Annotated in this window: 104 protein-coding genes and 1 riboswitch (1 of these 105 running past the window's edge); of the genes, 45 read left to right on the top strand and 59 right to left on the bottom strand. The window is 45.6% G+C overall.

Annotated features, from left to right (window positions below; translation table 11 throughout):
• Positions 1-1,176: 1,176 nt before the first annotated feature.
• From NL647_RS20690 to dnaQ, 4 genes are all read right to left on the bottom strand, one after another.
• Entirely contained in the window at positions 1,177-1,569 is a 393-nt protein-coding gene (locus NL647_RS20690; RefSeq protein WP_253650639.1) for a DUF1353 domain-containing protein, read from the bottom strand.
• A gap of 41 nt (positions 1,570-1,610) precedes the next feature.
• On the bottom strand, positions 1,611-2,117 hold the full coding sequence (locus tag NL647_RS20695; protein WP_005446134.1) for a nucleotidyltransferase domain-containing protein: 507 nt from the start codon (positions 2,115-2,117) through the stop codon (positions 1,611-1,613).
• A gap of 474 nt (positions 2,118-2,591) precedes the next feature.
• Positions 2,592-3,842: a TIGR03503 family protein gene (locus NL647_RS20700; RefSeq protein WP_009698629.1), complete on the bottom strand. Its 1,251-nt coding sequence runs from the start codon at positions 3,840-3,842 to the stop codon at positions 2,592-2,594.
• Between the two features lie 11 nt (positions 3,843-3,853).
• Positions 3,854-4,573, bottom strand: coding sequence for a DNA polymerase III subunit epsilon (gene dnaQ, locus NL647_RS20705; RefSeq protein WP_038899081.1), 720 nt, complete (start codon positions 4,571-4,573; stop codon positions 3,854-3,856).
• A 58-nt stretch (positions 4,574-4,631) separates the two neighbouring features.
• Between dnaQ and rnhA the strand changes: the two genes are divergently transcribed.
• The gene (gene rnhA, locus NL647_RS20710) at positions 4,632-5,096 is read left to right on the top strand and encodes a ribonuclease HI (RefSeq protein ID WP_005446139.1); all 465 of its coding nucleotides are present in this window, start codon (positions 4,632-4,634) and stop codon (positions 5,094-5,096) included.
• Here the strand turns inward: rnhA and NL647_RS20715 are convergent.
• Complete coding sequence (locus NL647_RS20715) at positions 5,093-5,848, bottom strand: class I SAM-dependent methyltransferase (RefSeq protein ID WP_005446141.1); 756 nt, start codon at positions 5,846-5,848, stop codon at positions 5,093-5,095. The genes rnhA and NL647_RS20715 overlap by 4 nt on opposite strands.
• 39 nt (positions 5,849-5,887) lie before the next feature.
• Here NL647_RS20715 and gloB point away from each other — a divergent pair, with 39 nt between their 5' ends.
• The 3 genes from gloB (at position 5,888) to NL647_RS20730 (ending at position 9,168) form a co-directional block, all read left to right on the top strand.
• The gene (gene gloB / locus NL647_RS20720) at positions 5,888-6,646 is read left to right on the top strand and encodes a hydroxyacylglutathione hydrolase (protein WP_009703865.1); all 759 of its coding nucleotides are present in this window, start codon (positions 5,888-5,890) and stop codon (positions 6,644-6,646) included.
• A 252-nt stretch (positions 6,647-6,898) separates the two neighbouring features.
• Positions 6,899-8,485 carry a LysM peptidoglycan-binding domain-containing protein gene (locus NL647_RS20725; RefSeq protein WP_005446145.1) on the top strand — a complete coding sequence of 529 codons (1,587 nt, stop codon included), beginning with the start codon at positions 6,899-6,901 and terminating at the stop codon, positions 8,483-8,485.
• A complete protein-coding gene (locus tag NL647_RS20730) occupies positions 8,482-9,168 on the top strand; it encodes a YIP1 family protein (RefSeq protein ID WP_253650640.1) in 687 nt (228 codons plus the stop codon). Before NL647_RS20725 ends, NL647_RS20730 begins: the two co-directional genes overlap by 4 nt.
• A 23-nt stretch (positions 9,169-9,191) precedes the next feature.
• Here NL647_RS20730 and NL647_RS20735 read toward each other — a convergent pair whose 3' ends face one another.
• From NL647_RS20735 to rpsB, 21 genes are all read right to left on the bottom strand, one after another.
• On the bottom strand, positions 9,192-10,043 hold the full coding sequence (locus tag NL647_RS20735) for an endonuclease/exonuclease/phosphatase family protein (protein ID WP_009703867.1): 852 nt from the start codon (positions 10,041-10,043) through the stop codon (positions 9,192-9,194).
• 230 nt (positions 10,044-10,273) lie between these two features.
• Positions 10,274-10,612: a nitrogen regulatory protein P-II gene (gene glnB, locus NL647_RS20740; protein ID WP_005436810.1), complete on the bottom strand. Its 339-nt coding sequence runs from the start codon at positions 10,610-10,612 to the stop codon at positions 10,274-10,276.
• 219 nt (positions 10,613-10,831) lie between these two features.
• Complete coding sequence (locus tag NL647_RS20745) at positions 10,832-11,146, bottom strand: cytochrome c (protein WP_005446152.1); 315 nt, start codon at positions 11,144-11,146, stop codon at positions 10,832-10,834.
• A 61-nt stretch (positions 11,147-11,207) separates the two neighbouring features.
• Positions 11,208-12,539 (bottom strand): tRNA lysidine(34) synthetase TilS, encoded by a 1,332-nt coding sequence (gene tilS, locus NL647_RS20750; RefSeq protein WP_253650641.1) that lies wholly within the window; start codon positions 12,537-12,539, stop codon positions 11,208-11,210.
• An 87-nt stretch (positions 12,540-12,626) separates the two neighbouring features.
• The gene (gene accA / locus NL647_RS20755; protein WP_005446156.1) at positions 12,627-13,586 is read right to left on the bottom strand and encodes an acetyl-CoA carboxylase carboxyl transferase subunit alpha; all 960 of its coding nucleotides are present in this window, start codon (positions 13,584-13,586) and stop codon (positions 12,627-12,629) included.
• 47 nt (positions 13,587-13,633) lie between these two features.
• Positions 13,634-17,113 carry a DNA polymerase III subunit alpha gene (gene dnaE, locus NL647_RS20760; RefSeq protein WP_253650642.1) on the bottom strand — a complete coding sequence of 1,160 codons (3,480 nt, stop codon included), beginning with the start codon at positions 17,111-17,113 and terminating at the stop codon, positions 13,634-13,636.
• Positions 17,114-17,205: 92 nt separating this feature from the next.
• On the bottom strand, positions 17,206-17,844 hold the full coding sequence (rnhB, locus tag NL647_RS20765) for a ribonuclease HII (RefSeq protein WP_253650643.1): 639 nt from the start codon (positions 17,842-17,844) through the stop codon (positions 17,206-17,208).
• A gap of 9 nt (positions 17,845-17,853) precedes the next feature.
• Positions 17,854-18,993, bottom strand: a complete 1,140-nt coding sequence (gene lpxB / locus NL647_RS20770; protein ID WP_009698636.1) for a lipid-A-disaccharide synthase — start codon at positions 18,991-18,993, stop codon at positions 17,854-17,856.
• A gap of 137 nt (positions 18,994-19,130) precedes the next feature.
• Complete coding sequence (lpxA, locus tag NL647_RS20775; protein WP_005446164.1) at positions 19,131-19,919, bottom strand: acyl-ACP--UDP-N-acetylglucosamine O-acyltransferase; 789 nt, start codon at positions 19,917-19,919, stop codon at positions 19,131-19,133.
• A gap of 1 nt (position 19,920) precedes the next feature.
• Positions 19,921-20,373 (bottom strand): 3-hydroxyacyl-ACP dehydratase FabZ, encoded by a 453-nt coding sequence (gene fabZ / locus NL647_RS20780; protein WP_005430234.1) that lies wholly within the window; start codon positions 20,371-20,373, stop codon positions 19,921-19,923.
• A 173-nt stretch (positions 20,374-20,546) separates the two neighbouring features.
• On the bottom strand, positions 20,547-21,578 hold the full coding sequence (gene lpxD, locus NL647_RS20785; RefSeq protein ID WP_253650644.1) for a UDP-3-O-(3-hydroxymyristoyl)glucosamine N-acyltransferase: 1,032 nt from the start codon (positions 21,576-21,578) through the stop codon (positions 20,547-20,549).
• 6 nt (positions 21,579-21,584) lie between these two features.
• Entirely contained in the window at positions 21,585-22,094 is a 510-nt protein-coding gene (locus NL647_RS20790) for an OmpH family outer membrane protein (protein ID WP_005446168.1), read from the bottom strand.
• Positions 22,095-22,107: 13 nt separating this feature from the next.
• Complete coding sequence (gene bamA / locus NL647_RS20795; RefSeq protein ID WP_005446169.1) at positions 22,108-24,522, bottom strand: outer membrane protein assembly factor BamA; 2,415 nt, start codon at positions 24,520-24,522, stop codon at positions 22,108-22,110.
• A gap of 44 nt (positions 24,523-24,566) precedes the next feature.
• Entirely contained in the window at positions 24,567-25,925 is a 1,359-nt protein-coding gene (rseP, locus tag NL647_RS20800; protein ID WP_009698640.1) for a sigma E protease regulator RseP, read from the bottom strand.
• Positions 25,925-27,130, bottom strand: a complete 1,206-nt coding sequence (ispC, locus tag NL647_RS20805) for a 1-deoxy-D-xylulose-5-phosphate reductoisomerase (protein ID WP_029789627.1) — start codon at positions 27,128-27,130, stop codon at positions 25,925-25,927. Before ispC ends, rseP begins: the two co-directional genes overlap by 1 nt.
• Before the next feature lie 51 nt (positions 27,131-27,181).
• Entirely contained in the window at positions 27,182-28,024 is an 843-nt protein-coding gene (locus tag NL647_RS20810) for a phosphatidate cytidylyltransferase (RefSeq protein WP_038899075.1), read from the bottom strand.
• Positions 28,025-28,036: 12 nt separating this feature from the next.
• Positions 28,037-28,792: an isoprenyl transferase gene (locus tag NL647_RS20815; RefSeq protein WP_005446173.1), complete on the bottom strand. Its 756-nt coding sequence runs from the start codon at positions 28,790-28,792 to the stop codon at positions 28,037-28,039.
• 96 nt (positions 28,793-28,888) lie between these two features.
• The gene (gene frr / locus NL647_RS20820) at positions 28,889-29,446 is read right to left on the bottom strand and encodes a ribosome recycling factor (RefSeq protein WP_005446175.1); all 558 of its coding nucleotides are present in this window, start codon (positions 29,444-29,446) and stop codon (positions 28,889-28,891) included.
• A 95-nt stretch (positions 29,447-29,541) separates the two neighbouring features.
• Entirely contained in the window at positions 29,542-30,273 is a 732-nt protein-coding gene (gene pyrH / locus NL647_RS20825; RefSeq protein ID WP_005446177.1) for a UMP kinase, read from the bottom strand.
• 154 nt (positions 30,274-30,427) lie between these two features.
• Complete coding sequence (gene tsf / locus NL647_RS20830; protein WP_005446179.1) at positions 30,428-31,273, bottom strand: translation elongation factor Ts; 846 nt, start codon at positions 31,271-31,273, stop codon at positions 30,428-30,430.
• Between the two features lie 131 nt (positions 31,274-31,404).
• Positions 31,405-32,133: a 30S ribosomal protein S2 gene (gene rpsB / locus NL647_RS20835; RefSeq protein ID WP_005446181.1), complete on the bottom strand. Its 729-nt coding sequence runs from the start codon at positions 32,131-32,133 to the stop codon at positions 31,405-31,407.
• 397 nt (positions 32,134-32,530) lie between these two features.
• Here rpsB and map point away from each other — a divergent pair, with 397 nt between their 5' ends.
• From map to NL647_RS20850, 3 genes are all read left to right on the top strand, one after another.
• Complete coding sequence (map, locus tag NL647_RS20840; protein ID WP_005446183.1) at positions 32,531-33,409, top strand: type I methionyl aminopeptidase; 879 nt, start codon at positions 32,531-32,533, stop codon at positions 33,407-33,409.
• 99 nt (positions 33,410-33,508) lie between these two features.
• Positions 33,509-36,133, top strand: a complete 2,625-nt coding sequence (gene glnD / locus NL647_RS20845) for a bifunctional uridylyltransferase/uridylyl-removing protein GlnD (RefSeq protein WP_009701987.1) — start codon at positions 33,509-33,511, stop codon at positions 36,131-36,133.
• Between the two features lie 156 nt (positions 36,134-36,289).
• The gene (locus NL647_RS20850) at positions 36,290-36,673 is read left to right on the top strand and encodes a DUF3461 family protein (RefSeq protein ID WP_005436760.1); all 384 of its coding nucleotides are present in this window, start codon (positions 36,290-36,292) and stop codon (positions 36,671-36,673) included.
• A 346-nt stretch (positions 36,674-37,019) separates the two neighbouring features.
• Here the strand turns inward: NL647_RS20850 and truC are convergent, their stop codons facing one another.
• Both truC and NL647_RS20860 read right to left on the bottom strand, forming a co-directional pair.
• Positions 37,020-37,787, bottom strand: a complete 768-nt coding sequence (gene truC / locus NL647_RS20855) for a tRNA pseudouridine(65) synthase TruC (protein WP_187992752.1) — start codon at positions 37,785-37,787, stop codon at positions 37,020-37,022.
• A 5-nt stretch (positions 37,788-37,792) separates the two neighbouring features.
• Positions 37,793-38,107 carry a YqcC family protein gene (locus NL647_RS20860; RefSeq protein WP_033007286.1) on the bottom strand — a complete coding sequence of 105 codons (315 nt, stop codon included), beginning with the start codon at positions 38,105-38,107 and terminating at the stop codon, positions 37,793-37,795.
• A gap of 76 nt (positions 38,108-38,183) precedes the next feature.
• Between NL647_RS20860 and NL647_RS20865 the strand changes: the two genes are divergently transcribed.
• Entirely contained in the window at positions 38,184-39,221 is a 1,038-nt protein-coding gene (locus tag NL647_RS20865) for a DUF3549 family protein (protein ID WP_253650690.1), read from the top strand.
• 13 nt (positions 39,222-39,234) lie between these two features.
• Complete coding sequence (locus NL647_RS20870; protein ID WP_005446190.1) at positions 39,235-39,534, top strand: DUF3301 domain-containing protein; 300 nt, start codon at positions 39,235-39,237, stop codon at positions 39,532-39,534.
• Here the strand turns inward: NL647_RS20870 and NL647_RS20875 are convergent.
• A complete protein-coding gene (locus tag NL647_RS20875) occupies positions 39,494-39,979 on the bottom strand; it encodes a GNAT family N-acetyltransferase (protein ID WP_005446192.1) in 486 nt (161 codons plus the stop codon). The genes NL647_RS20870 and NL647_RS20875 overlap by 41 nt on opposite strands.
• 906 nt (positions 39,980-40,885) lie before the next feature.
• Between NL647_RS20875 and NL647_RS20880 the strand changes: the two genes are divergently transcribed.
• From NL647_RS20880 to NL647_RS20915, 8 genes are all read left to right on the top strand, one after another.
• Positions 40,886-41,179: a hypothetical protein gene (locus NL647_RS20880; RefSeq protein WP_005446195.1), complete on the top strand. Its 294-nt coding sequence runs from the start codon at positions 40,886-40,888 to the stop codon at positions 41,177-41,179.
• Positions 41,176-41,625 (top strand): YaiI/YqxD family protein, encoded by a 450-nt coding sequence (locus tag NL647_RS20885; protein WP_005446198.1) that lies wholly within the window; start codon positions 41,176-41,178, stop codon positions 41,623-41,625. Before NL647_RS20880 ends, NL647_RS20885 begins: the two co-directional genes overlap by 4 nt.
• A 195-nt stretch (positions 41,626-41,820) precedes the next feature.
• The gene (locus tag NL647_RS20890) at positions 41,821-42,810 is read left to right on the top strand and encodes a ketoacyl-ACP synthase III (protein WP_230842157.1); all 990 of its coding nucleotides are present in this window, start codon (positions 41,821-41,823) and stop codon (positions 42,808-42,810) included.
• Positions 42,807-43,793 carry an NAD(P)-dependent oxidoreductase gene (locus tag NL647_RS20895; RefSeq protein ID WP_253650645.1) on the top strand — a complete coding sequence of 329 codons (987 nt, stop codon included), beginning with the start codon at positions 42,807-42,809 and terminating at the stop codon, positions 43,791-43,793. Before NL647_RS20890 ends, NL647_RS20895 begins: the two co-directional genes overlap by 4 nt.
• The gene (locus tag NL647_RS20900; RefSeq protein ID WP_050922751.1) at positions 43,762-44,625 is read left to right on the top strand and encodes an MBL fold metallo-hydrolase; all 864 of its coding nucleotides are present in this window, start codon (positions 43,762-43,764) and stop codon (positions 44,623-44,625) included. The genes NL647_RS20895 and NL647_RS20900 overlap by 32 nt, the downstream gene beginning before the upstream one ends.
• Positions 44,613-45,881 (top strand): F390 synthetase-related protein, encoded by a 1,269-nt coding sequence (locus NL647_RS20905; RefSeq protein WP_029790436.1) that lies wholly within the window; start codon positions 44,613-44,615, stop codon positions 45,879-45,881. The genes NL647_RS20900 and NL647_RS20905 overlap by 13 nt, the downstream gene beginning before the upstream one ends.
• Complete coding sequence (locus tag NL647_RS20910) at positions 45,869-46,981, top strand: ATP-grasp domain-containing protein (protein ID WP_253650646.1); 1,113 nt, start codon at positions 45,869-45,871, stop codon at positions 46,979-46,981. Before NL647_RS20905 ends, NL647_RS20910 begins: the two co-directional genes overlap by 13 nt.
• A 164-nt stretch (positions 46,982-47,145) precedes the next feature.
• Positions 47,146-47,871 carry a MipA/OmpV family protein gene (locus NL647_RS20915; protein ID WP_017817744.1) on the top strand — a complete coding sequence of 242 codons (726 nt, stop codon included), beginning with the start codon at positions 47,146-47,148 and terminating at the stop codon, positions 47,869-47,871.
• Between the two features lie 56 nt (positions 47,872-47,927).
• Here NL647_RS20915 and NL647_RS20920 read toward each other — a convergent pair whose 3' ends face one another.
• The 3 genes from NL647_RS20920 to NL647_RS20930 form a co-directional block, all read right to left on the bottom strand.
• Positions 47,928-49,514, bottom strand: coding sequence for an AbgT family transporter (locus tag NL647_RS20920; protein ID WP_005446209.1), 1,587 nt, complete (start codon positions 49,512-49,514; stop codon positions 47,928-47,930).
• A 228-nt stretch (positions 49,515-49,742) separates the two neighbouring features.
• Complete coding sequence (gene ykgO / locus NL647_RS20925) at positions 49,743-49,868, bottom strand: type B 50S ribosomal protein L36 (RefSeq protein ID WP_004744821.1); 126 nt, start codon at positions 49,866-49,868, stop codon at positions 49,743-49,745.
• 3 nt (positions 49,869-49,871) lie between these two features.
• Positions 49,872-50,132 (bottom strand): type B 50S ribosomal protein L31, encoded by a 261-nt coding sequence (locus NL647_RS20930; protein ID WP_005446212.1) that lies wholly within the window; start codon positions 50,130-50,132, stop codon positions 49,872-49,874.
• A 122-nt stretch (positions 50,133-50,254) separates the two neighbouring features.
• Here NL647_RS20930 and tsaA point away from each other — a divergent pair, with 122 nt between their 5' ends.
• From tsaA to NL647_RS20955, 5 genes are all read left to right on the top strand, one after another.
• Positions 50,255-50,950, top strand: coding sequence for a tRNA (N6-threonylcarbamoyladenosine(37)-N6)-methyltransferase TrmO (gene tsaA, locus NL647_RS20935; RefSeq protein WP_045488913.1), 696 nt, complete (start codon positions 50,255-50,257; stop codon positions 50,948-50,950).
• Between the two features lie 111 nt (positions 50,951-51,061).
• Complete coding sequence (locus NL647_RS20940; protein WP_005446216.1) at positions 51,062-52,777, top strand: proline--tRNA ligase; 1,716 nt, start codon at positions 51,062-51,064, stop codon at positions 52,775-52,777.
• Between the two features lie 171 nt (positions 52,778-52,948).
• Positions 52,949-53,617, top strand: coding sequence for a tellurite resistance TerB family protein (locus NL647_RS20945; RefSeq protein WP_053053354.1), 669 nt, complete (start codon positions 52,949-52,951; stop codon positions 53,615-53,617).
• Between the two features lie 113 nt (positions 53,618-53,730).
• Positions 53,731-53,937 carry a YaeP family protein gene (locus NL647_RS20950; protein WP_005446221.1) on the top strand — a complete coding sequence of 69 codons (207 nt, stop codon included), beginning with the start codon at positions 53,731-53,733 and terminating at the stop codon, positions 53,935-53,937.
• On the top strand, positions 53,937-54,128 hold the full coding sequence (locus tag NL647_RS20955) for a DUF4250 domain-containing protein (RefSeq protein WP_005446222.1): 192 nt from the start codon (positions 53,937-53,939) through the stop codon (positions 54,126-54,128). Before NL647_RS20950 ends, NL647_RS20955 begins: the two co-directional genes overlap by 1 nt.
• 93 nt (positions 54,129-54,221) lie before the next feature.
• On the opposite strand, the gene NL647_RS20960 is transcribed toward NL647_RS20955, so the two are convergent.
• Positions 54,222-55,586 (bottom strand): sodium-dependent transporter, encoded by a 1,365-nt coding sequence (locus NL647_RS20960; protein ID WP_017817741.1) that lies wholly within the window; start codon positions 55,584-55,586, stop codon positions 54,222-54,224.
• 370 nt (positions 55,587-55,956) lie between these two features.
• Between NL647_RS20960 and NL647_RS20965 the strand changes: the two genes are divergently transcribed.
• Positions 55,957-58,497, top strand: coding sequence for an Ig-like domain-containing protein (locus NL647_RS20965; protein WP_253650647.1), 2,541 nt, complete (start codon positions 55,957-55,959; stop codon positions 58,495-58,497).
• Between the two features lie 77 nt (positions 58,498-58,574).
• On the opposite strand, the gene NL647_RS20970 is transcribed toward NL647_RS20965, so the two are convergent.
• A complete protein-coding gene (locus NL647_RS20970) occupies positions 58,575-59,318 on the bottom strand; it encodes a YggN family protein (RefSeq protein ID WP_026000226.1) in 744 nt (247 codons plus the stop codon).
• A gap of 60 nt (positions 59,319-59,378) precedes the next feature.
• Positions 59,379-59,858, bottom strand: coding sequence for a GreA/GreB family elongation factor (locus NL647_RS20975; RefSeq protein WP_005446230.1), 480 nt, complete (start codon positions 59,856-59,858; stop codon positions 59,379-59,381).
• A gap of 76 nt (positions 59,859-59,934) precedes the next feature.
• Here NL647_RS20975 and NL647_RS20980 point away from each other — a divergent pair, with 76 nt between their 5' ends.
• Complete coding sequence (locus NL647_RS20980; protein WP_053053356.1) at positions 59,935-61,860, top strand: ATP-dependent DNA helicase RecQ; 1,926 nt, start codon at positions 59,935-59,937, stop codon at positions 61,858-61,860.
• On the opposite strand, the gene dinB is transcribed toward NL647_RS20980, so the two are convergent.
• On the bottom strand, positions 61,857-62,885 hold the full coding sequence (gene dinB, locus NL647_RS20985) for a DNA polymerase IV (RefSeq protein ID WP_053053357.1): 1,029 nt from the start codon (positions 62,883-62,885) through the stop codon (positions 61,857-61,859). The two genes, NL647_RS20980 and dinB, sit on opposite strands and share 4 nt — an antisense overlap.
• Positions 62,886-63,098: 213 nt before the next feature.
• On the opposite strand from dinB, the gene NL647_RS20990 reads away from it, so the two are divergent.
• Positions 63,099-64,313, top strand: a complete 1,215-nt coding sequence (locus NL647_RS20990; RefSeq protein ID WP_253650648.1) for a diguanylate cyclase — start codon at positions 63,099-63,101, stop codon at positions 64,311-64,313.
• A 105-nt stretch (positions 64,314-64,418) separates the two neighbouring features.
• On the opposite strand, the gene nqrM is transcribed toward NL647_RS20990, so the two are convergent.
• From nqrM to bolA, 9 genes are all read right to left on the bottom strand, one after another.
• On the bottom strand, positions 64,419-64,652 hold the full coding sequence (gene nqrM / locus NL647_RS20995; RefSeq protein WP_005436655.1) for a (Na+)-NQR maturation NqrM: 234 nt from the start codon (positions 64,650-64,652) through the stop codon (positions 64,419-64,421).
• Positions 64,653-64,674: 22 nt separating this feature from the next.
• A complete protein-coding gene (locus NL647_RS21000) occupies positions 64,675-65,679 on the bottom strand; it encodes an FAD:protein FMN transferase (protein WP_017817737.1) in 1,005 nt (334 codons plus the stop codon).
• A 155-nt stretch (positions 65,680-65,834) separates the two neighbouring features.
• The gene (gene nqrF / locus NL647_RS21005; RefSeq protein WP_009698660.1) at positions 65,835-67,058 is read right to left on the bottom strand and encodes an NADH:ubiquinone reductase (Na(+)-transporting) subunit F; all 1,224 of its coding nucleotides are present in this window, start codon (positions 67,056-67,058) and stop codon (positions 65,835-65,837) included.
• 33 nt (positions 67,059-67,091) lie between these two features.
• The gene (gene nqrE, locus NL647_RS21010; protein ID WP_005436652.1) at positions 67,092-67,688 is read right to left on the bottom strand and encodes an NADH:ubiquinone reductase (Na(+)-transporting) subunit E; all 597 of its coding nucleotides are present in this window, start codon (positions 67,686-67,688) and stop codon (positions 67,092-67,094) included.
• A 7-nt stretch (positions 67,689-67,695) separates the two neighbouring features.
• Positions 67,696-68,328: an NADH:ubiquinone reductase (Na(+)-transporting) subunit D gene (locus tag NL647_RS21015; RefSeq protein ID WP_005450954.1), complete on the bottom strand. Its 633-nt coding sequence runs from the start codon at positions 68,326-68,328 to the stop codon at positions 67,696-67,698.
• Positions 68,328-69,113: a Na(+)-translocating NADH-quinone reductase subunit C gene (locus NL647_RS21020; RefSeq protein ID WP_005450952.1), complete on the bottom strand. Its 786-nt coding sequence runs from the start codon at positions 69,111-69,113 to the stop codon at positions 68,328-68,330. The genes NL647_RS21015 and NL647_RS21020 overlap by 1 nt, the downstream gene beginning before the upstream one ends.
• On the bottom strand, positions 69,103-70,344 hold the full coding sequence (locus NL647_RS21025) for an NADH:ubiquinone reductase (Na(+)-transporting) subunit B (protein WP_005427308.1): 1,242 nt from the start codon (positions 70,342-70,344) through the stop codon (positions 69,103-69,105). Before NL647_RS21025 ends, NL647_RS21020 begins: the two co-directional genes overlap by 11 nt.
• Positions 70,345-70,347: 3 nt before the next feature.
• Positions 70,348-71,688, bottom strand: coding sequence for a Na(+)-translocating NADH-quinone reductase subunit A (locus NL647_RS21030; RefSeq protein WP_005450950.1), 1,341 nt, complete (start codon positions 71,686-71,688; stop codon positions 70,348-70,350).
• A 471-nt stretch (positions 71,689-72,159) separates the two neighbouring features.
• On the bottom strand, positions 72,160-72,468 hold the full coding sequence (bolA, locus tag NL647_RS21035) for a transcriptional regulator BolA (protein WP_005436644.1): 309 nt from the start codon (positions 72,466-72,468) through the stop codon (positions 72,160-72,162).
• A 205-nt stretch (positions 72,469-72,673) separates the two neighbouring features.
• Here bolA and NL647_RS21040 point away from each other — a divergent pair, with 205 nt between their 5' ends.
• The 4 genes from NL647_RS21040 (at position 72,674) to NL647_RS21055 (ending at position 76,409) form a co-directional block, all read left to right on the top strand.
• Complete coding sequence (locus NL647_RS21040) at positions 72,674-73,831, top strand: methyltransferase (protein ID WP_253650649.1); 1,158 nt, start codon at positions 72,674-72,676, stop codon at positions 73,829-73,831.
• 39 nt (positions 73,832-73,870) lie between these two features.
• On the top strand, positions 73,871-74,440 hold the full coding sequence (locus NL647_RS21045) for a YajG family lipoprotein (protein WP_050922027.1): 570 nt from the start codon (positions 73,871-73,873) through the stop codon (positions 74,438-74,440).
• A complete protein-coding gene (locus tag NL647_RS21050; protein WP_050922029.1) occupies positions 74,440-74,985 on the top strand; it encodes a peptidylprolyl isomerase in 546 nt (181 codons plus the stop codon). The genes NL647_RS21045 and NL647_RS21050 overlap by 1 nt, the downstream gene beginning before the upstream one ends.
• Positions 74,986-75,056: 71 nt before the next feature.
• Positions 75,057-76,409 carry an MFS transporter gene (locus NL647_RS21055; protein ID WP_009698664.1) on the top strand — a complete coding sequence of 451 codons (1,353 nt, stop codon included), beginning with the start codon at positions 75,057-75,059 and terminating at the stop codon, positions 76,407-76,409.
• A gap of 58 nt (positions 76,410-76,467) precedes the next feature.
• On the opposite strand, the gene NL647_RS21060 is transcribed toward NL647_RS21055, so the two are convergent.
• Genes NL647_RS21060 through NL647_RS21075 form a run of 4 tightly spaced genes read right to left on the bottom strand, consistent with a single transcriptional unit; the run spans position 76,468 to position 79,687 of the window.
• Positions 76,468-77,130 carry a ChrR family anti-sigma-E factor gene (locus NL647_RS21060; protein ID WP_005450940.1) on the bottom strand — a complete coding sequence of 221 codons (663 nt, stop codon included), beginning with the start codon at positions 77,128-77,130 and terminating at the stop codon, positions 76,468-76,470.
• The gene (locus NL647_RS21065) at positions 77,127-77,711 is read right to left on the bottom strand and encodes an RNA polymerase sigma factor (RefSeq protein ID WP_005450938.1); all 585 of its coding nucleotides are present in this window, start codon (positions 77,709-77,711) and stop codon (positions 77,127-77,129) included. Before NL647_RS21065 ends, NL647_RS21060 begins: the two co-directional genes overlap by 4 nt.
• Positions 77,712-77,756: 45 nt before the next feature.
• Complete coding sequence (locus NL647_RS21070; RefSeq protein ID WP_253650650.1) at positions 77,757-79,094, bottom strand: DUF4397 domain-containing protein; 1,338 nt, start codon at positions 79,092-79,094, stop codon at positions 77,757-77,759.
• Complete coding sequence (locus NL647_RS21075; protein WP_005450933.1) at positions 79,091-79,687, bottom strand: LON peptidase substrate-binding domain-containing protein; 597 nt, start codon at positions 79,685-79,687, stop codon at positions 79,091-79,093. The genes NL647_RS21070 and NL647_RS21075 overlap by 4 nt, the downstream gene beginning before the upstream one ends.
• A gap of 323 nt (positions 79,688-80,010) precedes the next feature.
• Between NL647_RS21075 and NL647_RS21080 the strand changes: the two genes are divergently transcribed.
• The 4 genes from NL647_RS21080 to csdA all read left to right on the top strand — a co-directional run bounded on the left by NL647_RS21080 (position 80,011) and on the right by csdA (position 83,616).
• Entirely contained in the window at positions 80,011-80,811 is an 801-nt protein-coding gene (locus NL647_RS21080) for an outer membrane protein OmpK (RefSeq protein WP_015297182.1), read from the top strand.
• A 107-nt stretch (positions 80,812-80,918) separates the two neighbouring features.
• Positions 80,919-81,809, top strand: a complete 891-nt coding sequence (panE, locus tag NL647_RS21085) for a 2-dehydropantoate 2-reductase (protein ID WP_085319955.1) — start codon at positions 80,919-80,921, stop codon at positions 81,807-81,809.
• Complete coding sequence (locus NL647_RS21090) at positions 81,806-82,405, top strand: DJ-1 family glyoxalase III (protein ID WP_050940530.1); 600 nt, start codon at positions 81,806-81,808, stop codon at positions 82,403-82,405. Before panE ends, NL647_RS21090 begins: the two co-directional genes overlap by 4 nt.
• Positions 82,405-83,616, top strand: a complete 1,212-nt coding sequence (csdA, locus tag NL647_RS21095) for a cysteine desulfurase CsdA (RefSeq protein WP_253650651.1) — start codon at positions 82,405-82,407, stop codon at positions 83,614-83,616. Before NL647_RS21090 ends, csdA begins: the two co-directional genes overlap by 1 nt.
• 101 nt (positions 83,617-83,717) lie before the next feature.
• Here csdA and csdE read toward each other — a convergent pair whose 3' ends face one another.
• The 4 genes from csdE to NL647_RS21115 form a co-directional block, all read right to left on the bottom strand.
• Positions 83,718-84,146 carry a cysteine desulfurase sulfur acceptor subunit CsdE gene (gene csdE / locus NL647_RS21100; RefSeq protein WP_005450927.1) on the bottom strand — a complete coding sequence of 143 codons (429 nt, stop codon included), beginning with the start codon at positions 84,144-84,146 and terminating at the stop codon, positions 83,718-83,720.
• 20 nt (positions 84,147-84,166) lie between these two features.
• Positions 84,167-84,976 (bottom strand): tRNA cyclic N6-threonylcarbamoyladenosine(37) synthase TcdA, encoded by an 810-nt coding sequence (gene tcdA, locus NL647_RS21105; RefSeq protein WP_005427322.1) that lies wholly within the window; start codon positions 84,974-84,976, stop codon positions 84,167-84,169.
• A 102-nt stretch (positions 84,977-85,078) separates the two neighbouring features.
• A complete protein-coding gene (gene mltA / locus NL647_RS21110; protein WP_005450926.1) occupies positions 85,079-86,185 on the bottom strand; it encodes a murein transglycosylase A in 1,107 nt (368 codons plus the stop codon).
• Between the two features lie 265 nt (positions 86,186-86,450).
• Positions 86,451-86,906 carry a DUF2850 domain-containing protein gene (locus tag NL647_RS21115; protein ID WP_005450924.1) on the bottom strand — a complete coding sequence of 152 codons (456 nt, stop codon included), beginning with the start codon at positions 86,904-86,906 and terminating at the stop codon, positions 86,451-86,453.
• Positions 86,907-87,070: 164 nt separating this feature from the next.
• On the opposite strand from NL647_RS21115, the gene argA reads away from it, so the two are divergent.
• Positions 87,071-88,408, top strand: coding sequence for an amino-acid N-acetyltransferase (gene argA, locus NL647_RS21120; protein ID WP_009698671.1), 1,338 nt, complete (start codon positions 87,071-87,073; stop codon positions 88,406-88,408).
• Positions 88,409-88,660: 252 nt separating this feature from the next.
• Entirely contained in the window at positions 88,661-88,846 is a 186-nt protein-coding gene (locus NL647_RS21125) for a hypothetical protein (RefSeq protein WP_005450921.1), read from the top strand.
• A gap of 33 nt (positions 88,847-88,879) precedes the next feature.
• On the opposite strand, the gene recD is transcribed toward NL647_RS21125, so the two are convergent.
• The 3 genes from recD to recC all read right to left on the bottom strand — a co-directional run bounded on the left by recD (position 88,880) and on the right by recC (position 98,784).
• Positions 88,880-91,057 (bottom strand): exodeoxyribonuclease V subunit alpha, encoded by a 2,178-nt coding sequence (recD, locus tag NL647_RS21130; protein WP_253650652.1) that lies wholly within the window; start codon positions 91,055-91,057, stop codon positions 88,880-88,882.
• On the bottom strand, positions 91,057-94,695 hold the full coding sequence (gene recB / locus NL647_RS21135) for an exodeoxyribonuclease V subunit beta (RefSeq protein WP_253650653.1): 3,639 nt from the start codon (positions 94,693-94,695) through the stop codon (positions 91,057-91,059). Before recB ends, recD begins: the two co-directional genes overlap by 1 nt.
• Before the next feature lie 612 nt (positions 94,696-95,307).
• On the bottom strand, positions 95,308-98,784 hold the full coding sequence (gene recC / locus NL647_RS21140; RefSeq protein ID WP_253650691.1) for an exodeoxyribonuclease V subunit gamma: 3,477 nt from the start codon (positions 98,782-98,784) through the stop codon (positions 95,308-95,310).
• Between the two features lie 359 nt (positions 98,785-99,143).
• Here recC and NL647_RS21145 point away from each other — a divergent pair, with 359 nt between their 5' ends.
• Positions 99,144-100,967, top strand: a complete 1,824-nt coding sequence (locus NL647_RS21145) for a DUF3413 domain-containing protein (protein ID WP_253650654.1) — start codon at positions 99,144-99,146, stop codon at positions 100,965-100,967.
• A gap of 183 nt (positions 100,968-101,150) precedes the next feature.
• Here the strand turns inward: NL647_RS21145 and NL647_RS21150 are convergent, their stop codons facing one another.
• Positions 101,151-102,125, bottom strand: coding sequence for a TDT family transporter (locus tag NL647_RS21150; RefSeq protein WP_253650655.1), 975 nt, complete (start codon positions 102,123-102,125; stop codon positions 101,151-101,153).
• A gap of 112 nt (positions 102,126-102,237) precedes the next feature.
• Between NL647_RS21150 and NL647_RS21155 the strand changes: the two genes are divergently transcribed.
• The 5 genes from NL647_RS21155 to dapD all read left to right on the top strand — a co-directional run bounded on the left by NL647_RS21155 (position 102,238) and on the right by dapD (position 107,160).
• Positions 102,238-103,155: a LysR substrate-binding domain-containing protein gene (locus NL647_RS21155; protein ID WP_009699616.1), complete on the top strand. Its 918-nt coding sequence runs from the start codon at positions 102,238-102,240 to the stop codon at positions 103,153-103,155.
• 159 nt (positions 103,156-103,314) lie between these two features.
• Entirely contained in the window at positions 103,315-103,614 is a 300-nt protein-coding gene (locus tag NL647_RS21160) for a YebG family protein (protein WP_005380208.1), read from the top strand.
• A 155-nt stretch (positions 103,615-103,769) separates the two neighbouring features.
• Positions 103,770-103,845, top strand: a riboswitch (Fluoride riboswitch).
• A gap of 260 nt (positions 103,846-104,105) precedes the next feature.
• The gene (locus tag NL647_RS21165; protein ID WP_114320526.1) at positions 104,106-104,798 is read left to right on the top strand and encodes an iron-sulfur cluster assembly scaffold protein; all 693 of its coding nucleotides are present in this window, start codon (positions 104,106-104,108) and stop codon (positions 104,796-104,798) included.
• 23 nt (positions 104,799-104,821) lie between these two features.
• Positions 104,822-105,805, top strand: coding sequence for a GGGtGRT protein (locus NL647_RS21170; protein WP_005450901.1), 984 nt, complete (start codon positions 104,822-104,824; stop codon positions 105,803-105,805).
• 323 nt (positions 105,806-106,128) lie between these two features.
• Positions 106,129-107,160 (top strand): 2,3,4,5-tetrahydropyridine-2,6-dicarboxylate N-succinyltransferase, encoded by a 1,032-nt coding sequence (gene dapD / locus NL647_RS21175; protein ID WP_253650656.1) that lies wholly within the window; start codon positions 106,129-106,131, stop codon positions 107,158-107,160.
• A gap of 395 nt (positions 107,161-107,555) precedes the next feature.
• On the opposite strand, the gene glpQ is transcribed toward dapD, so the two are convergent.
• Both glpQ and glpT read right to left on the bottom strand, forming a co-directional pair.
• Positions 107,556-108,611, bottom strand: a complete 1,056-nt coding sequence (gene glpQ / locus NL647_RS21180) for a glycerophosphodiester phosphodiesterase (RefSeq protein ID WP_253650657.1) — start codon at positions 108,609-108,611, stop codon at positions 107,556-107,558.
• A 53-nt stretch (positions 108,612-108,664) separates the two neighbouring features.
• Positions 108,665-110,032, bottom strand: a complete 1,368-nt coding sequence (gene glpT / locus NL647_RS21185; protein ID WP_047512797.1) for a glycerol-3-phosphate transporter — start codon at positions 110,030-110,032, stop codon at positions 108,665-108,667.
• An 872-nt stretch (positions 110,033-110,904) separates the two neighbouring features.
• On the opposite strand from glpT, the gene NL647_RS21190 reads away from it, so the two are divergent.
• The 4 genes from NL647_RS21190 to glpD all read left to right on the top strand — a co-directional run.
• Complete coding sequence (locus NL647_RS21190) at positions 110,905-111,759, top strand: MIP/aquaporin family protein (protein WP_005450895.1); 855 nt, start codon at positions 110,905-110,907, stop codon at positions 111,757-111,759.
• Between the two features lie 58 nt (positions 111,760-111,817).
• Positions 111,818-113,335 (top strand): glycerol kinase GlpK, encoded by a 1,518-nt coding sequence (gene glpK / locus NL647_RS21195; protein ID WP_005450894.1) that lies wholly within the window; start codon positions 111,818-111,820, stop codon positions 113,333-113,335.
• Positions 113,336-113,525: 190 nt separating this feature from the next.
• Positions 113,526-114,317: a DeoR/GlpR family transcriptional regulator gene (locus tag NL647_RS21200; RefSeq protein ID WP_005450892.1), complete on the top strand. Its 792-nt coding sequence runs from the start codon at positions 113,526-113,528 to the stop codon at positions 114,315-114,317.
• A 179-nt stretch (positions 114,318-114,496) separates the two neighbouring features.
• Positions 114,497-115,343, top strand: partial view of a glycerol-3-phosphate dehydrogenase gene (glpD, locus tag NL647_RS21205; RefSeq protein WP_050908452.1) — the 5' portion only. 713 nt of this gene lie beyond the right edge of the window; 847 of the gene's 1,560 nt are visible here — the first part of the coding sequence; the start codon lies at positions 114,497-114,499; its stop codon lies beyond the right edge, outside the window.

Genomic DNA, 115,343 nt, shown 5'->3' on the forward strand with positions numbered 1-115,343 from the left:
GTGACTACACGCACAGTGTTCCTAGATTTCCGTCATTCTGAACAGTGAGGAACGAACGTGATTCAGAATCTACTTTCCACGCGTTCCTTAGATAAGGACGCCCCAAGGTCCTAGAACGCTGGTAGCAGATTCTTAGTCTCGCTGGAGCTCGCTAGAATGACGGTTTACTTTGAGTTATCAAGTGACTGCACGCACAGTGTTCCTAGATTTCCGTCATTCTGAACAGTGAGGAACGAACGTGATTCAGAATCTACTTTCCACGTGCTCCTTAGATGAGGACGCCCCAAAGCCCTAGAGCGCTGATAGCAGATTCTTAGTCTCGCTGAAGCTCGCTAGAATGACGCTTTACTCTGAGTTATCAAGTGACTACACGCACAGTGTTCCTAGATTTCCGTCATTCTGAACAGTGAGGAACGAACGTGATTCAGAATCTACTTTCCACGCGTTCCTTAGATAAGGACGCCCCAAGGTCCTAGAACGCTGATAGCGGATTCTTAGTCTCGCTGGAGCTCGCTAGAATGACGGCTTACTTTGAGTTATCAAGTGACTACACGCACAGTGTTCCTAGGTTTTCGTCATTCTGAACAGTGAGGAACGAACATGATTCAGAATCTACTTTCAACGTGTTCCTTAGATAAGGACGCCCCAAAGCCCTAGAGCGCTGATAGCAGATTCTTAGTCTCGCTGGAGCTCGCTAGAATGACGGCTTACTTTGAGTTATCAAGTGACTACACGCACAGTGTACCTAGGTTTTCGTCATTCTGAACAGTGAGGAACGAACGTGATTCAGAATCTACTTTCCACGTGTTCCTTAGATAATGACGTCCCAAAGTCCTAGAGTGCTGATAGCAGATTCTTAGTCTCACTGGAACTCGCTAGAATGACGGTTTACTTTGAGTTATCAAGTGACTGCACGCACAGTGTTCCTAGGTTTTCGTCATTCTGAATAGTGATGAACGAACGTGATTCAGAATCTACTTTCCACGTGTTCCTTAGATAATGACGCCCCAAAGCCATAGAGCGCTGATAGCAGATTCTTAGTCTCGTTGAAGCTCGCTAGAATGACGGTTTACTTTGAGTTATCAAGTGACTGCACGCACAGTGTTCCTAGATTTCCGTCATTCTGAACAGTGAGGAACGAACGTGATTCAGAATCTACTTACCAAGAGAGCCTAGCTAGACAGATAAAAGATCCGGTTTGGAAAAACATCCACCAAACACTCTGACTCCGTAATAGATGTAGGAAGCCCTAAAGTTCGACATGCCGTGTTCGAGACATATTTGACGTAGAAGCCTATCCACTTGCTCTCGACTGCTTTGCGGCAATACTTCCACCCTCATGAGCTGGTACAACGCGTCATGCACCAAAGACGCCTTGAGGATGTTTTGAGTATCAATCGCTGCGCCACTCGCTCCATCCCATGAGTAACCTTTCTTAATCGTCAGCACCCCTTGCTCGGATAGGCTGAGAAACAGGCTGTCAAAAGGCTGCGCGAGGGCGATACCGGTTTCAATCTGTTCTTCGGAATGAAGGTTATATTTGTACGTCCGACGTTTTTTGTACTTCATAAACACCTCCTAGTCACCAAGCGGCTTGTAAGACACTATACCTAGAGCTTGTCTGCGAGTTTCTTGAGGTAGTTTTTTGCCAACTCATTGTTGTCGCGACTCAGCCATTTTATACAGTCAAACAGCTCCCAAATCAGACCTTGGTCTCCACTTGTATAAACGGGAAAATCTTCGTGCTTTGGGGCTGGCTCATCGGTTACTAACTCATCGATGATATCAGCTTTATCGAATAGAACTTTGAAGGGTCTTGAAAGTTGGAAAGGTTCATTAAGATCCAAGCAATGAATCTCTGCACTGGTCAGATCGTTAAAGATGTACTTTTTAAAGCAAGCATTCTCATTGTGATCGCCTTCAAGACGATAGAAGATCTCTTTGCCTTCCTCAAACAGAGCAAAGCAAGGTGTGACATTTTTATGGAAGTTATTTTTGGTAAACACGATAACATCCGCATCCGATACACGATCCCCTTTTCCTGAAGACAATGAGCCAAGCAATACTGCGGCTACCACCTCTTCTTCGTGCACAAAGGCGTTGCATGCAGATTCCACTAGCGCTCTTTGCAAAGGTAAATGATCTAGATTTAATAATTTGATTGTCACAGCTAAAGTCCTCAATTTAAACGCAGCACACAATGTAAATATCAGTTTTTAAACCAAAGTACACCCAAGTGACTTCAAGATACAGGATTCAGAGCGTTGTCATTGATTCGAGAGTAAGGAAAACAACGCAGTATAATAGCCAGCTCTTTCCAAGTTGTTTGGTGCAGCCATTGGTTTAATAAAAAAGCGAGTTCATGACACACTCTCAAAGGGCACTCTTTACAAATAGTAAGGGCCTTGGCTTGTATACTTTGTTGCCGATTCTTGATTTAGAATCAAGATCTTTAAATCGCCGCAGCGTCTACACATCAACTCATTCTCGCTGAACCCGAGTATCTGAGTTACTTGGGTATAAAGCTCTAGTAAGACGATCTAACAAAAACGGAGCCAATCGGCTCCGTTCTATAATCTCATTTCTTTGCCCTACTTCTTAGGGACTTCCAATTGCATCTCTGGCATAGCTTGACGCTTGGCTTTTACCTTGCTCCATATGATCCAGAATAGCACCACTAGAATCAGTGCGATGACGTTTCCGATACCTATGATGATCATGCTGCGCTTACGTTCCGCTTCGCGCTCAGCAATGATGCGTTTTTCCATTTCAATACGACGCTGCTCAGCGAGTTCCGCCTCTTTCGCAACACGAGCCGCTTCAAGATCCACCTCTTCAACAACACTAAATGACTGTTCTTTGATTGGGAAGACTAATGAACGCTTAGTCGCTAAGTCAGTTGCAAACACCTCACCGTGCCATGAGTATTTACCTAGCTCTGGATCGTTGTCCATTTTGAGCGTGGTTTTCGTGCCATCAGCCGACACTTGACCTTGGCTATAACTGATAAAACCATCGGGCGCTTCCTGCTCAATGTTCACCGCAATAGAGCCCGGAGTGATCATGCCTTGTTCACCACTGACCACCAGCTGATGCGGTTGGTCTGCATGACGTGATTGAATAAAGGTGCGCGTAATTGGCGATGGATAGACCAGCACGATTTGTTCTTGCGCTCTCAGGAAAACCCCGTTACCTGATGTAATGCGTGCGCGGTACTTACCCGGCTCAACATCAATTGGTAGCTGAACCGTAAATACACCATCACCTGCTTTTTCATCCAAACCACGACCATCATCGGCAAACTCACCGATCACCATAGGTACTGGTCGTGCTTCTTTGATCAGTTCGTCTTCATTCTCAACAAATTTGGTGAAGGTGACGCGCAGATTGACGCGGTCTAGAAAATCTCTCAATACCAACGGTTGATCGTCTGAGGTTAAACGCGCGGTGAACTTAAGCGCCTCACTGTGGTAAAGGCGATTAGGGAACACATCGGTACTCAGCTTGAGATGTGAAATCAGACGGATGTTGTTTTTAGGAGTGACCTTACCCACAGCCTGCCAAGGACCTGGCATTGGATTATCAATCGATATGATGTCCAGAGAAGGCTCTTGGTACCAACGCACATTGTCGTAGGTACCCCATGCATAATATTTTTTGCCATCAGGACGGACAAGAACAACGGGCTGAGAGCTCTGTTCGCGATAAACCAGAAAGGTAATTTGTTCGATGGTTGGGTCGACACGAAATCGGTTATCTAACAAAGACATGGCGGACTCGCTCGCAGAAAACGCGAAACAACTCCAGAACGCTAAAATAGCGACTGACAAAGCCCTCAACATAGTCTCTCCTATTACTGCCAAATACTGTCGTTCACCAGTTCCAATCTTTTCTGGTGTGCTTCTACTTCATCGGCAGTTGCACGCAAAACCTTTAGCGCTTTTCTTCCTTCAACACGACGAATACCTTCTGCACCGCCGTCACTCTTGTTAGCGTTGAATTCTAGGCTTGTTTGTCCACCAGTCATCAGTAGGTAAACGTCAGCTAGAATCTCCGCATCGAGCAATGCCCCGTGGAGCGTACGGTGTGAGTTATCAATGCCGTAACGTTCACACAAAACGTCGAGGTTGTTTCGTTTGCCTGGGAAGATTTTCTTCGCCATGGCAAGGGTATCAGTCACCTTACAGAAGTCATCCGTTTTACCGATCGTCGGATCGAGCATTTCAAACTCGTAATCCATAAAGCCGGTATCGAAGGGCGCGTTGTGGGCAACCAACTCGGCACCTTTGATGAAATCTAAAAACTCTTGGTGGACATTTGCATAGTCCGGCTTGTCGACAAGAAACTCATCGGTGATACCGTGTACTTCAATTGCATCTGGCTGAATGTCACGGTCCGGTTTTAGGTAAACGTGGAAGTGACGACCAGTTAGCTTACGGTTGATGATTTCCACGGCACCGATCTCAATAATGCGGTGACCCATGTAGTGCGGGCCGCCTTCGAGGTTCATACCCGTGGTTTCGGTATCGAGTACGACAATACGATTATGTTCAGAATTGCTGCTGGTATTCATAAGGTTATGTGTGTCAGACTATGCTTTATTAAATGTTTCGGCTAATAGTACCAAAAATATGACCAAACACGTTGAGATTTTCACTGATGGATCTTGTTTAGGCAATCCTGGTCCAGGTGGTTACGGCATTGTTCTGCGTTACAAACAAACAGAAAAGACGCTAGCAAAAGGCTACACATTGACGACCAACAACCGTATGGAAATGTTGGCAGCAGTAGTGGCACTTCAAACATTAAAAGAGCCATGCCAAGTAACATTAACAACGGATAGCCAGTACGTGCGCCAAGGCATTACGCAATGGATACACAACTGGAAAAAACGTGGCTGGAAGACCGCAGATAAAAAGCCGGTAAAGAACGCCGATCTATGGCAAGCACTCGATAAAGAAACCGCTCGCCACCAAGTAGATTGGCACTGGGTGAAAGGTCATGCGGGTCATCGTGAAAACGAAATCTGTGATGAGCTAGCACGCGCAGCCGCAGAAAACCCAACCGAAGAAGATACAGGGTACCAAGCGTCTTAGTTTTTACCGCTTGAGACCTTTTTCACTGCACTGCCCTCTCTGTTCATCACGCCCAGTGGTGTTAACTTTCTCTTCAAGCGCCAATGCGGCTTGATCGGTTTGAGAGGGTACGTTCGTTTACGAGCAACGATATAGTACAAACTTCCTGCCGGTGATGCCCAATCGCCTAAGCTATTTTCTAGCCACGTCCACATAGTTTTGTAACGCGTCATAGGAAACAGCGCGTAACGGTCACAATGAATCACTTGATAGTTCAATACACCTAACCAGTCTTTGATACGGTTGGCGGTGAACATACGTCCGCTCCATGGTAAGTTGTTTCTGCGCCAAGGCAACAAACTTGCTACACCAGTGAGACTGATCGGATTAAACCCCGTAATAATAAGATAACCATCATCCATCATGACGCGGTCAACTTCACGTAGCAACCGATGGGGATCACTTGCATAGTCAAGCTGATGAGCCAGCACAACAACATCAAAGCTTTTCTCTAAAAAGGGTAATTCGTAACCATCTGCGATGACATTATGCAACGGGTTCTGGATATCTACGTTGACTTGGTGTTGAATGTTACAACTACAGCTGGTTAGCTCACAGCTCAAGCCACCCAATTTCAACATGTGGTAACCGAACAGCTTCGGACACCACTCATCAAGGCGGGTTTGGATTGACTCAAGTACCCATGGACCATTGTTCATTTCTGACCAAGTCGACGGGTGCTGTAAAGTTTTGTTGCTGAGTGCTGGTTTCATTAACCACCTGACTATTAAAAGGGTGACGGAGAACGAATCGTGTTAGAGATCAAAAGCATACCCGCATTTAATGATAATTACATCTGGCTGATACAAAATAGCGACAAGCGTTGTGCGGTGGTCGATCCGGGCGATGCTAAGCCAGTGTTAGAATATTTGCAGGCTAACGAGTTAACTTTAGAAGCGATCTTAATTACGCACCACCACAACGATCACATTGGTGGCGTTCCAGATTTAGTTCATGCTTTTCCACATGTTTCTGTGGTAGGCCCAAAAGCGGAGCCTATTCCAACTTTAACCAATGCGATGGAAGAAGGCGACAAACTAGAGTTGTTTGGCGAAATCTTTATGGTACTTGGCTTACCAGGTCACACTCTGGGTCACATTGGCTATGTCGGTGACGGTAAGCTTTTCTGCGGCGATGTGTTGTTCTCAGCTGGTTGCGGTCGCATTTTTGAAGGCACACCAGAGCAAATGTTCGAATCCCTAAGTAAGCTTTCCAAGCTTCCTGAAGAAACCGAGGTATTCTCCGCTCATGAATACACCGCAAGTAACGTAGCATTTGCCCTTGCCGTTGAGCCGGATAATGAACACTTGCGCCAGTACCGCGACGACGTAAATCGCCTACGTGGGCTGAACATTCCAACTCTCCCGACAACGCTGCGTAAAGAGAAACTCATTAACCCATTCCTTCGTGCGACCAACGCGGAAGTTATTCAATCCGTCGCAAACCGTATTGAAAATAGCGATCCATGCTCGGTTTTTACAGCTCTACGTGAGTGGAAGAACGAATTTTAACCAATTTCTGCTTGTAAACTTGCTCGACGCAAGTATTATCGTGAGCTGATTTTCATAGAAGCGCCTCTGGCGCTTCTATTGCGTTTAGGGGCTGATATAAAGCAGTTTGTATTTCACCCAAACGCATACAGTAGCGGCTATGTGCCCTACTTTTAGTTAGTGTTACAAGATGTCTATTATCTTGCGACTGCCACGCACCTTAGCTGCGCGACAGGCAGGAGAAGATAAACAGGCCCTAAATAGGCTGAATCCATGCGTTTAAAGTACAGTTGGGCGTTGGCGTTATTACTTTCTGGCTGTCAATTGACTCAGTCAGATTCAACAAACACTCCAGCACCAGAAACCAATAAGTCCGAGCAAGCAGTAAAACAAGATGCAGCTCAAACGGACTCCGAGAAAAAGCAATCAATAGCAAAGAAATCTGCTAAAGAGACCCCAAAAGCCCTTTCTCCTCAGGAACAAAAAGATGTATGGCGACGTATCGGCATGCAACTTGAGATGGACATCCCAGACAACAAGAAAATTGCTTACTACCGCACATGGTATTTGAAGCACCCTAGCCACCTGCGCACCGTTTCAGAACGTGCACAGCCGTTTTTGTACATGATTACAAAACGCATCGAAGAACGTGGACTGCCAATGGAGTTGGCGCTTCTGCCTGTGGTAGAGAGCTCGTTTGATGCATTTGCATACTCTCATGGCAGCGCAGCAGGGCTTTGGCAGTTCGTGCCTGGTACGGGTAAAATGATGGGACTAGAGCAAAACTACTGGTACGACGGTCGTCGCGACGTGTACGCGTCAACTAATGCTGCACTCGATTACCTAGAGCAACAAAGCAAGCGCTTTGATGGTAACTGGGATCATGCTATCGCGGCGTACAACAGTGGTGGTGGTCGTGTATCAAGTGCCATTCGTAAGAACAAAAAGCTTGGTAAGCCAACAGACTTCTTCTCTTTGGATCTTCCAAAGGAGACAAGCAGTTACGTTCCTAAGCTCCTTGCTCTTGCCGACATCGTCGCTAACCAAGATAAGTACGGCATCGAGATCCCACCGATCCCAAACAAACCAGTACTGACACTTGTTGATCCGAAAGAGCAACTCGATCTTGCGATTGCTGCTGATTACGCAGGCATTGGCGTAAAAGAGCTACAAGGTTACAACCCTGCTTACAACCAATGGTCTACCGCCCCAGAAGGACCACATCAACTTCTTATTCCTATTGAGAAAAAGGATCAGTTCCTTGCCCAAGTGAAAAAGAACCGTGGTAAAGGGGTTAAAGTAGCACGCTACAAAGTGAAGTCTGGTGACTCACTCAGCGTGCTCGCTCAAAAGTACGGCACGACAACGAAAGTTATCCAACGTGCTAATGGTTTATCAAACAACAATATCCGCGTTGGTCAGTACCTGATGATCCCAACGTCAACAAAAGACGATTCTAAGTACGCTTTAAGTGCTGAAAATCGCCTCAACAAAATGCAATCTCAAGCTCGTGGTCAATACAAATTGACGCACACCGTCCAATCTGGCGAGAGCTTGTGGTCTATCGCGCGTGAGAACAAGGTCTCTCATAAATCCCTAGCGAAATGGAACGGTATGGGACCAAAAGACACACTGCGCGTCGGTCAAAAACTGGTGATTTGGAAGAACTCAGACAAAGGTGCGGTAATTCGCACTGTGTTCTACAACGTACGCTCAGGCGACACCATCAGTGGTATTGCAAGCAAGTTTAAGGTGAAGAGTAACGACATCGTGAAATGGAATTCTCTTCAAAAGCAGAAGTACCTGAAACCAGGTCAGAAGCTTAAGTTGTATGTTGACGTAACTAAGGTAAGTGTATGAACCCATCGAGTAACCCGCTTGTAATGTTGTTGGATATTTTCCGATCTCCAACATCGTGCTTCTTGGCGCTGTATCAGCGTGGAGGCTGGGGGTGGCAACCGTTCATCTTCTTGATGATCAGCCCATTCCTGTTTTGGGGTGCCTATTTCTCGAATGTGGATTTCACTTGGTTGAGTGAACAATTAACCGCTCAGTTCCAACAGATCGATCCTAAGCAGATTGAACTGTTGGAGCCGAACACGCTGATGGCAAGTGCCATTATCAATGACGTGTTTAACCGTTTTGCAACGCTACTTCTACTGTCGCTTTGGTTCCTTCTAGCGACAAAAGCGAGCAAACAACAATACGGTTACTGGAAATGGTTTGCCGCTTCAAGCGCAATTCTATTCCCTGCTGTACTGGGTGACATCGCCAGCTACGCGAGCCTACTTTTGAAACACGGTGAAGTGATGACTTACGCTGCAGACCTAAACAGTCTTAACGGTCTGTTGAAACTGCCGTTAACCAACGAATGGTCACATTTTGCAAGCTCACTACCGCTATTGCTGCCTTGGTACATTGTATTAGGTTATGGCGTGGTTCTAACTTGGACTGAGTTTGAACGCGGACAGGCTCTTGTGATTTCGAGCCTGCCTTGGATTGCATTCTACATGATTTGGGCACTGTACATCGTTGTTACTTAAGTCCTCAAACGGACTTAACGCTGTCAGCGCTCATCGTTGAGCGTAAATGACACCAACAGTGGATTATGATCGGAAGCGTCGCTCTGCGGCGCTTTCGCATTTTTGAGGGTCAGACCACGATAAAAGACATGGTCAAGTGGCAATCCCGTAATGAATTGAGTTCGATCATCTTGGTTAAACTTAGCCTCTTGAAGATGCGCTTTTTGTAACGCCTTTTTCATCGCAGCGACACGTTCTTCACTCCAGCTATTAAAATCCCCAGCAAACAGAATTGGACCTTGGTGCTCCTTCAATACCATCTCTAACGCAGACAACTGCGATGTGTATTCTTCTGTGCCCACGGTAAAGTTAATTGCATGAATGTTCACGACTGCCAAAGTTTGACCATTGCTCAGTTGATATTTGCTGTACAGCGCAGATTTCGGCAAACGCAGCCACGGCTCTTTCGATGTATACGCACAAGCTCGGATTGGCGCTTGCTGAGCAATGCTAATCACACCAGCACCGCTGCCCAATGCTTTGAACGCACTGACTTGATTACTCACCCAATGCCCTTCTACCAACCAATTCTTAAACTCATCCGTTAAGCTCGCTTCTTGTAGAAGCAACAGTTGTTTATTGGCAGAAAACGCATCCAATGCTTGTTGCCAGTTATCACGGTTCTGTTTATAGATATTCCACACCAAGACATTTAATTCACCGTCCTTATCGAGCGCTTGCGGTTTATCAAACTCCATACAACGGATGTTTTGAGTAATATTCGCCCCTGTTTGAGTAATAATTTGCGGCTGTTCTGGCACGGTGAAAATGACCTGAAAGCTCACAAATCCAGCGATAATGAGAAAAACTAACGCAAAAGCAAAACGCTGATACATAAACCTACCTAAACACAAAAATGTCACATATATACCCGAGTGGCTTCAAGATGCAGAATTCAGAACGTTGCCACGCCTGCAAACCAGGTCACTTTCGTTGAACTACGCATCTCGAGGTTACTTGGATATAAAATGCGAATAATAAAAAAGGAGCCATGCGCGGCTCCCTTTTAGCTTACTCAAATTTTCACCACATAATGAAGTGAAATCTTAATTCTATCTCGACGGAGTTAGATTGCGTCTTCGTCTTCTTCACCTGTACGGATACGTACTACGCGTTCTACGTCGGTCACGAAGATCTTACCATCACCAATCTTGCCCGTTTGCGCTGTTTCGATGATAGTTTCTACGCACTTGTCTGCAACGTCTTCAGTCACAACGATTTCTAGCTTCACTTTAGGCAGAAAATCCACCATGTACTCTGCACCACGGTACAACTCAGTGTGCCCTTTTTGGCGACCAAAGCCTTTCACTTCAGAGACGGTCATCCCTGTAATGCCTACTTCAGCCAATGCTTCTCGAACATCATCCAATTTGAATGGCTTGATAATCGCTTCAATCTTTTTCATGTTCATCCCTTAAGCTTCAATCGTTTGCGCATATTATCGGTTAGCGTCCCACAACATTCAATCCTTGTTATTACCAAGCGACTGAAAATCCTGACACTGATGGAGTTTATTTGACGAAGAACGCAACAAAATACAAAGTGACTGAGACCATACGTTGTGTTCGTCAATAGTAAAAAGCCAGAGCAAAAACTCTGGCTTAACGTAACTTATTGTTCGTACCTATTTTAAGCTAGCATAGTATGCCGCCAAGTTCGCAATATCCTCGTCAGAGAGCAAGTTCGCTTGTGCTTGCATCACAGGCGCAAGACCACCGGTACGTTGACCCGCTTTATACGCTTTGATCGAGCTTTCAATGTATTGCTCGTTCTGCCCTTTCAGATTTGGATAACCCGGAATCACCGCGATACCATCCGCGCCATGACAAGCGGCACACACAGCAGCTTTCGCTTGTCCTGCCGCTGCATCTCCAGCAGCCAGTGCTTGCCCACTCAACATGGTTAGCGCCACCATTGCGCCCATGATTGTTTTCTTCATTGCTTCACCTAATCGTTTTTATTTAAGTATCTGTTTTTTATATTCGATATTGTGGCATGAATTACAACGACTTGCGCCAGATAAGTTCACAGTCTTGACCACTGAAAGCCTGATCAACAAACAAATCTCCAACGGCGACTACCTGATTTTGGTACATCAAAATCGGAATTTGACGACGTAGCCAACTTGGCACATTGTACTCTTGAAACAACTTTTTCAGCTTACGACTGTGATTCCGCGTGGTTGGGTGCGCAGAAAGCCCCTCTGGATTAAACGTCACTCTGAGCAGATCTGGCTGAGACGGTAACGCTATTGTCGCGTTATCTGAGCTTGTGCTTAGCGTCAACTCTCCTAAATGTTCAGGCAGTACCAATCGTGTGTCGAGCTGAATTTCGCTGTGCCATGTTGTGACATCGACACTTTCTTTCACCCAGTAAAGACGATGTTGAAAGCGGCGCACTTCGCCTTGTTTGAGCTTGAGCTTTGGGTTGGCATCTTGTTGCGCCAAAGCGACTTCACTCCAAATCAGATTGAGTTGCACCTGCGTCGGCATGTTGACTGCAAGCTTTGCTAGCCACATTCGGATAAGCCTTGCCCGCGCGAGTTCACTGTGTTCATTGAGTGCTTCAATACTCACGCTGAGATCAGTTTGCAAAACACGCTCAAATGCCGCTCCTAGCAGTTCATCCAACAAGGCTTCTTGTTGCGCGCATAAACTCGCACTGCGCTGAACGGCTTGATGGACACTCGGCCAACGTTCAGATAACTCAGGCACAATTCGATGACGGAGGAAGTTACGGTCGTAACGAATATCTTGGTTACTTTCGTCTTCTACCCAGTCCAGTTTTTGCTCTCTGGCTGCCGCTTCGATTTGCTCTCGCTTAACGGTCAGCAACGGACGAACTAATATGCCACCAGCAAACGGCATGCTTTCAGCCATTGCTGATAACCCCTTTGGTCCACTGCCTCGTTTAAGTGCTAACAAGAAGGTTTCCACTTGGTCATCGGCATGTTGCCCTGTCAGCAATAAGTCACCCATTTGGATATGCTTTTCTAAGGCTTGGTAACGAGCTTCACGTGCCAACAACTCGATACTTTCACCGCTGTTGATGTCTAACTCAACCCGTTCAACAGTGCATGGAATGTTCACATGTTTTGCCCATAGCAAGCATTTGTCTGCCCAATCATCGGCATTCGAACTTAAACCATGATGAACGTATACCGCCTGACACCTGAGTAACTTAGATTCAGTTGAGTTCACTTGCTGATAACGACTGAGCAGCTCAAGTAGCAGACGCGAATCAACCCCGCCGCTAAACGCCAAGACAATCTTTGTATCTGGTTGAAAATAGCGGTCGAGAACTTGAGCAAAATGCGAGTAAAGCGATTCCATAAGCCATCCGATAGAAACAAAAAAGGGTTAGGCATATGCCCAACCCTTTCTATTTTATCTGTTATCTTGCGAGATATCAGCTAGCGCTTAGCAGTAACCGTAGTTCATTAGACGTTGGTAACGACGCTCTAGTAGCGTTTCGTGGTCTAGTTGCTCAAGGTCTTCTAGCTGACGAAGCAAGTTAGCTTTCATGTTTGCAGCCATTTGAACGTGGTCGCGGTGCGCGCCACCTAGCGGCTCTTCAATGATTTCGTCAATAAGCTCAAGCTCTTTTAGGCGCGGAGCTGTTAGACCCATTGCTTCTGCTGCTTGAGGCGCTTTGTCTGAATCACGCCATAGAATTGAAGCACAACCTTCCGGAGAGATTACTGAATACGTTGAGTACTGAAGCATGTTTACGTAGTCACCAACACCAATAGCGAGTGCACCACCAGAACCGCCTTCACCAACAACGTTACAGATTACTGGTACTTTAAGACCAGACATCACTTTAAGGTTCTTCGCGATAGCTTCTGATTGACCACGCTCTTCAGCGCCAACACCTGGGTATGCACCTGCTGTGTCGATGAAAGTGATGATTGGCATGTTGAAACGCTCAGCCATTTCCATCAAACGCAGTGCTTTACGGTAACCTTCAGGCTTTGGCATACCAAAGTTACGTTTTACTTTTTCTTTGGTTTCACGACCTTTTTGGTGACCAATGATCATCACAGGACGACCTTCAAGACGAGCAATACCACCAACGATCGCTTTGTCGTCTGCGAACGCGCGGTCACCCGCAAGCTCATCAAACTCTTCGAAGACGTGCTGAATGTAATCTAGCGTGTATGGACGTAAAGGGTGACGAGCCAGTTGAGCTGTTTCCCATGCACCTAGGTCGCTGAAGGTTTTCTTCTTAAGCTCTAGGCTCTTCTTCTCAAGCTGTTCGATTTCTTTATCAAGGTCAATTGCAGAATCACCACCGTGACGAGATACGTCACGTAGCGCTTCAATTTTCGCTTCTAGTTCTGCAATTGGCTTTTCAAATTCAAGAAAGTTTAGGCTCATCTATGAATCCTTTTTGACTCAGCGTCTTACGTATTGCGCTGAATTTTTTAGTTAAATTCGAGTTCTACTTGGCTCTTACCAAGTAACTGTTTTAAATCGTCTAGTAATGTATCACTTGGCGTTACTCGCCATTCGGTGCCCAATGTTAACCGCGCTCTGGCGTCGGCACGCTGGTAGTATACATTGACAGGTACGGTTCCGGCTTTGTGCGGTTCTAAAATACGAGTAAATTGCTCAAAGAATTTATCGTTAATCTGTTTAGCATCAATTGATACTGACAAACCACGTGCATATTTCTCACGCGCAGTACCCAGATCCATAACTTCACGCGCCGACATTTTAAGGCCACCGTTGAAGTCATCAAAGCTGACCTGTCCAGAAACAACCAAAATTTTATCTTTTTCGAGAAGTTCTGCATACCTATCAAGCGCATCCGAGAACAACATCACCTCCATTCGACCACTTCGGTCGTCCAGAGTCATGATACCGATTCGTGTACCGCGCTTGGTTGTCATTACACGAGCTGCAATCACCAAACCCGCGACTGTCACGGATTGATCACGACGAGTTGGGGTTGCGTCTTTTAGTCGACAACTAACGTACTTATTTAGTTCCTTTATGTATGCGTTAACTGGGTGTCCGGTCAAATATAAACCGAGCGTCTCACGTTCACCCTCTAACCATACTTTCTCTGACCATGCTGGCACTTGAGTATATTTGTGCTCCACCTCTTCCGGAGCATCGGTCAATACACCGAACATATCCGTTTGACCAAATGCTTCCGCTTGGTGGTGTTGGCTTGCCGCTTTCACCGCGTCATTAAGCGATGCCATTAGTGCCGCACGGTGTGGACCCAGTCTATCGAGTGCGCCTGCGTAAATCAGCTTTTCGATGACACGTTTGTTGACCTTTTTCAGGTCGATTCGCGCACAAAAATCAAATAGGTCGATGAAGTGACCGCCTTTGTTGCGCGCTTCCAAGATCGCATCGATTGGACCTTCACCCACACCTTTAATCGCGCCGATGCCATAAACAATCGCGCCATTCTCGTCTACGTTAAAGCGATACAAGCCGGCATTGATGTCAGGCGGAAGCACGGTGAGCTTCATGCGGAAACATTCGTCTACTAAGCCAACCACTTTCTCAGTGTTATCCATATCGGCAGTCATTACCGCTGCCATGAATTCCGCTGGATAGTGCATCTTCAGCCATAGCGTTTGGTACGAAACTAGTGCGTAGGCTGCCGAGTGAGATTTGTTAAAGCCGTAACCCGCGAACTTCTCTACCAAGTCGAAGATCTTCATCGCCAACTCGCCATCGACGCCGTTGGCAATTGCCCCCTCTTCGAAGGTAGCACGCTGTTTCGCCATCTCTTCCGGTTTTTTCTTACCCATCGCACGACGAAGCATGTCCGCACCACCAAGGGTGTAGCCAGACAGTACCTGTGCGATCTGCATTACCTGTTCTTGATACAGGATGATGCCGTAAGTCGGATCCAGAATCTCTTTAAGCGATTCGTGTTGCCACTTTTCATCAGGATAAGAGATCGCCTCACGACCGTGCTTACGGTCGATAAAGTTATCTACCATGCCCGATTGAAGCGGTCCTGGGCGGAACAGTGCCACCAATGCGATGATGTCTTCAAAACAGTCCGGTTGCAGACGTTTAATCAGCTCTTTCATACCGCGCGATTCAAGCTGGAATACCGCAGTGGTTTCTGAGTTTTGCAGCAAACGGAATGACGCCGCATCATCCAGTGGAATTGATTCGATGCGAACAGGATCTTTGCCTTCACGTTCTAGACGCGGGTTAATCAGACCCAACGCCCAGTCGATGATGGTTAAGGTACGCAGACCCAAGAAGTCAAACTTAACCAGACCAGCGGTTTCAACGTCGTTCTTATCGAACTGAGTAACTGGGAAGTGACCTTCCGAGTCAGCATAAATCGGGGCGAAGTCTGTAATTGTGGTTGGTGAGATTACAACACCACCCGCGTGCTTACCGGCGTTACGTGTACAACCTTCTAGGATGCGACACATATCGATCAGTTCTTTAACTTCTTCGTCAGCATCATACAACTCAGGCAGTGCTGGCTCAGCTTTAAACGCTTTCTCCAGAGTCATACCCGGGTCAGGCGGTACCAGTTTGGAGATGCGGTCTACAAAACCAAACGGATGCCCCAGTACACGACCTACGTCGCGAATTACCGCTTTTGCCGCCATGGTACCGAAGGTGATGATCTGTGATACCGCATCACGACCGTACATTTCTGCTACGTGATCAATTACTTGGTCACGTTTATCCATACAGAAGTCGACGTCAAAATCGGGCATGGATACACGTTCTGGGTTCAAGAAACGTTCGAATAGAAGGTCATATTCTAACGGATCAAGATCGGTGATTTTTAATGCGTATGCCACCAAAGAACCAGCACCCGAACCACGACCCGGACCTACAGGAATCGCGTTGTCTTTCGACCACTGAATGAACTCCATTACGATCAAGAAGTAACCTGGGAATCCCATTTGGTTGATTACGTCGAGTTCGATTTGTAGACGGTCATCGTATTCAGGACGACGTTGCTTGCGCTCTTCCTCATCTGGGAATAGGAACTCTAGACGCTCTTCCAGACCTTCACGAGACTTCATGACCAAGAAATCAGTCTCTTCCATACCCTCGGTTGGGAAAGCTGGGAGGAAGTATTCGCCAAGACGTACTGTGACGTTACAGCGCTTGGCAATTTCGACACTGTTTTCTAGTGCTTCCGGAATGTCGGCAAACAGCTCGCACATTTCCTCTTCAGTACGCAGGTATTGTTCTGGGCTGTAATTCTTTGGACGGCGCGGATCTTCTAGTGTGTAACCGTCATGGATCGCAACGCGAATTTCATGAGCGTCAAATAAATCTTCGCTGAGAAAGACTACTTCGTTGGTCGCGACTACTGGCAATTGCGTTTCTTCTGCCAATTCGATGGCAAAGTGCAGGTAAGTCTCTTCGTCGGAACGACCAGTACGAACCAGCTCTAAATAGAAACGGTCTGGGAAATATTCTTGGTAGAACGCTACACAGCTTTCCACCACTTTGCGGTTACCCTTAAGTAACGCTTTACCAATTTCACCATTTTTCGCGCCAGATAATACGATCACACCTTCTGACAGCTCGGCTAACCAAGCTTTATCAATCACAGGTTGGTGTTGTACGTGACCACGAAGGTAGGCTTTAGAGATCAATAAGGTCAGGTTTTTGTAACCTTCGTTATCTGCAGCCAATAGGGTCAGTTGCGTCAGTTCCTCACCAAACTCATCCGATTGCATTTTGAAATCTGCGCCGATGATTGGTTTCACACCACTGCCGTGCGCAGTGCCGTAGTATTTCACCAAACCACATAGGTTAGTGAAATCGGTCAACGCCATTGCTGGCATGCCGAGCTCGGCGACTTTCTTAACGAGCGGTGGAACTTTGTTGATACCATCCACCATCGAGAAATCACTGTGGATTCGAAGGTGAATGAACTTAGGATCTGACATTAACAGGTACCGTAAAACTAAATCTTGTTTGGGATTCTAACCTAAAGCGGGCATGGTTTATAACACCGATATGCCCGTTATACCACTTTGGCTTATTCTTCGATGCCGAGCGCTTTCTTTACTGGTTTGAAGCTCTTACGATGCTCACTGATCACACCGTGTTGTTCAATTGCTTCAAAGTGCGCTTTGGTTGGGTAACCTTTGTGCTTAGCAAAACCAAATTGTGGGTATTGCTTGTCTAACTCTTCCATTTCTTGGTCACGAACGACTTTCGCAATGATAGAAGCAGCACTGATTTCAGCAACACGCAAATCGCCCTTCACGACGGCTTGCGAGTCCATCGGAAGTTGCGGGCAACGGTTGCCGTCGATAAGAGCTAAGTCTGGCTGCACTTCCAAACCAGCGATCGCACGTTTCATAGCAACCATCGTCGCTTGCAGGATGTTTAGCTCGTCAATTTCTTCTGGAGAGCAGCGCCCTACTGACCAAGCCAACGCTTTCTCTTTGATTTCTGGCAGCAGCGCCATGCGTTTTTTCTCGCTCAGTTTTTTAGAATCGTTCAAACCCTCAATTGGGTTATTCGGATCTAAGATCACTGCCGCAGTCACGACATCGCCAACCAAAGGACCGCGTCCTACCTCATCAACACCGGCAACCAATTGATAGCCTTGTGGATATTCAAACGGTGGTAGTTCAACTTTGGTTTTGGTCGCTTTTGGTTTAACAGCCATGATAAATCTCTATTTTTCAATCAGTTTTAGAACCGCATTTGCGGCTTGTTGGTCCGCATCTTTACGGATCCAGTGGTGCATTTCGGTGAACTTATCCAACATTTCTTGGTTGTCACTTTCTAGCAAGCGAGACACTTCGTTGAATAAATTATCCGGTGTGCAATCCTCTTGCAGATATTCTTTGACCAATTCGGTATCAGCCAAAATATTCGGTAGCGATACGTATTTAGTCTTCAGCAATCGTTTAGCAAGAAATGCCGTCATAGCGTTCACACGGTAACCCACCACCATCGGACGCTTAAGTAACATGCATTCTAAGGCCACGGTACCGGAAGCCAACATCACCGCGTCTGAAGCCGTAATTACGTTACGCGCTGTATCATCCACCAACTTAAAGTCCAATTCTGGAGCGTATTCTTTCCACGCTTGTTCGAATTGCTCACGACGTTTTTGATTTACTAACGCAACGACAAAACCAAGATCTGGGAATTTCTGATGGAGTTTTTTACACGTTTCAATGAAGGGTTGAGAGAGCATTTTCAGCTCACTACCACGACTCCCCGGAAGCACCGCTAGCCATTGCTTATCTTGTTCTAGACCCAATAGCTCGCGAGCAGGCGCTTTGTCTGATTGCAGTGGAATCGCATCTGCAAGAGTATGACCAATGAATTCACAAGGTACATTGAATTTGTCGTAGAACGCTTTTTCAAACGGAAGGAATGCCAGCACTAGATTGGTTGCTGCTTCAATTTTGAAAATACGCTTCTGACGCCAAGCCCAAACTGAAGGGCTCACGTAATGCACGGTTTTTATCCCTGCATTTTTCAAATCCAGTTCAACACGCAAGTTAAAATCTGGTGCATCGATACCAATAAAGACATCTGGCGGGTTATCAGTAAAGTACTTAACAAGCTCAGCTTTGACTTTTAGCAGTCTTGGTAAGCGTCCTAGAACTTCTACTAAGCCCATTACAGCAAGCTCTTCCATATCGAAGAGAGACTCACAACCTTGAGCGATCATCTTTGGACCGCCAATACCAACGAACTCCGCGTCAGGGTATTGTTGTTTCACCGCTTTGATAAAGCCTTCACCTAGCGTGTCGCCAGACAGTTCTCCGGCAATGATGCCGATACGTAATGGTCTTTCCATATCTACTTCGCTATTTTTCCTGTGCGCTATGGATAACGGTTTACACTTTCTCTCACACAAACCGTTATCCATAAAACACAAAAAGACCGCAGCCCTGCTTGGGCGCGATCTTTTCTATTTAACCGCTCACTCGTTGATTAACGAATGATGCCACGTTCCGTCGTTTCCAGAATGTCTGAGAAACGTTTCACTGCTGGCCACTCTTGTGCCATTTCAGCTAGGATTGGTTTTACTTCTTCCAGAGTCTTACCTGAACGGTAGATTTCTTTATACGCTTTCTGTAGTGCACGAATCTCTGGTTTTTCAAAACCATTACGCTTCAAGCCAACCAAGTTCAAACCAAATGGCGTCGCATGGTTACCTTGCGCGAGTACGTAAGCTGGTACGTCTTGAACAACGGCAGAACAGCCGCCAACGTAAGCATAAGCACCAACAGTACAGAACGGATGAATCGCAGAAAGTGCCATAACACCAGCATGATCATCAACCGTTACGTGACCACCAAGGATCGCGTTGTTGCCAATGTGAGTGTGGTTACCTACGATAACATCGTGTGCGATGTGAGCGTTAACACACAGCAGGTTATCATCACCAATCACTGTTGTTGCTTTATCTTGAACCGTACCACGGTGAATTTGAACCGCTTCACGAATCACGTTGCGGTCACCAATAACCACTGTTGTATCTTCGCCACCGTACTTCTTGTCTTGGTTCTCTTCACCAATCACAGCATGTGGAAAAATGCGGTTATCTTTACCAATTTTGGTGTGGCCTTTGATCACTACGTGAGACATCACTTCAGTGCCTTCACCAATCTCCACCGTAGAGGTGATGTAAGTGAAAGGACCAACGGTCACGTTAGCGCCAATTTTCGCGCCTTCTTCTACCACCGCTGCTGGGTGGATTTTAGCGGTTTCATGAATCATATTAAAACTCTCGACGAGCACACTTCAGCTCAGCTGAACATACCACTTCGCCGTCAACTTTTGCTACACCGCTAAATGCAGCAATGCCACGGCGCTCTTTCAGAAATTCTACTTCAATAATCATTTGATCGCCTGGTACTACTGGCTTACGGAACTTAGCACCGTCTACACTTGCGAAGTAGTACAGTTCGTTTTCCGTTGGTGCACCAAATGATTTAAATGCAAGTAGGCCTGTCGCCTGAGCCATCGCTTCCAAGATCAATACGCCTGGGAATACTGGTAGCTGTGGAAAGTGACCTGTAAACTGAGGTTCGTTAACCGACACGTTTTTAATTGCGTGAAGGTACTTCTCTTCTTGGAAGTCAATCACACGGTCGATCAATAAGAATGGGTAGCGATGAGGTAGTAGCTCTTGAATTTCAGAGATGTTCATCGTTTTCTTTTCAGTAGTCAAAGTCGTCTTCCTATATCAATTCTCAACAACCAAGATGGCAAGGCAGCGGCAAATGCCACTTATTCAGGAATTGCCTGCAAAGTGTATACCAGCTTGGTGATAAATCTACTTATAGCGCGTCATTATAGAAGAAAAAGACCCGCATTTCGCGAGTCTTTGTTCAGAATGTGGAACTAAGATTCTTCTTTCTGTTCCAGCTGCTTTTCAACAGCTTTCAGGCGTTTGTTCATCTCGTCAATACGGTGAACTCGAGTCGCCGTTTTACGCCACTCTCGGTTGGTTTGCAGCGGAATGCCTGATGAGTACAGACCTTTCTCTTCGATACTGCGCATCACCATGCCCATACCGGTGATAGCTACGCCATCTGCAATCGTGATGTGACCATTAAGAACCGACGCGCCGCCGATCTGACAGTACTTACCAATTTTCGTACTGCCCGCCACAATAGTACCACCTGGCATCACAGTACCATATCCGATCTGCACGTTATGAGCGATTTGAAGTTGGTTATCAAGAACTACGTTGTCTTCGATGATGGTGTCTTCTAGCGCACCACGGTCAATAGTGGTACATGCACCGATCTCGACACGGTTACCGATACGCACAGAACCCAGTTGAGGAATCTTGATCCATTCGCCTTTGTCATTTGCATAACCGAAACCATCAGAGCCAATGACTGTACCAGATTGAACTAGACAATCATCACCCAACGATACTTCATGATAGATCGTCACATTAGCCCAAAGCTTAGTATTGTTACCTAGCTTTGCGTTTTTACCGATAAAGCAACCAGCGCCAACACTTACGTTGTCGCCTAGTTCTACACCCGTTTCAATCACTGCGTTAGCACCGATTGTCACGTCAGTACCCATCTTTACATCCGCTGCGATCACTGCACTTGGTGCAATCTCATCAGCGGGCTTTGGCGTGGTGTCCATCGCTTGAACAACACGAGCGAAAGCAATGTAAGGGTCAGCAACAACCAGAGCGTTACCCGCGCACTGGTCTTTGTGTTCTGGTTTCACCATTACCACAGTTGCTTGGCACTCAGATAGGTGTTTCGCGTATTTTGGGTTAGACAAGAAGGTCACATCGCCTTCTTGTGCTTTATCCATTGGAGCTACGCGGTTTACAACGAGAGACTCGTCACCAAATAGCTCACCCCCGGTAATTGTTGCCAACTCGGCTAATGTCAATTTCTTCATAACTTCTTATTTTAGAGCTTTAATTACGTCTTCAGAGATGTTGTATTCTGGCTTACCGTACTGAAGCGAAGAGATGTCGATAACTAGGTCGTAACCTTTTTTCTCTGCTACTTTCTTCACTGCGTCTTGGATAGTTTTGAATAGTTTTGCTTTCTCTTCAGCTTCGCGACGTGCACTTGCTTTCTCAAGCGCTTGTGCTTTCACTTTGTATTCGCTGTCTAGTTTAGCGATATCAATACGCAGTTTTTCGATCTCTTCTTGACCTAGAAGCTCGCCGTCACGCTGCAGTTTTTCAATCTTTGTCTTAGCTTGCGCTTGGATTGATTTCAGCTCATCAGCTTTGCTCTTAAAGTCTTTCTGCATTTTTTGTAGAACTACTTCACGTTGAGGAAGTGCTTGGAAAACTTGAGCAGTGTTGATGTAGCCAATTTTCTGAGCAGCTTCTGCCGCGTTTGCAAACATTGAAGAGCTAAGTACAAGAAGGCCAATGCCTGCCGCTTTGATCATTTTATTCAAAATATTTTCCTCTTTAGAAGGTTCTACCGATAGTGAACGTGAAGAACTCTTCATCGTCGCCATCAAATTTCTTAATTGGTTTCGCTAGTGAGAATACTAGTGGTCCCATTGGAGACATCCATTGCAACGCCGCACCATAAGATGAACGGTAGTTGGTTGGATCTGAGTAATCGTAGTAGTAACGGTCGCCGTATTCAGCACCAGAACTGCGGTAATCGAATTCCGTATCCCAAACACTTGCCATATCAAAGAAGATACTGGTACGAATTTGGTTACGAACTTCATCCGAAGCAAATGGGGTTGGTACGATCAACTCGATACTTGCAAGCGCTACCGCGTTACCACCAACAGAATCATCTGTTGCGGTGTCAGCACCGTTGTTTGAGCCTGAGTAATCACGGTAAACCGCTTTCGGACCTACTGAGTTAGAGCCGAAACCACGTAGTGTTGTAAAACCACCTGCGTAGTAGTTTTCGTAGAATGGGAACAAGTTATCGTTGCCATCCGTTTGACCATAACCGTTACCATAACCTAGACGACCACGGAACAAGAGCGTGAACTCATGCTTCTTGGTTAATGGCACGTATTGACGAACATCATACTGCATCTTGAAGTATTGAACGTCAGAGCCAGGTACGGTCATCTTGTAGAATGCACGTTGGTGGTTACCTGCTGTCGGGAAGTAACCGCGGTTCAGGTTGTTACGTGTCCACGAGATGTTGAAGTCAAAGTCATTAGTATTCAATGCGCCGCTAGAATCAATGTTGTCAGCTTGCGCTTGTAGGAACTGTTCTACCTGTAGGTAAGGTGACAAGTTACCGATCTTGTTGTGGGTGTAACCAACACCGAACTCAAAGCGGTTCAGTTCGTCAAATGGGAAGCCCCATGTCAAACTTGCACCATAGCTTTGGTTGGTATAGTCAACGATACCCGCTTCAGATGCTTCGAACTCATCGTAGAAGATCTTACCACCCAAACTTACACCATCTAGGTTCCAGTATGGGTCACGGTAGTCCAAGCTCACGTTTTTCTGGTAGTCGTTCATCATCGCGTTAATACCAACGCGGTTACCACTACCAATAAAGTTGTCTTGTTGTAGACCAACTTGGAAGCTCACGCCTGATTCAGTACCGTAACCTACACCGAAGTTTACGCTGCCTGAGTTAGCCTCTTTTACGGTATAAACAAGATCAACTTGGTCATCGCTGCCAGGTACACGGACCGTTTGAACCTCTACATTTTCGAAATAGCCAAGACGGTTTAGACGCGTTTTACCCGTTTCGATAGATTTCGAGTTTAGCCAGCTACCTTCCATCTGACGCATTTCACGACGCAATACTTCATCTTTCGTCGAGTTGTTACCCGTAAAGCGAATATCTCGTACATAAATACGGTTGCCTGGGTCAACGTTCACAATCAAAGAAACTTGCTTGTTCTCGTCATCAAACTCAGGGATGGTATTGACTTGTGGGTAAGCGTAACCAGATTCACCAAGTACGCGCTTAATGCCTTCTTCCATCGAAGTCACACGAGAACCATTGTATGTCTCGTTATCTTCAAATGGCACAAGCTTTTCGAATTCCGCCTCTTCACCAATCAGGTTGCCACGGAATTTTACGTCCTTAACGGTGTAAACGTCGCCTTCTTCAAGACCAAGTGTAATGTATACGCCTTTTTTGTCAGGAGAAATCGCCACTTGTGTCGAATCAACGTTAAATTTCAGGTAACCACGGTCTAGGTAGTAAGACTTCAGAGCTTCGATATCACCAGCAAGCACTTGCTTTTGGTATTTTTCGTCCGCTAGGAAGTTCCACCATGGCACATCAACATTTAGGTTGAAACGAGAAAGAAGTTCTTCGTCAGAAAAGACTTCATTGCCGATAAAGTTGATTTGTTGAATTTTCGCCGAAACACCTTCGGTGAAGACGAATTTCAAGTCAGAACGGTTACGAGGCAATGGAGTAACAACCGCTTTTACCGTTGCGTTGTATTTACCAACACTGTAGTAAAAGTCTTCCAAACCTTTTTCGATGTTGCTTAGCGTTGTACGGTCAAGCGCTTCACCTTCACGAACACCAGAAGCATTAAGGTTTTCTTGTAGCTGCTCGTCCTTGATTGCTTTGTTACCCGAGAATGAGATGCTCGCAATAGTTGGACGTTCTTTCACTTGAACAACCAGAACATCACCATCACGCAGTACTTTTACATCTTCGAAGTTACCCGATGCGTACAATGCACGAATGATCTCTGCAACATCGCCTTGGTCAACGGTGTCACCGACACGTACAGGCATTTTCAGCAACGCGGCACCTAGTGCGACGCGCTGCAATCCATCGATTTCAATATCTTTAACTACAAAGTTCTCTGCTCCATTTGCAGATACACTGGTCGCCAGTAAACTTGCAAACAGAATTCGCTTAATCGCCATACTTGTTCTAATTATTCCTTGCTACTACTTTTGTCTCTGAACTATCACAGACGAGTAAAATCATTAAATAGCGCTAACGCCATGAGCGAGAAGATAATCGCACCACCAATTCGATACCCCATTTCCTGTACTTTCTCAGGAACTGGGCGTCGGATGACCGCTTCAATTGCGAAAAATAGCAGATGACCACCATCCAACATTGGTAAAGGAACGAGGTTAATAATACCTAGGTTAACACTAATTAGTGCCAGAAAACCTAAAAAGTAAACCAGACCGTAGTCTGCTGTCGCCCCTGCTCCTTTGGCAATCGAGATTGGTCCACTCAAATTGTTCAGACCAACATCACCTACAATCAGTTTCTTAAGCATACTGATTGTAAGTCCAATAACTTGACCAGTTTTGTCAATCGCTTTGCCAATAGACTCGAATACACCAAACTGTAATTCGAAGCGATAACTTTCTGGCCATTCTGCGACTTCAGGTGCGATACCCGCAAAGCCAACGACTTGTTTGTTAGCTAGCTCACGACTACCCGGTGTCAGTGTGAATGATTGCTCCTCACCTTGACGCAACACCGTCAGTTCCATTGGCGTATCTGGGTTAGAACGAATGGCTTCTACCACTTCATCCCATTTAGAAATCTTATTTCCATTAATCGCAATGATCTTATCGCCAGCTAGTAGACCTGCTTTCTCTGCAGCACCACCTTCGCTTACTTGCGCTAACTCCGTAAAAATCTCTGGAGTATATGGCTTGAAGCCCAACGATTGCATCGCTGATTGTGTTTCTGGATCAAACTTCCAATCACGGATATCAAGTGTCTTCGTGACTTCTGAACCCACTTCGTTTGCAGAAGAGAGTGTCACTGTCATCGAATCATCACCAATATGAGAAACTAATCCCATGTTGACTGATTCCCAGTCCGGAGTTTTGATGCCTGAGATAGATTTTAGTTCCATCCCTGATTCAATTCCTGCTTCTGCAATGATTGAATTGGGCGTAACTTCACCAATTACGGGTTTAACCGCTGGAACACCGATCAGGAAAACCAGCCAGTAAGCCACAATGGCAAAAAGGAAGTTAAAAATAGGACCTGCCGCCACGATGGACGTGCGTTTCCACAAAGGCTTTTGGTCGAAAGCTAAGTGCTTTTCATGCTCTGGGACTTCATCAACACGGCTATCCACCATTTTGACGTAGCCACCCAGAGGGATCATAGAGATGCTGTATTCTGTTCCATCTTTGCCTACCTTGCTCCAGATAGACTTGCCAAAACCGATGGAAAACTTTTCAACTTTTACACCACAACGACGCGCGACCCAAAAGTGACCATACTCGTGCACGGCAACTAAAATGCCCAATGCAACGATAAAAGAAACCAAATTCCACAAGATACCAGTCATTAGCTACGCTCGCGTAAAAAGTCTAAGGCGATAGTTCGTGACATTCTATCTAGCTCTATCAAGCTTTCCAAGCTATTCACATTCTCAGTTGTATGGCTTGCAGTGATTTTGTTCAAAACTGATTCATTGATGCGAGCGATATCTGTGAAACCAAGGCGGTTATTTAAGAAGGCATCAACAGCAACTTCGTTCGCTGCATTCAATGCCGTTGTTGCATGTTGCCCTTCGTAACAAGCATCAATTGCTAGCTTTAAACAAGGGTAACGAGCAAAATCAGGCTGAAGGAAAGTTAATTCTCCAACTTGAGTAAAATCGAGAGGTTTCACCCCAGCATCCACACGCGATGGGTAAGACATTGTCAATGCGATTGGTGTTGCCATGTCAGGCTCCCCCATTTGCGCTAACACAGAGCCATCACGATATTGCACCATAGAATGAATCACCGACTGAGGGTGAATGATCACTTTTAACTGCTCACGAGCGGCATTAAATAACCATTTCGCTTCAATGTATTCTAGACCTTTGTTCATCATGGTTGCAGAATCAACCGAGATTTTTGGTCCCATTGACCAGTTCGGATGAGCAATAGCTTGCGCTGGGGTTACGTTTTCTAACTCTGCAATATCGGTATAGCGGAATGGACCGCCTGATCCGGTAAGAAGAATCGAAGAAATACCATGCTCTTCAAGATTGCAACGACCCAAGTTGGTTTGAACTTGTTGCGGAAGACATTGGAAAATAGCGTTGTGTTCACTGTCGACGGGAAGCAGCTCTGCACCATGTTCTGCAACCGCATCAATAAACAGTTGACCTGACATCACTAGCGCTTCTTTGTTCGCTAACAGCACTCGCTTGCCCGCTTTTACCGCTGCCATCGTTGGCAACAGGCCTGCGGCACCGACGATTGCTGCCATTACGCTATCCACTTCCTCTAACGCAGACACATGGCAAAGCGCATCAATACCACCTAACACTTCTGTGCTTGGAGAAACTGAAGCTAGCTCACTTTGTAGAGCTACAGCCGCCGCTTTATCCGCCATTACCGCGTACTTAGGTTGCCATTTACGACAAAGTGCGACCATCTTTTCAACGTTCGTGCTTGCCGCTAATGCGACGATAGAAAACAGCTCAGGGTTTTGTTCAACCACTTTTAGTGTGCTTGCACCAATTGAGCCTGTTGCACCAAGAATCGTTAACTTTTGCATGATGTAAGACCGTTAGAAAAATTCAGGAGCGACGATGCCGCTCCCGATAAATTAGAATACGTAGTAAAGAAGAGCAAATACTGGGAATGCAGCAGTTAGGCTGTCGATACGGTCAAGAATGCCACCGTGTCCCGGAATGATGTTGCTGCTGTCCTTGATACCTGAAACACGTTTGAACATGCTTTCAACTAAGTCACCAAGAACAGATATCACAACAGTAATCAGAGTAATCATCACCATATGAAGTGGGCTGGTGAATTGGATATCGAACCAACCTGCGAATAACCATCCGACAACTAGTGCTGCGATGATGCCGCCAACCAAACCTTCAATTGTCTTATTTGGGCTCACATGAGGCGCCATTTTGCGTTTACCCATGCTTTTACCAGCAAAGTAAGCGCCGCTGTCTGCAGCCCATACCAAGAAGCAAACGTACAGCACAAGTTTTGCGCCGTGGTATGGATCTACTGAAATATCAGAAGCTCTAAGAATGATCACACTCCAAAGAAAAGGGATCAATGTTAGAAAACCGAATACATGACGAAGGGCTTTGCTACCTTGCCATAAATTGGTGGTTTTAGGGTAAGTGATTGCCATCCCACTTGCGATAATCCACCATGCAAAGCCAAGCGATAATACTGCGTAGTGTGGCATTGCTAGTTGATTTAAGCTGGTTGCGTCTGGCGAAATGAATAGAAAACTTAGTCCGGTTACAACGGCTGCCGGAACAAGCGCAGCAATACGTGAATTGCTTTCTGTAAACTGGGTCCACTCCCAAAAGCCTAATAGCGTTACCGCAGTCAAAGCGATAATGAAGCCAATTAGGGGTAATTTAAAAATACCTAAAATAACCAGGGGAGCTAAAATTAGTGCTGTTATTATTCTCTGTTTCAAACTAACTAGTCCTTATTGAGCAGCCATTAATGCCTTTACTTGTTCACCAGTACAACCAAAACGACGCTCTCGGTTAATAAACCAAGTCACAGCCTCTACTAAGCTGTCTTCGTCAAACTCTGGCCAGTACTCGGGAGTAAAGTACATTTCTGCATACGCCATTTGCCACAGCATAAAGTTACTGATGCGGCACTCACCACTCGTACGAATCAATAGATCCACTTCAGGTAAGTCTGACATCGTCAAATGCTGGGAAATTAACTGCTCGTTGATATCCTCTACACGGATCTCACCGTTGCGAGCTTTGAGCGCTAACGTTTTTGCCGCCTCTGTGATGTCCCATTTACCGCCATAGTTAGCAGCAATGTTGATCACCATCCCCGTGTTGTTCGCCGTCAGTGCTTCTGCTTCGACAATTTTACCTTGTAAGCGCTCGCTAAAACGGCTGGTATCGCCAATAACGCGCAAGCGTAAATTGTTTTTATGCAGCTTTTTTACTTCGCTCGATAAAACAGAAATGAACAGCTCCATCAGTAGCCCCACCTCTTCTTCAGGTCTACGCCAATTTTCGCTGCTAAAAGCGAATAAGGTCATGGCTTTAATGCCGAGTTTAGAAGCGGCTGCAACGGTCTTACGAACGGCACTAACGCCTTTTTTATGACCGAATACGCGAGGTTTTCCTTTGGACTTAGCCCAACGACCATTACCGTCCATGATGATGGCAATATGCTTAGGGAGGGAATCAGAGAAGGCTTGAGAATTTTGCATAGGGAGTTAATTGAGTTCCATCAGTTGGATAGACTAACACAAAAAAACGCTGCACTGTGAGCACAGCGTTTTCCAACAGTGATGTGGGTGGGAGTATTAAACTTCCATCAACTCTTTTTCTTTTGCAGCAAGAACTTCGTCGATCTTCTTAACTGCAACGTCTGTCAGTTTTTGGATCTCGTCTTGTGCTTTGCGATCTTCGTCTTCAGAGATTTCTTTATCTTTTAGAAGACCTTTTAGGTCGCTGTTTGCGTCACGACGGATGTTACGAACTGCAACACGTGCGCCTTCAGCTTCACCACGAACGATCTTAACTAGGTCTTTACGACGCTCTTCTGTTAGCGGTGGAAGTGGAACACGGATGATTGTGCCGGCAGACATTGGGTTTAGACCAAGATCTGACATCATGATTGCTTTCTCAACTTTTTGAGTAAGCTCTTTGTCGAAAACTGTGATTGCTAGAGTACGAGCGTCTTCAGCAACAACGTTTGCTACTTGGTTAAGAGGAGTAGCAGCACCGTAGTACTCTACAGAGATACCAGATAGTAGGCTTGGGTGCGCGCGGCCAGTACGAACTTTAGAAAGGTTGTTCTTTAGCGCTTCAACGCTTTTGTCCATGCGCTCTTGCGCGTCTTTATTGATTTCGTTAATCACGGTTTCACCTTAAAAATGTCATCTTTCCTGAAGAAAGCCTAAAAGGGTTGAGCAAAGCGAAACGCCATCCAACCTAGCGTGGATGGCGTTTAGGATTATGCGTCAGCGTTGATCAGCGTGCCTTCAGCTTCACCCATAACCACGCGACGTAGTGCGCCTGGCTTGTTCATGTTAAATACACGGATTGGCATTTTGTGGTCACGAGCTAGAGTGAACGCTGCCAAGTCCATTACTTTCAGCTCTTTATCCAGAACTTCTGCGTAAGATAGCTTATCATACAGCTCTGCGTCTGGGTTTGCTACTGGGTCTGCAGTAAATACGCCATCAACTTTCGTTGCTTTTAGAACTACGTCAGCTTCAATTTCGATACCACGTAGACACGCCGCTGAATCTGTTGTGAAGAATGGGTTACCAGTACCTGCAGAGAAGATTACCACTCGGCCTTGACGAAGTTCGCGGATAGCGTCTGCCCAATTGTAGTCGTCACACACACCTTTTAGAGGAATTGCAGACATTACACGAGCGTTTACGTATGCACGGTGAAGTGCGTCACGCATTGCCAAACCGTTCATTACCGTTGCAAGCATACCCATGTGGTCGCCTACTACGCGGTTCATACCAGCTTCCGCAAGACCAGCGCCACGGAACAGGTTACCACCACCGATTACCACACCAACTTGAACACCCAGTTCAACCAGCTCTTTAACCTCTTGAGCCATACGGTCAAGAACCGCTGGGTCAATACCGAAACCTTCTTCGCCTTGAAGAGCTTCACCACTCAGTTTTAATAGAATACGTTGATATGCTGGTTTAGGGTTCGTAGTCATGGAGTTTACCTTCCAAAAGAGAGTTGTCGATTAACAGTCATGAATAGACACAAGTTTGCTGATGACTATTCATCACGGCTAATTTTTTGCCGCTCTTTTCGTAAAAAGACCGCAGCCAAGGCCACGGTCTAATCTTTGCACAAATCTCTAAGGATTAACCTTTTTGAGCTAGTGCTACTTCTTCAGCGAAGCTCATTTCAGCCGCTTTCTCGATACCTTCACCTACTTCTAGACGAACGAAAGTCGATACTGATGCACCTTTCTCTTTTAGCATTTCGCCAACAGATTTCTTAGGTTCCATGATGAAAGCTTGACCAGTTAGAGAGATTTCGCCAGTGAATTTCTTCATGCGGCCGATAACCATCTTCTCAGCGATCTCTTGTGGCTTGCCTTCGTTCATAGCGATTTCAACTTGAACTTCTTTCTCTTTAGCAACTACGTCAGCTGGAACGTCTTCTGGGTTAACGAACTCTGGCTTAGAAGCAGCAACGTGCATTGCAACGTGCTTAAGAGTTTCTGCGTCGCCTTCACCAGCAACAACAACACCGATTTTCTCACCGTGACGGTAAGAAGCGATAGCAGTACCTTCTACGTATGCAACGCGACGGATGTTGATGTTTTCGCCGATTTTAGCAACTAGAGCTACGCGCTCTTCTTCGAACTTAGCAACTAGCTCTTCAGCAGTAGCTTTAGTCGCTAGAGCGTCAAGTGCTACTTTGTCTGCGAATGCAGTGAAGTTACCGTCTTTAGCAACGAAGTCAGTTTGGCAGTTAACTTCAAGAAGAACAGCAACGCCGTTTTCTTCTTTGATGATGATTGCGCCTTCAGCTGCAACGTTACCAGCTTTTTTAGCTGCTTTCGCTGCGCCTGATTTACGCATGTTTTCAATTGCTAGTTCGATGTCAGCGTTTGCTTCTACAAGCGCTTTCTTACATTCCATCATGCCAGCGCCAGTGCGCTCGCGAAGTTCTTTAACTAGAGCAGCAGTTACAGTTGCCATTCTCTATTCCTCGTTTGATTCGAAATAAGGTAAAAAACAGGGGCCTACATTGTCGGCCCCCATTGCTAACTATAACTCAGTCTATGCTACAACAAGGTTTCACATAGACTAAGTGTGACACAGAGCCGCTATTATTCAGCTTCTACGAAACCGTCTTTTTCAGCAACTGCTGCAACGTCTTTGTTGCGACCTTCAGTTACTGCAGATGCAGCAGCGTTTAGGTATAGTTGCACTGCGCGGATCGCGTCGTCGTTACCTGGGATGATGTAGTCAACGCCGTCTGGGTTAGAGTTAGTATCTACCACAGCGTATACTGGAATACCTAGGTTGTTAGCTTCTTTAATTGCAATGTGCTCGTGATCAGCGTCGATTACGAATAGAGCGTCTGGTAGACCGCCCATATCTTTGATACCACCAAGAGATTTCTCTAGCTTCTCCATTTCACGAGTGCGCATTAGAGCTTCTTTCTTAGTTAGCTTGTCGAAAGTACCGTCTTGAGACTGTGCTTCGAAATCTTTTAGACGCTTGATAGACTGACGAACTGTTTTGTAGTTCGTTAGCATGCCGCCCAACCAACGGTTGTTTACGTAGTATTGGTTGCTTGCGATTGCAGCTTCTTTAACAGCTTCAGATGCAGCGCGCTTAGTACCTACGAAAAGAACTTTACCTTTTTTCTCGCCAATTTTAGCAAGCTCAGCTAGAGCTTCATTGAACATTGGTACAGTTTTTTCTAGGTTGATGATGTGAACGCGGTTACGAGCACCAAAGATGAATGGCTTCATTTTTGGGTTCCAGTAACGAGTTTGGTGACCGAAGTGAACACCAGCTTTCAGCATATCGCGCATTGATACAGTTGCCATTTTAAAATCCTCTATGGGGTTAGGCCTCCACATCCCCCATAATTCCGACCAAGCTTCTGCTCAGCACCCCGGAACATGTGACGGAATGTGTGTGATTTAAAGATAAAAAGTTAATCGGAAGAAGCCTGCTTCGCCACTTCTCTAACGAAAAGTAAAGAGAACAGTCCTCGATTCCGGCGCGCTTTATACCATATTTTAGCCCAACATGGCTAGTAAAAATTATTTCTTACCATTCTAATTTACCTATCACACTCACCCCTACTCTCTCTTTAATTACATAACTAAACTACAAGTAAGAATGACTCATATTCTTAACTGGCTTGGGTTAGCCACTCGATATCTGATAGAATGCGCGCATTCGCACGTTTGCGTGCTTACGAATAAGTAGAGAAAGCCAATGTCAATCAAGATTAAAACTGCTGAAGAAATCGAACGCATGCGCATTGCGGGCAAGCTAGCCGCAGAAGTTCTAGAAATGATCGAACCGCACATCAAAGCAGGTGTGACAACAGAAGAGCTAAACCAAATCTGTCACGATTACGCTCTAGAGAGAGGCGCTTACTCTGCACCGCTTGATTACCATGGATTCCCTAAATCAATCTGTACGTCGATCAACCACATCGTTTGTCACGGTATACCGGCAACCCAAGATGAAAAGGGTGCTAACGGTCAAATGAAACCTGCGGTCCTAAAAGACGGTGACATCATCAACGTTGATATCACAGTGATTGTTCCAAACGATGAAAACGCAGACCTAAGCGTTCGTCCACAAGGCTACCACGGTGATACGTCTAAGATGTTCCTAGTTGGTGATGTTTCACCAGCAAACAAGCGTCTATGTATGGTTGCACAAGAGTCACTTTACATCGGTATGCGTCAAGTTAAGCCTGGTGCAACTGTTGGTGACATCGGTACTGCAATCGAGAAGTACATTAAAGAAAACAACAAGAACAACCCACGTAACAAGTTCTCTATTGTTAAGGACTTCTGTGGTCACGGCATCGGTGATGAGTTCCACGAAGAGCCACAAGTGGTTCACTACAAAAACAAAGACCGCCGTGTACTAAAAGAAGGCATGTGCTTTACGATTGAACCAATGATCAACGCGGGTAAATTTGGCTGTACTGTTGACGCGCAAGACGATTGGACAGTTTACACCGGCGACGGTAAAAACTCAGCGCAGTGGGAACACACTATCGTGGTAACTAAAGAAGGTTGTGAAGTGCTTACACTTCGTAGCGACGATACCATTCCACGTATGATGAAAAACGTGTAATCGCCCATCACTTTCCCTATCCCCGCTCATGCGGGGATATTTTTTATCTGCTTCAAATTTGTTAGATTGCTAATAGTTTAGCTTGCACGGATAGCAAATATGACCCTTCAGTCTCCTCTTACGTTTACCGATGAACAAATCAATATCGGAGAACTTAAGCAAGAACTTGAAAAATTCAGTTCATACCAAAAAGAAGAATTTCTACAGCACCACCCTGTGACCAACCTTGTTTTGTCACGAGCCGAGTACATGGACTTACTCCTCAATCGTTTGTGGCAACACTTTGGTTTTAAAGACATCCATAATATTTCTCTGGTCGCGGTAGGTGGTTATGGTCGTGGTGAATTGCACCCCCTTTCCGACATCGATATTTTGATTCTGTCGAACAACAAACTGCCTAATGCACTGGAAGCCAAAATCAGTGAGTTCATTACGCTACTGTGGGATTTACGCCTTGAAGTAGGTCATGCGGTTCGTACTGTCGAGGAGTGTGCTGAAATTGGGCGTTCAGATTTAACTGTCGCCACCAATTTACAAGAAGCTCGTTTGCTCTGTGGCAGTGAAGACACCTTCCAGGCGCTGAAGAAAGTGGTGCTATCTGATTCTTTCTGGCCAAGCGAGACCTTTTATCGAGCCAAAATTCAAGAACAGCGCGAACGCCATGCTCGGTACCATGACACGACCTACAATCTTGAACCAGACATCAAATCCACACCAGGTGGTCTACGTGACATTCATACATTAAGTTGGGTGGCACGCCGTCACTTCGGCGCGACTTCATTGTTGGAGATGAGCCGCTACGGATTCTTAACCGATGCCGAATACCGTGAGTTGGTTGAATGTCAGGATTTCCTGTGGCGCGTGCGTTTTGCGCTGCATATTGAACTACGACGTTACGACAACCGTTTAACCTTTGCCCACCAAGCGCAGGTCGCGGAGCACCTTGGCTATGTGGGTGAAGGTAATCGCGGCGTCGAAATGATGATGAAAGAGTTCTACCGTACCCTTCGACGTGTGGCAGAGCTCAATAAGATGCTACTCAAACTGTTCGATCAAGCCATCATCAATGGTGGTGCAACAGAAGATGCAGAAATCATTGATGAAGACTTCCAACGTCGTGGCGCCCTAATTGAGGCACGTAAGCCCGCTTTGTTCCAAGCTCGCCCAGAGACGATTCTGGATATGTTTCTGCATATTGCCAATGATTCAAGCATCGAAGGGGTTAGCCCACCAACATTGCGTCAGTTGCGTACTGCGCGTCGTCGATTGAACAAATTCTTACACACCATGCCAGAAGCGCGTGAAAAGTTTATGGCATTGTGTCGCCACCCGAACGCCCTACATAAAGCGTTCAGTCTGATGCACAAGCTTGGTGTCCTCGCGGCATACCTTCCACAATGGAGCCAAATTGTCGGTCAGATGCAGTTCGACCTATTCCATGTGTATACCGTAGATGAGCACAGTATTCGCCTGCTCAAACACATTAATACCTTCAGCTACGCAGAGAACCACAGTAAGCATCCGATTTGCTGTGAGGTTTACCCTCGCATTCAAAAGAAAGAGCTGCTTATCCTAGCCGCGATTTTCCATGATATTGGCAAAGGCAGAGGTGGTGACCATTCGGTGATAGGCGAAGGTGAAGCGTACGACTTCTGTATTGAACACGGCTTGTCTAAACCAGAGGCGAAATTAGTAAGCTGGCTGGTAAGGCATCACCTATTAATGTCGGTGACTGCACAACGCCGTGATATTTACGATCCAGATGTGATCACAGAATTCGCCAAGCAAGTACGTGATGAAGAGTACCTTGAGTATCTTGTCTGTCTAACAGTAGCCGATATCTGCGCAACTAACCCAGAGCTTTGGAATAGTTGGAAACGCACCTTGCTAGCGGAATTGTTCTATTCCACCCAACGTGCACTGCGTCGCGGCTTAGAAAATCCCGTCGATGTGCGTGAACGTATTCGCCATAATCAACAAATGGCGTCTGCCCTACTACGTAAAGAGGGCTTCTCGGCACGAGAAATTGAGGTGCTGTGGCAGCGCTTTAAAGCTGATTACTTCTTGCGTCACACCCATAAGCAAATTGCGTGGCATTGCGAGAATTTGCTGCGTATGGAAGACCCAGCAAAGCCACTGGTACTTATCAGTAAAAAAGCGACACGAGGTGGTACCGAAGTATTCGTTTACAGCCCTGACCAGCCCGCGTTGTTTGCTACCGTTGTTGCTGAGTTAGACCGTCGTAACTTCAACGTGCACGACGCACAAATCATGACCAGTAAAGATGGCTATGTACTCGATACTTTTATGGTACTTGACCAACATGGCAAAGCGATTGAAGAAGGTCGCCACGGAGCCGTTACTAAGCACATTACTCATGTATTGGAAGATGGTCGCCCAACCAAGATCAAAACACGTCGCACACCGAATAAACTTCAGCATTTTAATGTAAAAACCAAAGTCGACTTCTTGCCAACCAAGAGTAAGAAACGCACTTTGATGGAGTTTGTCGCTCTAGATACTCCGGGGCTTCTGGCCAAAGTTGGTCGTACATTTGCTGACTTGGGAATTAACCTCCACGCTGCGAAAATTACCACCATTGGTGAACGAGCAGAAGACTTGTTCATTCTAACCAGTGAAGCGGGTGGTAGGCTAAGCGAGGAACAGCAAGCAGAACTGCGTGAGAAGTTGATTGAGAACTTGTCTGAGCCAGTCTCAGCTTAAGAGAAACCTTCCTTTCATCAATAACTAACGTGGGCAAGAACGATAGCGATCTTGCCCACAAGTTGAGCAATTTGGCTAAATATCAGCTATCTAGCTCATTAATGGGCTGCTACAGTTATACGGAAACTAATTCTAGTTATTAGATAGAGGTAGCCTATGTATCCACACCTCACTGGTTTGGGCATCCATGACCCGAAACAGATTGAACGTTACTCCCTGCGACAAGAAGCACACAAAGACGTCCTAAAGATCTACTTTCACAAACAGAAAGGCGAGTTCTTCGCGAAAAGTGTTAAGTTCAAATACCCGCGCCAAGTTAAAAATGTACTGGTCGACAGTGGCAGTCACAAGTACAAAGAGGTCACGGAGATCAACCGCAACCTGACGCTTGTGATCGATGAGCTGAACAAGATAACCAAGCCTGTGAAAGTGGCTGAAGTGGATGTGAAAGAGAAGATACTTTCTGATCTTCGTCATCTAGAAAAGGTGGTTTCAAGCAAGATCGCCGAGATCGAAGCGGATCTGGAAAAACTCAAGTAGTCCGCTCAATTCCTCAAGAATAAAAAAGGGGGTGATACATATACCCAAGTGACTTCAAGATACAGGATTCAGAGTGTTGTCATTGATTCGAGAGCAAGGAAAACAATGCAGTGTAATAGCCAGCTCTTTCCAAGTTGTTTGACGCAGCAATCGGGTCAATGACACGCTCCCAAAGGGCGAGCTGCCTTGGCTTGTATACTTTGTTGCCGATTCTTGATTTAGACCCACTAAACCTTTAAATCGCCGCCGCGTCTACAAACCAAGTCAGTCTCGCTGAACCTAGCATCTTGAGGTTACTTGGGTATATACCACCCCTCCTATCTTTCGACTTAATAAAGATAGCCGTTTATCTTACCAACGATTCATCCCATGCAAATCGAGCAAACAACTGCTGCCAAGTCTCATCGATATTGGCTTTCATCACGATTTCTTCATCAGTGAACGGATGCACAAAGCGCAGCGCTGATGCATGCAACAATAAGCGATGGGAATCAAATTCCGTGCGATAAAGTTTGTTGTGTTTACCGTCACCATGCGTCGTATCCCCAACAATTGGATGACGCAGGTGCGCCATGTGGCGACGCAATTGATGCTTACGCCCTGTCTTTGGCTTCATCTCCATCAAACAGTAGCGTGTAGTTGGAAACTTACCCGTAGAGTATGGCACTTCCACTTTCGCTAACGGTTTGTATGCCGTTACGGCGTCTTGCGCTTCTTTCTCTTGTGAAGCGAACTTATCAGCGATCTTATCCAGCTCAACTTTCAAGGCGTAATCAAGAACACCTTCTTCTTCAATCCAGCCTCGAACAATTGCATGATAGGTTTTCTCCATTTTATGCTCAGCAAACATAGGCATCACTTGCGATGCGACTTCACTGGATAAAGCAAAAACCAGTACACCTGAAGTTGGGCGGTCCAACCGGTGCAATGGAAAAACATGCTGACCAATTTGATCGCGCAATGTTTGCATCACGAACTGAGTTTCGTGCTTATCCAACCAACTTCGGTGTACCAACATACCCGCAGGTTTATTAACCGCGACAAAATACTCGTCCTGATAAACGATCTCTAGTACCACTGGCTCAACCGATGGTGATATTTCTTGTTCTGACATTGAGGTTACTTACATAGTTCGTCGATGGTTCGAATGGTTACCAGTAGCTCGGCGTAATGCGGCTCTTGTTTCCATACTTCTGCAAAATACGGCTCGATAGAAAAGCCTCGAGGTAAAGGTTGATTGTCTTCAACTAACGCACGCATACGGGCAATAAAGATCCATTGTAACCACTCATGTGGATGCAGCGTGTCAATCGCGAAAGGTTCTGTACTCTGTAGCGCGTCTGCAGAGGGCATAGTTTGTTGCCACAACTCATGATGCTGCAGTTGTGCCTCAAGTTGTTGAAGTAAGTCGACCAATTGGGTGTTTGTTGCCATTAATTCCGTCTCGAACCTTGAATTAGCCAAGAATGATACCATTTCTTGTGAAAAGAACATTAGGATGTCGTATTTAATGGAAAACATTCAAACCCTCACTCAGTTGCTAAGCAACAGTCAGTGTGAGTATCAAATCTTCGACCTTGGTCGTCGTATCAAGACCATCGAGCCACAAGTATTTGCTGACGTGGAAAAAGGTCAATGCCCATACCCATTCCCAATGCAGCGAAAAGCACACTTGGCGATCGCATACTGGAATGAGCAAAAGCAACCTTGGATTTGGTTCTTAAAGTTCGAGCTGGATGAGCGAGGTCTGCTAAAGCAAGCGGATATTGGCAACTTCATTAAATACGTCGTAGAAGCGATGGGTACTCGCCTAAGTGAAGAAATGACAGAAGAGCAGCAACAAAAGCTCTCTAACAACCCATACACCTTCAAACCCGCAGAAGAAAAGATGGCAGTCTTCCATAGCCAAGTTCGCGCAAACTTGGACTTACCCACCAGCCAATACTACGAGCATACTCAGCACTACTTTACGGGCGGTTTAGGCTGGGAAAACTGGCAAACAGTTGGTCTGCAAGGTATTACTGATATGGCAGCTCGTCTGGGTAAAGAGCAAAATGCCGTGACTTTGCGTAAAGCCCTTAACTACTTACCCAATGAACCACTATACGCCCTACTTGGTGCGTTAGAGCATGTTGATTTGCAAGAACGTTTGGCTGAGCGCATTGCAGAGAAAGCGCAGCAAGAGATCGAAAGTAACGAGCCCGATCTGTTCTTACTCTCAGCTTTAATCCGCTCTCTAGCAGGCGCACCAACCGAGATTTCCTTGCCAATCTTGAAGGCAATTTTACAAAGCCCACGCTTAAGCCACCAAGAAGTACTAATCGGTATTGCAGGTCGTACGTGGCACCTACTGGCTGATGCTAGCATTGCTGAACAATTTTTATTGCGCCTCGCACAAACTGGTAATCAGGCTTTATTTAATCAGCTATTTGCCGATTTAGTTATGCTGCCAGAGCTAAGAATGGTATTGCTGCCTTTGCTGCACTCTAGCCCATCGGAAGAGCTAGCGACTGCATTGGTGAAACTGCAGCAAGCAACAAAGGGATAATGAAGGATTAGAGATGATCGGTGACCTATTGGCCATTTTAGGACTGTGCTTTTTCTGCTTTTTGTTTTGGCAACAACGACGTCAATCAGAGTTGGCAAAAGCGGCGATTACGCGTAAATGTGAGCAGTTAGATCTTCAACTGGTAAGTATCGCTTTTGGTGCCCATAAACTGAAAACGCCAGACGGAATCTGGCGTTGGCATACAGTGTATCAATTTGAGTTTTCATCTCTTGGTGATGATTGCTACCAAGGTGAATTGACGATGATCGGGTTTAGGCCGCTGAACTTTCACCTACCGCCACATCGCTTGTAAATTCCATTTCAAAGTAAGGACCGTAAAGGTCCTTGCTCTCTCTCGTCTTTATAAATCCTAGTTTTTCCAGTACTGCCATGGATGCTTTGTGATGGCTATTCACATTTGCTTTGACTTTGTGTAGCCCAAGCTCACGGCATGCTTTCGGGAAAAACGCCTTTAGCGCTTCTGTCGCTAACCCTTTACCCCAATAAGCTTTATCAAAGATAAACCCTAGCTCAGGTTCATGATCTAGGTTTGAAATGAACACGTGTCCCATATAATCACGGCTGGTACTTTCAAGCACCGCCATACTGTGGACATTCTCATCATCCAGAATCTTCTCAAACAGTTGTTTGGCAGAAGACACCGTATGAGGTCCATTCATCTCTGCGCGATTTTTAGCACAGCAATTCAACATCACGAACTCTAGTTGCAACGACTCATTGTAGGGTAGAAGAAGCATTCTTCTGGTTACTATGGTCACATCTGTTCCTTGATTACAGCAAACTTAATTTATCCACATAACAAAAGTTCAATAGCTTTGAACATATTATGCGGCACATAACGCCTTTTTGAGAAGCCGAAAGTTAAACCAACTGATTGGAAAGGATATTGATCTGGATTGTTTTTTATTCAGTGTTATGAGGAATTTATAAATAATGTGATATTGCCACTTTCAGTCATCCCAAAATATGAAAGGGCTTAAATAAGAAAGACCCCGACACAAGCGTATCGGGGTCATAGTCTTACTCGCAGCAGTCCGGCTACTAATTAGTGCTCCATGCATCATCCATAATAGTGGCTGATTCCGTCAGCGTAGTCCTTACGTCGCCGTCCTAGCGGTGTCCTTATCATCCTGATAGCTAACATTCCCCGTTAGCGCACATCACTTGTTCCTTGAGCGGTGTCCCTTGCATCATCCTGATGCTGTCCCTACCTCAATCCTATGAGGGGTCCATTGTCTATCCTTAGTCATCAACATCCTATTGATGATTGTGTCCTTACAATGTCCTACGCTCCTTGCTTGATCATTCATCCTGAATAACCAAATCGTCTTCCTGACGATAACCAAATCCTTGGTGCTTTCCTGTTCCATGTCTGCTTCCTGCCGACAAGGTTTAATTTACGCTTTTCCCTTTAAATCACAATCTACCCTAGAAAATCTTTTGGCAAAAAACTTAGTTAAAAACATGTTAAAACCAAACTTTTCAATAGCTTAGCTTAAATATTTTCTGTTTAACTGATGACGAAATCGTTTTCTCTCACAACCACTGTGAGAGATCTCGCACAAGGCTCTGCCGAAATTGCTATTCGCTAAAATCGACCGTGCAAAGTATGATGATAGAAGTCATTTTAGTATGGATAAATTATGTTAACTCAAGACGTCACTAAAGAGCTGGAAGCCGTGATGGAGCAACTGCAACAGCAGGGTAAAGAACCCACTGTGGCTCTGGTAAAAGCTCGCATGAAAACACCTGTGCCTATGCCAGCACTGATTGCGACTATTAAAAGTTGGAAGAGCGCAAACCGCATTCCGAAAGTTGAAGTCGCGGTCCAAAAACCAAAAGAAGAGAATCGCATTGCTGCACTTGAAGAGACAGTAGCCAAATTGACTGCTCGTGTTGAAGAACTCGAAGCGAAATTGAGTGAGAAAACGTCATGAAATTATGGGTAGATGCGGATGCCTGTCCGAAAGTTATTCGCGAAACAATCGTACGCGCGGCTGAACGTACTGGTGTTGAATGTACATTTGTGGCAAACCATGTAGTGCCAGTACCCAAGCGTGCCAATATTCACTCTTTGCAAGTACCGGCGGGCTTTGATATTGCCGACAATGAAATCGTTCGTCGTGTAGAAGCCAATGACTTAGTGATTACCTCTGATATTCCATTGGCAGACGAAGTGATCAGCAAAGGAGCTCAAGCATTAAGTTCACGAGGCGAGTTATATACTAAAGACACCATCAAAGCGCGTTTGAACATTCGTGATTTCATGGACACCATGCGCTCAAGCGGTATTCAAACAGGCGGTCCTGCGGCTCTATCTCAAACTGAACGCAGAGAGTTTGCTAACCATTTGGATCGTATTTTAGCCAAATTTAAGAAGTAAAACTCTCACCTTTTAAATTGAGCCAGTTGATCAACACCTGGCTCATTAGTGAATATTTTGTACTCAGTCTTGCAAACAAAGCGTGTTATCGCTCCCATTCGCATTGTCTCACTTATTTTTTAACCTTTTCGATATAGACCCAATATGCAACTTAAATTATTTTGAACGGCGTTTTTAATAACTTTGTAGAAAATAATGGGCTTTAATATCCTTTCCAGTGGAAGCTATCTGCCAGTCAATCAATGGTCAGATCGGGAGATGGATCGCTTCCTAAAATTACCCTCAGGGACTTGTCGAAACAAATTTGATGTTGAATATCGTCATGTAGCCAGCACGAAAGAAACTGCTGTATATATGGCAATGCAAGCGATAATGCAATGTCTCGGCAACACACACTCGCTAAGTTCTGTTGACCTCCTTATTTATGCCAGTGGCACACATCATCAGGCTTTACCTTATGATGCTTCAGCAGTTTTAGCTGCATTAGACGCCCCGACATCGCTAGAAAGTTTTGATTTAAACAGTACCTGTTTGTCTTTTCTCTCAGCTCTCAATCTTGCTCAGAACCTTTTCATAGCAAAACGCTACCAACGTATTATTATTGTCACCAGTGAGCTCGCTACGGGCATCACACTGAATCGCAGCTTCACACTCAAACCTGAAGTTGCGACCTTATTTGCCGATGGTGCAGCAGCGTTTTTACTAGAGCAAACAGAGAATGAAGGGCTGATCACAAGCCACTTTGAAACGCATCACGCTGGGTATTCATTCTGTCAAATTAAGGGAGGAGGCAGTCATATCAACCCCCATACTTCAAAGCATCAAGCCTATTTGAAAAACTGCCAATTTGAGATGGAAGGCAAAGCACTGTTTAAACATGTGCGCAAAACTTTGCCAGCGTTTCTTGAAAAAGGCTTTGGCTCCTCTCCAGTCACTCTTCGCGATATTGACTACTTTCTTCCACACCAAGCGAGTGCTCACGGTTTAAAGAAGTTACCCTCACTCGTCGGTTTACCGAAAGAGAAAACCGTTAATCACTTTTCTACTTTGGGTAACCAAGTCGCTGCGTCACTGCCGATAAATTTGCACTGGCTACGCAACCAACCAGGCACACAAGGGAAACATGTGTTATTGGCGGGCACTGCTGCTGGGCTCTCGTTGGGGATGGGCGTACTTAAATTATGAGAATATTAGTCACAGGTGGCAGTGGTATGCTGGGCAGTGCGATTCTACGAATGTTTCACCAGCAACATGAACTGCACTTTACTGCGCGAAATACTGTCATCGCAAAACAACTCACAGACCAACTCAATGTCACACCGCATTTAATCAATTTAGAGGATAAATCAGCGGTTCATGAAGTATGCCAAGGTATGGATGGGATCATCCATTGCGCTGCACTCTCAAGCCCTTGGGGTAAGTGGGAAGCATTTTATCAATCCAATGTAGATGCCACAAAAAACCTTATCTGCGCAGCGAATGCACATCAGGTACCACGTTTTATCCATATCTCCTCCACCAGCGTCTATTTTGACCACAAAGACAGGTGGAACATCCGAGAAACAGACGATATTGCTTCGCGTTGGTGTAATGATTACGCGCACACTAAATACTTATCTGAACTTGAAGCCATACAAGGGCACAGCAAAACGATCATTTTAAGACCTCGTGGTATTTTCGGTCCGAACGATCGCGCGATTATCCCAAGGGTACTTAAAGCGATAAAAAACGACACACTACTTCTGCCATCCGGGCGAAATCCAGTTGTTGATCTGACTTATGTCGATAATGTTGCCCATGCTGCCATGCTTGCTTGTACTCAAGCGGAACAACTTCAACATGGTGACATCTTCAATATATCCAATAATGAGCCAATGCCGATTGAGACCGTGCTAAGAGCTTTATGTGAAGCATTGGACATAAACGTTAAATTAACATCACTCCCATACCGCTTTGTGTTGCCGTTATTAAAACTCAGTGAGCAAATACGGATGCGCTTACCGCACCAACCGGAGCCAAAGCTCACTTCATACAGCGCAGGGCTATTTAACTATCACCAAACTCTAGATATCAGTAAGGCGCAACAAAAGCTGAATTACCAACCACTTTTTTCAGTTCAAGAAGGAATCCAACAGTATGCAGACTGGTCTAAAAATAAAAATCTTTGAGGCTGGGCACTGCGTACACCCTGGTTTTGTCGTCAAGCCCGGCTCTGGGTTAAAACCAAGATCGTTTCCAGCGGCTGTCGCGTTAATTCAACACCCAACTCAAGGTAACATTCTGTTTGACACGGGGTATCACGAGCATTTTTTTCGTGCCACTCGCCCCTTCCCTGAACGCTTTTATGCTTGGACAACCCCATGTCACTATCAAAAAGAGCACGGAATTGTGGCTCAGTTAGCAAAAGAGAAAATCGGACCTCATGAGATTGAACACTTGGTTCTTTCTCATTTCCATGCCGATCACATCGCTGCCGTCTCTGAGTTTGCGCACTCTCAACTACATTGCCAACAAAAAGGAGTGGACGCCCTAACTAAGAGTGGTCGAGTGGGAGGCGTAAGAAAAGGATACCTAAAAGCGCTACTCCCTCAACAACTCGAATCCAACTTGGTCATGCACCATGATTTTTCCATACCAATTGGTGAAATCCTTCCCCATTGCCAAGGCGTTGATCTGCTTTGTAAAGATATGTTCAAAGACGGCTTAATTTATATGGTGAGTTTACCCGGGCATGCTGCTGGTCAAGTAGGGCTTTTAGCGAAGAGAGAGCAAGGTTGGCTGTTCTTATTAGCAGATGCCTGTTGGTTAATCGAGAGCTTGAGTGAAAACATCGATCAACATTGGCTCGCGAACATGCTTTGCGATGATACCCAAGCTTACAAACAAACACTCTCTGAGTTGAGAAATTGCTACCAGAATACCCATCACTTTGTGCGCTTTGTGCCTTCTCATTGCCAAGCGACAATCCAGCAGTTAATTACAGAAGGATGGATAGTGTGAGAACTTTTCTCTCTGAGTTTTGGCGTACACGCTACCGCCCTTTTAGCTCAAGAACACATGTTGAAAAGTGGCAACAAAAACAGATAACACAACATCTGGATTGGGTATGTCGTCATTCTCCTTATTATCATTCATTTCAAGGAGCGTCACTCTGTGATTTCCCAATCATGAATAAGCAAACCATGATGGAAAATCTTTCTGAGTTAAACACAAAAGGTTTGGATGCAAACTCATTAATGCAACAGGCGTTAGAGGCAGAACAATCACGTAATTTCGCAGCTTCAAAAGTTGGCAATGTAACTGTTGGATTGTCTTCGGGCACCTCTGGTATGCGTGGATTGTTCCTCGCGGATAAACAAGAAACGCAACTCTGGGCAGGCAACATTTTGGGTCGCCTCTTACCCGGCTTGTGGGGAAAACATCGAATTGCTCTTGCCCTGCGAGCCAACAGCCCGTTGTATAAATCCGTAGCAAAAGGTCCCGTTACATTCTTTTATGCTGATTTAAACAAACCTTACCAAGAGTGGATAAAGGAACTAGATGAGTTTCAACCCACGCTTTTGGTTGGTAGCGCTCAAGCCCTTCAACTCTGTGCTCAATTCAGTGGTCAATTTGGTCAGCCAGCGATCCAGCCAAAGCGGATCATTTCTGGAGCAGAGGTGCTAACCGAGAGCGATCGTCACTATATTTCTCAAAAATTCGATAGTGAATTGCATGAAGTCTATCAATGTACTGAAGGTTTTCTTGCGTGCACGGACCAACAAGGACAAATGCGATGGAATCAAGATATTGTCTATATTGAAAAACATTGGCTAAACGCTGAACGCACTCATTACAGCCCTATAATCACTGATTTTCGTCGCAAAACTCAGCCAATTATTCGCTACCAACTTGACGATATCATTGAGAGCAAACAGGACGACGGCGTATTTGAACCACTCGGAGCGATTGCCGGGCGATGTGGCGACTGCCTAACATTGAACGCAAGCCAAGTACCAGTGTCGGTGCTGCCTGATCTTATTTACCGATCCATCACTTTAGAAATTCAGGATCGTGTCGATTACCGAATCACCCAAACCGGAGCGCAGGCTATTCAAATCGAGGCGGATGTTTACCACCACCCGAGCATTTATCGAGCCCTAGTAAAACTGTTTGATCAACTAAAGCTTGATCCAGTCACATTCAATTATCGCCCCGCTCCGATTTGGACTCCGATGAACAAACAACGACGAGTGGTGAATACATGCGGATTTTAATCACTGGCGCCCGAGCCCCCGTCGCATTAGAGTGGGCAGCAATGTGTATGAACCATGGACACGATGTCGTTCTCACTGATTCATTAGCACAACCTCTGGGGGCGTTTTTACGAGGCATTGAGCATTACGTAAAAACGGCTTCACCTCGATTTTCGTTTCCTACTTACCAGCAACAGATCCTCAATTTACTAACTCAGCAGCGCATTGATATGGTGATACCGACTTGTGAAGAAGTGTACTATTTGGCACACATCGCCCAACAGTGTCCGAGAGTCCATTTTTTTCTACCCAATTCGACATTACTGCGCTCACTGCACAACAAGTTTACCGTCTTTGACCAACTTCGAGATTTACCCAAGATTTCCCTACCTAAAACTCGTTTGGTTACCGATAAACATGACATTGAGATTGATGCTGGCTCAGTACTCAAACCGGTTTACTCTCGATTCGGCGGTGAAGTGATACGAGATATTACCCGTCAGTCTATTTCCACTCTCACGATGTCGACTCAACACCCTTGGGTACAACAAGAAAAAATCCACGGAGCACCTATTTGCAACTACGCGATTTTTGAACATGGTCAAATGAGAGCGCACCAAGCTTATTTACCCAAAAACTGCGTAAATGGCTCTGCCGCTAGTGCATTTCAACCAGTATTTGATGATCGATTAGATGCATTTATGACTGCTTTTGGACACCGTCATCGCTACCATGGTCAAGTTTCATTCGATTTTATCCAGACAAACAATGAGCTATATATAATCGAGTGCAACCCAAGAGCCACTAGTGGTTTACACCTGCTCTCACCGCAATGTATTCAATTGTTTCCCGAACTTGCGTTCTCTTTTCCTACAAAACCGCAGTTACACCATCTAGGTGCGGTTTCGCTTATCGCACAAGGCTTATTATCTCTCTTTAAAACAAATGCTTGGCGGGATTGGCTATCTGGCGTCAACGTAATGCAGCAACACAACTTACCGATCAGGAGCCAAATGTTGAGCGTTTTTGAACTGCTTCAATTAGCAAGGAAGAACAAAGTGAAATTGGCTGCGGCTTCGACTGTTGATATAGAGTGGAATGGTGAAGAATTGCCTTCATAATGCCTTTCCATCAAAACAGGTTATCAAGTGAGGAAATGGTCTCGCCAGTTAGCTCCTTATCAAACGTAAAGCGACGCCTACTTCTCCGTTGTAATAATTCACCAATGAAATATAAATCCGAAAACTCCGTTCTCTGTAGTTATAACAAGAATGGAGTTTTATTTATGAATGCACGGATCGTCCTTCCCCTATCATTACTTTTTGTCTCTGCCACTTCACTTGCCAATCAAGAATCTTTTGGCATTGTGGGAGGCAGCGTGACCTATGGCGAAAACGTCTTTTCCGTCAAAGACAAACCTCAGTTTGGTGCCACCCCTAACTTGTTCTATTCCGGTCCTATCGGTTTTGTCGATGGTAGCTTAGCAAACTGGCAAGCGTTACCTTATGTGGGGCTATCAGCAAACTGGCGTTTCGCGGAAGTCTCCGATACGTTTGCCGATCTGCCAAACGGTATTGACGATCGTGATGGGAATGGTGAGCTTGGTATTACTTTAGGCACTGTTGGCGCGAGATTGACTTATCTGCATGATGTCACCTCAGAACATAATGGCTACGAAGTTCAACTGCATCTCGGTCGAACGCTAGAAACTTGGTTACCACCGTTTACCCTCACCCCCTTTCTAGAAGTCGATTACCGAGATAAAAAACTCTCTAACCATCTGTACAGTGTTTCAGCACAAGAAGCGGCAGCATCAGGACTAAAAGAATTTAAGGCCGATTCTACGTTTGTTTATCAAGCCGGAGTTATTGGTTTGTATGAGTTCACACCATCTTGGATAGGCATTACAAAGGCTGAATTCATTCATCATGATAGTGAGAGTCCTTTGATTCAGCGTGATGTCGGTTGGTCATTTGAACTCGGGCTGACGTATCGTTTTGCAGGGCTATAAGTAGACAAAAGCCTGCGATAAACGCAGGCTTTGATTGAGCTGAGTGAAGCTTCTAGTTAAGGCGTGTAGTACGTTGCTGCACCTGGACCTACTGGTAGACCGAATACGAATACCCATAGGTAGAATAGAACGCTCCAGCCAACAATGAAGACAATTGAGTAAGGTAGCATGGTCGCAATCAGCGTACCGATACCTAAGTTCTTCATGTAGCGTGTGGCTACCGCAAGGATAAGACCGAAGTAGCTCATCATCGGTGTAATGATGTTCGTTGTTGAGTCACCAATACGGTAAGCCGCTTGAATAGTTTCAGGTGCGTAGCCCACCAGCATCAACATAGGTACGAAGATTGGCGCTGTTACTGCCCACTGTGCTGATGCCGAACCAATCATCAAGTTGATGAAGCCACACATTAGGATGAAGGCGAAGAACAGCATTGGACCAGTTAGACCAATTTCCTGCAGAAAGCTTGCGCCCGCAACCGCAAATACCTGACCAAAGTTTGTCCACTTGAAGAAAGCAACAAATTGAGCGGCGAAGAATACCAAAACAATGTACATGCCCATTGAAGACATTGACTTCGACATTGCATCAATCACATCGCGATCATTCTTCATGGTGCCTACAACGCGACCATAAACAAAGCCTGGTACTGCAAAGAAAACAAAGATAAACGCAACAATACTCTTTAGAAATGGAGAGCCCGCAACCGTACCTGCATCAGAACGCAGAACACCATCAGCCGGAACGATAGTCCATGCCAGTAGTGCAGAAACGACCAGTACTGCGATACCCGCCAGCTTAAGACCTTTCTTCTCGACGTCAGTCAAACCACCCATTTTATCTTGAGATAGGTCTTCTGCCGCTTCTTCATCATTGTATTTGCCAAGTTTTGGCTCAACGATTTTTTCAGTTACAAATGCGCCCGTAATCGCGATGAAGAAGGTAGAAACAAACATGAAGTACCAGTTTACTTCTGGACCAACGGTGTAAGTTGGGTCAATCATCTGCGCTGCTGTTTCAGTAATACCAGACAACAGAGGGTCAACCGTACCGATAAGTAGGTTGGCAGAATAGCCGCCAGATACACCAGCAAACGCAGCGGCTAGACCAGCAAGTGGATGACGACCTAAAGAGTGGAACAGCATCGCCGCTAGTGGAATCAGTACCACGTAGCCAAGCTCAGAAGCCGTGTTTGAAATGATACCAGCGAAAACAACCGTTACTGTAACCATGCGCTGAGATGCGCCCATTACAAGACCGCGCATTGCAGCAGAAAGTAGGCCAGAATGTTCTGCAATGGCAACACCAAGCATCGCAACCAGTACGGTACCTAACGGTGCGAAGCCTACGAAGTTTTTCACTAGGTTAGTGACAATCAGTTGTAAACCTTCAGCATTTAGCAAACTTACAACTTGGATCATGCCATCTGCAGCGCGACCCGGAGCACCTTCAGGGCGAGGGTCAACAACGGAAACTTCAAAGTAACCAGCAATGCCGGACATAACTAGGATTGCGAGACAGAAAATGGCGAAAAGTGTGATTGGGTGGGGTAATAGGTTCCCCAAATATTCAACTGTATCTAAGAAGCGCGTAAATAGTGGCTTCTTTGGCGAGTTTTGTTTCATTGAAGCAGATGAACTCATCTGTTCCCTCCTTGTATTTATTCCTGCGCGTTTGTGACAAAAATGTCACAAAGCTTGCGCAGGGTACTCGACACAAGGGTTAAGTGAAAGTTCAAAACGTTACAGAATGTAACCAACAGTCGAACTTATGACCTATAATCGATAAAAATATAGTTATATCACCCACATATAGATCATAAATCAGAATTATAACTCATCACATTCCATAAATTACCACCATATTTATGGTTATTTCTGCACCGCCTTAAAACGTGGATTCGTTTTGCAAATCACGTATAAACGCCCTCTTCTTTTGACGATTTGACAATCAGGATGGCGGTTTTTTGCACTCTTTAATGACTTAACGACTTTCATCTCTTAATCCTTATCTTTGCCAAATTGCCCAAAACGACGATTGAAGTTCGCAATACGACCTTCTGCTTGTACTACACGTTGCTTCCCGGTATAGAACGGATGAGACGCAGACGATACATCGAGTGTGAAATATGGGTAAGTTTTGCCATCTTTCCATTCAATCGTTCGGTCGGTTTGCAACGTTGAACCCACAACAAAATATTCATCTACGCTAGTATCATGAAATACCACAGGTCGATATTCAGGATGGATACCTGGTTTCATATAACTTGTCCTTTTGATTAACTGTTATGTTATAACATTTTAATTAATAATCATTCTCAACAAGAAAAGCAAGCAAAATTTGTGATACTTTGCTCTTTAAACCCCAGTTAAAGATCCTACTCATGTATTCCATTGAGCCGATTGGCATTATCGAAAGCCCTTATAAAGAGAAATTCGCCGTTCCTCGCCAGCCTCGTTTGGTACCCGCAGCACGCTCGCGCGTTAAACTACAAGGTGCGGCAAATAGCCCCGAAGCCGTGCGTGGATTAGAGCAATTTTCTCACGTATGGTTACTGTTTTTGTTTGATCAGAATTTAGAAGCAGGATGGAAGCCGACGGTACGTCCCCCTCGTTTGGGCGGAAACGAACGTATTGGCGTGTTTGCTTCACGTTCTACCTTCAGACCCAACGGTATCGGCATGTCCGCAGTGGAGGTCAAAGGCATCAATAAGAAAGGCGATCAGGTCTATTTAGATCTTGGTAACGTAGACCTAGTCGATGGCACACCAATTATCGATATTAAGCCATATATCCCTTACTCGGATTCGATTACAGAAGCACTGGGGGGTTACGCAGAAGAAGAGCCCGAAACATCTCAGGTAGACTTCTCTTCCATTGCACTAGAAACACTCGAAAAGCGTAACGATACTGGTTATGTGAAAACAGTTCTCGAGCAAGTTCTGGCACAAGATCCTCGTCCGGCTTACAAGAAAAACAAGCCTGACAGCAAGGAATATGCGGTAAATTTGTTCGATTTAAACGTCAAGTTCACGGTTAGCGATAACTTAATAACAGTTACTGCGATTGAAAGCTTTTGACAAAGGCATTTGGCTGATATTATAGGCGGCTAACAATTTTCCCCTCGTGGGACCTTCATACTCCTGCCCATTCTGGCTTGAGTATCTAACTTTAATAAACGGATAAATTTAATGCGTACCAGTAATTATCTTCTTTCTACTCTGAAGGAGACTCCAAACGACGCAGAAGTAGTGAGCCACCAGCTCATGCTACGCGCGGGTATGATCCGTAAGCTGGCTTCAGGTCTTTATACCTGGCTGCCTACTGGTCTACGTGTGCTGCGTAAAGTCGAAAACATCGTTCGTCAAGAAATCGACAATGCAGGTGCAGTCGAAACTTTGATGCCCGTTGTTCAGCCGTTTGAACTATGGGAAGAGACAGGTCGTTCTGAGAAGATGGGTCCTGAGCTACTTCGCTTTACTGACCGTCATACTCGTCCGTTTGTTCTTAGCCCTACAGCTGAAGAAGTGATCACTAGCCTTGTGCGTAACGAAGTGAGCTCTTACAAACAGCTTCCGCTAAACCTGTACCAAATCCAGACTAAATTCCGTGATGAACGTCGTCCACGTTTCGGCGTAATGCGTGCACGTGAATTCTGCATGATGGATGCATACAGCTTCGACATCGACAAAGAAGGTCTAGAGAAATCTTACCAAGCGATGCACGATGCTTACTGTAAAGCATTCGATCGCATGGGTCTTGAGTACCGTCCAGTACTTGCTGACTCTGGCGCTATCGGTGGTAGCGGCTCTCAAGAGTTCCACGTACTTGCTGAAAGCGGCGAAGACCTAATCGCATTCTCTACTGAGTCTGATTACGCAGCGAACATTGAAAAAGCAGAAGCAGCAGCGCCTGCGGGTGATCGTGCAGAGCCAACTCAAGAGATGACACTGGTTGATACACCAAACGCGAAAACAATCGCTGAACTTGTAGAGCAGCACGGTCTACCAATCGAGAAGACGGTTAAAACTCTATTCGTGAAAGCGTCTGACGAAGTTGATGCTGACATCATCGCTCTTATCGTTCGTGGTGACCACGAGCTAAACGAAGTGAAAGCAGAAAACCTACCTCAAGTTGCTTCTCCACTAGAGATGGCATCAGAAGAGGAAATGCGTGCACTTATCGGTGCTGGCGCTGGTTCTCTAGGCCCTGTAGGTCTTAAGCTGCCATTCATCGTTGACCGCTCTGTTGCTGTAATGAGCGACTTCGGCGCGGGTGCAAACATCGACGGCAAACACTACTTCGGTATCAACTGGGGTCGTGACGTTGAACTAGGTCAAGTTGAAGATCTGCGTAACGTAGTAGAAGGCGATCCAAGCCCATGTGGTCAAGGTACGCTAATGCTTAAGCGTGGTATCGAAGTTGGTCACATCTTCCAACTAGGTAATGTTTATTCAGAAGCAATGAACTGTGGTGTTCTTGGTCCTGACGGTAAAAACGTAATCCTAGAAATGGGTTGCTATGGTATCGGTGTTTCACGTGTTGTTGCTTCTGCAATTGAGCAAAACCACGACAAATACGGCATCATTTGGCCAGACGCACTAGCGCCTTTCCAAGTAGCTATCGTTCCTATGAACATGCACAAGTCTGAAGAAGTGAAAGAAGCGGCTGAGAAGCTGTACGCTGAACTGACCGCTATGGGTATCGAAGTACTATTCGATGACCGTAAAGAGCGCCCAGGCGTAATGTTCTCTGATATGGAACTTATCGGTATTCCTCACACTATCGTGATCGGCGATCGTTCAATGAAAGAAGGCAACTTCGAGTATAAGAACCGCCGCACTGGTGAGAAAACCGCAGTTGCAATGGCAGACATCGTTGAGCACGTTAAAGCTCAACTTCAATAAGCGGCACTGAGCACATTGTGCTGAATACATAGCGATGAAAGGGGTTGGCTTCGGTCAGCCCTTTTTTACGTCTGTTTTTATGGGTATAGACCCTCTCTGATATTTGCGTTGTTAATCTTTGGTTCAGATTCATCACCTTACACTGGATTTAATCTAGTAAGGAGGTCACTCATGGATCTAAAAAGTCTTCTTAACCAAGCGCTCAAATCAGACCTACTCAAGCAAGGCGCCGATGCTCTTGGTAAACAAACTAACAATATCAAATCTTCATCGAGCTCTAACCAACTGAAAACACTTGGTGCGGGCGCAATTGGTGGCGGTCTTATCGGCATGCTAATGGGCTCTAAGAAAAGCAAAAAGATGGCGAAGAAAGTGGGCACTGGAGCTCTAAAAGTCGGTGGCGCAGCGGCGTTAGGTGCACTGGCTTACAAAGTCTACAACGATTGGCAAGCGAAGCAGGATACGCAAGGCGTCAACGAAACCTTCGATCCTGATGACAACAAACACGCGAAACTGATCCTTAAAGCCATGATTGGTGCAGCCAAAGCTGATGGTCATGTCGATGAACAAGAAATGGCTCGTATCGAACAAGCCCTGACAGAAATGGGCGCGGACGAACACGTAAGACAACTGGTTCATCAAGAACTTCACAAGCCTCTTGATCCTGCAGAAATTGCGCGCTTGGCAACATCACCGCAACAAGCATCAGAAATTTATCTCGCGTCATTGATTGTGGCAGATGAACAAAACTTTATGGAAAAAGCCTACTTACAAGAGCTTGCGAAGCAGCTCAATCTTTCTCCAGAAGTCACACATCAATTGGAAACACAATTACAGTGATGAATGTTTGCTCAAGTTGTCTGTGAATTTGAGCCAAAACAATTCTCTGCTTTGAGTTTCAAAACGGCTATGTGTATATTTGAGAGCAGTTATCATTTATTAAGGATTTAGCCATGCAAGTATACGGCTGTTGTGATTTGGTTCGTGAGCTTTACGCTCAAATTGGTAGTGGCGACCAAGCTTACGTTCCTCAAGCAATCTCATGTGCAGTAAGAGCACTAAATGATGTTGCTGCTGACGAGTCTTTACCAAAAGACGTTCGTGATAAAGCAGCATTTGCTGCAGCAAACCTACTGATCTCTGATTTCGAGGATAAGTAATGAATCTAGCGAACTTCGAATCCATGGATCCAATCATGCTGATGAGCATCGTCAACATGAAGCTGCGTGATGACTTTGGTGGTGATCTGGATAAGTTGGTTGCATTCTTTGATATCGACCGAACAGCACTTGAAGCAAAACTAGCTACGGCGGGTTTTGACTTTCTGCCTGACGCTGGCCAGTTCCGTTAATCGCTAACCAATACGGACAACGTAAGCAACGAATAGAAAAAAGGGCTTGATGCATTCATCAAGCCCTTTTCTTTTGTGCTTTGCGTAAGCTGATTAGCCGAACGAAGCCCAGATAACTGTCGCGACCAGAATCGGACAAACAAACTTCACGTATGCCGGCCACAGCTTACCGAACCAACCTTGAGTGAACTCCGGACAGCCTTGCTCAAGTTCTTTAATCTTCGAGTGACGGTTCCATACCCAACCACCAAATAAACAGAACAATAACGCCGCCATAGGCTGTAAGTATTGCGTTGCGATAGTCGCAACCATGCCAAACAGAGCACCAAAGTTAAATACGATAACCACACTAAATAGCGCAATCAGACCACCTAAAACCCAACTCGTCGTGCTACGTTTGGTGTTAAATCGCTCACCCACCAATGCCACTGGGCATTCAAGCATCGAGATAGATGATGTCAGTGCCGCAATCGTCAGTAGTAAGAAGAAGACGATTGAGAACAGTTGACCAAGCAAACCTAAGCTATCAAACATCAATGGCAGAACAGTAAATACCAGCGTATCAGAACTCAATAGCGAACCATCTTCTGCGTAGATTTGAACGCCTTTTTGCATCGCAACGAACATCGCAGGCATCACCACTAGACCCGCAATAAAGGCAACTGCGGTGTCTACCATGGTTACGTTCATTGCCATCTTCGGTAGGTTCTCTTTCTTGCTTAAGTAAGAGCCGTAAATAAGCATCGAGCAGCCACCAATGGTCAGAGAGAAGAAACCTTGTCCCATTGCTGCAAGAATAAGCTTGCGATCCCATACTTTCTCGAAATCAGGCACTAGGTAATGCTTCAAACCTTCCATCGCACCGTTTTGCGTCATGATGTAGATGAACAGCAGACCAAATAGAACAAACAGTGCAGGCATTAGTCGTGTAGACCATTTCTCAATGCCTTGCTTCACGCCGCCTTGTACGATCAAAATGGTTAATACATAAAATGTAATCGTACCAAACAAATTGCGCTCAACACTGAAGCCTTTCAACCATTGTGTTGCTGCCTCCATGCCCATAATGTCGGTAATAGCCCCCAACATAAAGCAAATCAACCAGCCGCCAACAATCGAGTAAAATGCCAAAACGGCACTTGGCACACTCAGACCAATCCAACCAACAAGACCACCAAGCTTTTTGCCTATTGGGTTGTCTGTTAGAGAGCGCATACTGTCAACAGGGTTGGCCTGACCATGACGGCCAATCGCCATTTCAACCACCAGCATTGGAAATGCAACGATAAGAATCATCACCAAGTAAACCAACAAGAAGGCACCACCGCCGTTACTTGCTGCTTGAGTAGGAAACCCCCAAATGTTACCTAGACCCACCGCAGCACCGGCTGCCGCTAAAATGAATCCAAGACGAGAGCCAAAATGCTCACGAGGCTGAGAAGAAGTTTGTTGTGTCATACCACTCACACAAAATATCAATGAACTAGCTGACTAGTACACTATAGCAATATCGTCTACTCAACAAGAGTGATTAGGTTAATTACTCGACAATCGGATCAATTAGCAGACATTCAGTTTGTAAATTTCCACGTACATCTCATATTCACCACGTATCCGTTTTTGTCCTTTTGATGAATTTATAAATCAGCGTGAAGTGAGCCGAAAAATAATGAGTCGGCTTGTAAAGCATGAATAGTTCAGCGTGATTTCGTGTTGAAAAGTGAAACATAACGCTTCGATTTTCTCTCCTGAGGTCTATTTATCAACTAGTTATCTAACTATATCTGTTCATGTTCTTGCGAACATCGAGTAACTCAAGGAGAGAAAAATGAAGTTCACTCTACTGCATGGTGCAGTGATAGCGACCCTTAGTGTTAGCTATCAAGCTCAAGCCTACAATTGCCAAACTTTACCTGTATGGGATAACACAACGGTTTATAACTCCGGTGACCAAGTGCAAACCAAAGGGGCTGCGTATGAAGCGGCGTACTGGACACAAGGTAATGATCCGGTAAACAATTCAGGTCCATGGGAGGCTTGGAAAGGTCTTGGTCAATGTGATGGTGGCAGTACAAACCTACCTCCTACGGTGTCCTTCTCTTCTCCCGCGAATAATGCGCAAATCCCAGAAGGCAGCGTGATCACCTTATTAGCCAATGCCGCAGATGAAGATGGTCAAGTCGCTCAAGTTGAATTTCTTGCCGGGAACCAAACCGTAGCTATTGTAACCCAATCCCCGTTTCAAGCTGACTGGACAGCATTGGAGGGGGTCTCTCAGTTAACGGCGATCGCAACCGACAATGAAGGTGCCGTAACCACAACCAATGTGTCTATCTTCGTTCAACCACAAACCGAACTACCACCGCCAGTCGTTTCTCTAACGAACCCAACAGGCACAGAAACACCAAGTGTAGGTGACACTATTTCGGTAACCGCCGATGCAGCAGACAGCGATGGTTTAGTCACCCAAGTTGAGTTCTTCATAAACAACCAATCGGTTGCCGTCGATACCACTGCACCGTACGAATACGTCTGGACTGCAGCAGTTGGAACTCATACCTTTAAAGCGCAAGCAACCGACGATTCAAACCTATCGACCATGAGTCAAGAAGTCTCACTCGTCGTCAGTGACTCCAACTCTGGTGGTTGTGCAGACGCCGTGCCTTATGTTGCCGGTAACCGCTATGAAGTCGGTACACTAGTCTCTAACCTCAACCAGAAATACCGCTGTGATGTTGCAGGTTGGTGTTCTTCTGATGCAGCCTGGGCTTATGAACCGGGTGAAGGTTTGTACTGGCAAGATGCGTGGACTGACTTAGGAGCCTGCTCAACGCCGCCTCAAGTTGCTATTACCGCACCAGGTGAAGGTCAAGTCTTACTTGCTGGTAGCAATGTTGAGATCTCAGCAGATGCCAGTGATGCAGATGGTAACGTGAGTCAAGTTGAGTTCTTTGCTAATAGCACCAGCTTAGGCGTGGTCGCTCAAGCGCCATATTCCGTTTTATGGAATGCAACGCTAGTTGGCACAAATCAACTTAAAGCCGTTGCAACAGACAACGATAATAATATTTCCGAGTCTGTTGTTAACGTGACAGTGAGTGACCAAGACTTGGTGATTTCATTGACGTCACCGAGTGCAGGTCAAACCGTAGGTTTAGGTAAAAATCTCGTCCTAAGCGCGGATGCAACCTCATTAACCTCTGGCGTTAAACACGTCGACTTTATGGTGAACGGAACAATTGTCGCAACAGACACGACAGCACCTTACTCGACGAACTGGACACCAGCCGCGATAGGCAACTTTACGGTAAGCGCTCAAGCCACCGACCTTTCAGGCACAACAGCACTTTCTGATGCCGCTTCTATTGCCGTGGTCGAGAAAACCGAGAAACGCCACAAGTTGATTGGCTACTGGCACAACTTCGTGAACGGCGCAGGCTGCCCTATCCGCTTAGCTGATATGTCTGATGCATGGGATGTGATTGATATTGCCTTTGCAGAAAATGACCGCAACAGCGATGGTACCGTACATTTCAACTTGTACTCTGGAGACATCTATAGTGATTGTCCTGCATTAGATCCAACCCAGTTCAAACAAGACATGGCTGCATTGCAAGCCAAAGGTAAGAAGTTTGTTCTATCTCTTGGTGGCGCTGAAGGTACGATTACACTGAACACCGACCAAGATGAAGCAAACTTTGTATCGAGCCTGACCGCACTGATTGCCGAATGGGGCTTCGATGGTTTGGATGTGGATCTAGAAAGTGGCTCTAACCTACTGCATGGTTCGCAAATCCAAGCGCGTTTAGGTCGAGCTTTGTTGCAAATTGAACAGAACATGGGCGGCGATATGTACCTCACCATGGCACCAGAACACCCTTACGTGCAAGGTGGCTATGTGGCTTACAGCGGCATCTGGGGCGCATACATTCCAGTGATCAATGAGACGCGCAGCACGCTCGACCTACTACACGTACAGTTGTACAACAATGGTGGTTTGCCAAACCCTTACTTACCAGGATCGGCACCAGAAGGCTCAGTGGATATGATGGTGGCGCAATCTAAGATGTTGATTGAGGGCTTTGAATTAGCAGATGGCACCATGTTTGAGCCACTACGTGATGACCAAGTCGCGATTGGCTTGCCATCGGGACCGAGCTCAGCTAACTCTGGTCAAGCACCAACACAGAACATCCTTGATGCGTTAGATTGCTTAACCAAGGGCACTTCATGTGGCACAGTGAAACCAGCGTTCAACTACCCGAACTACGCTGGTGTGATGACATGGTCAATCAATTGGGATGAGCATGATGGCTTTAACTTCTCAAAACCAGTGGGTGACAAGTTAACTCAAATGAATGCTGAATAACTCGAATAGATACTGAATAGTACCCATGTAAAAAGAGCGCCGATAATAGGCGCTCTTTGTTGTGTCTGCTTCGCAAATTAAATCGTGAAGACTTGATAGTCTTTTAGCTCTGGAATTTTCTTCAGCAGATCCTGTTCTTCACCAGCCATATCATCCAGTGATTCACACAAATCTTCCGCTTGTTTCTCTACGTCTTTCGAGTGCTCTGCTAGGCGTTCTTGTACCTTAGCTTGCAGTTCTGTCATGCTTTCAGACAGTGCAGTTAAATTCAAACCACCATCTTCTTTCATCTTGGCAGACAACGCATCAAAAGCGCTGGCTAGGAATTCTTTGTTGAAAATTTCTTGTGCCTTCTCGAAGTCCTTTGACCACGATTCTGTCATCGATTCAAAGCTGTCAGCAGGCAGAATAAAATCACCATCTTTGTAGTAACGCGCTTCCACATCTGCGAAGAAGTCCTTTATCGCGACTTTAACATTATCAAACGAGTCTGGCGCATCAAGACTGACCGCAATGTCATCAATAATGTCGTTCGCTAATGCTAAGCCATCACTTGCCAGTTGTTTTGCTTGGGGAATATAAGCATTCATCTTCTCGCGGTAATTCTCGATTGCCGCTTTCTGATCATCATCAAGCTCAATCAGTTCGCCTTTAATGAACAGGTTATTGTCTTCGTCGACAACCGCTTTTTCACCATTGGTATGTACGATTTCTAAGTTCTGACCATCCATACGAACTTCGTTGTTAATATCGACGCGACACTGGGCTGCATAGCCACTGGCGCTGATGGTCAACAATGAGAGTGTGAGCAGTTTCTTCATTACTTTCTCTTTTTTCATGATTATTCCGCTTAACTATAACAACCAACTATGGATACGATGTCAGCAAATCGTCACGACTTCATAACAATTTGTTTTATCACCAATTTTCACATCAATCTCTTCCCCTTCTTCTCTGCCAATCAAAGCACGACCAAGGGGAGATTTTGGAGTAAGTACAAATACCTCTTTGCCTTGCCATTTAACAGTCAGTCCACCAGAGCAAGGACCGATAAAAAAGGTTTTTTCAACATCGTTCTCGTCGACTAATTCCACATAAGCACCAACCGCGATACGAGCATCGACAAAGTCACGTAGTACAAGAGCACGGTACTGACGAAGCTCTTCTTCACTTTCTTGCACACGCATCGCTTGCCCGTGCGCCAGATACGAAGCTTCAAGTGCTAGGGTGTCGTACTTGTGCTCTGGCACTGTTTCTTCATCGGTCGCGGCGTCAATGGCTCTTTGTGTCGAGGCGTGAGCAACGTGCAATTTATCTTCAAGTTGTTGAATGATTATTTGGACTAAATCAGCTTTGTTCATACTTTTAGGGCGCGCGTTAGGCACTCAGGGTGTGTTAATGTAACCCAGTTTATCATCAAACCAAGGTTTCCCTATTATGCAAAGTGCCTCGCTTCAGCAAACGCTTCAATCTGTGTTCGGATTTGACTCATTAAGACCCGGTCAACAGCCGGTGATTGAAGCAGTAATGAACGGACACTCGGCAGCAGCCATCTTTCCGACTGGTTCGGGGAAATCACTTTGCTACCAACTTCCTGCAACCCAGTTACCACACCTAACACTGGTGATTTCACCACTTCTTGCTCTGATGAAAGATCAGCTCGGTTTCCTGCAAAGTAAAGGCATAGCTGCGGCATCTATCGACAGTAGCCAAAGCCGAGAAGAAGCGCAGCAAGTTATGGCTGGCGTGAAGAATGGGCAGATTAAGATTTTGATGATTTCGGTAGAGCGGCTCAAGAACGAACGTTTTCGTGAATTCATTCGTCAGATTCCGCTCTCTTTGATGGTGGTCGATGAAGCACACTGTATCTCGGAATGGGGTCATAACTTCCGTCCTGACTACCTTAAACTGCCACAATACCAACGTGAACTGAATATCCCTCAAACGCTCTTGCTAACCGCAACGGCAACGCCAGCGGTTATCGAGGACATGCAAAACAAGTTTAATATCGCTGGTGAGAACATTACGGTTACTGGCTTCTATCGTCCTAATCTCGATATTTCTGTGGTGCCTTGCGACGAAGAAAATAAGCAAACGCAACTGAATGACATCATTGCTGCAACACCTAAACTACCGAGCATCGTGTATGTCACTCAGCAACAGACCGCTGAGCAAGTTGCCAGCTCTCTTATCCGTTTAGGCATCAATGCTCACGCTTATCATGCGGGTATGAAGAGCGACATTCGTGAGAAAATTCAACAACAGTTTATGGACTCGCAAATCGACTGCATTGTCGCAACAATCGCATTTGGGATGGGGGTAGATAAATCTGATATTCGCCGTGTTATTCACTTCGATTTACCAAAATCTATCGAAAACTACGCACAAGAAATTGGGCGCGCCGGACGTGATGGACAGCGTTCGGAGTGTATTCTTTTGGGCAATACCTCCGGCTTAACGGTATTAGAGAACTTTGTTTACGGTGACACGCCAGAGCCAAGCTCAATCAATTATGTACTGGAGCAAATTCGCGAGAACACTCCACAGTGGGAGGTGATGGCGTTGCGATTATCTCGCGACAGCAACATTCGCCAACTTCCGCTAAAAACCTTATTAGTTTACCTAGAACTGGCAAAAGTAATTGAAGCCAAATACAGTTATTTTGCAGAATATCGCTTCAAGTTTTTACAAGAACAAAGTTTCATCCTTAATCAGTTCCAAGGCGAGAGACGTCAGTTTGTTGAAGCCATTTTTGCTTGTTCAACCAAAGCCAAAGTATGGTGCCAAGTGGATTTAGAAGCATTATGGATGAACTATCAGTCTGAGCGCAGCCGTGTAGTTGCGGCGCTAGATTACTTCCACCAAAATGGCTGGATTGAATTAGAAAGCAAACAGCTTACGGATGTGTACTCGGTTCTCCCTGCCACTCAAAGCCAAGAAGCTATCTCTCAGCATTTAATTGAGTTGTTCCAATCCAAAGAACACAAGGACATTGAACGAATTCATACTATGTTGAGTCTGTTCCAATCGTCAGACTGTTTAAGTCACCAACTGGCGCAGTACTTTGCCGATCACGATGCTCCAACTCAATGTGGTCACTGTTCAGTGTGTCGTGGACAAGTCGCATCTTTTCCTCAACCACAACAAACACAACCTGAATTGGGACACCTATCGACTTGGGTTGATGAATTTGTCCAGCTTTCACCAACGGCGATTAGCAATGCAGCTGTCGCACGCTTCTTATGTGGAATTAGCACACCAATTATCACGCAACTGAAAGCGAGCAAGTTACGCGGTTATGGGTCAATGGCAAATGTCTCTTTTGAGCAAGTACTAAAGCAGGTTGAATTAGCGCGAGCTTAGAAGAAACTCAATTGACGCGCTTGTTGCTCAGGCTTGAGCATCACACTTAAGCCTAATAAGCGTATCTCTCGACCATTTTGGCGCTTGAGTATATCTCTTAACAGTACTTTAAAGTCATCGAGCTCTAACTGAGGGTGGATGTGCTCAATTGTCGTGAGTTGAAAATCGGCAAATTTGAGTTTAATACCCTGTTTGATAATAGACTTATCCGGACAGGCTTTTTCCAATCGTTTCTCTAGTTCAGGGTAGAGCTTGTCTTCAATCACCTGCCAGCATTCATCGTAAGTCACAATGTTTTCGCTAAAGGTGCGCTCGACCCCAACCGACTTACGTTCACGCTCAACCACCACTTCACGATCGTCGATGCCATGACTACGGCTCCAAAGCGAAGCACCTTGGCGTCCAAATTGACGTAGCAGCTCACGATAGTCGCTGTTTTTGATGTCCTCACATAGGTAAAAGCCCGCTTGATGTAGCTTCTCCAAGCTCACTTTACCAACTCCTGGAATCTTTTCTAACGGCAGTTTGTCTACGACTTCTTGAACCTTTTCTGGCGGAATAACAAATTGCCCATTGGGTTTATTCATGTCTGAAGCCACTTTGGCAAGAAACTTAATCGGTGCAATACCTGCCGATGCAGTAAGTCCAAGCTCATTCCAGATATCATTGCGGATCGATTCTGCGATTAAGGTTGCAGAACCCCGACAAGCAGTCGAGTCAGTCACATCAAGATACGCCTCATCAAGTGATAGTGGCTCGATAAGTGGCGTGTATCGCTCGAAAATGGTACGGATCTGTTGGGACACTTGTTTGTATACGTGCATTCGTCCCGGGACGACGAGCAAATGGGGGCAAAGTTGAAGCGCTCTGGCTGTTGGCATCGCACTGCGCACACCGAATTTACGCGCTTCATAGTTACAGGTGCTGATCACGCCGCGTTGTTTCTCATGACCGCCAACGGCAAGCGCAATACCACGATAACTGGGGTTGTCACGCATCTCGACCGCTGCATAAAAGCAATCCATATCAACGTGAATTATTTTTCTGACTCGCTCAATCACGTTCCGCACACAAATAAATACTGTTTAAAAAAACAGTATAGCTGTAAATACACGTATTGGAAATAGTGTTATCTGGAGTCAGGTAGCAACAATTTTTCATGGCATTAAAGTGACATTTCATTATTATTGACTTCTATAACACTAAAGTTGATTTATATACGAAAGTAGGGAAACTTTTTGAGTAATAAAATACTGGTCGTCGAAGACAGTCGCGCCTTTAATAACTACTTACAACAAATCTTAAATCAGGCGGGTTATGAAGTACTTGCTGCCGAAAGCTATGCGGAAGCACAATCTATTTTAACGTCTCAGCCTGAGCTTCTCTGTGCAGTTTTAGATTACTGCTTACCGGATGCGCAGGACGGTGAGATCATCGATTTAGTCCTTTCTCACCAACAAAAAGTCATCGTGCTTACGGCGATGTTGCAAGATGATGCTCGTGAAAAGATGCTGGCAAAAGGCGTACTCGATTACATCTTAAAAGACAGCATGGCCTCCGTTTCTTACCTTCTTCCTCTGATTAAACGCCTGACCAACAACCAGCAACACAAATGTCTGGTTGTTGATGACTCAATGACAGTTCGCCGCCATGTCGTACAATTACTTGAGCATCAATACATCCAGACATTGCAAGCCGAGAATGGTCAACAAGCAATCGAAGTTATTGAACAAAATCCAGATATTACCTTGGTTCTGACCGACCATGATATGCCAATCAAAGATGGCATCACTATGATCCGAGAGCTTCGCCAAAAGCTCGATAAAAACCAATTGGCGATCCTTGGGATCTCTGGAAGTGATGACCACTCAATGACAGCGCGCTTTCTAAAAGCGGGAGCAAACGACTTTCTGTACAAGCCTTTTAATCAAGAAGAGTTCTTTTGTCGGGTCCATCAAATCTTGGATATGAAAGAAGCCACAACAGATTTATTTAGAATGGCGAACCAAGATTCACTCACTGGCTTATGGAACCGTCGCTTTTTATTTGGGCAAACATGTGACAACGATGAGCAACGCAATATTGCTATGCTAGATATCGATTTCTTTAAGAAAGTGAATGATAACTATGGTCATGATGGTGGCGATGCTGCACTTGTTATGGTCGCCAATATATTAAAAATCTATTTTCCTGATGATGTGATTACACGATTCGGGGGCGAAGAGTTTTGCATCCAAGCCTACGGCAGCTACGACGACTTTGTGACACGTTTAGAGCAAATGCGTCAACGCGTAGAGAAAACTCCGATTCCTTATCAAGATGACCAGATTCAAGTAACCATCAGCGTCGGTGTTTCAAACATCAAGGGCAATTTAGATCAGCAAATTAAAATCGCGGATGACCGTTTGTATCAAGCGAAAGGAAACGGGCGGAATCAAACCGTATCTCAGTAGACGGCACTTAATGTCACCAACCTAATTCAATATTCAAACAGAAACCAAAGCCGAAAAAACAAAACCCAGCCATTGGCTGGGTTTTATCATTCTTATTATCGCATATTAAGCAATGCGATCTTTTTCCCATGCAGCAAGCTTCTCTGCGCGGGCTGCTTCACGTGCTTCGCGCTTCTTACGTGCATCACATGGTTCTGGGCAGTTACATACTTTCTCAATACCAACCGCACCTAGACCGCCACAGCTGCCTTTCACGACCTTCTTTTGGAAGATGTAACCAACTGCCATCGCTGCAATTACCGCAACAAAGACAGCAAAAGTAATTAGAAATGTACTCATAAGAACATGCTCACTTCTGTTGTTATTTCTTCATGAACGGCTTGTATGCTTCCGAAGCCAGCTCTTTAAAACCATCATCCGTTTTCACAATCATGAAAACAGGAATATTATTCTCATTTGCGATTTCCATGCCTTTGTCTTCACCTAGCACCATAAGACCAGTTGCAAGACCATCAGCTGTCATCGACGATTTATCCAGTACCGTTACAGACACCACCTTATGATGGATTGGTTTGCCCGTATGCGGGTTAATGATATGAGAGTATCGCACACCATTGCTCTCAAAGTAATTACGATAGTCACCGCTTGTTGCAATTGCCATATCACCTGGTTCAATAATCTCTTGAATTGAACGCTCATCAACGGTTGGTTTTTCAATCGCAATACGCCATGGCACACCTTCACGGTTTATGCCTTTCAAACGCATTTCACCGCCAACTTCCACCATGTAGTTATGAATGCCTTCTGATTGCAGGTAATCTGCCACAACATCCACACCCCAACCTTTGGCAATCGTCGATAAGTCAACGTACAAGTTTGGAATATCTTTCGACAGCTTGTTACCTTCAACAGAAAGGTGATGGATACCAGTATTCGCTTTACGAGCTGCTAGCTCTTCATCTGTTGGAACCACATCTGGGCGCGCTTCTGGACCAAAGCCCCATAGGTTCACTAGTGGACCTACGGTTACGTCTAATGCACCTAGAGTAAGACCGTTCAAGCGAATCGCTTCTTTCACTACCGTTGCTGTTTGTGGCGATACTTCAAATGGCTCGCTAGTTTTATGTTGATTAAAACGGCTAAGCTCTGAATCTTCACGGTAAGTCGACATTTGATCGTTCACTTCTTCTAGCAATCGATCGATTTCAGTCTGAAGCGCTTCTGGTGAAGGTAAACCATCTTGCTCGATGTATTTAATGTTGTAAGTAGTCCCCATCGTTGGACCACTTAAATGAATTTGATCCGCAGGCTGCTCACAGCCAGCCAAAACCAATAGAGAAGCGAATGCAACAAGCCACTTTTTCACTTGTTTACTCCTATTATCGTTAAATTGATATGGAAAATGGGTTCTCTTGAGATAAACCGATTTCCTATATCAACTGTTGAATATCATTTTGTTTGTTACAAAAAATAATGGCTAGCCCTTATAGAGCTAGCCATAGATTCAATCACTTGGGAGGATTAACCACCGAAGTCATCTAGAAGGATGTTCTCATCCTCTACACCTAGATCTTTTAGCATGCCGATTACAGCAGCGTTCATCATAGGTGGACCACACATGTAGTATTCACAGTCTTCTGGCGCTTCATGATCACGTAGGTAGTTCTCGTAAAGAACATTGTGAATGAAGCCAGTGTAACCATCCCAGTTATCTTCTGGCATAGGGTCAGACAGTGCACAGTGCCATACGAAGTTATCGTTCTCAGCCGCTAGGCCATCGAAGTCTTCTACGTAGAACATTTCACGCTTAGAACGTGCACCGTACCAGAATGACATCTTACGCTTAGAGTGCAGACGTTTTAGCTGGTCGAAGATATGAGAACGCATTGGAGCCATACCTGCACCACCACCAACGAATACCATTTCAGCATCAGTGTCTTTCGCGAAGAACTCACCGAACGGACCTGAAATCGTACACTTGTCGCCTTCTTTTAGAGACCAGATGAACGATGACATGATACCAGGTGGTACATCAGGATTATTAGGCGGCGGCGTAGCGATACGCACGTTCAGCATAATAATACCTTCTTCTTCTGGGTAGTTAGCCATTGAGTAAGCACGGATCGTTTCTTCGTTTACCTTAGACTCGTAACGGAACAAGTTAAATTTGTCCCAATCTTCACGGTACTCTTCAGGTACATCGAAGTCAGCGTACTTAACGTGGTGAGCTGGCGCTTCAATCTGGATGTAACCACCAGCACGGAAAGGTACTGATTCGCCATCTGGAATTTGTAGCTTAAGCTCTTTGATGAATGTCGCTTTGTTATCGTTAGAGATAACTGTACATTCCCACTTCTTAACGCCGAAGATCTCTTCAGGAAGCTCGATGTCCATGTCAGTTTTCATTGCAACCTGACACGCTAGACGCTCACCTTCACGTGCTTCACCTTTAGTAATATGGTCAAGCTCGGTAGGTAGGATGTCACCACCACCTGATTTAACTTTTACGCGACACTGACCACAAGAGCCACCGCCACCACAAGCAGAAGATACGAATACGCCAGCACCAGCTAACGCAGATAGTAGCTTACCACCTGGTTGTGTAACGATCGCCAGTGAAGGGTCATCGTTCACAGAAATTGTAATGTCACCTGTTGGTACAAGCTTAGATTTAGCGAAAAGAATCACTAGTACTAGCGCAAGTACGATCAGAGTAAACATCACTACACCAAGAATAATGTCCATTGACTATTCCTTAATTGTTGCGGTTTACCCGACTTACAGTTGAACACCAGAGAAAGACATAAAGCCTAACGCCATAAGACCTACAGTGATAAACGTGATGCCTAGACCACGTAGACCTGGAGGTACATCTGAGTACTTCATCTTCTCACGGATACCTGCAAGAGCGACGATCGCTAGCATCCAGCCCACACCAGAGCCGAAACCGTAAACAACAGATTCAGCAAAGTTGTAGTCACGTTGTACCATGAAAGATACACCACCGAAGATCGCACAGTTTACTGTGATCAGCGGTAGGAAGATGCCTAGCGCGTTGTACAAAGGTGGGAAGAAACGGTCAAGAACCATCTCTAGGATCTGTACAAGTGCTGCGATTACACCGATGAAGGTGATGAAGTTTAGGAAGCTAAGGTCTACGCCCTCAACTAACGCGTTCTCTTTCAGAACTAGGTTGTAAACTAGGTTGTTCACAGGAACCGCGATAGTTAGTACTACCACTACTGCAACACCTAGACCGAAAGAGGTCTTAACTTTCTTAGATACGGCAAGGAAAGTACACATACCCAGGAAGAAAGACAGTGCCATGTTTTCGATGAAAATCGATTTAACTAGCAGACTGATGTAATGTTCCATGACGCCCTTACTCCTTCGCTTCTACTTGTTCTGGTTTCAGAATACGGATTACCCAGATTAGGAAGCCGATTAGGAAGAATGCAGATGGTGCTAGTAGCATCAGACCGTTTGGCTGGTACCAACCACCGTTGCTCACTAGAGGTAGAACTTCCATGCCGAATAGCTTGCCTGAACCGAATAGTTCACGGAAGAAACCTACAGTGATAAGAACGAAGCCGTAACCTAGACCGTTACCGATACCATCAATTAGTGATGGGATTGGCGCAGATTTCATTGCGAATGCTTCAGCACGACCCATTACGATACAGTTCGTGATGATAAGACCTACGAATACAGATAGCTGTTTAGAGATATCGTATAGGTAAGCTTTAAGCACTTGGTCTACCACGATTACTAGCGATGCGATGATTGCCATCTGAACGATGATACGCACACTGTTAGGAATGTGGTTACGGATCAGAGAAACAGAGAAGTTAGACAATGCAGTTACGAAAGTTACCGCTAGTGTCATTACAAATGCTGTTTCTAGTTTAGTTGTTACTGCAAGAGCAGAACATACACCAAGAACCTGCAGCGCGATCGGGTTGTTATCCAACACCGGCGCCATAATGCTCTTTTTAATGTTTTGTGCGCTAGACATTAGTTCAGACCTCCGTCACGAACTTTTGCTAGGAAAGGACCAAAGCCCATGTCACCTAACCAGAAGTCAAATGTACCTTGAACACCGTTACCAGTTAGTGTCGCACCAGATAGGCCATCAACGCCGTGTTCAGAACCTTCTGGAGCACCACCTTTAACAATCTTGATTGCTGGTTTGTGGTTCTCGTCGAATAGTTTCTTACCAACGAATTGAGCACGCCATGCTGGGTTTTCTACTTCACCACCAAGTCCAGGAGTTTCACCTTGCTCGTAGTAAGTAATACCAGACACAGTGTTACCGTCAGTTTCAACCGCAACGAATGCGTACATCATAGACCATAGACCGTTACCGTGAACTGGGATGATAACTTTAGAAATGTCATCACCACTTTTCACTAGGTAAACGATACCTGTGTTAGCACGACGTAGGATCTTAGCTTTGTCTTCATCAGCCGTTAGCTTGATAGACTCAGCAGGATCTTTAGCTGCTTTACGTTGGTCGTAGTTAGCTGCTGTAGAGCCGTCTTCAGCTTTCTCTACAAAATCACCAGTTTTGAAGTCAACTAGACGAGGTTCGATGTACTCAGCAAATAGCTCAGGAACTTTCTTACCTTCAGCGTCGATACCCGCAACTTCGATGATCTTAGATTGCTTATCTAGTACAGCGTTAGCTTTTTGCTGGTCACGCAGACCCACTGCTGCTGTTGATACGATGATTGAACAAACAAGGCTCAACCCGACAACAACACCCAGCGTCTTTTTAATGCTGTCGTTATTACTTGCCATAGCGTGCTAGTCTCCGCTTGATGTTCTTCTCGATAACTACATGGTCGAACAGAGGTGCGAACAGGTTCGCGAATAGAATCGCCAGCATCATACCCTCTGGGTAAGCCGGGTTAACTACACGGATCATCACACACATTGCACCGATTAGGATGCCGTACCACCATTTACCACCGTTAGTAAATGAAGCTGATACTGGGTCAGTTGCCATGAAGAACATACCGAATGCAAAACCACCTAGAACTAGGTGCCAGTGCCATGGCATGTTGAACATTGGGTTGGTGTCAGAACCGATCACGTTGAATAGTGTCGATACTGCGATCATACCGATCATTACACCTGCGATGATGCGCCATGAAGCGATTCGCATGTAAACGATCATCGCTGCACCGATCATTAGAGCAAGCGTTGATACTTCACCAATTGAGCCTGGGATGTTACCGATGAATGCATCCATCCAAGTGATAGGAGCGCCAGTGATGTTGTTGATCAATGCGCCGCTACCGCCGTGAGCCCATTGGCTAAGAGCAGTTGCACCAGAGAAGCCGTCAGCCGCAGTCCATACTACGTCACCCGAGATTTGCGCTGGGTAAGCGAAGAATAGGAAAGCACGACCTGCAAGAGCAGGGTTCAGGAAGTTACGACCTGTACCACCGAAGATCTCTTTAGCAACAACAACACCAAATGTGATACCTAGTGCCGCTTGCCATAAAGGTAGCGTTGGTGGAACGATAAGTGCGAACAGGATAGAAGTTACAAAGAAACCTTCGTTAACTTCGTGCTTACGCACCATACAGAAAAGCACTTCCCAGAAACCACCAACAATAAATACTGTTGCGTAGATTGGTAGGAAGTAAGTCGCACCTAGTAGCATCTTACTGCCAACGCCAGCTTCTGCACCGATGGTGCCACCAAGCATTTCTGTTAGCCAGTAGTGCCAGTTACCTGCGATAACTGTCGCTAGTTGGTCACCAGCGTACATGTGGTTAAGTGCTGCGATAGCTTGGCCACCCGCATTGTACATCCCCCAGAACATTGCTGGGAATACTGCGAACCAAACCATGATCATGATACGTTTTAAGTCAACGCTATCACGAACGTGCGAGCTACGTTTTGTTACTAGACCTGGCGTGTAGAATAGTGTTGCTGCTGCTTCGTACAGTGCAAACCACTTTTCGTGCTTACCGCCTGGTTCAAAATGATGCTCGATATCCTCAATGAATTTCTTAAGCATGGATTACCCTTCCTTCACGATGGTATCTAGGCATTCACGAAGTAACAGACCGTACTCGTATTTACCAGGACATACAAAGGTACACAATGCTAGATCTTCTTCATCCAGTTCAAGCGCACCAAGTGCTTGAGCACTATCAGTATCGCCTGCACATAGATCACGAAGTAGCAGTGTCGGTTCCATATCAAGCGGCATTACGCGCTCGTAGTTGCCGATTGGAACCATTGCACGGTCACTACCGTTAGTCGTTGTTGTCATGTTGAACAACTGACCTTTGAAGATGTGACCAAGGAAAGATTTCGTGATTGAGAACTTGTTTTTACCAGGTACAGCCCAGCCAAACAGTTCTTTGTCACGACCTTCGCGTAACACAGAAACTTGTTGGTGGTAACGACCTAGGTAGGCATGTGGACCAGACGCTTGAGTACCAGAAAGTACCGAGCCTGAAATCACACGAACTTCACCAGGCATCAACTCGCTGTCAGTTAGGTCTTCAAGAGAAGCACCAACAACTGTACGAAGAAGACGTGGGTTGTTCACAACAGGACCAGCTAGAGACACAACACGATCAGTGTAAAGCTCACCAGTTAGGAAAAGCTGACCGAACGCGATAACGTCTTGGTAGTTGATGCTCCATGCCACATTTTCTGCATTCACTGGGTATAGGAAATGCATGTGGGTGCCAGCAAGACCTGCTGGGTGAGGGCCATCGAAGACGTGTTCTTCTACGTTTGACTGAGAAGAGCGTGGCAAGCTAGTGCCAGACTTACATACGTAAACCTTGCCTTCTGTCAGGGCTGAAAGAATGTCTAGACCGGCAACGAATGCTTCTTGTTGTTCATTGATGATCAACTCAGGCTGTGCTGCTAGTGGATTAGTATCCATTGCAGTTACGAAAATAGCCTTAGTAGCAGACTCGATTGCTGGAACCTTGCTAAACGGACGAGTACGTAAAGCGGTCCAAAGACCAGATTCAACCAATTGAGTCTTGATCACTTCGCGATCTAGACCTGCTAGTTGAGCTGCTTCGAACTTATCAAATGTAACCTGCTCTTCGCCTGCTACTTCAATCACTACTGATTGAAGTACACGCTTAGCGCCACGGTTAATTTCGATCACTTTACCGGCTGCTGGAGCAGTGAACTTCACGCCAGGGTTCTTTTTGTCTTCAAAAAGAACTTGCGCTTTTTTCACTTCATCGCCAACGCGGACATGCATGGTAGGACGCATGCCAACGTACTCTTCGCCAAGCAAGGCGACTTTTTTGATGGTCTTACCATCATTAATCACCTGGGATGGAGCTCCTGCGATAGGAAGATCCAAGCCCTTCTTTATTGTAATCATACGCACTTGCACTACTTTTATCGGGAAAAAGATTCTTTTGATTGCGTAACTTTTAGACACGACATCAGTGTCCGGTTTTGATGTTGTTTAAAACATCAAAATCGCAACATCCTATTAATTATCTCGTCACAAATATTAGGCGAGATTTATCAGGTGCCGTAGTCTAGCATTTTTTAGGAACTTGATGCCATGACCAATCTTAGGAAAGGAGGGTTTATTTCGGTAGAACAAGGTCTAAAAGGTTAAAGAATAGTCATAAGTTTGACCGAACGCACAAATGCCAATTCCCATATATTTGATATGGAATAAAAACATTCATGCTTTGAAACATGCATTAATTTTCATTCATTTGTTGAAACACTGTTAACACTTTTTATAACCTTTATTTGTGCCACATTTTTGTCCTGAAAAGATGTAAAACAAAAAAAGATGGCCGAAACCATCTTTTTAAATCAGTGTTTTAATCGCGCTCTAGCGACCGCCACCCATACACATAGGACTATCTGGTGCCCCATCTTGTTCAAGCTTCCACTCTTCGTTGGTGTAAGTGTGGATCGCTAATGCATGAATGTGATTATCGAGCTCATCAGCCAATACAGTATGTACCTGACGGTGACGTCCAATAAGGCGCTGACCCGCAAATGCATCACTCACCACAATCACTTTGAAGTGACTTTCAGAACCCGGCGGAACGTTATGCATATAGCTCTCATTGATCACTTTCAAATAATTAGGTTGCAGCTCACTGTGCAGTTTCTTTTCTATGATTTCTTGGATCATATTCAGTCCTCATTGATGCCAATTCGGTAAGTATATACTCTAGTTTACTAAATGAAATCAACGAAACGCCCCGCTGCGAGTTCTTCAACGCCAGGTAGTTCGCTAAAAGCCTGTGAAAATCAGTAAATTTGACAGCTTTTTGTATCTTGAATCTTCATCATTTGCGACAATAATCACTAATTTCCGAATCTACTTACGTTTAGTTATGAAAACCGAATTGAATCTTCATGATCGTAGCCTGACCCTACATCGTTTCCCAATGCGCTCTAATGAGACTCTTCAAGCATGGGACGCAGGTGATGAATACCTCATCAATCACGTGGAAGAACTTGCACTGCCTGACAATCAAAATATCGTGGTTATTAACGATAACTTTGGTGCGTTGGCTTGCTGGTTTTCAGACAAACACAATGTCACTTTAGTCAGTGATTCTTTTATCTCCCACAAGGGAGCACAACAAAACCTAGAGCAAAATGGTGGCAACAAGGCCGCATTTCTCACCACCATGGATGAGATTCCTGCGAATGCAGACTTGGTTTTGTTACAGCTACCTAAAAGCAACCGACATCTTGTTTGGCTGTTGAGTCAATTGCGTAAAACGTTGCCCGCGACCTGCCCTATTATTGCGGTCAATAAAGCGAAAGAGATCCATACTTCGACACTGAAATTATTCGAAAAATACTTAGGCGAGACAAAAACCTCTCTAGCATGGAAAAAGCACCGTCTAGTCTTCTCACACGCAAATGCGCAACCTGTTATGGAAGTAGACCCAATGACAGTATGGGGAGTTGACGGCGAAAACATCGAACTCAAAAACCTGCCAAATGTTTACTCTGGTGAAAGCCTGGATTTGGGGGCACGCTTTATGCTTCAACACCTCCCTCAAGATTCGGAGCTAAAACACGTCATCGATCTTGGTTGTGGTAATGGTGTTCTATCCGTAAAGATGGGGCAATTGAATCCCCAAGCACGCCTGACTTGTGTCGATGAGAGCTTTATGGCTGTCGAGTCTGCGAAACAAAACTTATTGGCGAATTTAGGAGAAGAGCGTGATATTCAGTGCATTGCCAACAACTGTTTGGATGGATTTAAATCAAGCAGTACTTGTATGGTGATGTGTAACCCGCCTTTCCACCAGCAGCAAGCGATTACTGATCACATTGCATGGCAAATGTTCTGCGATGCCAAACAAATACTGAACCAAGATGGCAAACTATTGGTCATAGGAAACCGTCACCTTGGTTACGATGCGAAGCTAAAACGTCTATTTGGCGACAAAAATGTGAAATTAGTCGCTTCTAACAATAAGTTCGTGATTTTACAGGCAACGAAAAATCCTGCTAAATTAGGCGCAAAGCAATAAAGTCCTGACTTTAGCAAAATGTTTAAAAGGAATAATAAGATGAAAAAACTGGTACTCGCGGCTTCGGTTGCTTTGCTTGCTGCATGTTCAGCGCCACAACAACCTCAACTGAATCTGATGCCTGAAACGACATTAAGCACAAACCCTATCGTACAAGGTAAGAGCTATAGCCTAACCAGTAAAGATGTACGCGCAGCACAATACGTTGCACTTGTTGACAACGGTCGTTCAAACATTTTGCCTCTTCATGCAAAGCAAAACCTACGCATTTCTCTTGAAGAAGCGCTAGAGAAGCAGTTCTCTTCTCAGGGCTTCCACTCTGATCTAAACAGCGACAATTCGATTGAGCTGCAAGTTCAAGAAGCGTTGGTGAACGTGAAGCATTCAGTGATGGAAAATCATATGGATGCAAAAGTGGTACTAGAGATCACGGCGGAAACTCCGCAAGGCAAGCTTGTTAAGACCTATACTGGTACAGCTAAACGTTCGGGAACATTAAGCGCTTCAGATGCAGATATTGAGCAAACATTAAATGATGTTGTTGCTTTAACATTGAAAGAAATCGCGAATGACCCTGAGCTTCGTCAATACATGCAGGAGCGATTCTAATGCTACGCAAAGTAATTCTTTCTCTCGCGCTATTGAGCTGCAGTGTTTTCGCCGGTCCGAAAGTTGCGTTTGAAACAACACTGGGTAGCTTCACCGTTGAGTTAAATGAGGAAAAAGCGCCAATTACTGTCGCTAATTTCCTTAAATATGTCGAAGACGGTAGCTACGAGGGCACCATTTTCCATCGAGTGATCCCTGGCTTTATGGCACAAGGCGGCGGCTTCAACCAAGATATGCAAATGGTGAAGACATACGCTCCAATTAAAAACGAGGGTAACAATGGTTTAAACAATGACCGTGCTACCATCGCGATGGCTCGTACCAACGCTCCAGACTCTGCTACTCGCCAATTTTTCATTAACCTAGTAGATAACGGCTTCTTGAACTATGGCGCTCGTCCACCGGGTTACGCTGTGTTTGGCGAAGTCACTGAAGGCTTTGATGTCATTCAAAAGATGGCACAACAGCCAACCAAATCTGTCGGTCGCATGCGCGATGTCCCTGATACGCAAATCGTCATCACCAAAGCAACACTGCTCAAATAGCCAAACTCATAAGCCCTTTGAATAATCGAAGGGCTTTCTCTTTTAGTGGCTCAATTTTAACGGATTGATTTATGTCTTCATTGCCTTCCATCACTTGGTTGGAAACGGTAAAAAGTTACCTTGATAAACGCCTGCTTTGGGTTTTCATGTTGGGTTGCTCCAGTGGCTTCCCATGGGTACTTATTGGTTCAAATATGTCGGGTTGGCTGAAAGATGCAGGCCTCACTCTGTCTGCTATTGGCTACTTCGGCAGTGTATTTGCGGTGTACGCAATCAACTTTATGTGGGCTCCTTTGGTCGATCGCGTCAAGCTGCCTGTATTACATCGCTTGCTAGGGCAGCGTCGTAGCTGGATCTTTCTATGCCAAAGTGTCGTGCTGGTCGCGACTCTATTTATTGCAGGTGTAAACCCAGCGGAAAACCTAGTTTTCACCTCACTGCTCGCACTGTGTATTGCCACCGCGTCAGCAACACAAGACATTGCGATTGATGCATTCCGTATTGATAGCTTTCCAAAATCAGAAGATTCGAAATTACCGCAAGCCTCCGCAATGGCAGTAATTGGTTGGTGGACTGGCTACTCTTTACCTGGTTATTTGGCATTCATCAATGCAGACAGTGTCGGTTGGAATGGCGTGTATTACGGCATGGCGTTTATTGTCATCATTTTGATGCTCTTCACTTTGCTGGTAGGTGAACCGAAAACACAGCGTGAACAACTTCAATCGGAAGCAGAGCAGCGCCATAAAGAAGTAGTTGGTTCTAAATTAGTCGCTTGGTTTACCGTTACCGTTGTAGAACCTTTCTTAGATTTCTTCAATCGAAATGGTGTTCGTGTTGCCATCACGCTTTTATTGTTTGTTTTCCTATTCAAGATTGGGGAAGCATTCTTAGGTCGTATGTCCATCGCTTTCTATAAAGAGATAGGTTTTAGCAACGAGCAAATCGGTTACTACTCGAAACTCATTGGCTGGGGTGCGACCATGTTGTTCACCTTTGTCGGCAGTATGTTCAACGTTAAGTTTGGTATTGTACGTGGCTTGATGATTGGTGGTATTGCAATGGCAGCAAGCAACCTGATGTTTGCTTGGATCGCGAAAGTCGGACCAAATGAACACTTGTTCTTGGCGACGATCATTGTTGATAACTTCACGACGGCATTCTCGACAGTGGCGTTTGTATCATTCTTGACGATATTGACCGGTCAAGCTTTCTCAGCGACTCAATACGCATTGTTAGCGTCGCTAGGTAACTTTGGGCGAACAACATTGGCGTCATTCAGTGGCGAACTGGTCGATTATCTGAATGATTGGACCACATTCTTCGTTATTACTGCCGTAATGGTTGTGCCAAGCTTGATCATGCTCTATTCATTGCGACACTACTTTACTGAGTTGCTGGAAAAGGCAAGACAAAGAAATTAAAGAAAAGATGATGAAGAAAGCCACCGAGGTAAGGTGGCTTTTTGTTCGAGTTCCTAGCTTATGGATACATGCCTTTACCAAACAGATTGAAGATTCTCGCGACACCCTGTGTGAATATCATTGGCTCGGTCAGTACTGTCAAACATAAGCAGTCTTCACCGGGCTTAGTAAAAGGGCTATGTTTTACTGACGCATCTCTTACCAGCATATCTCCCACTTCGTAGTGACCATCTTCATCACTGAATCCACCATGGAGTACAAGTGTCGATTCTTGTCCTTTGTGCGTGTGCTGTGGAATACGAACATCTTCACTTATATACATAAGGTTAACGCGCGCATCTTCCCCTAAATCCAATTGAGCGCTATACACTTTTCCACCGTAACTCTTCCACTCCCCCACTAAGTCTGAAAAGCGACTGAGCGTTTTCGGAAGCTTGAAATCTTTACCCGCAACCGCCACCTTCGCTACATCTTTAATAATAATGCTATCTGGTTTGGGTTCTGCCGTAATAATGTCGTTAAACATACTGTCAAACTCTGCATCGTATTCTGGTGAAATGTCATCAACGACAACATTCGCCTGTGCAGCTTCTAACTGATTTACATACGCTCGGCATTTGGAACAGTTTTCTAGATGTGTGGCAACCACCAGACCAGAAACTGCATCAATACTTCCGGAAGCGTAAGCTTCTAACAAGTTGTTATCTGGATGTTTGTTCATAATTGCTCCGTATGCATTGAATGCCTCAACTTCTCTACCGCGAGTCTCAATCGTGATTTCACGGTCCCCAAAGGTATGTCGAACAACTCAGCGACTTGTTGGTGTGGCAACTCTTCGAGGTATACTGCCTGCAAAACGTCCCTTTGATTCTTCGGCAGGATGTCTAAAAACTTCACCACCTGATCTTTGAGCATGTCTTGCTCTGGCGAATAATGGTCCACCAAATCAGGCGGATAATAATCTGATGGCCAAATGTCGTCAGAATGGATGTGTAGGTCCTTACCCTTTTGCTTTCTTAGTAAATCAAAACAAAGGTTACGGATAATGGTGTAAATCCATGTCGACAAAGCACTCTTGGTACCGTCGTATAAATGAGCCTTTTGCCATACCGTTGCCATGGTTTCTTGCACCATCTCCATCGCAACTTGCTCGTTACCGACATGTTTGTAGGCGAACTGCTTAAGCTTTGGTGCATAGAAACGAAATACGAAAGCAAAAGCGTCTTTATCACGCGCTTTCACTTTATTCATGTATTCATTCCATTCGCTTCGCCCCAATTTTTGTGGGCTTTCACTCATCATAATCAGCCTTAATTGTTGGGAGGGGTTGCCCCCTCCCATCCTATATTACTTGGTAATGTCACCAACAAGCAGACCAAAACCACCATTGTCATCAATTGCAATCGCCTGATATACCATGCCATTTTCTAGTGTAGGCAAAGGCGCAGGACCAATGACCGGAGTTTTATCACCTGGCGCTGTTACGGTTACAAAGTAATCGCCAGCAGTGACGTAAACATTTTGAGCACTATCTTTATACGCAAAGTTAGCTAATGCTGGATCACTTTGAGAAATATCTTGCGACGGTGTTAGATAAACATCCACACTTGCGGCTGCTGGATTTGCTGCTGCGTGAGTGACATTCAGTACCGCGCTTGTCGCAATCGATCTTCTGTTATCCGATACCACAAGAGGCTCTACCGCAAGTGGTACCGCAGTACCCACAGCGTAAACACTGTAAGACATGCCATTATCCAAAGTTACATCAGCATCGATAATAGGGTCAGTTAGCCCCGCATCAACTGTTGCATTGTAGGTACCTGCATCAACCGAAAGGTAATTAGAGATATCTTTAAACATCACGTCGTTAAGTACGACATTGCCATCCAGCGCGACGTCCACATTTGGTGCACCATCGACAAGATGCCCTACTCTCAACTCAGATTTGCTGCCTGTATTTAAAATAATAGACGACCCCATACCATCTAGCACTAGTAGCTTGACTGGTGAGCCCGAGATCGTGCCGCCGGTTTTAATGGCAGCAATGGTCAAATCTGCGTTTGCAGGGAGCGGTATGGTACCGGAGTCAAAAGCAACGTTACCACCTGCAACAAGACGAACTTGGTAATCACCTGCAGCAATATTGAGGACGTCTGTCGAGTCTTTATACCCAAGAGTGGTAATAGGCGAAGAAGAAGCAAGGTCTGCACCCGGGGCTGTTACATACAGGTCAACATCACCTACACCAGCAGCCGCATGCACAACTTGTACATCCAAACTGTTTTCATCAGCCATCGACATTGCGCTTCTTGTCACGATCAATGGCTCCACTGGATTAGCCGACCCCATTGCAGCATCACCAACAACAAATGCGGTGTATTTAAGGTCTGAGTCTAAATCCAACGACGTCTTATCAACCACGGTTGCAACTTCACCACCTGGCAGTTGTACGTCAACTTGAACCGAGTTTGTACCCTCGCGCAGTTTTACGTAGCCTGAACCCACACCGTAATTTACCCCAGTTAACGCTGCTTGGTCGTTAATCCAAACATTTGCTAACGGGGCATCTGCCGACGCGTGTACCGCTTGTAAATTCGAATATTCAATCGAGTCGCTGTCTGAACCACACGCAGCAATCCCTAGCACAGCAACCAAAGTTACTGCGGTTTTAGTTAGTCCTTTCATATCCTAGTCTCTCTTTTCGGTGGGGCGTCTATGGCTTGATTGAGAAATTCCAATGCTGGCAGGCAATCTTTTGCACCAACCAGCTTCTCAAACAACGCGCTGTCGAGCGGCAATAATTCAAGCCAACGTTGGGTGACCCACGAAGCATCATCATAAAAACGATGCTGGTAGAGCCTGCCCACCTGAGGAAACTGTTCGTATATATGATCGAGCTGCTTGCTCAAATAAAGAAAGTTGGGAGTGGGCGTTGGTTCGCACCAATTTTCAATCCACTCAACCTCAGCATGACGAAGACCATCTGAATCTGCTCGTACGCGCGTGACAGTAAAACGCTTTTCACCAACAACGGTGATACCAAGAAGCCCATCACTCAGTGTTTCGAAATCAACGATGGTGACCAAAGTACCAATAGACGACACATTCCCTACTGCTTTTGGATCCTCTCCACTACCAACAAGGCAAACGCCGAACCCGACATTCTGAACACTGCATTCTTTCACCATGCGTTGATACCGTGGCTCAAAAATGCGCAAATTCATTTTTCCTTCTGGCAGTACAACCGAGGTTAAAGGGAATAACATGACTTCTTTCATTAAATCGTCCTCTTTGATTCCCAAACTCATACGAACGGTGTATTGGAGAGATCACTAACGATTTATGTTGGTTAATCGACTGGCTTAAAAAGTCATAAAAACGTTTACGCAAACGACATGCGTCACATATTTATTGCAAAACGATGCAACAAACAAAAAGTTCCGTGAAATAAACTTATTTCGTGACGAGCTTCACTAAAAACCTTCATTTTTGCATCCTTTATCACTTTCATTTGGGATTTTTATCGCTATTATTCCCGCCAATTGGAAAGCGCAGCAAAGATTGCGTGTTCTGAATCATTACAAACATAGAGAGTCCCCTTATGCGTAAATCACTTTTAGCTCTTAGCCTTCTAGCGGCTACTTCAGCTCCTGTAATGGCTGCTGACTACTCAGACGGCGACATCCACAAGAACGATTACAAGTGGATGCAATTCAACCTAATGGGTGCATTTGACGAACTTCCAGGTGAGTCTTCACACGACTACCTAGAAATGGAATTTGGCGGTCGCTCTGGTATCTTCGACCTATACGGTTACGTTGACGTATTCAACCTAGCGTCAGACAAAGGCAGCGACAAAGTTGGCGATCCTAAGATCTTCATGAAGTTTGCTCCACGTATGTCTATCGACGGTCTAACTGGTAAAGACTTGTCTTTCGGTCCAGTTCAAGAACTTTACGTTGCAACACTATTTGAGTGGGATGGTACTGATTACAAAACTAACCCATTCTCAGTAAACAACCAAAAAGTTGGTATCGGTTCTGACGTAATGGTTCCATGGTTTGGTAAAGTAGGTGTTAACCTATACGGTACTTACCAAGGTAACCAAAAAGATTGGAACGGTTTCCAAATCTCGACTAACTGGTTCAAACCATTCTACTTCTTCGAGAACGGTTCTTTCATTTCTTACCAAGGTTACATCGATTACCAATTTGGTATGAAAGAGAAATACTCAAGTGCTAGCAACGGTGGCGCAATGTTCAACGGTATCTACTGGCACTCTGACCGCTTCGCAGTGGGTTACGGTCTAAAAGGCTACAAAGACGTTTACGGTATCAAAGACTCTGACGCACTTAAGTCAACTGGCTTTGGTCACTACGTAGCTGTAACTTACAAGTTCTAATAGAACCCATAAGTTCCCCAAAAATGGCGCCTTCTGGCGCCATTTTTATTTGCTTTCCTTTTTTCCCTCATTATCCTTGCAGCAAACCTTTTTAATGAGAGCGTTTGGTGAATATTCTTATCCTTGGACCTGGAGCTGTTGGCTCACTCTGGGCGACCAAATTCCAACTTGCCGGACACAACGTCTCCTTGTGGGGAAGAACCTCAGATAGTAAGCAACTGCTTCAACTTGATGACTCTCCTGCAATTAATTTTGCTAATCAACACCTTCCTTCTGTACAAGCCGCAGACCTGATTGTTGTGACAGTAAAAGCATGGCAAGTGGACGAAGCGATAACCCCTCTTTTGCCGTATATCAACACTGATACCATTGTAATGCTGATGCACAATGGCATGGGGACAGCACCACTTTTGGAAACAAAGCTCACTGATAACCCTATCGTGATTGCAACCACCACACACGGTGCCTATAAACCAAGCAAAGCACAGGTTCTTCATACTGGTCATGGTCACACCCAATTAGGTGGTTTTAATACCAAAGGCAATCAATGCGAATTTCTCGCGCAAGTGATGAACCACGCTTTACCAGAAGTCAGTTGGAACCCAAACATCAATGCTGCGCTGTGGACCAAGCTTGCGATCAATTGTGCAATCAACCCCCTGACAGCCATCCATCAATGCAAAAATGGTGATCTTGCTACTCCTGAGTTTGCAGTGACATTAAAAAGCATCACTTATGAGTTGGTAGCAGTCATGAACAAAGAAGAGATAAAGATCGATTTTGACTCTTTACATGCCACAATTATGCAGGTGGTTAACGCTACAGCTGCAAACTATTCTTCTATGAGACAAGATGTCCTTCACCAACGTCGTACCGAGATAGACTTTATTACTGGTTATTTGCTGCAAGCTGCCGAAAAACACCAAATTAGTACGCCAGAGAACGCAAAACTCTATCAACACATCAAACAGATTGAACAAAGCTGGACAGAACAATGAACAAAAAGATCTTAGTACCTATCGCTCCGGGCACAGAGGAAATGGAAGCGGTAACCGTTATCGATATGATGGTTCGTGCTGGCTATGACGTGACGGTAGCAAGTGCAGACTTCGATGGTGCCCTTACAATGAAGGCCTCTCGCGGTGTAACACTGACAGCGGATTGTAAATTGGTTGATATTGCTGACGATGAGTTTGATGCAATTGTTCTGTCTGGTGGTGTTGGCGGCGCAGAAACCTTCCGTGATAGCACCATCATGATTGAGATTCTGAAACAGCATATGTACGAAGGAAAACTGGTTGCCGCGATTTGTGCAGCGCCAGCTTTGGTTTTGCAACATCACAACCTTTACCCTGAAGCCCTGATGACATGTCATCCAAACTTCCAATCTCATATTCCTGAAGACAAATGGCGAGCTAAACGTGTCACCATGGATGTGAATCACAACCTACTGACAAGTCAGGGACCAGGAACTGCACTTGAGTTCGCGATGGAAATCATTATCAAACTTTCCGGTAAAGAACATGGATGGATGGTTGCTGAGCCGTTAGTCACTATCCCAACACTGCATTATCACGAACTTGGTGACGAATAATGTTTGACGTAAACGCTGTACGCGAACAGTTCCCAGCCCTAAATCAAGACGTCAACCAATCGCCTTTGGTTTACCTTGATAGCGCAGCAACAACACAAAAGCCACAGTGCGTGATCGATGTGATTAGCCGTTACTACAGTGCACAAAATGCTAACGTGCACCGTGGCAGTCACAGCTTAACAGCCAACGCGACCAGTCAATTTGAAGCGGCTCGTGAAACCGTTGCGAAGTTCATAGGAGCAAGCAGTTCAAAAGAAATCATTTGGACTAGAGGCGCAACCGAAGCACTAAACCTAATCGCACAAACTTATGCTCGCAGCACACTCCAAGCCGGTGATGAAATCCTGATCAGTGAAATGGAACACCACGCGAACATCGTGCCTTGGCAAATTGTCGCGGAACAAACGGGCGCGAAAATCGTTAAAGTTCCGATGACCTCCGATTGCCAATTCGATATCAATGCGTTTGAAGCACTATTGTCGGAGCGCTGTAAAATCGTGGCGTGTGCACAAATCACCAATGTCACTGGCTCTCGTCAACCTATCGAGAAAATCATCGCAACGGCACATGCAGCAGGTGCGGTTGTTGTTGTTGATGGTGCTCAAGGTATCGTTCATGAACCGTTGAACTTGGCAGAGCTTGATGTTGATTTTTATGTCTTCTCCGGTCACAAACTGTATGCACCCGCTGGGATTGGCGTACTGTATGGCAAACTTGAACTTTTAGAAGCAATGCCACCATGGCATGGCGGCGGCAAAATGGTCGAAAGAGTCTCGTTTGAGAAAACCACCTTCTCTGCCTTGCCGGGTAAGTTTGAGGCAGGCACACCAAACGTCGCCGGCGCGATTGCTCTAGCGAAAGCCATCGATTGGTACCAAAGCTTCGACCTAGCCGCAGTAGAGGCACATCTGCATTCTCTGCAGGACAACGCTTACCAAGCACTAAGCCAGTTGGACGACATTCAAATCCTCGGTTACCAACCGAGCGCTTCAGTACTTACCTTTGTGATGGATGGCGTTCACCACCAAGACATTGCCACGCTGCTTGATCAACAAGGTATCGCTGTTCGTGCCGGGCATCACTGTGCGCACCCTCTGATGGATGCGCTCAACGTTAAAGGCACGGTGCGCGTTTCTTTTGGTATCTACAATACGTTAGAAGATGTTGAAAAGCTGATTGCAGCAGTCGAGAAAGCGGTCGATATGCTTTAACAATCAAGATACCAATCTAGATACATAGAAAAAGGGTTGAAACCACTTGGCTTCAACCCTTTTCTTTGTTTTGTTCTTTGCGCGATTTTAACTAACGCCAACTACTGAGCCTGTGTTTTGATCTGCTCAACAATCGCTTTCAAACCATTACCACGCGATGGGCTTAGGTGAGCAATTAAACCGAGTTTTTCGAAGTAAGCATCAATATCAAACGCTTGAATTTGCTCTGCCGTTTTACCGTCGTACGCCGCCATCACCAAGGCAATCAAACCACGTACAATACGCGCATCAGAATCAGCACAGAAGTGCCATACACCGTCTTGCTCTTTGCTCACCAGCCATACTAGGCTTTCACAGCCAGATACCGTAACTTGCTCTGATTTAAGCTCTTCAGGCATTTGAGGCAACTTTTTACCCCATTGAATTACCTGACGGTAACGGTCTTCCCAACCTTTAAATTGCTGCATGGTTGCAGCGATGTCTTCACTGGTAATGTCAGTGCCAAACGGCGAAACAGGAAAATCAGTCATGATGCGCTCTCTTCTCTGAATTACTTCTTATGCTTTTGGATCAGCTTTTCAACGATACGAGATACCGCAACAAAACCAAACGTTGCTGTTACAACCGTCGCTGCGCCAAAACCACTCGCACAGTCCATACGTTTTGGACCTTCTGCTGTCGATTTCACGCCGCATACTGAACCATCGGCTTGTGGGTACTTCAATTGCTCGGTAGAGAACACACAATCGATACCAAACTTACGTGCTGGATTTTTCGGGAAGTTATGATGACGACGCAATGTGTCTTTGATCTTCTTAGCCAGTGGATCTTGGATTGTCTTGGTCAGATCTGCCACCATGATTTGGGTTGGATCGATTTGACCACCAGCACCGCCGGTTGTGATCACTTTAATCTTGTTACTACGGCAGTAAGCCAATAGCGACGCTTTTGCTTTTACGCTATCGATCGCATCCAACACGTAATCGAACTCTTTGCTCAAGTACTCGTGCTGGTTATCTGGCGTGATGAAATCGTCAATCAGATTGACCTTACACTCAGGGTTAATCAGCTTAACACGCTCTGCCATTACTTCAATTTTGCTTTGACCAACCGTGCCAGTCATCGCATGAATTTGACGGTTAATGTTAGTCACACACACGTCATCCATATCGATAAGCGTCAACTCACCAATACCAGTACGTGCCAGCGCTTCTACCGCCCATGAACCAACACCGCCAATACCAATCACACACACGTGTGCAGCACGAAGAATTTCTACTTCGCTGTTGCCGTAGAGACGACGAGTGCCACCAAAACGTTGGTTGTAGCTGTCAGATGCCGGAGTATCGAGTTCACGCATATTGAAGTTCCAGATGATCGATAGAAAAACAAAGAGTGCGATTTATACGCACTCTTTGAGGAAATGTCTAGATGATGAGAGGTGATTCCTCTCACTAGGCGCTTATTGTAACTTCTCTGGTGGTAAAGCCCAAGGCGCTTGCGTTGGTGTGTTTTCCAAACCCAACTTCCATACTCGACCAAAGTGCTTGTAATGACCCGCTTCGGTACCTGCACGTGGCCCCATACCATGGTACAAGTCGAGATGGTTTTGTTTTACCGCTCCGCCAGTGTCCAGCACAATAAGAAGGCGGAGTTGGTGCGCACCACTCCATGTACCGTCTTTATTAAGTAACGGTACTTCTGCCAAAATTGGCGTACCCATAGGAAGAATCGAGCGATCGCCCGCCACCGATGCCATTGGTAATAGAGGGATACCTGCAGAACCCGTTACCGGCGCATCCGCTTGTGGCGCGAAGAAGACATAAGACGGATTTTGCTCAAGCAACTCACGAACCGTTGCTTCATCGTTTGCCATTACCCACTCTTTGATTGCTTTTAATGACATCTTTTCACGTGGTACTTCTCCACGTTCAATCAAAATTCGACCAATGCTCACATAGGCTTTGTTGTTCTTGCCTGCATAAGCAAAATATTCCAACGTGTCATCATCTTCAAAATGAACAAAACCGCTGCCCTGCACTTCCATCATAAATGGGTCGATCATATTTGGCGCGTAACCCAACTCAAGCCCTTGCCCTTCTAGTGCACCGTTGTAGATTTCGGCACGAGTCGGACAATCTGAGCTACACGTCGGCTTGCCATACACTGGGTATTTAAACTTTTCATTTGGCTCATGGCGTAATTCCATCACCGGAGAGAAATATCCAGTAAACAACACGTTACCCTTTTTATCCCCACCACCAAGCTGCGCAGCCTGAATGCCATATGCACTCAAAGCTGTCGTATCGCCACTTTGCAATGCCCACTCGCTCAATTTTTCATACAACGGTTGGTACATTTTTGCCATTGAAGGAGAGTTAATCACCACCTGCTCTGCTTGCTTATTGAATTCAGTAAAGTCTTGCGGTTTGTTTGATTCCACCACATCCGTTTTATTTAGGATGTTTGGAAACTCGCCATCTAAATATTGTTGAGCGCGATCGTTTTGATCGGCGGCACAACCAAATAGCAAAGCTAAAGAGACGATAGGAAGGAGTTTTTTAAGCACGTGTTTTTTCCATAAAAGAAGATAGCAAAAGGATGGCAAACAAATGCACACGACGCAATTGAAAAGCTGCGACAAAGTGTATCAGCGCTAAGGCAAATGCTCTGTTTGCTGTCAATTTATCCATTTAAACTGGGTTGAGAATAATAACAGCAATGGAATCAAACGATTGTCCGGAAAATGTTTGTGAAAAGTCGCAAGAACATAAAGATGTGACAAAACGCGACGTCCTGCCATCATGCAACGAATCGCGCTTTAAAAGAGTGGGTTATCGAACCGCTAAGTTAGAGTGTCCTTCTAAATGAAAAACGGGCAGATAATGGGCATTCGCATCTAATTTCATCTCGGCATAGTGCTGCCCGACAAACTCAAAAGTGCGAACAGTTGAACCCACTTTATAAGACAAGCTATCACCATCGAACTCAAAGTCAGTAGCGACCGTGGAGCCACGAACCATCACCCCTCGTTCACTCAGGATGAACTCTTCGCGGGCATAAGGTGCAACATCTTGCTCCACCCACTTGCCATAAACGGTAGATTTAGGAATCGGCGGATTTACATAGCGCGTAATTAAGTCGCCGTACATCAAAAGAACGGCAATCGTCCCAACAAGCGCAGTTAACATCAGAGAACGCTCTGTCCACTTGCGTAATGTCGATTTGGTTGATGAATTTTGCTCGGTTTGAGCAGTGATCGCAGCATTCTTATTTACAACTGAAGACATGAGGCTCACGTAATTAAACTAGACCGGAGCATTGTACCCTCTTCGCCCAAACAGAACCAAGTATCATACTCTCGATGTTTGGACTCTATTCCAAAAAATTGCCTTGCCAACAATTGAATAAAAAGACAATATTGAAGCATAAATAAACACAAGGAATGGCTGTAGTGAAAATTCGTAGTACTGCTCTGGTTAAAGGATTCCGTCAATCCACGCCCTATGTAAACGCACACCGTGGAAAAACCATGGTGCTGATGTTAGGCGGCGAAGCGGTTGCTGATAAGAACTTTGGCAACATTATCAATGACATTGCGTTGATGCACAGCCTTGGCATCAAAGTCGTCATCGTCTATGGCGCTAGACCACAGATCAATCAACTGCTGGAAAAACAAGACCTTACTACGCCATATCATAAGAATATCAGGATCACCGACGAAGCCGCACTTTCGGTAGTTATGCAAGCAGCGGGACAACTTCAGCTAGCCATTACCGCACGCTTATCTATGAGCCTTAACAACACACCAATGGCAGGCACGCAACTCAACGTTGTAAGCGGTAACTTTGTCATCGCTCAACCTCTTGGTGTTGATGATGGCGTCGACTATTGCCATAGCGGTCGTATCCGTCGAATCGATACTGATGCTATCCATCGCACACTCGATCAAGGTTCCATTGTGTTACTCGGTCCTATTGCCAGCTCAGTAACTGGTGAATGTTTTAATCTGCTTTCTGAGGAAGTGGCGACTCAACTTGCGATCAAGTTGGGAGCAGATAAATTGATTGGGTTCTGTTCAGAACAAGGGGTCATTGATGACAATGGCAATGCGGTGGCGGAATTATTCCCTATCGAAGCCGAACATGTCATTAAAAAACTCACTGAAAATACATCCCCAGACAGCGATTACCACTCTGGAACTCTACGTTTTCTTAACGGTTCGATTGCAGCTTGCCGAGCTGGAGTACCTCGAAGCCACCTTATCAGCTACAAGGTGGATGGCGCACTTATCCAAGAATTGTTCTCTTTTGACGGTATCGGTACACAAGTCGTCATGGCAAGTGCAGAGCAAGTGCGCGGAGCCAATATTGATGATATCGGTGGTATCTTAGAATTGATTCGACCTTTGGAAGAACAAGGCGTGTTGGTGAGACGTTCCCGAGAACAATTGGAGCAAGAAATTGGTAAATTTACTATTATCGAAAAAGACGGTCTGATTATCGGATGCGCCGCCTTGTATCCCTATGTCGAAGAACGCAAAGCAGAAATGGCGTGTGTCGCCATCCATCAAGACTATCGCGATGGCAATCGAGGATTGTTATTGCTGAATTATATGAAGCATCGCTCTAAGTCTGACGACATCAACCAAATCTTCGTACTCACTACGCACAGCTTACATTGGTTCAGAGAACAAGGCTTTTATGAAGTAGGCGTCGATTACTTACCAGGAGCAAAGCAAGGTTTGTATAACTTCCAGCGCAAGTCAAAAATCTTAGCTTTAGATCTGTAGAAACAACGAGCAAGGGCACGAAAACTACATATCTTATTATGCAAAGCATTACATTGACACTGGTCGCAATTTAACCTTTTCAATATACATACTGTTGGTTATACTCTGTTCAATGTTTGATTGAGTTTTAATCAATCAACAGTATGGATCTAGGTGAACGTTCTTCACCCTAAAGTGCTGAGAGCTTTGACAACTCAGCACGATACATCAAGGACAGCTGTTACTCTTAAAATGAATAAGATGAGCACTGTTATGAGAACCATTATTTGCAATTCGCTTCAAAGCTTTTGGGATATGGCAGACAACCAGTTTTTGGAAGGGCTTGATGTCCATTGCGTGTTCCCCGTCAATGATGCCATCAGAGATTTTATCTTGGCTTATCAGCAGCAGTACAAAATTCGCAGCGTGTCATTTACCAATGCGTTTACACAAAATTAAAAAAGACCGAGCATGGTGCTCGGTCTTTTTGTTTTAACTAGACAAGCGAGATACTAACCCACTCGATCGGGTAGTTTTCACCTTAATACCACGCTTGAGGACATTCATCTCAGCGTACATCGCAAGGCGTTTCTTCGCGCGAGTAATTCCTGTGTAGATCAGCTCACGAGTGAGGATTGGACTGAAATCTGGCGGCAAAATCATTAGCGTGTACTCAAACTCACTGCCCTGTGATTTATGAATGGTCATCGCATATGCGGTTTCGTGCTCAGGGACTCGGCTTGGCAGCACCGACTTCACGCTGCCATCCGGCAATTCGAAGAACACTTTAAGACGCGGTTCACCTTCGCTGTCGTCTCGCATACAAATGCCGATGTCACCGTTGTATAATCCCAAGCCATGATCGTTACGCGTGACCATCACTGGTCTACCGTGGTACCAAAGTTCTTCTTGGGTTTGAATCAACTTACGTGCCGCGAGTGCTTTTTCAATGCGTTGGTTTAAACCCGTCACACCAAAATCACCTTCACGGATGGCACACAATAATCGGCATTGATTAAAGGTATCCAACACGGCTTTGGCTTTGTGGGTCAGTGTTTCTGGTTCCCCAGTCTTTTGGTCAATCTCTTGCTGTCCGATGCGTTTCAGGTAACGACCATATTCAGAGACCAAAGTCTGCATCATCTGATTGTAGTTTTGGCTGCTCAGAGCAAAATGCTCGATATCAGCAAAATCACGATTCCAAACGTCATCTACTTTTGCGGCTGAGCCAGCATTAACCGCTTTTGCTAGCTGACCGATACCGGAGCGAGCATCGAATCGATAACTCTTTTGCAGCATACATAAGCTATCGGCAATCGAAGCATTACTGTTGGTGCTGTAAGCCAAGGTGTCAAAACCCGTTAATTTCGCGACTGCAGACGCCTGCTCTTTGCCAAAGCCAAATGCGTGGAACGAACAGATATCACCGAGCACCGCACCCGCTTCTACCGATGCCAACTGGTCTTTATCTCCCAGAAGAATCAAACGTGCATGCTTTGGCAGCGCATCGACAACTTTGTACATCATCGGCAAATCGACCATGGAGGCTTCATCCACCACTAAAATATCGAGGTGCAGCGGATTTTGTTTGTTGTGACGAAACTCTGCACTGTTCGGGATCGCGCCCAGTAGTCGATGCAAAGTGCTCGATTCGGTTGGAATTTTCGCTTTAAGCTCAGGCTCCACTGGCAACTCTTGAATCGCTTTACCGATAGACTCCGTCAAACGTGCTGCGGCTTTACCTGTTGGCGCCACCAGCTTGATGGTGAGGTTTTTCTCTTGTCCTGCTTGCTCAATCAGCGCGGCAAGCAATTTGGTTACCGTGGTGGTTTTACCCGTCCCCGGACCACCGGAAATCACCGCAAAACGACGCGTCAGTGCCACCGCAGCAGCGACCTTCTGCCAGTTAACACAAGCCGATAATGGTACAAGCTTGTCCAGCACTTGCAGATCGTGAACTTGTTTCGCTTGGCAGACTGCCGCATCAATGGCTGCCCAATCGAGACTGTCTACAGTGACCACATCCAAATGATCACAGACTAATTGCTGGCGTAGTACCTGGTTGCTGGTTCCTGCCTCTGTCGCTTTGGCTATTGCATTGAACAGAAAATGGTACTGACGAGCAAATAAATGATGCAGCAACTCAGACAAACGTGTGAACTCTTGAGGCTGAAGGTTTACAGCTGCACTGAGTTGATTGAGCTTGTCCGCCAACGTCACTTCATAGTGCCAGTAACGATGCAAGTAGAGACGCTCACCATCAAACATCATTGGCAAGGCTTCACCTTGAACACCAACCAAAGGCGACGCTTGCAGAAGCTCAACCCAGTTAACGCCTTGCAGCTGAGTATTAAGCGCTAACGCAGACTCTCCAAACAGACCAAGCTTACTGGCAAGGTCCGCTGGTTGCCCTTGGCTATCAAACAGAGGCAAACAGATGTGTCCTTTGCCTAATTCACTGCTGACCACACCAGCAATAAAAGCCAGTTCTTGGCTGTTCTCTTGTTGCTCAACTTGCGAATAGATAAAGCGTGCGAACTGGAAATCCAACTGGCGAATCGCCCCTTTATTTGCTAGCGATTCTAACGTTGCCAATAGATCTGGTGTTGCCGCTAGATCTCGTGTTGCCACTGGGCTGCTTTGCTCAGAAAGAAGATCATTAGTTTTCATCAAATTAACTCCATCTGACCAGATTCACTGGATCGCGTGTCAGGTGCTTGACCATCAATCAAATGATCCATCTCTTGTAAAAATTCAAAGGTTGGCTTGGCAGAAAAAACACCATGATCACTTTGCCCATCCATACCACGCAAGAACAGGTAATAAACGCCGCCAAAGTGCTGTTCATAATCATAATTTGGCAATCTGCTACGCAAGAAACGATGCAGCGCCAAAGCGTAGATTTGGTATTGCAGATCGTAGCGATGATCCGCCATCGCCGACTTCAACGCATCGCCATGGTAATGGAATACATCATCACCTAAGTGGTTCGATTTCCAGTCGAGGACGTAGTATTTGTCTTGGTGCTCAAACACCAAGTCAATAAAGCCTTTCAACATGCCTTGCACGGTTTGGAAACCCAAATCGCCCGCTTTGGCAGACAGCGGATCATGACGTTGAATCACGCGGTTCAATGCAGGTGCAGACAACACTTCAATCGGCAATAAGAATTCCATCTCAACCAAACGTTGCGCCGGACCTTTTTGATTGAGCAGCAGGGCTTTGCTATCCAACGGCGTTGCCAGCACGGTATCAATCAACTGTTGCAGGATTGGCAGCCACTCTTCATCAAGCTGTTCACTTTCCATCAAGCCGAGGATGATTTGGGTGTTCTCTTCCGTTGTCGCGGGCTGAGTAAACTCAATTTCCTCAAATAAGCTGTGCAGAAAAGTACCCGGACGTGCGCCACGCGGGAAGTTGAAGATAGAGCGTTCTGGCTCAACCAATTCAGCTTCATCTTGCTCTTCTGAAGAGTCGATATCAAAGCCAATGATTTCAATCGTCGCGTCATGTTCAGCATGATGAGAACCTTGTTTAACCAAGCCCGAGTAACTGGTGATTCGCCAGTTTCTATCAATCGGGTTTTGCAGCTCTTTGGCAGTCAACGGTTCTAACTCGGTTTGCTCCGCAACATACATCTCATCGTGCTGCTTTGGAGGCTCACAAATCACGACGTTATCAAGATTCTCTTGCTGCTTCTTCAGTCCTACAAACAGGTCGTTGATGCCACCCTCTTGACCATTTTGCACCAAGTAACCAATCGCACTGTGATGCACGCCGGTTGGCTCTTTGGTTGAGCGACCATTTCGCAGTGGTGAAGCACCAATAAAGCACGCATACACGGCTCGCGTTAGCGCTACGTATATAAGACGCAAGTCTTCAGCAAGGCGCTCTTTATCTGCCTGTTTTAACGACGCATCATTACCAGTGATATCGAGTACGGTGCGATCGTTCTCTGCGTCGTAGTATTTGGCTTCACTTGCTTCTCGGTAACCAAACACAAATGGCAAGAAGACCAAGTCATATTCCAGACCTTTAGATTTGTGAATGGTGACGATTTGCACCAAGTTACGTTCTGATTCCAGACGCTGAATTTGGTCATCACTGCCACCTAGCCCATGTTCTGCATCGCTGATGGATTGCGCTAACCAACGCAGCAAACCGTGGTCGCTGTCTAATTCGTTGCTCGCTTGCTGCAATAGTTCACCAATGTGCATCAGATCGGTAAGTACTCGCTCACCGTTCTCACTTTGCGAGCTCGCCCCTTCTTCTAGCAAACGCTCAGCAATATGACGCTTACTGATCACTGCTCGCAGCATAGGAAGCACACCACGTTGCACCCAAAGCTTACGGTATTCTTTGAACTCGTTAACCGCGTTTTCCCACACGGTTTCATCGTTGTTGAGGGCGTCTAAGCTGGCTACATCTAGAGCAAATAATTCTGATGCTAGGCTGGCACGCAATGCTCTGTCATTTTCTGGCGTTAACACCGCTTGCAGCAAACGCTGTAAGTCTTGTGCGACGGAACTGGTAAACACGCTATCGCGGTTAGAAAGATACACGCTGGCAATGCCTTGGTCTGCTAACGCCTGTTTGACCATGCGACCTTCGCTACCCGTTCGTACCAGCACCGCAATGTCGCCCGCTTTGACTGGTTTCTGCTTTTCGCCATTGACCAGACACGCTTGACCTTGTTGCGCTGAGGTCAAAATGGTTTGAATTTGGCTTGCTGTCGCCTCTGCCATAGCGGTGAGGTATTCACCTTTTGGCAGAGGTTTATCTTCCGCTTCTTGCAGCCAATAAGTCAGTGCAGGTTGCTTTTGACCACCCATGGTCCAAACGCGTTTATCGGCACTTGGGCTGTAATCCACAGAATGGAATGGAATGTCAGAGTCATAAATAAACGGGCTATCTGGCAGAGCAAAAATCTGGTTCACAGCCAATACCATATCGGCACTTGAGCGCCAGTTGGTGCCAAGCGTGTAGTGAGCACTAACTTGGTTACGAGCCTTAATGTAAGTGAAGATATCCGCCCCACGGAAACCGTAAATCGCCTGCTTCGGGTCGCCGATCATAAACAAACCGCACTCAGGATTATCCAAATAAATGCGGCTAAAAATACTGTATTGCAGTGGGTCGGTATCTTGGAATTCATCGATCATCGCAACCGGATAAAGCGTGCGAATGCGCTCTGTCAGTAGTGCGGTTTCATCGGTATCAATCGAGGCAGAAAGCTGAGTCAGCAAGTCATCGAATGACAACCATTGCTTCTGATTTTTTGCTTTTGCCAGCATCACGCGACAATGCTCAATCGCATGAGCTAACAATGGCGCTTTTAAGCTGATTGGGTTGGCAAGGAAAGCTTCTATCGCCTCAAACACCGGGTGCTGTGGCGCAGTGCCTTTCGGGGTTTTCTCAAGTAACACATTCTGGGCGAACTTCTCCAGCTTATCTGGATAGTCATAGCCCGTAGTTTCTGTCGCAGCCCATGCGTTTACCGCTTCTAACCATGTCGGTAAGGACTTTTTGGTGTAGCTGCGTTTGTTGACGTCGGAATCAGAAATCAGTGTGAGGAAATCCTCTTGGCTATCACACCATTGGGTTTTCAAAGCATCAATTTGCTTTAAGTTTTGCTCATGCAAATCGGCAAGGCTACCTTGCATTGCAGGAACAGAGAGACTTAGCGGCGCGCCCGTGAGGTAGTTGCTGATGTCATACAGTAGATCCGATGGCGAGCCCCATAGTTGACGCACTTCTCCTGCCAAAGCGAATGGCAGAGGATAGAAGTTACGACGCCAGTAATCGGCAACCACTTGCGCTTTAAGATGGCTTTCGTCGGTCACAAACTCATTATTGAAACGACTACCAGATTCAAATGCGTTTTGCGTCAGCATGCGTTGGCAGAAACCGTGAATGGTGTAAACCGCGGCTTCATCCATTTGGCGCTCTGCTTGCAATAGGATCTCAGCGGCTTGCTTATGATCCTCGACTTCTTCCAGCAAAGGTTGAATCACAGGATCTGAGCTTTGTCCGCGAGCGAATGCGATCCTCGCGTCGTGAATACGCGCACGAATACGATCACGTAACTCTGCAGTTGCGGCTTCGGTAAAAGTCACTACCAGAATTTGATCCACAGTCAACGGCACGCGATGTTTGGTATCAGTCGTGCCATGCCCTAGTAGGAGTCGCAGATACAAACCCGCGATGGTAAAGGTTTTACCCGTACCCGCAGATGCTTCAATTAGCCTTGCACCATGCAGCGGAAAAGTCATGGTTTGCAGTGGAGTTGGAACTGACATTTGCGCCATAACGCTGAATCTCTCCAAGTATTCAACAAGGACATGTGGATCTTCAAAGGCGTTTCGCATCTAAAGATCAACAAACCCTATAATGTGATCTATCGTTAAAAATTTTATTAATGAGTCTAATAGGTTGGAATATTTAAACCTTTGTGGGATCTCACTCACGGTTATCATTACGGAGTACCGTTAGTATGCGCCTCACGAGATAAGCCAAGCCATTCAGGCGGCTACACTCAAACGAATCATGGTCCCTCTGACCTTGTGGCCGTACAGCGAACGCCCTACAAAAAATAATGATTTTCTGGCGGCCACCCTACTCTCTTCTTTATCTAAATAATCCAACTTATTCTTATACCCAAGTGACTTCAAGATACAGGATTCAGAGCGTTGTCACTGATTCCCTGTTTATCGAAAATAAGCAAGGAAAACAACGCTGTGTAATAGATTGCTCTTTCCAAGTTGTTTGACGATGAAATTGCTTCAGTGACACGCTCCCGAAGGGCGAGTTGTCTTGGCTCGTATACTTCGTTGACGATTTTTAATTTAGAGCCACTAGATCTTCAAATCATCGCCTCGCCTACAAGCCAAGTCAATCTCGCTGAACCAAGCATCTTGAGGTTACTTGGGTATACTTTCAGCATCCATCGCCGTCAATCTTGCGCCTTGAAGAACCAATGCAGTCAGTGTGCGAACTTCTGCTGCAAGCTCATCATTCCAAGCAGACCAAATACGCGAAATATACGCATTGTTTCCTTCGCCTGGGCTCATGTACCCATCATTGAATGCGTCCGCCATTTTCTTCAGCGATTTCTCTTCGTCATCAGCCCAGTGGCCACGACTAAAGCCCGCCTCGACACACGCCAGTGCTGTTTTCGGGAAATATGGCAATGGCTTAGTCATGCCTTCAAAAAACAGACGTACTAATTCAGCAAGAAATTGTTTCGCTTGCGCAGCGTCTGCCATTGCAGGGTAAACTAAATGCACCGCGCCTTCCTTGCGGTCATAACCGATAACGTGGGTCTTTCTAGCCTGACCAGAGGCAGACATAGCAAGATGATCAATCCATGCAGCTAGGTAATCCTGCGCACGAATTTTACCGCTACGGTAGCGAATCAAACCGGACTGATAGCATTGAGTTAACCAACCGGTTAGACGGATGTTTTTTCCTTCACCAAGCACATCGAAGGTAAGGTCGATTTCTAAATCGTCTTGCGGTGCGCCGGATAAAAACGCCAACTTATCCACCAGCTCTTCCGCTTGCACGCGGTTGGTTTCAAACTCGATATCACCAAATGCCCCAACCGGTAATTTGCCTTGCGCGCGTTGCTCACTCATGAAGTGCTTGAGTACGTCTGCTTTTGCGGACGGTTGAGTAATGGCGGTTTCGAGCAAGGTTTCTAATAACTCATCGCGCATCTGATAGCTTTCTAAGCCACCTAAAACAAACGGCTCATCGTCTTCCATCACAGGTAACGGCGGCTCGAACATCACTTTCAAACGACGGTTAAAGAAATACTGTACAGGCAAACGCCAGAAGCGTTGTAATTCCACCAAGTCCAATTCGATTGGGAAGGTTGCGCCAAGTAAGTAATCATCCAATGCGCGGTTAAACTCGCCACGCGCATGACCTTGCGATTGATTGCTTTGGGTCAACGCAGCTGGAATCCACTCTTTGGCATAGCTTGAATGAGAACCTTGGAATGCGCTTGGACTGAATGGCACCATGGCATGTACGCTCACTAACTCGTTGAGTAGTTTATCTCCGGAGTCATCAACAGGCTGGTCTTGATCGCCATCTAAGCAGTAGTTCTGGTGGCAATATTCCATCAACTCCGACACCAGCACAGACGGCACGCGCTCAGTGTTGTCTTGGATAGAACGTCCAACATAACTGATGTACAAACTTTGCTGTGCAGACAGCACGGCTTCTAAGAATAGGTAACGGTCATCGTCTCGACGTGAACGGTCGCCCGGTTTAGTACGCCCTGTCATTAGGTCAAAACCTTCTGGTGGCATTGAGCGCGGGTACACACCATCGTTCATACCGAGTAAACATACGGTTCTAAATGGGATCGAGCGCATCGGCATCAGCGTACAGAAGTTCACTTGTCCAGCAAGGAAGCGCTGGCTGACCCGCGTCCCTGACAGCTTGTTTTGTAGATACTGGCTAACAATAGATGGCGACAAGGCATCATCAAATGCCGCATCGGTTAGCTGTTCTTTCAGTTGGCTCAGGGTATCTCGAATCGACTTAAGCGCCATTTCCCCTTCTAACTCAACAGAGAAGAAGTCATCCAACATTGCCACCAAGGTTTCACGCCATGCATCAATCGACTGAACATGGGAAAGTTTGCGGCGATATTGGCTAATTTGTTGAATAAAGTGAGCTAACTTACCGGCCAGTTCTGCGCCCATACCTTGCACTTCATTGTATGGCGAGAGGCTACCCTCTTGCGCTTCAAACAAACCGGCAGATTCTGGCATCGCGTAGCCTAATAACATACGCTGAATACCAAATTGCCATGTATTTTGGCGTGTTTCTGGCAGTTCAAATTCGCTGCCCGTATGGCTATCTAGCCCCCAGCGAATACCAGATTCTTCCACCCATAGTTTGGCTTGAAGGAAATCATCTTCGCTTAAGTCGAATCGCTTCAAAATCGCCGGCGTTTCTAACAACTCAAGTAATTCAGAAGCCAAACAACGTGTATTCGGTAAATTAACAAGTTGCATGAAAGCCGCCAAAATTGGGCTTTCTTGATCGGCCGTTCGGTCTGAAATCGAGTAAGGAATAAATCGCTCACCCGGCGCATTGCCGAACACCGCCTGAATCGCAGGGCTGTAGGCATTGATGTCTGCCACCATGACAATAATATCGCGCGGTTTCAGTGTCGGATCGGCATCGAACATCGCCAGAAGCTGATCGTGTAGCACTTCCACTTCTCGCATTGGGCTGTGGCAAGAGTGCAAGCTCAGAGATTTATCACCTAAACTCACCACTTGTTTGTGCTGACTGCTGTCGATTTGCTCGTCGTCTTGGTGCTCTTCTAAATTAAGAATGTCAGCTTGAAGTTGATGGAGCAGACTGTCGCGCTCAACATCAACAAAAGCTTCTATCTCATGGGATTCAAGCTGCGACAACAGATACATGTTATCGCGTCCAAGTTTGCCCATCGAAGCCAACAAACTGTTACCCACCACATCAGTATGCAGCTCATCCACCACGTTTTCTTCTAGTGAACCTTTTAGCTGCTCAGTCTCACCTTGCACTTCAGAATGGTCTTCTTGCCACACCACGTGCTGACGATGTTTTGCTGCTAAGCGAGCTAGGAATTTACGGTCGCGTACTTCACCCCAATAATAACGGCAGGGGTTAGTAAACATTAGATGGACATCAATATGTTCACCAATGGCTTTTAGCGCATCCATGTAACGTGGTGGCAGTGAAGAGATACCAAACACAAACAGGCGCTTCGGCAGATGATCAAAATTGCCGTTGAAGTTTTCTAGCGTATCAATGAAGTGTTCGTACAAATTGGCACGATGATAAGGCGATTGCCCAAGAGTAACCGTGTGGTCGTACAATGCTTGCCACAAAATCGGCTGCCATGGATGCTCGTCTTCAAGTTCAGGCACCGTTTGTCCGGCTTCCCAGCTTGCAATCCATTCTGGGCGGTACACCAAATAGCCATCAAAGATATCGGCAATTTTCTCTGCCAATTGATACAACTTGGAGTTGTCACTGTCGTCTTGAAGATAACGTGCCAAAGGTTCGAATGACGCTTCGTTCAACAAACCCGGAAGCAAATGCATCAACTTCCACGTCATGGCCTCTTTGTTGAAGGCACTGCGCTTTGGCACATCAGCCAATACTTGGGTAAACATTTCCCAGATAAAGGTCGCTGGCAGCGGAAACTCTAGGTTTGCCGCAACACCAAACTCTTTCGCCAATTCCATTTTTAACCACTGAGACATACCCGGGCTCTGCACCAGAATTTGCTCTTTTTCGAATGGGTTTTCTAATGGGTTGATGCGAATCAGTTCAACAAGAAGTGATTTGAGAACATCGACCTGATTGGAGTGATAGACAGTAAACAAAGTAAGTGCACCGAATGCCAATGGAAACTGCTAGCAAGCTTAGCACAGCCGCATTTATTCCTAGAGCGATCTCGATAGCTTAAATAACAAAAGGTTAGAGAACACTCAAACTGTGCTCAAATAACCAACAACTGACATTTGTAAGCAACGTCTTACACGCAAATACAAAGCGTGACATCAGTCACAAGTATTTCATGATAAAAAACACTGTTTTATAATCATCACAAATTTTTATAACAATACCCATCATATTGAATATTGGTTTGAAACCAACAATTGGAGGCGAAATTGCACCTCTCTTCGGCGGATATCCACTCTAAGTTCAATTAAATGGGCGAGAAATACTGGAATATCAAAGTATGTTACGCAAACTTTCTTCTAATAGTGCTTGGCTGATGGCTTTTTTTGCCTGCTTTGCTCTTTATCTGTCGATCGCTTGTTACCCATTTTTGCTGTCAAATAGCCAAGCAGAACCGCTCACATTTCTGCAAAAGTACTACTTAGTCGCGACACAACTAGGCTGGCTGGGATTGATTGCTATGCCAATGATGTTAGGTTGTTTATTGCTATCCTTTTTGCCGACACGCATGTTCAAAGTCGTTGTGATCGCCATTGCAATCGCAATCTTGATCATGCTGAAAGTCGATATCCTCGTTTTCCAGCAATACAAACTGCACATCAATGGTCTACTGATCCGCATGTTCTTTGAAGGCGGTCGTGACGTATTTGAAATCTCTTGGATGAGCTGGCTGATCTTTGTTAGCGACATTGCACTGCTTATCATTGGTCTCGCATGTACCGTTTGGCTTAGTCACAAACTTGTTCAGAGCCGGGGGAAGTTTATCCTGCTCAGCATTTGGTTTGCTTTGCTGCTAAGTAGCCAGATGATCCACGCTTATAAAAATGCGCTCTACGATGATGAAGTCAGCCAATTTTCAAATAACTGGCCACTGTATTATCCACTCACTGCACACCAATTTATCTACCGTCACGGTTTAGTTGACCAAAGCATCGCATCTCAAAACCGAGTAGAACTCAAGAATATTGAAAGCAGTTCACTCAATTACCCATTGGCGCCTATTAAAGTCGAACGTAAAGATAAACAACCTAATGTCCTTTTCATACTGGTTGATGCGTGGCGCTACAGCGATGCAACACCTGACATCATGCCAAATGTCAGCAAGTTCACCGAAAAAACGGTCAACTTCTCTCAACACATGAGCGGTGGCAACTCTACTCAAGCGGGCATTTTCAGCCTGTTCTACAGCTTACCAGCAACGTATTGGAACAGCTTTTATGCGAGTCAGAAATCGCCTGTATTCATGGATACATTGCAAAACCAAGGCTATCGAATGGGCATTTTTGGCTCCGCACCATTAACCAGCCCACCTTTGTCTCGCACTGTCTTTAAGAAGGTGAAAGATCTTACGTTAAAGCAGACTGGCGAAACACAAATCGAACGAGATCAACAGATCACCGATGAGTTTATTCAGTTTCAAAAGCAGGATAGCGACAAACCATACTTTAGCTTCTTGTTTTATGACTCTGCCCACAGCACCAGTTTCCCAGAACCTGAATTTGCCAAATTCAAACCTTACTGGGAGCGCGTCGATCATATTCTGCTCGATAACGATTTTGACGCCTCGCTTTACCACAACCGCTATAAGAACTCGTTATATTTCATTGATAGTTTGATCGAAAAAGTTCTGAAAAACGTTGATCTGGAGAACACCATTATCGTGATTACCTCCGATCATGGGGAGGAATTTAACGATCATAAAATGAACTACTGGGGTCATACGGGTAACTACAGTGATACTCAAGTACACGTGCCGCTGTACGTTTATCTGCCAGATCATCAGCCGGAACAAATTAATTACCGCACAACGCACTTTGATATCGTGCCAACCCTAATGAACGAGCTATTCGACGTTAAAGGGGAAACCCAATTTTACAGTGTAGGACGAGACTTGTTTGACAATTGCGTTCCGCGAGATTGGTTCATCGCTGGAAGCTATTACAACTATGCGCTGGTAGGTAAAGAAACTATGTTAGTGGTAAACCCTGGTGGGCACTCTCAGCAACTCAATAACCAATTGAAAGTTGATAACGAACACCAAGTACCAGTGAACGCCATCCAACAATCGTTGGATGAAATGTCGCGCTTTTACAACAAGGGATAACCAGTCCCTAGTTTGATGAATTAGTATTGTGTCGAACTTTCCTGCCACCCTATTCGGGTGGCTTTTTTATCTACTCGTCAACATAGAATCTATTCGTCGACGTATAACCTAGTCTACCAATATAAAAAAAGCCTCTTGGCGAGAGAGACCAAAAGACTTTGCTTTACGAGTAAAACTTCAGCTTTATGCGTGATGTGTGGTCATCAAGCGTGGTTGAATGAGCAAGTTATTGATGTATTGCAAACCTACGTAAGTCACCACAATCGTTGCCACAATTAATTCGATGCCTGCTAGACCACGAACTTGTTGTACATAGTGCGCTGCTAGACCATTTGCTTCCATCCAATTTGCTGTTTTGAACAGAGCTGTCGCACCAATCACCATTGGGAAGGTAAACGCTGCATAGCCAGGGCTAAATGGCAGTCTTAGCAGTTTAAAGAAAGCTAAGTAGATGATGGCTGTCATCAATACCGCGATACCAAACAATAGAGCAATAATCACTGGTGAAGGCGTCGCTGTTACAGTTAGGTAACCGGCCAACGATAGGCTTGCTGGTGCCGCCATGATTGCCATTGTTGGTTTTGCTGCATCTGGAATTTCATGAGTGAACATGAAACGGTAGATCATCATTGGCAGCATCACAGCGTAAGCCACCATACCGAAGATCAATGCACCATGTGCAATTGGTGCAAGCACTGGATTACCAGAGAAAGACACGTCTGCAACGATAATACCCACTGGCGGTACGAACCAGCTTGGCACCATGTGGTGTAGTTCGAAGTCTTTCGCGCGGTGGTACAAAAAGCTCACAAGGAACACGATATGTAACGCTACCGCCATTAACCAAAGCACGTCACCTGCAACAGAGAAGAAATGCCCTAGTGAGTTTGAAACCACCATAGTTCCCATTGCGAAAGTTGGAACGACACTACCCACCACAGGGTGCGCAAGATCTTGTCTTAACAAGTGATTGTGAAAAAGAAATTTAACCGCCAAGATTGCTAGCAATACACTTGCAATACCTGCGCTAATCCACTGTCCATAGCCATGTAATTCGGCGAAGTTTTCCCAACTCCAACCCAAGCTCGCAATACCAAGAGCCAGACCCGCCATTGGGGTTGGTGCTCCCATTACTTTTGCTTTTGTTCTTTGAATCATTACGACCTCAAAATCTAGGCTAACTTTCTATGGGGTGTATATTACTCTTGCACTTCGTTCCAATATATCTAATTATTTAAAACTAACGTTCAGATTTACTTAACGGAACATCATGCCTAGTCATATCTCTCTTAAACAACTGAAAGTTTTTACTACGATCACTCAGCACAAAACGCTGACAGCGGCTTCAGAAAGCCTGTTTCTTTCGAAAGCAGCGGTAAGTATGGCATTGTCTGAGTTAGAGAAACAAATCGGACATCACCTATTTGACCGGGTGAACAACCGCTTAATTCTCAACCAAGAAGGACAAAAACTTTTGCCCCTCGCGGATGAACTCCTCAACCGAGCTCGGGATATTGAGAGTGTGTTCGATGGCGACCAAACCTTATCGGGGCTGCTACGCATCGGTGCCAGTGACACCATCGGCAACCAAGTTGCGCCTTACCTGTTAAGTGATTTTCGTAATGAAACGAATCACCAATCACAGAGTTTGTTCATCTCCAACTCTGCCCAGATTTGTGACATGTTGATCGCTTACGAACTCGACATCGCGCTCATTGAGGGCAAGACCATACACCCAGAGCTAGAATCAACGCAATTCAGCGAAGATGAAATGTGTGTGATTTGTCCACCTGATTACCCTAACTATGACGAAGGACCTATCAGCCTAAATGAACTCGAAGACACCGAGTGGATTCTGCGTGAAGCTGGTTCTGGTTCTCGAGAGTTTTTTATGCGCGTTATCGCTCCGCGTTTAGAGCATTGGCATGAGGCTTTTCAGCTCAACACCACTGAAGCGCTGATCAATTCGGTATCTGCTGGGCTTGGTTTAGGTTGTTTGTCGCGCTTATCCGCAGAACCTGCAATTCGCGATGGTCGAGTGAAGATGCTCAACATGCCTTTGGATATGAAGCGCCGCTTCTGGCTTTTGATCCACAAAGAGAAGTATCAAAACCCACTTCTGCGTACGTTTATTGAATTCTGCCAAAATTGGGAACGCCCAGAGAACCCGCACCTTAAAGATGACTAGTTCGAGGTGGATAGTTCAAGGTAGAGAATCTAAGGTAGATAGCTCAAATGCTGGTCAGTTAGTTGTACCCGGCTCTCATTCTGAGGCTTGTCGCTAGACTTAATTGGTCAAAAACTGTATAAAAAGCCAGTATAAATTCATCAAGTTAGAGGACCAACCATGGCTGTAATCGTCAAGTACGTGGTAGAACGCAATGGAGAAGAGAAAATGACTTTTACCTCTAAAGCGGAAGCTGACGCATACGACAAAATGCTGGATATGGCGGACGAGTTATTCTCACTGCTAGGTAAAAGTGAACTTCTAGAAGACGAAGGTAAGCAAGAAGATCTTGCAATGTTCCTTGCGCAAAACAAAGAAGAAGTACTTTACGCTTTGGGTGCAAAACGTAAGCCTGCGCCAAAAAAAGCAAAGAAGCTTGAAGCTGTTGAAGAAGATAGCGAACAAGAAGACGCTGCGTAAGCCTCTCATTTGTTTAAAAAAACGTCGCACCATGCGGCGTTTTTTTATGCGTTGCATTTATCGCCATATATCTCTGAGAATATAAAGAACCGATTTAATATCCCAAATTGCTCTAAATTTCATGTTGCAGATTAGTGTGACTTAGATCTAATCTAAATGGGCACGGTGATGGGGTACCACCGGAATCGAAAGATTCAAACCGCTTTTAAAGCTAATGACTCCTACAGAAACGAGAACAGGTCAGCCCTGTTGGAAATGCTTTCACCTATATTGTGAAAGTAAGAGTTCTGTAGTGAGCAATTCAACTCTTCTCCAACCCCGCTCCTGTTTTCTCAAAAATTAAAAAGATATCCAAAATAGTTGTTAACTCAACAAGGCGACAAACGCGTAAGCCTCCTGAACATAGTTTTTCTATTTGATGGAGCGAATAAGAGCAGTCAACGCCGTTGAGTCTGACCAATATGCTGGATGTCGTACACTGGGAAAACATTATGCAATACTCACACGAAATCCAATCAATGTGCCCGATTCAACGCGGCGATCTTCATGCTTCTGCACCGATCCCTGTTGAAGGCACAATGATCAATCCAAAAGACGTTATCGCGATTTCAGGTCTTAGCCACGGCGTTGGTGCTTGTGCTCCTCAACAAGGTGCAGCAAAACTGACCCTTAACGTCAAAAACGGCATCATCGAAGAAGCTTTGATCGAAACGATCGGCTGTTCAGGCATGACTCAATCAGCCGCGATGGCCGCAGAAATCCTAACCGGTAAAACCATTCTTGAAGCACTCAACACTGACTTAGTGTGTGATGCTATCAACGTCGCGATGCGCGAAATCTTCCTTCAATTTGTTTACGGTCGTACTCAATCTGCTTTCTCTGAAGGCGGCTTGGAAATTGGCGCGGCACTGGAAGATCTTGGTCAAACTCAACGCAGCCAAGTGGGTACAAGCTACTCAACCAAAGCAAAAGGCGTGCGTTACATGGAGTTAGCTGAAGGCTATGTAACCAAACTCGCGCTAGACGAAAACAAAGAAGTGATTGGTTACCAATATCTCAACCTAGGCAAGATGATGAAAGCCATCAACGAAGGCGTATCTGCAGCAGAAGCAGCAGAAAAAGCAACGGGCACTTACGGTCGTTTTGACGAAGCCGTAACGACCATTAACCCACGCCAACAATAATTGCCACCAAGAGGAAAGAGATTATGAACACTCCAATTACTGAATCTGTACGTCGTACATTAGACGAAATGCAACTTTCTTCTCTGGAAGCGGCTTACCAATACTGTATGGATCGTGGTATCGACCCTAAAGCACTAGTGATGGACACTCAACCTATCGCGTTTGAAAGCGCGGCAGATGCCTACACACTGGGCACCGCTTTGGCGATTTTCCGCGGAGCAAAAACAGCAGAAGAAGCAGCAAACATCATCGGTGAAGGTCTTCAGGCGTGCACTAAACCCGGCAGCGTGGCAGAGCAACGCCAAGTGGGTATCGGTCACGGTGCATTGGCGGCTCGTCTATTGAATGAAGAAAGTGGCTGTTTCGCTTTCCTTGCCGGTCATGAGTCATTCGCAGCGGCAGAAGGCGCAATCAAAATCGCACTAAACGTGAACAAATCACGCAAAAATCCGTTGAAAGTGATCCTGAATGGTTTAGGTAAAGACGCCGCTTACCTAATCTCACGCATCAATGGTTTCACTTACGTACGCACTCAATACAACTACCAAACTGGTGAGTTAGTGGAAGTAGAACGTCGCCGTTTCTCCCAAGGTCCACGTGGTGAGATCCTTTGCTACGGTGCAGACGATGTACGTGAAGGCGTGGCTATCATGCATAAAGAACAAGTGGATGTGAGCATCACTGGTAACTCAACCAACCCGACTCGCTTCCAACACCCAGTAGCAGGCATCTACAAAGCAGAACGTAACCGTGAAGGCATGCCTTACTTCTCTGTGGCATCAGGCGGTGGTACTGGTCGTACTCTACACCCAGATAACGTGGCGGCAGGTCCTGCCTCTTACGGTATGACCGATACCATGGGTCGCATGCACGCCGATGCACAATTCGCAGGTAGCTCTTCAGTACCTGCACACGTAGCGATGATGGGCTTCATCGGTATGGGCAACAATCCAATGGTAGGTGCAACTGTTGCACTTGCCGTAGCCGTCGGTGAACTTAGCCTTTAAGCCGATTTAATCGCTTTCTATCCAAAGCGATTAAATCCAACAAACCCAGTGTAGGGGGAGTGACTTCGGTCCTCCCCTTATTTTTTGCTGCGCCCCTTTTCCAACTTCACTTTGTCTTTACCCCAAATCGGTCTGAGAAGGCTTTTGCGACACATTTCTCATCAGACAAACATATCTCTAAAAAGACAAAAGGTATCCATCTACAGACTTTCTCCATTTCCCCTCTTTAAACTCCCCAACACTCTCTTTATGATGACTGACAACTTAATTATTTCTTGTCAGTGAACAGACGAGACACAAGACTCAACACATGGAGATCAACTATGGCTTTCTTCTCTCTAGCCTTTGGTACGGCAACTAAAAATCGCGACGGCAAAATCATCGAAGCGTTTTTCCCAAACCCAGTTCTTAACCCAAGCGAAGCGCTTGTTAACGCACTAGCAGCAGTAGCAGGTTACGAGCAAGGCAACCAAGCTATCGAGATCTCTGCAGCACAAAGCGCAGAACTGGCAGCAGCATTTGAAGCAAACGGCGATGCGGCAAACGCTTCTTTCGCAGCAAAAGCAGCAGAATCAGCACAACCACTTGTACTGGTTATCCTTGCAACTGACGAGCAGCCACAAAGCGTTGCTGAAGGTTTCCTAAAACTTCAACTTATCTCTAACCGCCTAGTTCAACCACACGGTACGGTACTAGACGGTATCTTCGGTCTACTACACAACATCGCATGGACTAATGAAGGTCCAATCGACCTACCTGAACTAGCAGAGCGTCAAATCGAAGCTCGCCTAGCGGGTCGTGCACTAAGCGTAGATTGCGTAGACAAGTTCCCTAAAATGGTGGACTACGTGGTACCAACTGGTGTTCGTATCGCTGACACTTCTCGCGTACGTCTTGGCGCACACGTTGGCGAAGGCACAACGGTAATGCACGAAGGCTTCATCAACTTCAACGCGGGTACAACTGGCGTGAGCATGGTTGAAGGTCGTATCTCTGCTGGCGTAGTGGTTGGTAACGGTTCTGACATCGGCGGTGGCGCATCTATCATGGGTACGCTATCTGGCGGCGGTAAAGTTGTAGTTTCTATCGGTGAAAACTCTCTACTAGGCGCAAACGCAGGTCTTGGTTTCCCAATGGGTGACCGTTGTACTATCGAATCAGGTCTATACGTAACCGCTGGCTCTAAAGTGCGCATGCTAGATTCTGCAGGCCAAGAAGTAGAAGTAGTAAAAGCACGCGATCTTGCTGGTGTTGCTGACCTACTATTCCGTCGTAACTCTGTAACAGGTCAAATCGAGTGTCTTGCAAACAAGAGCGCGGTTGAACTGAACAGCGAACTGCATAAAAACAACTAATAAGAATACCCAACTAACCTCGAGATGCTTGATTCAGCGAGGCTGACTTGGCTTGCAGGCGCGGCAACGAGTTGATGATCTAGTCAATCTAAATCAAAGCTCGTTAACAAAGCACGAAAGCCAAGACAACTCGCCCTTTGGGAGCGTGTCACAATTACGATTCCCACGTCAAATAACTTGAAAATAGCGAGCTATTTCACTTCGTCATTTTATCAGTGACCACACTCTGAACTGAGCATCTTGAAGTCATTTAGGTATTGCAGTAATTAGCCCTACGAAAAATCCCCCAGCAGGAAACTGTTGGGGGATTTTTTATTGCCTGAGAGAGGGCACATTGTTACGACATGGCGTGTGACGTAATACTGAGAACTTCAAATACTCAGCTTTTTTGAATTTTACTTGTTCAGAAAGTTCACTGCTTTATCAGGGAAGTCAGTAAACAAACCATCCACTTTCACCTGATTGTAGAAGATGTCCATCATGCCATCGAAGCTGTCGGTGTAAACAGGAATACGCCCTGGATCCGCGCGGAAAGTATAAGGATGCACTTGCAAACCCGCATCTTTTGCCGCTTTCATCAAAGGTTTGATGATGATGTTATCCTTGGTTGATTTGTCATCCACCAACATTGGTTTCCAAGGACCGATCCCTTCCGCGTATTCCGCGACCTTCTTCATACCATTGGCTTCAAACATCCAGTCATAACTGTATGGTGTTGCTTTTTCGCCTTGGTACTCCATGGTCTCGTTCCAATCGGTGTAAGCCATGAGCTGAACGAGCTTTAAATCCATGTCCAATGCGGGCATGAGTTCACTGTTGATGCGCTGAAGCTCATTCGCATCAAAACACTGAAGGTATACTTTGTCGTCTTGCGAATCGTAACCGTACTGTTTTAAAACTTTAAGCACCGCTTTTGAGATGTCTTTGCCTTCATGACGATGGAACCACGGCGCTTTGATTTCCGGGTAAATACCGATGTCATAACCCAGCATTTTGTTTAAGCCTTGGATCAGCTCAATCTCTTCAGCAAAAGTAGGTACGGTGAAGTCTGATTTCCACATTGGGAATCGTGTTGGATAGCCAGCAACCTTGTTACCTTTATCATCAATGTTAAAGCCTTCAGTGACTCGCAATGATTTGATTTCTGCCAACGTGAAATCAATCGCATAGTAACGACCATCTTTACGAGCACGATCCGGGAATCGCTCAGCTACATCGGTCACGCGATCGAGGTAATGATCATGCAATACAACGAGTTGATCGTCTTTGGTCATCACCACATCTTGTTCGATGTAGTCTGGTTTCATCGCGTACGCCAACGCTTTTGCTTCTAAAGTATGTTCTGGTAGATAACCCGATGCGCCACGGTGCGCGATAACAAGCGGTTGTGCAATAGCTCCAGCTGAGATGCTCAGAGCGAGAACCGTCATGCAAACTGACGTTGTTTTCATTGTTCTTTCCTTAGCTTATTGAAGGGGCAGTATTCCACCGCCCCTTTAATATTTTATGACGCCAATACTTCTTTCTCACGCGCTTTTTGTTCATGGTGAGCACGCTCGCCAAGAAATGCGTAAGTTAGACAAACGATAGAGGTGATACATGAACCGATTAGGATGATAAAGCCGCCATCCCAGCCGAAGTGGTCTACTGTATAGCCAAGAATCGCGTTTGCCGCTACCGCACCACCCAAGTAACCAAATAAGCCAGTTAGACCTGCAGCCGTACCTGCCGCTTTCTTAGGAGCAAGCTCTAGCGCATACAAACCAATCAACATTACCGGACCGTAAATCAAGAAGCCGATTGCAACCAGCGCCATCATATCTACTGCTGGGTTACCTGCTGGGTTGAACCAGTAAACCAACACCGCTACGGTTACTAACGCCATAAATAGAATACCGGCAGGAGCACGACGACCTTTAAATAGCTTGTCTGAAATCCAACCACACAATAGCGTACCTGGGATACCAGCCCACTCGTATAGGAAGTAAGCCCAAGAAGATTTATCAACCGAGAAGTCCTTCGCTTCTTTAAGGTATACCGGCGCCCAGTCCAGCACACCGTAGCGGATCAGGTAAACAAACGCGTTCGCAATCGCAATTGACCACAACAACTTATTAGAAAAGACATACTTGAAGAAAATTTCCTTCGCCGTCATTTCTTTTTCGTGTGACTTGTCGTAATCATCAGGGTAATCGTCTTTATACTCTTCAATTGGCGGAAGACCACAAGACTGCGGTGTATCTCTTACGGTGAACCAAATAAAGACAGCTACGAGCGTGGCAAAAAATGCAGGTACATAGAAAGCGGTGCGCCAATCGTCGTTGAATGCCCAAAGACCAAGGATGAACAGCGGACCAATTAAACCACCACCCACGTTATGTGCCACGTTCCAAACCGACACTATCTCGCCACGCTCTTTGCGCGACCACCAGTGAACCATGGTTCGACCACAGGCAGGCCATCCCATACCTTGGAACCAACCGTTTAGGAACAATAGAATAAACATCGCAGTAATGCTGCCAGTAGCCCAAGGCATAAAGCCGAAGCAGAACATCACAAGCGCTGACATTAATAGACCGCCACTTAAAAAGTAACGAGGGTTTGAGCGGTCAGAAACACTGCCCATTAAGAATTTTGATAAACCGTAAGCAATAGATACCGCAGCTAAGGCAACACCTAAGTCACCACGACTAAAACCTTGTTCAATAAGATAAGGCATCGCCAAGCTAAAGTTTTTACGAACCAGGTAGTAGCCAGCGTAACCAACAAAGATGCCGATAAAGAGTTGCCAACGTAAGCGGGAATAAGTGCCATCGATCTTATCGGACGATAAACGATCGATGTGCGCCTTAGGTTTGAATATTCCAAACATAGGAACCTCATTAATAATGTGAGCGATGGTAGGGAGTATAAAATCGCGAACGAGCAAAAAGGAGTTTCGTTCGAAAGTGAATGCATTTTATGAAATTCGATTTTTATTTCTGTGACAAATGTTGCATAAGAATTAAATTTCAGTAAATACAGAAAATTAGAGGCTTTTAATTAGACTGCGCTTCCACTTTCTGCAGATTTCGTTACTGTCCACATAGAACACGAAGTGCGCAAACGAACAAAATCAGCACAATATTAAGTGAATCAAGTGCTCAAATGACCACAAAAATGGATAAAAGGTGGAAGTTGAAGAGACGAAGCACGTGATTTAAGCCATCAAACGCCCCAATTGTGGCGTGTTGCAACAATGTCATCGCGTTAACAATTAGGGTCAACATAAGCCCACCGCTTCCAACGTACATTTAGAGGTCGTCTCCAAGCAAAAGATGGCATATGTGCTACGGGAAACGGTCTTCTTTCTTTGAGATGGCGTAGCTCTTAGCAACGAGCGAATGAATATCAGCAATCCCTTATCATCATTAGTGTTAGCTAGCTCTTTAGGGTTAGTTTTCGACCAATAATCTGAGTATTTTCCCACCATTCGCGAAGCAGGTTCACAAAACTCCTCTTACCAGTTTGTGCATTGATTTTCACATCGGTAGTTTTAGTCTATCAAAGCAAAATTGAAGACCATAATTCGTTTTATCGAGTTTCCTTTTTGAGCAAAAGATGCGTCAATTAACAAAAACGAAGAGTTTGATTAACAAATTTATGCTCAAACGCTCATTTTTAGCGCTCGTTTGTTTTCGCAAACGTTTATATATGCACAATAGAACCGTGCTAGATAAGCATAAATATTAAAGGACTCTTAACATGACAACGAACAAACACCCCTCACTGCTCGGAGAATGTTTGGCCGAGTTTATCGGTACAGGATTACTTATCTTTTTTGGCGTAGGCTGTGTTGCTGCACTCGTTTTGACCGGGGCTCAATTTGGTCAATGGGAAATCAGTATTGTATGGGGCTTTGGCGTCGCCATCGCTATTTACTGTACTGCGGGCGTATCCGGTGCACACATCAACCCTGCTGTAACTATCGCACTGGCGATGTTCCATGGATTTGATAAGGCGAAAGTTGTGCCTTATATCATTGCGCAAATGCTAGGTGCATTTTGCTCTGCTGCTTTGGTCTACAGCTTGTACAGCAACCTCTTTACGGATTACGAAATCGCACACAACTTCGTTCGTAGCAGCCAAGACGCATTAGCCACAGCGGGCATTTTCTCGACTTACCCACATGCTTCTCTCTCTTTCTTTGGCGCTTTTGCTGTGGAATTCGTGATTACTGCAGTGCTGATGTTTGCCATTCTTGCTCTTGGTGATGAGAACAATGGCGCACCTCGCGGCGCGATGAACCCTCTACTGATCGGTATCCTAATTGCGGTAATCGGCGGTTCTCTAGGTCCACTAACAGGCTTTGCGATGAACCCTGCACGTGACTTTGGTCCTAAGCTGTTTGCCTACTTCGCAGGTTGGGATTATGCCCTGACTGGCGCGCGTGAAATTCCATACTTTATTGTTCCAATTCTTGCTCCTATCGCAGGTGCTTGCTTCGGTGGTTGGTTGTACCCGAAAGCGATTGCTGCATATCTGCCAAAGCAAGGTCACGGCTGTACTATCCCTAACCAGTGCGAAACCGAAGAAGAAGCAGAACAAGCGCAAGCTTAACCCCTACCAATTCGAACATTTACTAAAATATAAATAACGAAACAAAAGGATTCTTACCATGACTGAGCAAAAATACATTGTTGCCCTAGACCAAGGCACGACAAGCTCTCGTGCTGTCATTCTGGATCATGACGCGAATATCGTAAGCGTCGCTCAGCGAGAATTTACTCAGATTTATCCAGAGGCTGGTTGGGTTGAACATGACCCAATGGAAATCTGGGCAACTCAAAGCTCTACCTTGGTTGAAGCACTTGCGAAAACCGGCATCCGTAGCGACCAACTTGCAGGTATCGGTATTACCAACCAACGTGAAACGACGATTGTATGGAACAAAGAAACAGGCAAACCGGTTTACAACGCGATCGTATGGCAATGCCGCCGCACTGCCGATATTTGTGAAGAATTAAAAGCGCGCGGACTAGAAGATTACGTTCGCGACAATACAGGTCTGGTTCTAGACCCTTACTTCTCGGGTACAAAAGTGAAGTGGATTCTAGATAACGTTGAAGGCGCACGTGAAGATGCTGAAGCAGGCAAGCTGCTATTTGGTACTGTTGATACCTGGTTGGTTTGGAAGATGACACAAGGTCGCGTCCACGTAACCGACTACACCAATGCTTCTCGTACCATGCTGTTCAACATTAATGACCTATGCTGGGATCAAAAAATGCTGGATGAGATGGGCATCCCTGCATCCATGATGCCTGAAGTAAAACGCTCATCAGAAATCTACGGTCAAACCAACATTGGTGGTAAAGGTGGTACTCGTATCCCAATTGCAGGCATTGCAGGTGACCAACAAGCCGCTCTTTACGGTCAGATGTGTGTTGAAGCTGGTCAAGCAAAGAACACCTACGGCACAGGTTGTTTCTTGTTGATGAATACGGGTCAAGAGAAGGTAACATCGAAAAATGGTCTGTTGACCACGCTAGCATGCGGTCCAAAAGGTGAGCCAGCTTACGCCCTTGAGGGTGCGGTATTCATGGGTGGCGCTTCAATTCAATGGCTACGTGATGAAATGAAGATTCTGGCTGGTGCCGAAGATTCAGAATACTTTGCGACCAAAGTTGATACTTCAAATGGTGTTTACGTGGTTCCTGCGTTTACTGGTCTGGGCGCACCATATTGGGATGCTTACGCTCGCGGTACGATTGTCGGTCTAACTCGTGGTGTAAACTCTAACCACATTATCCGTGCAACTTTGGAAGGTATCGCTTACCAAACTCGTGATGTGCTGGATGCAATGCAAGCAGACTCAGGCATCAAGCTCGCGAACCTTCGTGTAGATGGTGGCGCCGTGGCGAACAACTTCTTAATGCAGTTCCAGTCTGATGTTCTTAATACCGAAGTTCACCGTCCTCAAGTAACTGAAGTGACCGCTTTGGGTGCAGCATACCTAGCCGGTCTAGCGGTTGGTTTCTGGAATAGCATTGATGAGCTGCAAGACAAAGCAGTGCTCGATCGCACATTCGAACCACACGATGATGAAGAAAAACGTAACCGTCGTTACAAAGGTTGGAAGCGCGCAGTCAAGTGTGCTCAAACTTGGTCTGAGCTTCACGACGAAGACGATTAATTTCTGATAAACGATTAGTTTCCCCCTGATTAATCGTAAAGAGCGCCGACTTGGCGCTCTTTTTTTGCGTTCGATCGCGGATTCCCTATTCCCACGACTTCTCACAATGCGCTAATTCGAGCACAATAGAGCGAGTTTCTATATTCGAATTTGAAGCATTGGCGATTACCAGTGCACAAGGGAGTGCTAAGTGAAGCAAATACCAAGACACCAACAGATTGTTGAGTTGGTGAAAAAACAAGGCTACGTCAGCACGGATGAGCTGGTAGAAAAATTTAATGTCAGTCCTCAAACTATCCGTCGCGACTTAAACGACCTTGCTGATGAAAACAAGATTCGACGCTACCACGGTGGTGCTACCATTCCTCTCAGTTCAGAGAACACGTCATATAACACGCGTAAAGCGCTTAACTTCAATGAAAAAGATGTCATTGCGGAAGAACTAGTAAAGCACATTCCAGATGGCGCAACCTTGTTTATTGATATCGGTACCACGCCAGAAGCCGTCGCTCGAGCGCTCAATAAAAACCACAAACAACTTCGCGTGGTGACCAATAACATTAATGTTGCCACCATTCTTTTACCAAACCCAGAAATCAAAGTTATTTTGGCGGGCGGTGAAGTTCGCAACCGTGACGGCGGTATTGTCGGTGAAGCGACGCTCGATTTCGTCAAACAATTCCGCCTCGATTTCGGCATTTTAGGCATCAGTGGTATCGATTTTGATGGCTCACTACTGGACTTTGATTATCATGAAGTTCGCGTTAAACAGGCAATTATTGATAACAGCCGCAGTGTGTTCCTTGCGGTTGACCATTCGAAATTTGGTCGCAATGCTATGGTGAAACTGGGCAATATCGCGCAATTGAACATGGTATTCACCAACAAACAACCACCAGAAGAGATTCTTGCGATTCTAAAAGATGCCTCGGTTCCCCTTGAAGTGGTTGATACACAAATAGAAAGATCTGAGAACGAATAGCAAATTATCTCTCTTTCTATACGAATAAATGACCTCTGTCTTAATTAGGCAGAGGTTTTTTTGTGCCCAAATCACACAAAACGCTCATAAACGAAAATAAATAATGACCACAAACGAAACCTAAGCTAGGATGAACTCATGTTCTAAAATGCTCGTTCGCTCACCAAGAGGTCAAATTTATGAGTATCCAACAAAATGCTTCCACGACTAACGCATCCCCTACTTTAGACCTGATCGTGATCGGTGGCGGCATTAATGGGGCTGGTATTGCTGCAGATGCTGCTGGTCGTGGTTTAAGCGTCGGTTTGTACGAAGCTAATGACTTCGCATCGGCAACCTCTTCTGCAAGTTCAAAACTGATCCACGGCGGATTACGTTACCTTGAACACTATGAGTTTCGTTTAGTTTCGGAAGCGCTCGCTGAACGTGAAGTGATCTTACGTAAAGCACCACATGTGGCTCTACCAATGCGCTTCCGTTTACCTCATCGCCCATTTTTACGCCCAGCTTGGATGATCCGCTGTGGTTTGTTCCTTTACGATAACTTGGGTAAACGAACCACACTGCCAGGCAGCAAAACTGTCAACCTAGCAAAATCAGGTCTTTTGAAACCTGAAATGAAAACCGGTTTCGAATACTCAGATTGTTGGGTAGACGATGCGCGCTTAGTCTTACTTAACGTTCTGGCTGCAAAAGAGAATAACGCAGAAGTTCGCAACTACTGCCGCGTAGAAAAAGCACACCGTGAAGGCGGCATTTGGCATGTCACTATTCATGACGTCACCACAGACCAACGTTTCGAACGTAAAGCGAAAGCTCTGGTTAACGCTGCTGGTCCATGGGTGAAACAGTTCTTTGATGAAGGATTAGAGCAAACCTCCCCTCGCAACATTCGTTTGATCAAAGGCTCGCACATCGTTGTTCCTCGTATCCACAACGAGCCGCAAGCCTACATCCTACAAAACAAAGATAACCGCATCGTATTTATGATCCCTTACTTAGATAAGTTCTCGATCATTGGTACCA

Origin of the sequence: Vibrio sp. Y29_XK_CS5 (assembly GCF_024181835.1) — a bacterium.
In the GTDB taxonomy this organism is placed as follows: Bacteria; Pseudomonadota; Gammaproteobacteria; order Enterobacterales; family Vibrionaceae; genus Vibrio; species Vibrio harveyi.

Bases quoted from the DNA above. Each gene is read 5' to 3' on its own strand.
- NL647_RS20690 (WP_253650639.1), bottom strand. From the start codon at position 1,569: ATGAAGTACAAAAAACGTCGGACGTACAAATATAACCTTCATTCCGAA.
- NL647_RS20700 (WP_009698629.1), bottom strand. From the start codon at position 3,842: ATGTTGAGGGCTTTGTCAGTCGCTATTTTAGCGTTCTGGAGTTGTTTC.
- dnaQ (WP_038899081.1), bottom strand. From the start codon at position 4,573: ATGAATACCAGCAGCAATTCTGAACATAATCGTATTGTCGTACTCGAT.
- rnhA (WP_005446139.1), top strand. From the start codon at position 4,632: ATGACCAAACACGTTGAGATTTTCACTGATGGATCTTGTTTAGGCAAT.
- NL647_RS20715 (WP_005446141.1), bottom strand. From the start codon at position 5,848: ATGAAACCAGCACTCAGCAACAAAACTTTACAGCACCCGTCGACTTGG.
- NL647_RS20725 (WP_005446145.1), top strand. From the start codon at position 6,899: ATGCGTTTAAAGTACAGTTGGGCGTTGGCGTTATTACTTTCTGGCTGT.
- NL647_RS20730 (WP_253650640.1), top strand. From the start codon at position 8,482: ATGAACCCATCGAGTAACCCGCTTGTAATGTTGTTGGATATTTTCCGA.
- NL647_RS20735 (WP_009703867.1), bottom strand. From the start codon at position 10,043: ATGTATCAGCGTTTTGCTTTTGCGTTAGTTTTTCTCATTATCGCTGGA.
- glnB (WP_005436810.1), bottom strand. From the start codon at position 10,612: ATGAAAAAGATTGAAGCGATTATCAAGCCATTCAAATTGGATGATGTT.
- NL647_RS20745 (WP_005446152.1), bottom strand. From the start codon at position 11,146: ATGAAGAAAACAATCATGGGCGCAATGGTGGCGCTAACCATGTTGAGT.
- tilS (WP_253650641.1), bottom strand. From the start codon at position 12,539: ATGGAATCGCTTTACTCGCATTTTGCTCAAGTTCTCGACCGCTATTTT.
- accA (WP_005446156.1), bottom strand. From the start codon at position 13,586: ATGAGCCTAAACTTTCTTGAATTTGAAAAGCCAATTGCAGAACTAGAA.
- dnaE (WP_253650642.1), bottom strand. From the start codon at position 17,113: ATGTCAGATCCTAAGTTCATTCACCTTCGAATCCACAGTGATTTCTCG.
- rnhB (WP_253650643.1), bottom strand. From the start codon at position 17,844: ATGGCTGTTAAACCAAAAGCGACCAAAACCAAAGTTGAACTACCACCG.
- lpxB (WP_009698636.1), bottom strand. From the start codon at position 18,993: ATGGAAAGACCATTACGTATCGGCATCATTGCCGGAGAACTGTCTGGC.
- lpxA (WP_005446164.1), bottom strand. From the start codon at position 19,919: ATGATTCATGAAACCGCTAAAATCCACCCAGCAGCGGTGGTAGAAGAA.
- lpxD (WP_253650644.1), bottom strand. From the start codon at position 21,578: ATGAAGAAATTGACATTAGCCGAGTTGGCAACAATTACCGGGGGTGAG.
- bamA (WP_005446169.1), bottom strand. From the start codon at position 24,522: ATGGCGATTAAGCGAATTCTGTTTGCAAGTTTACTGGCGACCAGTGTA.
- rseP (WP_009698640.1), bottom strand. From the start codon at position 25,925: ATGACTGGTATCTTGTGGAATTTGGTTTCTTTTATCGTTGCATTGGGC.
- ispC (WP_029789627.1), bottom strand. From the start codon at position 27,130: ATGCAAAAGTTAACGATTCTTGGTGCAACAGGCTCAATTGGTGCAAGC.
- NL647_RS20815 (WP_005446173.1), bottom strand. From the start codon at position 28,792: ATGCAAAATTCTCAAGCCTTCTCTGATTCCCTCCCTAAGCATATTGCC.
- pyrH (WP_005446177.1), bottom strand. From the start codon at position 30,273: ATGACTACGAACCCTAAACCAGCATATCAACGTATTCTATTAAAACTG.
- tsf (WP_005446179.1), bottom strand. From the start codon at position 31,273: ATGGCAACTGTAACTGCTGCTCTAGTTAAAGAACTTCGCGAGCGCACT.
- rpsB (WP_005446181.1), bottom strand. From the start codon at position 32,133: ATGGCAACTGTATCAATGCGCGATATGCTGAAAGCTGGTGTTCACTTC.
- map (WP_005446183.1), top strand. From the start codon at position 32,531: ATGTCAATCAAGATTAAAACTGCTGAAGAAATCGAACGCATGCGCATT.
- glnD (WP_009701987.1), top strand. From the start codon at position 33,509: ATGACCCTTCAGTCTCCTCTTACGTTTACCGATGAACAAATCAATATC.
- NL647_RS20850 (WP_005436760.1), top strand. From the start codon at position 36,290: ATGTATCCACACCTCACTGGTTTGGGCATCCATGACCCGAAACAGATT.
- truC (WP_187992752.1), bottom strand. From the start codon at position 37,787: ATGTCAGAACAAGAAATATCACCATCGGTTGAGCCAGTGGTACTAGAG.
- NL647_RS20860 (WP_033007286.1), bottom strand. From the start codon at position 38,107: ATGGCAACAAACACCCAATTGGTCGACTTACTTCAACAACTTGAGGCA.
- NL647_RS20865 (WP_253650690.1), top strand. From the start codon at position 38,184: ATGGAAAACATTCAAACCCTCACTCAGTTGCTAAGCAACAGTCAGTGT.
- NL647_RS20870 (WP_005446190.1), top strand. From the start codon at position 39,235: ATGATCGGTGACCTATTGGCCATTTTAGGACTGTGCTTTTTCTGCTTT.
- NL647_RS20875 (WP_005446192.1), bottom strand. From the start codon at position 39,979: ATGCTTCTTCTACCCTACAATGAGTCGTTGCAACTAGAGTTCGTGATG.
- NL647_RS20880 (WP_005446195.1), top strand. From the start codon at position 40,886: ATGTTAACTCAAGACGTCACTAAAGAGCTGGAAGCCGTGATGGAGCAA.
- NL647_RS20885 (WP_005446198.1), top strand. From the start codon at position 41,176: ATGAAATTATGGGTAGATGCGGATGCCTGTCCGAAAGTTATTCGCGAA.
- NL647_RS20890 (WP_230842157.1), top strand. From the start codon at position 41,821: ATGGGCTTTAATATCCTTTCCAGTGGAAGCTATCTGCCAGTCAATCAA.
- NL647_RS20895 (WP_253650645.1), top strand. From the start codon at position 42,807: ATGAGAATATTAGTCACAGGTGGCAGTGGTATGCTGGGCAGTGCGATT.
- NL647_RS20900 (WP_050922751.1), top strand. From the start codon at position 43,762: ATGCAGACTGGTCTAAAAATAAAAATCTTTGAGGCTGGGCACTGCGTA.
- NL647_RS20905 (WP_029790436.1), top strand. From the start codon at position 44,613: ATGGATAGTGTGAGAACTTTTCTCTCTGAGTTTTGGCGTACACGCTAC.
- NL647_RS20910 (WP_253650646.1), top strand. From the start codon at position 45,869: ATGCGGATTTTAATCACTGGCGCCCGAGCCCCCGTCGCATTAGAGTGG.
- NL647_RS20915 (WP_017817744.1), top strand. From the start codon at position 47,146: ATGAATGCACGGATCGTCCTTCCCCTATCATTACTTTTTGTCTCTGCC.
- NL647_RS20920 (WP_005446209.1), bottom strand. From the start codon at position 49,514: ATGAGTTCATCTGCTTCAATGAAACAAAACTCGCCAAAGAAGCCACTA.
- ykgO (WP_004744821.1), bottom strand. From the start codon at position 49,868: ATGAAAGTCGTTAAGTCATTAAAGAGTGCAAAAAACCGCCATCCTGAT.
- NL647_RS20930 (WP_005446212.1), bottom strand. From the start codon at position 50,132: ATGAAACCAGGTATCCATCCTGAATATCGACCTGTGGTATTTCATGAT.
- tsaA (WP_045488913.1), top strand. From the start codon at position 50,255: ATGTATTCCATTGAGCCGATTGGCATTATCGAAAGCCCTTATAAAGAG.
- NL647_RS20940 (WP_005446216.1), top strand. From the start codon at position 51,062: ATGCGTACCAGTAATTATCTTCTTTCTACTCTGAAGGAGACTCCAAAC.
- NL647_RS20945 (WP_053053354.1), top strand. From the start codon at position 52,949: ATGGATCTAAAAAGTCTTCTTAACCAAGCGCTCAAATCAGACCTACTC.
- NL647_RS20950 (WP_005446221.1), top strand. From the start codon at position 53,731: ATGCAAGTATACGGCTGTTGTGATTTGGTTCGTGAGCTTTACGCTCAA.
- NL647_RS20955 (WP_005446222.1), top strand. From the start codon at position 53,937: ATGAATCTAGCGAACTTCGAATCCATGGATCCAATCATGCTGATGAGC.
- NL647_RS20960 (WP_017817741.1), bottom strand. From the start codon at position 55,586: ATGACACAACAAACTTCTTCTCAGCCTCGTGAGCATTTTGGCTCTCGT.
- NL647_RS20965 (WP_253650647.1), top strand. From the start codon at position 55,957: ATGAAGTTCACTCTACTGCATGGTGCAGTGATAGCGACCCTTAGTGTT.
- NL647_RS20970 (WP_026000226.1), bottom strand. From the start codon at position 59,318: ATGAAGAAACTGCTCACACTCTCATTGTTGACCATCAGCGCCAGTGGC.
- NL647_RS20975 (WP_005446230.1), bottom strand. From the start codon at position 59,858: ATGAACAAAGCTGATTTAGTCCAAATAATCATTCAACAACTTGAAGAT.
- NL647_RS20980 (WP_053053356.1), top strand. From the start codon at position 59,935: ATGCAAAGTGCCTCGCTTCAGCAAACGCTTCAATCTGTGTTCGGATTT.
- dinB (WP_053053357.1), bottom strand. From the start codon at position 62,885: ATGGATTGCTTTTATGCAGCGGTCGAGATGCGTGACAACCCCAGTTAT.
- nqrM (WP_005436655.1), bottom strand. From the start codon at position 64,652: ATGAGTACATTTCTAATTACTTTTGCTGTCTTTGTTGCGGTAATTGCA.
- nqrF (WP_009698660.1), bottom strand. From the start codon at position 67,058: ATGGACATTATTCTTGGTGTAGTGATGTTTACTCTGATCGTACTTGCG.
- nqrE (WP_005436652.1), bottom strand. From the start codon at position 67,688: ATGGAACATTACATCAGTCTGCTAGTTAAATCGATTTTCATCGAAAAC.
- NL647_RS21015 (WP_005450954.1), bottom strand. From the start codon at position 68,328: ATGTCTAGCGCACAAAACATTAAAAAGAGCATTATGGCGCCGGTGTTG.
- NL647_RS21020 (WP_005450952.1), bottom strand. From the start codon at position 69,113: ATGGCAAGTAATAACGACAGCATTAAAAAGACGCTGGGTGTTGTTGTC.
- NL647_RS21025 (WP_005427308.1), bottom strand. From the start codon at position 70,344: ATGCTTAAGAAATTCATTGAGGATATCGAGCATCATTTTGAACCAGGC.
- NL647_RS21030 (WP_005450950.1), bottom strand. From the start codon at position 71,688: ATGATTACAATAAAGAAGGGCTTGGATCTTCCTATCGCAGGAGCTCCA.
- bolA (WP_005436644.1), bottom strand. From the start codon at position 72,468: ATGATCCAAGAAATCATAGAAAAGAAACTGCACAGTGAGCTGCAACCT.
- NL647_RS21040 (WP_253650649.1), top strand. From the start codon at position 72,674: ATGAAAACCGAATTGAATCTTCATGATCGTAGCCTGACCCTACATCGT.
- NL647_RS21045 (WP_050922027.1), top strand. From the start codon at position 73,871: ATGAAAAAACTGGTACTCGCGGCTTCGGTTGCTTTGCTTGCTGCATGT.
- NL647_RS21050 (WP_050922029.1), top strand. From the start codon at position 74,440: ATGCTACGCAAAGTAATTCTTTCTCTCGCGCTATTGAGCTGCAGTGTT.
- NL647_RS21055 (WP_009698664.1), top strand. From the start codon at position 75,057: ATGTCTTCATTGCCTTCCATCACTTGGTTGGAAACGGTAAAAAGTTAC.
- NL647_RS21060 (WP_005450940.1), bottom strand. From the start codon at position 77,130: ATGAACAAACATCCAGATAACAACTTGTTAGAAGCTTACGCTTCCGGA.
- NL647_RS21065 (WP_005450938.1), bottom strand. From the start codon at position 77,711: ATGATGAGTGAAAGCCCACAAAAATTGGGGCGAAGCGAATGGAATGAA.
- NL647_RS21070 (WP_253650650.1), bottom strand. From the start codon at position 79,094: ATGAAAGGACTAACTAAAACCGCAGTAACTTTGGTTGCTGTGCTAGGG.
- NL647_RS21075 (WP_005450933.1), bottom strand. From the start codon at position 79,687: ATGAAAGAAGTCATGTTATTCCCTTTAACCTCGGTTGTACTGCCAGAA.
- NL647_RS21080 (WP_015297182.1), top strand. From the start codon at position 80,011: ATGCGTAAATCACTTTTAGCTCTTAGCCTTCTAGCGGCTACTTCAGCT.
- NL647_RS21090 (WP_050940530.1), top strand. From the start codon at position 81,806: ATGAACAAAAAGATCTTAGTACCTATCGCTCCGGGCACAGAGGAAATG.
- csdA (WP_253650651.1), top strand. From the start codon at position 82,405: ATGTTTGACGTAAACGCTGTACGCGAACAGTTCCCAGCCCTAAATCAA.
- csdE (WP_005450927.1), bottom strand. From the start codon at position 84,146: ATGACTGATTTTCCTGTTTCGCCGTTTGGCACTGACATTACCAGTGAA.
- tcdA (WP_005427322.1), bottom strand. From the start codon at position 84,976: ATGCGTGAACTCGATACTCCGGCATCTGACAGCTACAACCAACGTTTT.
- NL647_RS21115 (WP_005450924.1), bottom strand. From the start codon at position 86,906: ATGTCTTCAGTTGTAAATAAGAATGCTGCGATCACTGCTCAAACCGAG.
- NL647_RS21125 (WP_005450921.1), top strand. From the start codon at position 88,661: ATGAGAACCATTATTTGCAATTCGCTTCAAAGCTTTTGGGATATGGCA.
- recD (WP_253650652.1), bottom strand. From the start codon at position 91,057: ATGAAAACTAATGATCTTCTTTCTGAGCAAAGCAGCCCAGTGGCAACA.
- recB (WP_253650653.1), bottom strand. From the start codon at position 94,695: ATGGCGCAAATGTCAGTTCCAACTCCACTGCAAACCATGACTTTTCCG.
- NL647_RS21145 (WP_253650654.1), top strand. From the start codon at position 99,144: ATGTTACGCAAACTTTCTTCTAATAGTGCTTGGCTGATGGCTTTTTTT.
- NL647_RS21150 (WP_253650655.1), bottom strand. From the start codon at position 102,125: ATGATTCAAAGAACAAAAGCAAAAGTAATGGGAGCACCAACCCCAATG.
- NL647_RS21155 (WP_009699616.1), top strand. From the start codon at position 102,238: ATGCCTAGTCATATCTCTCTTAAACAACTGAAAGTTTTTACTACGATC.
- NL647_RS21160 (WP_005380208.1), top strand. From the start codon at position 103,315: ATGGCTGTAATCGTCAAGTACGTGGTAGAACGCAATGGAGAAGAGAAA.
- NL647_RS21165 (WP_114320526.1), top strand. From the start codon at position 104,106: ATGCAATACTCACACGAAATCCAATCAATGTGCCCGATTCAACGCGGC.
- NL647_RS21170 (WP_005450901.1), top strand. From the start codon at position 104,822: ATGAACACTCCAATTACTGAATCTGTACGTCGTACATTAGACGAAATG.
- dapD (WP_253650656.1), top strand. From the start codon at position 106,129: ATGGCTTTCTTCTCTCTAGCCTTTGGTACGGCAACTAAAAATCGCGAC.
- glpQ (WP_253650657.1), bottom strand. From the start codon at position 108,611: ATGAAAACAACGTCAGTTTGCATGACGGTTCTCGCTCTGAGCATCTCA.
- glpT (WP_047512797.1), bottom strand. From the start codon at position 110,032: ATGTTTGGAATATTCAAACCTAAGGCGCACATCGATCGTTTATCGTCC.
- NL647_RS21190 (WP_005450895.1), top strand. From the start codon at position 110,905: ATGACAACGAACAAACACCCCTCACTGCTCGGAGAATGTTTGGCCGAG.
- glpK (WP_005450894.1), top strand. From the start codon at position 111,818: ATGACTGAGCAAAAATACATTGTTGCCCTAGACCAAGGCACGACAAGC.